Source organism: Streptomyces sp. NPDC019937 (assembly GCF_040631655.1).
Taxonomy (GTDB): domain Bacteria; phylum Actinomycetota; class Actinomycetes; order Streptomycetales; family Streptomycetaceae; genus Streptomyces.
The window spans coordinates 120,038-208,510 of sequence record NZ_JBEYAL010000015.1 but is presented as its reverse complement, the minus strand read 5'-3'; the positions used below and the strand labels follow the sequence as shown (position 1 = coordinate 208,510).

Annotated in this window: 74 protein-coding genes and 14 pseudogenes (1 of these 88 running past the window's edge); 43 read left to right on the top strand and 45 right to left on the bottom strand. The window is 69.7% G+C overall.

What is annotated here, in order from left to right; genetic code table 11:
• The 8 genes and pseudogenes from ABZ562_RS17745 to ABZ562_RS17710 all read right to left on the bottom strand — a co-directional run.
• The coding region (locus tag ABZ562_RS17745; RefSeq protein WP_361479840.1) for a beta-ketoacyl synthase N-terminal-like domain-containing protein at positions 1 to 4,110 on the bottom strand (4,110 nt) is incomplete at its 3' end.
• A 425-nt stretch (positions 4,111 to 4,535) separates the two neighbouring features.
• Positions 4,536 to 7,262 (bottom strand): LuxR C-terminal-related transcriptional regulator, encoded by a 2,727-nt coding sequence (locus tag ABZ562_RS17740; protein WP_361479838.1) that lies wholly within the window; start codon positions 7,260 to 7,262, stop codon positions 4,536 to 4,538.
• An 80-nt stretch (positions 7,263 to 7,342) separates the two neighbouring features.
• Positions 7,343 to 8,017 (bottom strand): LuxR C-terminal-related transcriptional regulator, encoded by a 675-nt coding sequence (locus tag ABZ562_RS17735; protein WP_361479835.1) that lies wholly within the window; start codon positions 8,015 to 8,017, stop codon positions 7,343 to 7,345.
• 551 nt (positions 8,018 to 8,568) lie between these two features.
• Entirely contained in the window at positions 8,569 to 11,370 is a 2,802-nt protein-coding gene (locus ABZ562_RS17730; protein ID WP_361479832.1) for a LuxR family transcriptional regulator, read from the bottom strand.
• A 4-nt stretch (positions 11,371 to 11,374) separates the two neighbouring features.
• Positions 11,375 to 13,957 carry an AAA family ATPase gene (locus tag ABZ562_RS17725; protein WP_361479829.1) on the bottom strand — a complete coding sequence of 861 codons (2,583 nt, stop codon included), beginning with the start codon at positions 13,955 to 13,957 and terminating at the stop codon, positions 11,375 to 11,377.
• Positions 13,958 to 14,253: 296 nt separating this feature from the next.
• The gene (locus tag ABZ562_RS17720; protein ID WP_361479826.1) at positions 14,254 to 17,088 is read right to left on the bottom strand and encodes an AAA family ATPase; all 2,835 of its coding nucleotides are present in this window, start codon (positions 17,086 to 17,088) and stop codon (positions 14,254 to 14,256) included.
• Positions 17,089 to 17,202: 114 nt separating this feature from the next.
• Positions 17,203 to 17,475 (bottom strand): hypothetical protein, encoded by a 273-nt coding sequence (locus ABZ562_RS17715; protein ID WP_361479875.1) that lies wholly within the window; start codon positions 17,473 to 17,475, stop codon positions 17,203 to 17,205.
• 46 nt (positions 17,476 to 17,521) lie between these two features.
• Positions 17,522 to 17,863 (bottom strand): annotated as a pseudogene (locus ABZ562_RS17710) (hypothetical protein); the annotation flags it as partial.
• A 137-nt stretch (positions 17,864 to 18,000) separates the two neighbouring features.
• Between ABZ562_RS17710 and ABZ562_RS17705 the strand changes: the two are divergent.
• Positions 18,001 to 18,336: pseudogene (locus tag ABZ562_RS17705) on the top strand (integrase); the annotation flags it as partial.
• Between the two features lie 143 nt (positions 18,337 to 18,479).
• Here the strand turns inward: ABZ562_RS17705 and ABZ562_RS17700 are convergent.
• From ABZ562_RS17700 to ABZ562_RS17685, 4 genes and pseudogenes are all read right to left on the bottom strand, one after another.
• Positions 18,480 to 19,238 (bottom strand): annotated as a pseudogene (locus ABZ562_RS17700) (integrase); the annotation flags it as partial.
• An 84-nt stretch (positions 19,239 to 19,322) separates the two neighbouring features.
• Complete coding sequence (locus tag ABZ562_RS17695; RefSeq protein WP_361479823.1) at positions 19,323 to 20,321, bottom strand: amidohydrolase family protein; 999 nt, start codon at positions 20,319 to 20,321, stop codon at positions 19,323 to 19,325.
• Positions 20,318 to 21,070: an SDR family oxidoreductase gene (locus ABZ562_RS17690; RefSeq protein WP_361479820.1), complete on the bottom strand. Its 753-nt coding sequence runs from the start codon at positions 21,068 to 21,070 to the stop codon at positions 20,318 to 20,320. Before ABZ562_RS17690 ends, ABZ562_RS17695 begins: the two co-directional genes overlap by 4 nt.
• 57 nt (positions 21,071 to 21,127) lie before the next feature.
• Complete coding sequence (locus ABZ562_RS17685) at positions 21,128 to 21,739, bottom strand: NAD(P)H-binding protein (protein ID WP_361479817.1); 612 nt, start codon at positions 21,737 to 21,739, stop codon at positions 21,128 to 21,130.
• Between the two features lie 135 nt (positions 21,740 to 21,874).
• Between ABZ562_RS17685 and ABZ562_RS17680 the strand changes: the two genes are divergently transcribed.
• Entirely contained in the window at positions 21,875 to 22,573 is a 699-nt protein-coding gene (locus tag ABZ562_RS17680; protein WP_361479814.1) for a TetR/AcrR family transcriptional regulator, read from the top strand.
• Between the two features lie 18 nt (positions 22,574 to 22,591).
• Here ABZ562_RS17680 and ABZ562_RS17675 read toward each other — a convergent pair whose 3' ends face one another.
• From ABZ562_RS17675 to ABZ562_RS17650, 6 genes are read right to left on the bottom strand one after another with little or no spacing between them, the layout of a single operon-like run.
• Positions 22,592 to 24,580, bottom strand: coding sequence for an acetoacetate--CoA ligase (locus ABZ562_RS17675; protein ID WP_361479812.1), 1,989 nt, complete (start codon positions 24,578 to 24,580; stop codon positions 22,592 to 22,594).
• Positions 24,577 to 25,419, bottom strand: a complete 843-nt coding sequence (locus ABZ562_RS17670; protein WP_361479809.1) for an SMP-30/gluconolactonase/LRE family protein — start codon at positions 25,417 to 25,419, stop codon at positions 24,577 to 24,579. The genes ABZ562_RS17675 and ABZ562_RS17670 overlap by 4 nt, the downstream gene beginning before the upstream one ends.
• Positions 25,416 to 26,933, bottom strand: a complete 1,518-nt coding sequence (locus ABZ562_RS17665; protein WP_361479806.1) for a bifunctional 3-(3-hydroxy-phenyl)propionate/3-hydroxycinnamic acid hydroxylase — start codon at positions 26,931 to 26,933, stop codon at positions 25,416 to 25,418. Before ABZ562_RS17665 ends, ABZ562_RS17670 begins: the two co-directional genes overlap by 4 nt.
• Before the next feature lie 11 nt (positions 26,934 to 26,944).
• Positions 26,945 to 28,243, bottom strand: a complete 1,299-nt coding sequence (locus tag ABZ562_RS17660) for an MFS transporter (protein ID WP_361479803.1) — start codon at positions 28,241 to 28,243, stop codon at positions 26,945 to 26,947.
• Positions 28,244 to 28,267: 24 nt separating this feature from the next.
• Positions 28,268 to 29,194, bottom strand: coding sequence for a VOC family protein (locus ABZ562_RS17655; RefSeq protein WP_361479800.1), 927 nt, complete (start codon positions 29,192 to 29,194; stop codon positions 28,268 to 28,270).
• Positions 29,195 to 29,223: 29 nt separating this feature from the next.
• Positions 29,224 to 30,069 carry a fumarylacetoacetate hydrolase family protein gene (locus ABZ562_RS17650; RefSeq protein ID WP_361479797.1) on the bottom strand — a complete coding sequence of 282 codons (846 nt, stop codon included), beginning with the start codon at positions 30,067 to 30,069 and terminating at the stop codon, positions 29,224 to 29,226.
• A gap of 128 nt (positions 30,070 to 30,197) precedes the next feature.
• Between ABZ562_RS17650 and ABZ562_RS17645 the strand changes: the two genes are divergently transcribed.
• Both ABZ562_RS17645 and ABZ562_RS17640 read left to right on the top strand, forming a co-directional pair.
• Positions 30,198 to 30,917 carry a GntR family transcriptional regulator gene (locus ABZ562_RS17645; RefSeq protein ID WP_361479794.1) on the top strand — a complete coding sequence of 240 codons (720 nt, stop codon included), beginning with the start codon at positions 30,198 to 30,200 and terminating at the stop codon, positions 30,915 to 30,917.
• Positions 30,918 to 31,146: 229 nt separating this feature from the next.
• Positions 31,147 to 31,377 carry a hypothetical protein gene (locus tag ABZ562_RS17640; protein WP_361479791.1) on the top strand — a complete coding sequence of 77 codons (231 nt, stop codon included), beginning with the start codon at positions 31,147 to 31,149 and terminating at the stop codon, positions 31,375 to 31,377.
• Between the two features lie 511 nt (positions 31,378 to 31,888).
• Here the strand turns inward: ABZ562_RS17640 and ABZ562_RS17635 are convergent.
• Together ABZ562_RS17635 and ABZ562_RS17630 are read right to left on the bottom strand one after the other, a co-directional pair.
• The gene (locus ABZ562_RS17635) at positions 31,889 to 32,503 is read right to left on the bottom strand and encodes a TetR/AcrR family transcriptional regulator (protein ID WP_361479788.1); all 615 of its coding nucleotides are present in this window, start codon (positions 32,501 to 32,503) and stop codon (positions 31,889 to 31,891) included.
• Entirely contained in the window at positions 32,503 to 33,351 is an 849-nt protein-coding gene (locus ABZ562_RS17630; RefSeq protein ID WP_361479785.1) for an oxidoreductase, read from the bottom strand. The genes ABZ562_RS17635 and ABZ562_RS17630 overlap by 1 nt, the downstream gene beginning before the upstream one ends.
• Before the next feature lie 175 nt (positions 33,352 to 33,526).
• Here ABZ562_RS17630 and ABZ562_RS17625 point away from each other — a divergent pair.
• Positions 33,527 to 34,271 (top strand): annotated as a pseudogene (locus tag ABZ562_RS17625) (transposase).
• A 145-nt stretch (positions 34,272 to 34,416) separates the two neighbouring features.
• Entirely contained in the window at positions 34,417 to 35,469 is a 1,053-nt protein-coding gene (locus ABZ562_RS17620; protein ID WP_361479782.1) for an integrase core domain-containing protein, read from the top strand.
• Between the two features lie 412 nt (positions 35,470 to 35,881).
• Here the strand turns inward: ABZ562_RS17620 and ABZ562_RS17615 are convergent, their stop codons facing one another.
• Complete coding sequence (locus ABZ562_RS17615) at positions 35,882 to 37,102, bottom strand: GTP-binding protein (protein WP_361479779.1); 1,221 nt, start codon at positions 37,100 to 37,102, stop codon at positions 35,882 to 35,884.
• Positions 37,103 to 37,109: 7 nt separating this feature from the next.
• A complete protein-coding gene (gene rpmF / locus ABZ562_RS17610) occupies positions 37,110 to 37,280 on the bottom strand; it encodes a 50S ribosomal protein L32 (protein ID WP_361479776.1) in 171 nt (56 codons plus the stop codon).
• Positions 37,281 to 37,463: 183 nt separating this feature from the next.
• On the opposite strand from rpmF, the gene ABZ562_RS17605 reads away from it, so the two are divergent.
• Positions 37,464 to 38,393 (top strand): hypothetical protein, encoded by a 930-nt coding sequence (locus tag ABZ562_RS17605; RefSeq protein ID WP_361479773.1) that lies wholly within the window; start codon positions 37,464 to 37,466, stop codon positions 38,391 to 38,393.
• Positions 38,394 to 38,400: 7 nt separating this feature from the next.
• Here ABZ562_RS17605 and rpsN read toward each other — a convergent pair whose 3' ends face one another.
• Both rpsN and rpmB read right to left on the bottom strand, forming a co-directional pair.
• On the bottom strand, positions 38,401 to 38,706 hold the full coding sequence (rpsN, locus tag ABZ562_RS17600) for a 30S ribosomal protein S14 (RefSeq protein WP_361479770.1): 306 nt from the start codon (positions 38,704 to 38,706) through the stop codon (positions 38,401 to 38,403).
• The gene (gene rpmB / locus ABZ562_RS17595; protein ID WP_361479768.1) at positions 38,706 to 38,942 is read right to left on the bottom strand and encodes a 50S ribosomal protein L28; all 237 of its coding nucleotides are present in this window, start codon (positions 38,940 to 38,942) and stop codon (positions 38,706 to 38,708) included. Before rpmB ends, rpsN begins: the two co-directional genes overlap by 1 nt.
• Before the next feature lie 88 nt (positions 38,943 to 39,030).
• Here rpmB and rpmG point away from each other — a divergent pair, with 88 nt between their 5' ends.
• Genes rpmG through ABZ562_RS17570 form a run of 5 tightly spaced genes read left to right on the top strand, consistent with a single transcriptional unit; the run spans position 39,031 to position 41,309 of the window.
• A complete protein-coding gene (rpmG, locus tag ABZ562_RS17590; protein WP_055555174.1) occupies positions 39,031 to 39,195 on the top strand; it encodes a 50S ribosomal protein L33 in 165 nt (54 codons plus the stop codon).
• Positions 39,196 to 39,200: 5 nt separating this feature from the next.
• Complete coding sequence (locus tag ABZ562_RS17585; protein WP_361479764.1) at positions 39,201 to 39,458, top strand: type B 50S ribosomal protein L31; 258 nt, start codon at positions 39,201 to 39,203, stop codon at positions 39,456 to 39,458.
• Complete coding sequence (locus ABZ562_RS17580) at positions 39,455 to 40,621, top strand: GTP-binding protein (protein WP_361479761.1); 1,167 nt, start codon at positions 39,455 to 39,457, stop codon at positions 40,619 to 40,621. The genes ABZ562_RS17585 and ABZ562_RS17580 overlap by 4 nt, the downstream gene beginning before the upstream one ends.
• Before the next feature lie 37 nt (positions 40,622 to 40,658).
• Complete coding sequence (gene rpsR, locus ABZ562_RS17575) at positions 40,659 to 40,901, top strand: 30S ribosomal protein S18 (protein ID WP_361479758.1); 243 nt, start codon at positions 40,659 to 40,661, stop codon at positions 40,899 to 40,901.
• 21 nt (positions 40,902 to 40,922) lie between these two features.
• Positions 40,923 to 41,309, top strand: a complete 387-nt coding sequence (locus ABZ562_RS17570) for a hypothetical protein (RefSeq protein ID WP_361479756.1) — start codon at positions 40,923 to 40,925, stop codon at positions 41,307 to 41,309.
• Positions 41,310 to 41,430: 121 nt separating this feature from the next.
• Here the strand turns inward: ABZ562_RS17570 and ABZ562_RS17565 are convergent.
• The 5 genes and pseudogenes from ABZ562_RS17565 to ABZ562_RS17545 form a co-directional block, all read right to left on the bottom strand.
• A pseudogene (locus ABZ562_RS17565) lies at positions 41,431 to 41,643 on the bottom strand (ArsR family transcriptional regulator); the annotation flags it as partial.
• Entirely contained in the window at positions 41,640 to 42,071 is a 432-nt protein-coding gene (locus ABZ562_RS17560; RefSeq protein ID WP_361479753.1) for a (2Fe-2S) ferredoxin domain-containing protein, read from the bottom strand. The gene ABZ562_RS17560 and the pseudogene ABZ562_RS17565, both read right to left, overlap by 4 nt.
• The gene (locus ABZ562_RS17555; protein WP_361479750.1) at positions 42,068 to 42,238 is read right to left on the bottom strand and encodes a hypothetical protein; all 171 of its coding nucleotides are present in this window, start codon (positions 42,236 to 42,238) and stop codon (positions 42,068 to 42,070) included. Before ABZ562_RS17555 ends, ABZ562_RS17560 begins: the two co-directional genes overlap by 4 nt.
• Before the next feature lie 603 nt (positions 42,239 to 42,841).
• Positions 42,842 to 43,607 (bottom strand): annotated as a pseudogene (locus ABZ562_RS17550) (transposase family protein).
• 127 nt (positions 43,608 to 43,734) lie between these two features.
• The gene (locus tag ABZ562_RS17545; protein WP_361479747.1) at positions 43,735 to 44,616 is read right to left on the bottom strand and encodes a LysR family transcriptional regulator; all 882 of its coding nucleotides are present in this window, start codon (positions 44,614 to 44,616) and stop codon (positions 43,735 to 43,737) included.
• Positions 44,617 to 45,162: 546 nt separating this feature from the next.
• On the opposite strand from ABZ562_RS17545, the gene ABZ562_RS17540 reads away from it, so the two are divergent.
• The 10 genes from ABZ562_RS17540 (at position 45,163) to ssuE (ending at position 54,792) form a co-directional block, all read left to right on the top strand.
• Positions 45,163 to 45,798, top strand: a complete 636-nt coding sequence (locus tag ABZ562_RS17540; protein WP_361479744.1) for a lysophospholipase — start codon at positions 45,163 to 45,165, stop codon at positions 45,796 to 45,798.
• Entirely contained in the window at positions 45,795 to 46,646 is an 852-nt protein-coding gene (locus ABZ562_RS17535) for a sulfurtransferase (protein ID WP_361479741.1), read from the top strand. The genes ABZ562_RS17540 and ABZ562_RS17535 overlap by 4 nt, the downstream gene beginning before the upstream one ends.
• A 50-nt stretch (positions 46,647 to 46,696) precedes the next feature.
• Positions 46,697 to 47,602 (top strand): ABC transporter permease, encoded by a 906-nt coding sequence (locus ABZ562_RS17530; protein ID WP_361479738.1) that lies wholly within the window; start codon positions 46,697 to 46,699, stop codon positions 47,600 to 47,602.
• Positions 47,599 to 48,345 (top strand): ABC transporter ATP-binding protein, encoded by a 747-nt coding sequence (locus ABZ562_RS17525; protein ID WP_361479735.1) that lies wholly within the window; start codon positions 47,599 to 47,601, stop codon positions 48,343 to 48,345. The genes ABZ562_RS17530 and ABZ562_RS17525 overlap by 4 nt, the downstream gene beginning before the upstream one ends.
• On the top strand, positions 48,342 to 49,334 hold the full coding sequence (locus tag ABZ562_RS17520) for an ABC transporter substrate-binding protein (protein ID WP_361479732.1): 993 nt from the start codon (positions 48,342 to 48,344) through the stop codon (positions 49,332 to 49,334). Before ABZ562_RS17525 ends, ABZ562_RS17520 begins: the two co-directional genes overlap by 4 nt.
• Before the next feature lie 8 nt (positions 49,335 to 49,342).
• Positions 49,343 to 50,443 carry an LLM class flavin-dependent oxidoreductase gene (locus ABZ562_RS17515; RefSeq protein WP_361479729.1) on the top strand — a complete coding sequence of 367 codons (1,101 nt, stop codon included), beginning with the start codon at positions 49,343 to 49,345 and terminating at the stop codon, positions 50,441 to 50,443.
• Between the two features lie 25 nt (positions 50,444 to 50,468).
• Positions 50,469 to 51,527: an ABC transporter substrate-binding protein gene (locus ABZ562_RS17510; RefSeq protein WP_361479726.1), complete on the top strand. Its 1,059-nt coding sequence runs from the start codon at positions 50,469 to 50,471 to the stop codon at positions 51,525 to 51,527.
• The gene (locus ABZ562_RS17505; protein ID WP_361479723.1) at positions 51,524 to 52,699 is read left to right on the top strand and encodes an acyl-CoA dehydrogenase family protein; all 1,176 of its coding nucleotides are present in this window, start codon (positions 51,524 to 51,526) and stop codon (positions 52,697 to 52,699) included. The genes ABZ562_RS17510 and ABZ562_RS17505 overlap by 4 nt, the downstream gene beginning before the upstream one ends.
• On the top strand, positions 52,696 to 54,135 hold the full coding sequence (locus tag ABZ562_RS17500; protein WP_361479720.1) for an FAD-linked oxidase C-terminal domain-containing protein: 1,440 nt from the start codon (positions 52,696 to 52,698) through the stop codon (positions 54,133 to 54,135). Before ABZ562_RS17505 ends, ABZ562_RS17500 begins: the two co-directional genes overlap by 4 nt.
• A 99-nt stretch (positions 54,136 to 54,234) precedes the next feature.
• Positions 54,235 to 54,792: an NADPH-dependent FMN reductase gene (gene ssuE, locus ABZ562_RS17495; RefSeq protein WP_361479717.1), complete on the top strand. Its 558-nt coding sequence runs from the start codon at positions 54,235 to 54,237 to the stop codon at positions 54,790 to 54,792.
• A 167-nt stretch (positions 54,793 to 54,959) separates the two neighbouring features.
• Here the strand turns inward: ssuE and ABZ562_RS17490 are convergent, their stop codons facing one another.
• Genes ABZ562_RS17490 through ABZ562_RS17475 form a run of 4 tightly spaced genes read right to left on the bottom strand, consistent with a single transcriptional unit; the run spans position 54,960 to position 57,463 of the window.
• The gene (locus ABZ562_RS17490; protein WP_361479714.1) at positions 54,960 to 55,520 is read right to left on the bottom strand and encodes a hypothetical protein; all 561 of its coding nucleotides are present in this window, start codon (positions 55,518 to 55,520) and stop codon (positions 54,960 to 54,962) included.
• The gene (locus tag ABZ562_RS17485; RefSeq protein ID WP_361479711.1) at positions 55,474 to 56,205 is read right to left on the bottom strand and encodes a phosphatase PAP2 family protein; all 732 of its coding nucleotides are present in this window, start codon (positions 56,203 to 56,205) and stop codon (positions 55,474 to 55,476) included. Before ABZ562_RS17485 ends, ABZ562_RS17490 begins: the two co-directional genes overlap by 47 nt.
• Positions 56,202 to 56,801 carry a phosphatase PAP2 family protein gene (locus ABZ562_RS17480; RefSeq protein ID WP_361479708.1) on the bottom strand — a complete coding sequence of 200 codons (600 nt, stop codon included), beginning with the start codon at positions 56,799 to 56,801 and terminating at the stop codon, positions 56,202 to 56,204. The genes ABZ562_RS17485 and ABZ562_RS17480 overlap by 4 nt, the downstream gene beginning before the upstream one ends.
• Positions 56,798 to 57,463 (bottom strand): DedA family protein, encoded by a 666-nt coding sequence (locus ABZ562_RS17475; RefSeq protein WP_361479705.1) that lies wholly within the window; start codon positions 57,461 to 57,463, stop codon positions 56,798 to 56,800. Before ABZ562_RS17475 ends, ABZ562_RS17480 begins: the two co-directional genes overlap by 4 nt.
• Positions 57,464 to 57,573: 110 nt before the next feature.
• Here ABZ562_RS17475 and ABZ562_RS17470 point away from each other — a divergent pair.
• Together ABZ562_RS17470 and ABZ562_RS17465 are read left to right on the top strand one after the other, a co-directional pair.
• Positions 57,574 to 57,943 (top strand): annotated as a pseudogene (locus tag ABZ562_RS17470) (BlaI/MecI/CopY family transcriptional regulator).
• Positions 57,940 to 58,871: pseudogene (locus ABZ562_RS17465) on the top strand (M48 family metalloprotease). The pseudogenes ABZ562_RS17470 and ABZ562_RS17465 overlap by 4 nt, the downstream one beginning before the upstream one ends.
• 140 nt (positions 58,872 to 59,011) lie before the next feature.
• Here ABZ562_RS17465 and ABZ562_RS17460 read toward each other — a convergent pair.
• Positions 59,012 to 60,235 (bottom strand): glycosyltransferase family 39 protein, encoded by a 1,224-nt coding sequence (locus tag ABZ562_RS17460; protein ID WP_361479703.1) that lies wholly within the window; start codon positions 60,233 to 60,235, stop codon positions 59,012 to 59,014.
• A 223-nt stretch (positions 60,236 to 60,458) separates the two neighbouring features.
• Between ABZ562_RS17460 and ABZ562_RS17455 the strand changes: the two are divergent.
• Positions 60,459 to 61,444, top strand: a pseudogene (locus ABZ562_RS17455) (integrase core domain-containing protein).
• Positions 61,445 to 61,642: 198 nt separating this feature from the next.
• Here ABZ562_RS17455 and ABZ562_RS17450 read toward each other — a convergent pair.
• The gene (locus ABZ562_RS17450) at positions 61,643 to 61,975 is read right to left on the bottom strand and encodes a transposase (RefSeq protein WP_361479872.1); all 333 of its coding nucleotides are present in this window, start codon (positions 61,973 to 61,975) and stop codon (positions 61,643 to 61,645) included.
• A 37-nt stretch (positions 61,976 to 62,012) separates the two neighbouring features.
• Complete coding sequence (locus ABZ562_RS17445; protein ID WP_361479700.1) at positions 62,013 to 62,741, bottom strand: TetR/AcrR family transcriptional regulator C-terminal domain-containing protein; 729 nt, start codon at positions 62,739 to 62,741, stop codon at positions 62,013 to 62,015.
• A gap of 96 nt (positions 62,742 to 62,837) precedes the next feature.
• Between ABZ562_RS17445 and ABZ562_RS17440 the strand changes: the two genes are divergently transcribed.
• Positions 62,838 to 64,361: an MFS transporter gene (locus tag ABZ562_RS17440; protein ID WP_361479697.1), complete on the top strand. Its 1,524-nt coding sequence runs from the start codon at positions 62,838 to 62,840 to the stop codon at positions 64,359 to 64,361.
• Positions 64,362 to 64,520: 159 nt separating this feature from the next.
• On the opposite strand, the pseudogene ABZ562_RS17435 reads toward ABZ562_RS17440, so the two are convergent.
• The 3 genes and pseudogenes from ABZ562_RS17435 to ABZ562_RS17425 form a co-directional block, all read right to left on the bottom strand.
• Positions 64,521 to 65,418 (bottom strand): annotated as a pseudogene (locus ABZ562_RS17435) (integrase core domain-containing protein).
• Positions 65,419 to 65,686: 268 nt separating this feature from the next.
• Entirely contained in the window at positions 65,687 to 66,589 is a 903-nt protein-coding gene (locus tag ABZ562_RS17430; RefSeq protein WP_361479694.1) for an MBL fold metallo-hydrolase, read from the bottom strand.
• Positions 66,590 to 66,613: 24 nt separating this feature from the next.
• The gene (locus ABZ562_RS17425) at positions 66,614 to 67,888 is read right to left on the bottom strand and encodes an MFS transporter (protein ID WP_361479691.1); all 1,275 of its coding nucleotides are present in this window, start codon (positions 67,886 to 67,888) and stop codon (positions 66,614 to 66,616) included.
• Positions 67,889 to 68,008: 120 nt separating this feature from the next.
• On the opposite strand from ABZ562_RS17425, the gene ABZ562_RS17420 reads away from it, so the two are divergent.
• The 3 genes from ABZ562_RS17420 (at position 68,009) to ABZ562_RS17410 (ending at position 70,326) form a co-directional block, all read left to right on the top strand.
• Positions 68,009 to 68,218, top strand: a complete 210-nt coding sequence (locus ABZ562_RS17420; protein ID WP_361479688.1) for a hypothetical protein — start codon at positions 68,009 to 68,011, stop codon at positions 68,216 to 68,218.
• Positions 68,205 to 69,599, top strand: coding sequence for an amidase (locus tag ABZ562_RS17415; protein WP_361479685.1), 1,395 nt, complete (start codon positions 68,205 to 68,207; stop codon positions 69,597 to 69,599). Before ABZ562_RS17420 ends, ABZ562_RS17415 begins: the two co-directional genes overlap by 14 nt.
• Before the next feature lie 163 nt (positions 69,600 to 69,762).
• Positions 69,763 to 70,326, top strand: coding sequence for a TetR/AcrR family transcriptional regulator (locus ABZ562_RS17410; protein WP_361479682.1), 564 nt, complete (start codon positions 69,763 to 69,765; stop codon positions 70,324 to 70,326).
• Positions 70,327 to 70,440: 114 nt separating this feature from the next.
• Here the strand turns inward: ABZ562_RS17410 and ABZ562_RS17405 are convergent, their stop codons facing one another.
• Positions 70,441 to 71,529: an integrase core domain-containing protein gene (locus ABZ562_RS17405; protein WP_361479679.1), complete on the bottom strand. Its 1,089-nt coding sequence runs from the start codon at positions 71,527 to 71,529 to the stop codon at positions 70,441 to 70,443.
• 312 nt (positions 71,530 to 71,841) lie between these two features.
• Positions 71,842 to 72,216: a cupin domain-containing protein gene (locus ABZ562_RS17400; protein WP_361479676.1), complete on the bottom strand. Its 375-nt coding sequence runs from the start codon at positions 72,214 to 72,216 to the stop codon at positions 71,842 to 71,844.
• A gap of 72 nt (positions 72,217 to 72,288) precedes the next feature.
• On the opposite strand from ABZ562_RS17400, the gene ABZ562_RS17395 reads away from it, so the two are divergent.
• Together ABZ562_RS17395 and ABZ562_RS17390 are read left to right on the top strand one after the other, a co-directional pair.
• A complete protein-coding gene (locus ABZ562_RS17395; protein WP_361479673.1) occupies positions 72,289 to 72,762 on the top strand; it encodes a MarR family transcriptional regulator in 474 nt (157 codons plus the stop codon).
• Between the two features lie 177 nt (positions 72,763 to 72,939).
• A complete protein-coding gene (locus ABZ562_RS17390; RefSeq protein WP_361479670.1) occupies positions 72,940 to 74,190 on the top strand; it encodes a tyrosine-type recombinase/integrase in 1,251 nt (416 codons plus the stop codon).
• 199 nt (positions 74,191 to 74,389) lie between these two features.
• On the opposite strand, the gene ABZ562_RS17385 is transcribed toward ABZ562_RS17390, so the two are convergent.
• Positions 74,390 to 74,785 carry a hypothetical protein gene (locus ABZ562_RS17385; RefSeq protein WP_361479667.1) on the bottom strand — a complete coding sequence of 132 codons (396 nt, stop codon included), beginning with the start codon at positions 74,783 to 74,785 and terminating at the stop codon, positions 74,390 to 74,392.
• Positions 74,786 to 74,942: 157 nt separating this feature from the next.
• Here ABZ562_RS17385 and ABZ562_RS17380 point away from each other — a divergent pair, with 157 nt between their 5' ends.
• Positions 74,943 to 77,756, top strand: a complete 2,814-nt coding sequence (locus tag ABZ562_RS17380; RefSeq protein WP_361479664.1) for a hypothetical protein — start codon at positions 74,943 to 74,945, stop codon at positions 77,754 to 77,756.
• A 411-nt stretch (positions 77,757 to 78,167) separates the two neighbouring features.
• On the opposite strand, the gene ABZ562_RS17375 is transcribed toward ABZ562_RS17380, so the two are convergent.
• Positions 78,168 to 78,740: an integrase core domain-containing protein gene (locus tag ABZ562_RS17375; protein WP_361479869.1), complete on the bottom strand. Its 573-nt coding sequence runs from the start codon at positions 78,738 to 78,740 to the stop codon at positions 78,168 to 78,170.
• A 235-nt stretch (positions 78,741 to 78,975) separates the two neighbouring features.
• Complete coding sequence (locus tag ABZ562_RS17370) at positions 78,976 to 79,278, bottom strand: integrase (protein ID WP_361479661.1); 303 nt, start codon at positions 79,276 to 79,278, stop codon at positions 78,976 to 78,978.
• Positions 79,279 to 79,362: 84 nt separating this feature from the next.
• Here ABZ562_RS17370 and ABZ562_RS17365 point away from each other — a divergent pair.
• From ABZ562_RS17365 to ABZ562_RS17315, 11 genes and pseudogenes are all read left to right on the top strand, one after another.
• Positions 79,363 to 79,665 (top strand): annotated as a pseudogene (locus ABZ562_RS17365) (transposase); the annotation flags it as partial.
• Positions 79,556 to 80,089, top strand: a complete 534-nt coding sequence (locus ABZ562_RS17360; protein WP_361479866.1) for a DUF6193 family natural product biosynthesis protein — start codon at positions 79,556 to 79,558, stop codon at positions 80,087 to 80,089. The pseudogene ABZ562_RS17365 and the gene ABZ562_RS17360, both read left to right, overlap by 110 nt.
• Before the next feature lie 145 nt (positions 80,090 to 80,234).
• Positions 80,235 to 80,944: pseudogene (locus ABZ562_RS17355) on the top strand (transposase); the annotation flags it as partial.
• A gap of 105 nt (positions 80,945 to 81,049) precedes the next feature.
• Positions 81,050 to 82,120, top strand: coding sequence for an integrase core domain-containing protein (locus tag ABZ562_RS17350; RefSeq protein WP_361479658.1), 1,071 nt, complete (start codon positions 81,050 to 81,052; stop codon positions 82,118 to 82,120).
• Positions 82,121 to 82,148: 28 nt separating this feature from the next.
• Positions 82,149 to 83,000 carry an integrase core domain-containing protein gene (locus ABZ562_RS17345; RefSeq protein WP_361479655.1) on the top strand — a complete coding sequence of 284 codons (852 nt, stop codon included), beginning with the start codon at positions 82,149 to 82,151 and terminating at the stop codon, positions 82,998 to 83,000.
• Between the two features lie 870 nt (positions 83,001 to 83,870).
• A complete protein-coding gene (locus ABZ562_RS17340) occupies positions 83,871 to 84,140 on the top strand; it encodes a hypothetical protein (RefSeq protein WP_361479652.1) in 270 nt (89 codons plus the stop codon).
• Positions 84,137 to 84,490, top strand: coding sequence for a hypothetical protein (locus tag ABZ562_RS17335; protein WP_361479649.1), 354 nt, complete (start codon positions 84,137 to 84,139; stop codon positions 84,488 to 84,490). The genes ABZ562_RS17340 and ABZ562_RS17335 overlap by 4 nt, the downstream gene beginning before the upstream one ends.
• 321 nt (positions 84,491 to 84,811) lie before the next feature.
• Positions 84,812 to 85,291, top strand: a pseudogene (locus ABZ562_RS17330) (integrase); the annotation flags it as partial.
• Between the two features lie 187 nt (positions 85,292 to 85,478).
• Positions 85,479 to 86,159: pseudogene (locus ABZ562_RS17325) on the top strand (transposase); the annotation flags it as partial.
• Positions 86,160 to 86,235: 76 nt separating this feature from the next.
• Positions 86,236 to 86,886 (top strand): hypothetical protein, encoded by a 651-nt coding sequence (locus tag ABZ562_RS17320; RefSeq protein ID WP_361479878.1) that lies wholly within the window; start codon positions 86,236 to 86,238, stop codon positions 86,884 to 86,886.
• A gap of 498 nt (positions 86,887 to 87,384) precedes the next feature.
• On the top strand, positions 87,385 to 88,029 hold the full coding sequence (locus ABZ562_RS17315) for a LysE family translocator (protein ID WP_361479646.1): 645 nt from the start codon (positions 87,385 to 87,387) through the stop codon (positions 88,027 to 88,029).
• Between the two features lie 58 nt (positions 88,030 to 88,087).
• Here ABZ562_RS17315 and ABZ562_RS17310 read toward each other — a convergent pair whose 3' ends face one another.
• Positions 88,088 to 88,473 carry the 3' end of an integrase core domain-containing protein gene (locus ABZ562_RS17310; RefSeq protein ID WP_361479643.1) on the bottom strand. 697 nt of this gene lie beyond the right edge of the window, so 386 of the gene's 1,083 nt are visible here — the last part of the coding sequence; its start codon lies beyond the right edge, outside the window — the gene reads right to left on this strand; the stop codon is at positions 88,088 to 88,090.

Below are 88,473 nucleotides of genomic sequence, written 5' to 3'. Positions count from 1 at the left end.
CGCCAACGCACGCGACAACACCGCCCCCGACACAGCACCGTCACCAAGATCCAGCAACGTGATCCGATCCGGATGCTCCGACTGCGCCGACCGCACCAAACCCCACACCGACGCCACCGCCAGGTCACCGACAGCACCACGTGCCACCACGACCAGACGAGACCCCGCGAACCGCTCTTCCTCCAGCCACCCCTGAATGAATCCCAGGGCCTGCACCGCGGAAGCGTGGACGGAATCCACCACGCCCTCACCACGGTCCTCCGCCCCCACGACAGCCAACACCACATCCGGCACCGGGGCCTCAACCACAGCCAACGCGGCCAGATCCGCGCACCCCACCACCGAGATCCCCGCATCCCGCAGCCCGCCGCTCAGACCGCCGTCCGGGCCGACCACCGCAACCACCGACGGCCCGGCGTCCGTCCCCTCAGCCACCGGAGCCCACTCCACCCGGAACAACGAATCCCGGCCAACCGTCCGGCCATCACCGTCCGCCAGCTCATCAGCAGCAAGAGGACGCGTGACCAACGACGCGACGGACGCCACAGGACGACCCACCACATCCGCGACCGCGATGGAAACCGCCCCTCGCTCGCCGTACGACAGCCGCGCCCGCACCGTCGTCGCCCCGGAGGCGAACAACGACACACCCTCCCAAGCGAACGGCACGCCACCATCCGCTTCTCCATCGGTCAACACCGCGGCGTGCAGCACTGCGTCCAGCAGCGCGGGATGCACCCCGAACCCACTGACATCGGCGCCCTCGTCCAAAGCCACCTCGACGAAGAGCTCCGCGCCCAGCCGCCACACCGCCCGCAACCCCTGGAACACCGGGCCGTACTCGAACCCGGACTCGGCCCGGTTCTCATAAAAACCGTCCAGCTCGACCGGCTCGGCGCCCACCGGCGGCCACACCGCGGCATCGAACCCAACGCCGGGCAGCTCCTCCGCCGCAGCAAGGACTCCCGTGGCGTGCTGGACCCACGGCAGCTCGTCGGAGCCATCCGGCCGGGAAAAGACCTTCACCGAACGGCGACCGGAGTCGTCGGGGGCACCGACGAACACCTGGATCTGCACCGCGCCCCGCTCCGGCAACACCAGAGGCGCGGCAAGCGTCAGCTCCTCGACACGGTCACGCCCGACCTCATCGCCGGCCCGGATCGCCAGCTCCACGAACGCCGTTCCCGGCACCAGAACCCGGCCCATCACCACGTGATCGGCCAGCCACGGATGCGAATCCGCCGACAGGCGACCGGCGAACACCACACCGTCCGAGTCGGCCAACGACACCGCCGCACCCAGCAGCGGATGCTCAGCCGAGGCCAGGCCGGCAGCCCGTACGTCCCCCATCCCGGCCGGAGCGGTGGGCCAGAACCGCTGCCGCTGAAACGCGTACGTAGGCAACGCGACTCGCTGGGCTCCCGTGCCCGCGAAGAACGCCCGCCAGTCCACGGCCACACCGGTCACGTGGAGCCGCACCAGCGCCGCGACGGCAGCCGCCTCCTCCGGGCGGTCCTTACGCAGCACCGGCACCACCACGGCCTCGTCGGGCGCCGATTCCCGGGTCAGCGCCGACAGCACGCCGTCCGGGCCCAGCTCCACGAAGGTCCGTACGCCCTCGGCGCACAGCGCCTGGACGCCATCGGCGAACCGTACGGTCTCCCGCACATGCCGCACCCAGTACTCCGGCGAACACAGTTCGCCGACCGCGGCCACCGCACCCGTGAGATTCGATACCACGGGAACAGCCGGGTCGTGGAACTCCAGACCGGCCACCACAGCGCGGAAGTCCTCGACCATCGGCTCCATCAGCGCCGAATGGAACGCGTGCGAGACCCGCAGCCGGCTCGACTTCCGCCCCTGCTCCGCCAGCCGTGCGACCGTCTCGGCGACGGCGTCCTCGGCCCCGGCGAGCACGACCGACGACGGCCCGTTCACCGCCGCGATCGACACCCGGTCGGCCAACAGTGGCACGACCTCGTCCTCGGTGGCCCGCACCGCCACCATCGCCCCGCCGGAGGGCAGCTCCTGCATCAGTCGAGCCCGCGCCGCCACCAATCGGCACGCGTCCTCGAGCGACAGCACGCCCGCGACGTGGGCGGCGGTTACCTCGCCGATCGAGTGCCCGCCCACGAAGTCCGGTGTCACGCCCCACGACTCGACGAGCCGGAACAGCGCCACCTCGACCGCGAACAGCGCGGGCTGCGCAACACCGGTCCGATGGAGCGCCTCGGCGTCGTCGCCCCACATCGCCTCTCGTACGGGGCGATCGAGGTGGGTGTCCAGTTCCGCGAGTGCCGTGTCCAGAGCCTCGGCGAAGACCGGGAAGCGGGCGTACAGCTCCCGTCCCATGCCGATACGCTGCGCGCCCTGGCCACTGAACAGGAACGCCGACTTGCCGGCGCCCCGCTCCGCTCCCCACTCGGCGCCGTGGACGAGCCCGGGCGCCGACTGGTCCGTGGCCAGAGCGGTCAGCCCGGCGATGATCTCGTCGCGGTCGGATGCGACGAATGCCGCTCGGTGCGCGAACGCCGACCGGGAGGTGGCCAGGGAGAAGGCGGTGTCGAGGACGCCGTGTCCGGCGTCGGCCTCGTTCGCGACATCGACATCCGTGGCGGCGTCGGCGCCCAAGGAGGACAGCAGCCGTGCGGCCTGTGCCCGCAGGGCGTCGCGCGTACGTCCGGACAGCACCACCGGCACCGCGTTCGGAAGGACGGTCGGCGCCACCGCCCGTGCCGCCTCCGTTTCCGTCTGCGAGTCCGGTGCCTGTTCGATGATCACGTGCGCGTTGGTGCCGCTGATGCCGAATGACGAGACGGCCGCCCGACGCGGTTCTCCCGTCCCCGGCCATGCGACGTTCTCGGTGGCCAGGCGCACCGCGCCCTGGGTCCAGTCCACGTGGGAGGACGGAGTGTCCACGTGCAGGGTGCGCGGTACGGTGCCGTGCCGCATCGCCATGACCATCTTGATCACACCGGCGACACCTGCGGCCGCCTGGGTGTGGCTGAGGTTCGACTTGATGGAGCCCAGCAGCAGCGGACGGTTCTCGTCGCGGTTCCGGCCGTACGTCGCCAGCAGTGCCTGCGCCTCGACCGGATCGCCCAGGGTCGTGGCCGTACCGTGTGCTTCGACGGCGTCGATCTGGTCGGCCGACAAGCGGGCGTTGATCAGTGCCTGCTGGATCACCCGCTGCTGGGACGGGCCGTTGGGTGCGGTCAGGCCGTTGGAAGCGCCATCCTGGTTGACCGCGCTGCCGCGAACCACCGCCAGGACGGGGTGCCCGTTGCGCTCGGCGTCGGACAGTCGTTCCAGCACCAGTACGCCGACGCCCTCGGCCCAACCGGTGCCGTCGGCGGATTCGGCGAACGACCGGCACAGCCCGTCGGGGGACAGTCCACCCTGGCGGCTGAACTCGACGAAGGTCGACGGGCTGGACATGACGGTCACACCACCGGCCAGGGCCAGCGAGCACTCCCCCGCCCGCAGTGCCTGGTCGGCCAGGTGCAAGGCGACGAGGGATGACGAACAGGCCGTGTCCACGGTCAGCGCCGGGCCGGTCAGGCCGAAGGTGTAGGCGATCCGGCCGGACAGCACGCTGCCCGTGTTTCCGGTGAGCTGGAAGCCGTGTGCGCCTTCGGCCGCGCCGACCTGGTAGTCCTGGGCCATGGCTCCCATGAACACACCGGTCTCGCTGCCCCGGAGGGCTGTCGGCTCCACGCCGGCCTGCTCGATGGCCTCCCAGGCCGACTCCAGCAGCACGCGCTGCTGCGGGTCCATGGCGACCGCCTCGCGGGGCGAGATGCCGAAGAAGTCCGCGTCGAAATCGGTCGCATCGTAGAGGAAGCCGCCGGATGTGGTGGACGAGGAGGCGAGCGCTTCGGTGTCCCAGCCACGGTCGGTGGGAAAGGCCCCGATGCCGTGTTTGCCGTCGGCGACCAAGCGCCACAGGTCCTCCGGATTCGACACCCCGCCCGGGTAACGGCAGGACATGCCGATGATCGCGATCGGCTCCTGGGCCGACGCCTCCAACTCGTGCACCCGCTGCCGGGTCTGCCGCAGGTCGGCGGTAGCCCGCTTCAGGTAGTCCCTGAGCCTCTGTTCGTTGTCCATCTCAACTCATCTCGACAGCGGCTGACCGCAGCCCGAAACAGCGATGGCAGCGGACAAGAGGTGGTCGGTGTGCGGGTCCTACCGCTCGGTGGAGCCTCAGGGCTTCCGCACGGCGGCAGGTCGGGCGGTAGGACGACCGGGGCGCGGTCGTCCGTACGGGGGCTCCCGAAGGTTCACCGGCGGGCCCGGTCCCGGCTGGGCCGAGTCGCGGTACCCGGCCGCCTCGCTGCGGGCGGCTTGTCCAACCCTCTTGCTCCAGCTGACATGCGAGGAGTCTCGTGCGGGGGTGACGGGAAAAACCTTAGTAACTGCCGGGACCAGCACCGGCGTCGTGTCCGGGGAGGGGATGGGAACGGTCGGCGGCCGTGCCCGCCGCGGAGTCCGGTGCCGGCCCGGCTATGCGGTTGCGGGCCGGCAGCGCTGCCTCAGACGGCCATGCCGTTCTCGTTCTCCCGGCCGATGGGAGGAACTATCTCCATGAGCTGAGTGCGGCCCGCGACACCGAGCTTGCGGTACACCTTCGTCAGGTGTTTCTCCACCGCGCGCAGGCTGATCCGGAGCTCGGTGGCGATGTTCTGGTTGCTCTTCCCGGCCGCCACCAGCAAGGCGATCCGGCGCTCGCTCGGAGTGAGCGCCACGTCGACCGCAGCCGTCCGCCGGCTGTCCGGCCGATCGCCCGCGCGGTCGGTCTCGGGGGACTGCGGCATCTGCTCGTTCCGGGCGAGGTGCTCGGCGGTGGTGGCATGGCTGGGGGCGAACAACTGGACTCCGAGCAGCAGCTGTGCCTTGACCATCGCCATCCGGTCGGGGGAGGCATTGAGGCCGTCCACCGCGCGCAGCGCCAGCTCGATGCCCTTCTCGCCTTTGGTGACGTCGGCCCAGACGCGCAACGTACGGCCGACCACGCTGGGGGCGCCCCACACCACCGCCTGTTCGTACTCGCGGGCGATGAGGTCGTGCGCGAGGTCCTGGCGGCCGAGCCGGTATTGCAGCTGCGCGGCCCACGAGCGCCAGGGCAACACGGCGGGATTCGTCCAGCCCATGAGTTCGTGTTCGCGCCCGGCTTCAAGTATGTGGTCCAGCGCGACGGCGGTGTCACCGGCAAGCAACGCGAGCATCCCGTCGACCACGTGGCCGAGCCAGCGGGCGAGCAGTGCGTTGTCCTGTGCGCGATACCGGGCGAGTGCGTCGCCCGCCGCAGCGGGCGGGTCTCCGCCCGCGATGACCAGCGCCAGTGCCTCGCAGCAGCGTCCCGTCACCGGGGTGAATTCGGCGTCGGCGCGTTCCAGCGTACGTGCGGCCATGAGTGCCGCGTCCGTGTGCCGGCCACGTCGCGCCAAAGCGAATGCCCGTTCCGCGTCGGCGATCAGAGTGTCCGGCTTCCCCCCGCCATTGGCCTTGAGGGTCGCCATGGCCATCGAGGCGAGCCAGATGTCGACTTGGTCGAACAGGTCGGCTGCGAGCATGGCCCGTACCGCCAACGGCACAGCCGTGCGCAGATCCTCCGCGGTCGGCGGCTCGGCGAGCACCACGTGGCGGGCCAGCGCGGCCACCGCGCCGGAGTCCTTTCCGGCGAGCATACCGGCGTAGGAGAGCACGGCGGCCCGGTCCCGGGCGGGGGCGCTGCGTACGTCCCGGGGGGTACCTTCGAGCCGGAAGGCGCGGACCGTCTCCGTGAACCACCGGACGTGTCCGAGGTGCGTGACGCGCAGGCGCGCGTCGAGTGCGAGCGCGGTCTCGCGAGCCGAGCCCTCCAGCAGCGCGGGGTCACCCAGCCCGGCGGCCGCATCGGCTAGTTGGGTGGTGAGTCCGGAGGGCGGCAGCTCGCAGGCCAGTACGGGGATCCTGACGAGCTCGCGGGCCCGGCGTGCCGGTGTCGCCAGCCCCGGCAGCGCCTGCACCAGGCGACGCAACGAACTGACGGGGTCAGAGGCCAGCTCTGCTCCGGCCAGGTCCACGAGCAGTTCGGCGCGGCCGCCGCTGTGATGGGGGGAGCCGAGCAGCGCCCGCAGCAGGTACTTCCGTGCGAGATCGGGGTTTTTGTTCGCCAATGCCGTGCGCGCGGCCTCCCGCAGCACCTCGATCTGCCAGCCGCCGGGCGGGTCACCCGCGGCCAGCACATGCCCGGCCACCTCTTCGGGGGGCCTGCCCGCCGCGTGCAGGACCTGCGCGGCCCTGGCGTGCCAGGGCATGGCGGCCGTGTCGAGGGAGTGCGCGACGGCCTCGCCGATGGCGTCGTGAGCAAAGCGGGGTACGGGGCCGGAGTCGAGCAGTCCCACCGATTTCAGCGCGCCGAGGGCGGCCGTGCCGTCCTCGGCGGTGAGTTCCGCCATGGTGAACAGCAGCCCGCTGTCGGTCCGCGGACCGACGACCGCGAGCGCTGTGGCGATCTCGCGTTCTGCCTGGGGCAGTTCGGCCAGGGCGCGCACGGCCTGTGTGCCGATCGCGGCGGGGCGCAGCGCCCGTACATCGTCCGGCCGGGGAGGCCACCGGGTTCGGCGGAGCTCCTGCAGCAGGGCGGTGAGGAACAGCGGCCTGCCGCCGGAAACCTCGGCGCAGGCCCGAATGAGCGCGCTCTCCGGCTCACCGAGGAATTCTCCGGCCATGGCGGATATTCCGTCCGGTGACAGTGACCGGAGGGCCACGCGTTCCGTGGCGGCGGCGAGGAATTCCTTCAGTGGCGGCGAATGCGCCGCCGAATCGGCCGAATGCGGCGCCACGGCCACGATCACGACCGGCGCGCCGGCGAGTTTCTCACCGATCAGCGCCAGCCAGCGCAGGGAGTTGGCGTCGACCCAGCGCAGGTCGTCGATGAGTAACAGCACCGGCACGGCGTCAGCCAGGCCGAGCAGTACGTCGCGCAGGCGGAGCGCCTCGCTCTCCTCGGTGGCGCCGTCCGGCGGGGAGGCGCCCGGACGCAAGCCGTGGAGCACACGCCGGGCGACTCCGAACGGCACGTCACTTTCGGAGCGGGCACCCTCGGCCCGCAGGACGAGCGCCTCGGACGGTGACGTCCGCCTGGCGAGTTCGCCCAGCAGCGCCGAGCGTCCGGACCCGAACGGGCCCGATACGGTCACGAGCGCACCCCGCCCGTCCCGGGCGCCATCGAGGAACCGCTGGATGACGGCGAGTTCCCGCGTACGTTCAAGCAACACAGTCCCGTCCTGTTCGGTCAGCACAGTCCGTCCTGTTGGTTCTCTGGTGTACCGGTCCGGCACCGCGGGCGGAAGAATCAGGAGGAGACGTATTCCGGGCGCACGCGCGGCGGCCACTGCCCCACGGCGAAGACGCCCATGGAGTAGCCCTTCGAGATCAGCGCGGGCCGGTTGGTGACCTTGAGCTTCCGCAACAGGGAGGCGACGTGGTATTCGACACCGCCACGGCTGAGGAACAGCTTCGCCGCCAGTTGCACCGTCGACTCGCCCGCGGCCACGCCCTCGAGGATGCGGGCGTGCACCGGGCTGAACAGCTTCCGGCGGCCGGTGACCATCTGCGGGCCGGTCTCGGATTCCTGCGGTTGCACCAACACCATGATCGTGCCGACCCTGCCCGCACTCCCGCGCACCGCGATACCGGTCATCTCGCCCAGGAAGACCGACTCCTCGGCACCCATCGCGACGATCTGATCGGCGAAGCGCGGATTCTGACCATCGGCCAGGCGAATAAATTCGTTCTTCATTTTGCCCTGCACACTGGGGTGCAGAAAATCGCAAATATTACGCCCACGCACATGCCCAGAACCGCACCCGAACTGTTGGGCGAACAAGCGATTTGCCTCTAGGACGCGAAATTCTAGGTCGAGATTCGCTATACACATCCCAGACTGCTCGAACAGGGACAAGTAAATTTCGCGATACTGCTCCGAGCACCGATCCTGTGTTTCAGCGGAGATAATCTCTTTGGACACGAGGCCAGAGTTACTCACAAGATTTCGGCCATTTCTCTCAGGTCGCATGGGTCGATTATCCGGAAGCGACTTAATCCCCGTGTTCGACCCCCGTCGAGCGCTTCCCGGATAAGTCATCGTCCATACGCAAAAGAAAAAAGTCAAGCGTTTTGAGTTGACTGGAAGTTAATTCGCTTAAGACTGCGGCCCCCGCACCACACGGTTCGGTACGGCACGGTTCGGTATGACGACACCATCCCTGACCTGCAAAGATGTGACCTGCGTCACTCAGAGTGGGCGAAGTTTCACACTTCAACAACGAGGCGAACCCAACGCGACCGCCCACCTGACCAGGCGCGTTCCAACATGCGATCGGGGATCCACGGGGTCATCGCGTCACCAGCATCCGTTATTCACCTACACGCAACACCCAGAAACAACCGGAGGATTACACGAGAAGCCACCTCGCACCGAAAATAACACCTGTAAACGGACAAAACGAGGGCTACCCTCAAGCGAGCAGGTCCGGATTCAAAGCCACGTGCCGGAGCAATTCTTCCGCCACACAGCACTCATTCGCCATGGCCATGAACTCCGAGTGCCTCGACGAGCGCGGAGCGTCCCGCGATACCCAGCTTGCGGTAGGAGTTGGTGAGATGCTTCTCCACCGCGCGTCTGCTGATCTCCAGTTCGGCAGCGATCTCCTGGTTGCTGCGACCACGCGCGGCGAATTCGGCCACCGTGGCCTCACCACGGGTCAGTACGGACCTGACGACCGGAGCCGAGGTGGACGTGACGCCTCTGACCAACCCGCCGCCATGCTCCCCCACGCTGAATGTCTGCGACTGCTCGACCAGCCGGCGACCCCGGACGAGCAACTGATCGCCCTCCGCCGGCGCGGCACTCTGCAAGCGCTTCCCGAGGGTGACCAGGGTCCGAGAGAGTTCGAGCGGGCTCTCCGCGTCGTGCAGCACGTCCACCGCCTGCCGCAGCAGCTCGATCCCCTTCGGGCCATCGGTCACGGCACCCCATGTGTGCAGCGCGCGGCCGAGCGCGGTCGGCGCGCCCCACGCCAGCGCGCGCCGGTGGTTCTCCTCGGCCAGCTCGATCGCCTCTTCGGGCCGCCCCAGCCGGTGGTGCAGCAGCGCGGCCGAGACCTGCCACATCGACACCGCCGACCCGACCCATCCGGCCCGGTCGAGCACGCGGCCGCAGTCGAGGAACTGCGCCAGCGCCGCGGGCAGGTCCTCACGGGCCGCCGCCAGCCTGCCCCTCAGACACCGCCGCATCATGAACATCCGCAGGTCCGTGTCCGATCCGGCGATCTCCAGTACCCGTTCGGCCAGCGTGTCGTCTTGCAGCTCAAGCGCGAGCGTGCCGACCGCGATGGCCGGCACCAGCATCGTTTCCGGCTTGTCCCGGTCCGCCAGCTCCAGCCCGCGCAGCGCACATTCCCGAGCCACGACGATGTCCCCGCGGCCGAGCAGGACGAGGCCGCGCTGCGCCTCGATCAGGGCGGCGAGCGCCGGCTTGGTCTGCCGCTGGGCGTGGGCCAGCGCGGCATCGAGCCAGGACGAGGCGATATCCCCGGCATCGGCGACGAGCAGCATCCACGGCAGGATCTGAAGGGCCGCGCTCATCGGCGCGGAGTGAGTCGGTTCGTGGTCGAGGACCTGCTGGGCCATTCGCACGATGTTCCGGGTGCCGACCTGCCCGTTCAGCGTCGCGGCCCGCATCAGTACCACGCACAGTTCACGTTCCGCGCCACTGCCCAGTGCGGCGTCACCACGGAGTTCCGCCAGCCGGTCGCCGGCCGACGCCAGCGCTTCGGGATCCTGGATCGCCGCATAGCGCGAGCGCGCCTCCAGTCGAAGGGCGACCTCCCTGTCGTAACCGCGCAGCGTGCCGGGATCATCGAACCGGGCAGAGACCTCACGGACGAGGTCGGCGAGCCGCCGGTCGCAGCCCGCCATGTGCAGCGGGGTCCGGGACACCACCTCGGCGCGCCTGCGGTGATCCGGCATCAGGCGCGCGGCCTGTTCGATGTGGCGGACCGCCGAGGCCGGATCGGTGTCCCATTCGACGGCGGCCAGCTCGACCAGCAGATCGGCCCGCTCGCGGCCGGCCATGGGCAGATCCAGCAGCGCCCGGCGCAGGTAGCGGGCGGCCGCGTCCGGGGCGCCCCGCCTGCGTGCGGCCACCGCCGCGGCTCTGAGCTGGTCGACCTCCCAAGCGTCGCGCACCGTGTCAACGTGCAGCAGCTGCACGGCGATCTCCTCCGGCCCGGCTCCGTACTCGTCCAGCAAAGCCGCCGCGGCCTGGTGCAGGCGCGAGCTCTCCTCCGCTCCCAGCGATTCCGTGATAACGCGGGTCAGCACGGGGTCGTGCACCGCGAGCCGGCCGGATCCGCTGAGCAGCCGGGCCTTCCACAGCACCGACCGTGCGGCGGCACACTCGTCCCGGCTCAGCCCGCTCAGCCGTACGACCAGGTCTTCGGTGGCCTGGTCCGCCAGCACCACCAGCGCCTTCGCGAAGGCGTGGACGACACGGTCGCGCCGCAGCAGGCGCAGCAGCCTCTCCCGCCGGAACGACTCACCGAGTTCGCGTACGCGTTCCACTTCCACCGCGCTGCCGCGCAGCCGCTGCGCCTGAGCGCGGTCGAGCAGCACACGGAGCTCCTTCGGGCTGCCGCTGGTGAGGTCGTGGCAAGCGGCGGCGAACTCGCTGTCGGATCCAGCGCCGAACCGGTCCACCATCAGCCGAGCCGTCGCCTGCTCGGAAAGCGCTTCCGCGCGCAGTCGGTAGGTCGCCGCGTCCGCGATCTCCCGGACGAGCGGGTCACGCGAGCTCCCGCCGTCCTGCAGCACCACGCCGATGAGCACCCGCATGCCGCCCAGTCGCGCGGCCAGGAAGGCCAGCGCGCGCAGCGATGCCTCGTCCACCCAGTGCAGGTCGTCGACCGCGACAACCACCGTGCGGGCGGCGCTGAGACCGGTGAGTGCCGTGTGCAGGCCGTGCAGCACGGAGGCGAGCGTATCGATGCCGAGCTCGTCGCCCGGGCTCCTGCCGACCGCACCGGACAGCACGCCGAGCATCGCCCGGGACGCCTCGGGGACCAGGTGATCCCGCGCTGCGAGCAGGGGCAACACCAGTTCGCGTACGACTCCGAGCGGGAACTGACGCTCGCTCTGCGCACCGCCGGAGCGCAGCACGTGCGCGCCGGCGTCCTCGCCGAGCCGCACCAGCTCGCGCAGTAGCGCCGTCGTGCCGGCTCCGGCCTCACCGTCGATCAGCAACAGTGCGCCCTCACCGGACTCCACCTCGAATACGGCCTTGCGCAGGACCGTCAGTTCGGGTTCGCGCTCCAGCAGCATGAACTCAGCCGTTCCGGCCCGTGGGGGTCAGGTGGGCCACCAGTTCGGCTCTGCCCTTGGCCCCGAGCTTGCGATAGATCTTGGTCAGCCGCAGCTCCACGGTCCGCGTGGCGACCTGGAGTTCGTCGGCGATCTCGCGGTTGGCAAGGCCCCCGACGACGAGCCGCGCGACATCACGCTCGGGCTGGGACAGCCCGGCGAGTGAGGATGCCGGTACGTTCACCTGTTCCCGGACCGGGGGGCGTGGGAGTTCGACGCCGAGCTCGGCCAGCATCTCCACCGTCTGGCCGCACATCCGGCCGACGGCGTCGCCGGTGCCCCAGCGGTCCAGTACGGCATGCTCCTCCGCGCGCAGCCGGGCCGCGGTCTGCGGAGCGTCGAGCATCTGGTGGGCCACCGCGGCTGTGCAGCGCCAGGGCAGAACCATGGGATTCTTCCAACGCCGCGCGCTCAACAGCCGGCCGCACTCTTCCAAGAGCACCAGAGCGTCTTCGGGTTCGCCGGTGACCAGGCCGAGCTCCGCCTTGGCGTAGAGCAGGAAAGCCCAGCCGATGCCCTGGTCGGCGGTGTGAGCGAGCGGGCGGGTCGCCAGTCGCCGCGCCCGGTCCAGCCTCCCGCAGCGGATCTGGGCCATGATCTCGCTCGCCACATGCCTCGCTGCCAGCGCCGGATGCCAGGATTCCAGCGGTAGTTCCCGCGTCGCGGTGGCCAGGTCTCGAAGTCCCTCGTCGGGGTGGTGGAGGCGCAGCGCGGCGCCCGCCCGGTAGAGCAGCGCCCGCGCCGCGGTCGCCCGGGCGCCCCGTCTGCGTGCGTCGGCCACCACGGCGTCCAGACCCTCCATGCCCATGGCGACGTCGTCGGCGCACAGCAGCGCGCAGGAGGCCGCGATCCGGCACATCGAGGGCACGTCGCTCGACGCGTCGAGCGCGGCCTGACCCAGCTTCCGTGCCCGGTCGCGTTCCTGTGCCAGCCTGGCCAGCTGCCAGGCGCGCGCCCCGGCCTGAGCCGGGTCGGCCGGGCGACGGGCCGGGGCGGGCAGCGGGGCGACCGGGGTCTCGGGGTCCGTGCCCGCCTCCTCCCCCGCGAGCCAGCCCAGCGCGCTCAGCGGGGACAGTTCGTCCTGGGACATCGAACCAGCCGACGTTTGGTGCAGTTCGGAGATCACCCGCCGTGCCGTCTCGACGTCACCACGGCTGAGCAGCAAGTCGGCTGCCCGGACCACGGAGGGCCACGCGTCGCTGTTCGCGTAGCGTACGAGAACGTGCCGGAGCCTTCCGTCACTGGCCTGGGGCGAGTGCACGACCTCGATCGAGGCGAGCCGCGTGAGCAGGTGCGCCCGGTCGGCGTCGTTCATCGGCTCCCGCAGTGCGCGGCGCAGCGCCGCGGCCGCAGCGTCCGTTCTGCCCCGCCGCATGCGGTACACGGACGCTTCGGCCAGGGTCTTCCCGGCCCAGGGCAGGCCGGAAGCCGGCGCGTTGCCCAGGAGATCGGCGACCGTGTCGACCCCGGCCCCGATTTTCCGGGCCAATTCCGCCGCTTGCAGGTAGAGGTTTTCGCGCTCGGAGGCGGTCATTGCCGCAAGTATCTCGGCGGCGAGGCGAGGACAGGGCACCCGCGGTGCGTCGGGGTCGACCACCAGCCCCGCGCCGAGGAGGGTGTCGAGCGCGCCGTCCAGTCTGGCAGCACGCAGTCCGGCCAGGGAACCGGCGATCTCGAATTCGAAGTTGCTGCCGACGGCGGCCAGTACGCGCAGCAGGGCGAGCGCGTCGGCGGGCATGCTCACCATGGCGCGGTTGGCCCGTACGGACCACGCGGTCCAGGATGCCTCGATCAGCTGCGGAATCCGCTCGGCGTCCAGCGGCAGGTTCCGGGCGGTGAAGTAGTCTGCGACGCCGCGCAGCATGGCCGGGCGGCCACACGTCATATCGGCCGCGACGGCGGCCACTCTCGCGCCGACCTCACGACCCGTCAGTGTTTCCAGCAGCTGCCGGGAGTTGGCCGCGGACAAGGAGGCCAGCGGGATCTCCCGCATCGCGGCGAGACCCGCGTCGTCCAGGCGGTAGTCCTCGCCGAGAAGACGGGAGAGCGGACCGTAGGAGGAGCCGATCAGCAGGACCGGGGCGTGGTGCGCGCGGCGGGCCATCGCCGCGAACCAGCGCAGCGACCATATGTCGGCCCATTGCAAGTCGTCCACGGCGAGCAGCAGCGGACGGTCAGCGGCGAGCGCCAGGAACTCGTCGCACAGCAGCGGCACCGAGGCGGCGAAGTGGCCGTTACGCATACAGACGGTGGCCAGTTCGACCATCCGTGACGGCGGGTGGAGCCCGGCGAACAGCTGGGTCAGCGCGGCGTAGGGGACCCGCGACTCGACCGGCGAGCAGCGCGCGAAGCCGACGGCGGACCCGAGTGCGCGTGCCCGGTCCACCGCCCGGTGCAGCACCGCGCTGCGTCCCACCCCGAGCGGGCCGGTCACGCACGCCATGCCCGACCCGCCGGCCTCGAGCGTCGCGATCAGCTCCTCCAGCACGGTCAGGGCACTCCGGCGGCCTACGAATTCGTCCGCGGCGAGAGAAGGTGCGGGACTCATCGTGACACGTGCCCGGGATGTGTCACCGCGGCATGGACAGGCGCAGGGAGTGCTGCGACGTTGAACCGCGCGTGATAATTCCGCATGTACGCCTCTCGCATCACTCGCACCAGCGATCCTTGATGAAGTCAATACACCGGAGATTACAACCGTGCTGGTGACCGTACAGCATCGCTCGAGTAACGCCGAGCTTTCCTTGAGGTTATGACAATTTCTACGCGCATGGATGGGACTCATTCCGCACAAGGACCCCGAAATGATGGCCCTTTCCTCTCAAACCATTACCAGAATGGCCCTTATGTCTTCCGCAAGGCGCGGGCGAGCTCCCGCCTGCCCCGGATGCCGAGCTTGCGGTACACGCTCGTGAGGTGGAACTCAACGGTCCGTTGAGTGAGGAACAGCGACTCGGCGATCTCCCGGTTGGTCGCCCCCGCGATGGCCTGCTCGGCGACTCGGCGCTCGCTGCCGCTCAGTGTGTCGGCGGGCGAGGCGGTGCTGCGGCGCAACCTGCCGCCCGCCTCGCTCAGCGCGGACAGCGACTGGTTGAGCTGTAGCTGGTCCCCGCACAGCACGGCCAGGTCGATCGACCGGCGCAGCCGCTCGCGCGCGCCCTCGCCGTCACCCCTGCGGTACAGCCTGCGGCCCAGCAGATACTCGGCCCTGGCCTGCTCCCACCTGCCGGGCGAGTCCGCGAGCGTGTGCACCGCGTCGGTCAGCAGGTCGATGCCGGCGTCGCCCGCGGTCAGCACCCCACGGGCCATCCTCAACATGCCCAGGGCCCGCCTGGTGCCCCAGTGGTGCACCGATTCCTCCACTCCTTCGATGAGGTCCAGTCCTTCGTGGGGGCGGCCGAGTTCGGCGAGCACGTCCGCCGCGTCGAACCACCAGGGCGCCAGCACGGGGTTGCGGATGTCCCCTTCGGCCAGGCTGTCTGCGCACCGGTAGAAGTGGGTGAGGGCGCCTTCCAGGTCACCCAGTGCCGCCCGGCCCCGCGCCCGCGCCATCACGTACCAGTGGTATTCCAGAGTGAATCGGTCCAGCCGCGGCCGAGTGATGAGGTCGAGCACCTCCTGCGCCCGCGCGGGCTCCCCCCGGCGGATCAGCGCCGAGGCGAGCGCGGTCTGTGGCATCACCACGTTCGGAGCCCAGGACTCCTGGAGCACGACGTCGAAAGACAGTTGCGCGTCGGAAAGCGCCTCACTCACGTTGCCCGCCCACTGGTAGACCTCGGCACGGGTACTCCTGCCGAGAGTGTGCGTCCACGCCTCACCGGTGCGCTGCGCGTGCTCGATCAGGGCGGTGAGCGCGTCCAGCGCGGGATCGATCTCGTCGGCGAGGTAGAGCGAGAGGCTGGCGCCCAGCACCGCCCATCCGCCCGGTGCGACATCGCCGATGCGCAGGACTTTCTCCGCTTGGGCCGCGACCTCGGTGGCGGGCCTGCCCTGGAAGGTGCCGAGCGAGGACAGCATGGCCAGCAGCTGTCGCTCCTCCGCGGTGTCCCCCTGCGGTGGTACGTAGTCGCGGAATCGCCGCCCCACTCTGTGCACGGTGGATTTCTCGTCGAGGCCGGAAATCAGATACGCGAACTCGACGAGCGTGCGCAGCGCGCGGTCCGCCGGGGTGGCTTCCGCACCGTCCTCGGCGCCGATCGCGTCGATCAGCTCGTCCACCAACTCGAAGGCCCGCAGGGAGTTCTGCACTTCCAACGAGGTCAGGGCGTACTGCACCACGAGCGGGGCTCGGGTGCGCGGATCATGTACCAGGCCCAGCGCGTGCTCCAGATGCTCCAGCGCCTTTGCGGGCTCGCTCTGCCCGAGCACCCTGGCCAACGCGGCCAGCAAGGTCACGTCGTCCGGGTCGTGCTTCAGCGCCTGCGACAGGTAACGCGCGGCCGCGGCGGGCGCTCCCCGGTGCTCCGCGCTCTCCGCGGCCGTCAGCAGCACTCCGACCATCCAGGGCGCCGGGTCGCCAGGCAGCAGCATCAGCTGGACCGCGACCTCCTCGGCCGGGCGGCCGGAGTCGTTGAGCAGCCTGGCGGCCCGCTCGCGCAGTGCCACCCGCTCGTCCGCCGACGTGGTGTCGAGCACCACGCTCCGGATCAAATCGTGCGCGTAGTCGAGGCCGTCGCCGAGCAGCAGATCGTTGGCGCGCAGGACCTCCACCGCCGCTGCCGCCGGGCCCGGCTGTGTCCCGGCCAATGCCGCGATCGTCTCGATGGTCTCACCGCCCAGCACCGCGATGGCCGTGGCGACCGCGTACGCGTCCCTGGGGAGCCGGTCCAGCAGCGAGCGCGCGACGACATCCCATCCGAGCTCGTCGAGCAGAGCCGTCTGCTCGGCACCGGGCGAGATCTCGTCACCGCGCAGGCGGCTGACCACCCGCTGTACCAGGAACGGATTACCGCCGGTGATCTCAGCGCATTTGGCGGAGAACGCCGAGCCGAGTTCACGGTCGAAGGCCCGGTGCAGCATTTCGCCGACGGCCTCGGTGGTCAGCGGCGGCAGATCGACGATCAGACAGCTGAGGGTGTCGCTGATCTCATCGAGCACCTCGGGCCGGGACCGCTCGTGGCCGGTGCGCTGGGTCATCAGCACCATGAGCGGCAGGTCCTCCGCGCGGCGCAGCAGGAATCCCAGCCAGCGCAGGGACGCCTCGTCGCACCACTGGACGTCGTCGATCGCCAGCACCACCAAGCCGTCGGCGCTGAGCCCGGCGGTGAGCCAGTGCAGGCCGTGCATGACCGAGTACGTGTCGGTGGGACCGGTCTCGTCCGTGCGGTCGGGAAGCAGGGCGGGCAGAGCGAGCCGGGCGCTCCCGCTGAGCAGTGGCGAGCTTTCGGCTCCGTCCTCGGTGAGGAGCAACGGCTCGAACAGGCCACGAACCGTCTCGTAGGCGGCCGAACCGCTCTCCGGGCATTTGACGGTCAACACTGTCCGGGCGATGGGAGTGAGCTCGTCGAGCGCGACGGAGAGGAGCTTGGTCTTGCCGATGCCCGCCGGGCCGCGCAACAGGACTGCCTGGCCCGCGCCGGACGACGCACCGCGTGCACGCTCGACCAGGAGAGACCGTTCCCAGTCGCGGCCGGCCAGTTCCGTGGCCGGTTCGGACTGCGGACCACTGCGCGCGACCACCGTGACTCCTCTTGCTCCGGCGACGGCGGTTGGGCGTCCTCAAGCGGCCGAAAACACTGGGCCGCCGCTTGGATGATCAGTACGCCGCGATCGTACCGCTTCGCAGGGCGCGATTCACACGGTCAGCACGCGCGGACCCGCCCGCTCGATATCCCTCGTCACATGGAAGTTGGCCCGGTCGCCGGTGATCAGCACGTCGATGTCGGCAAGGTTGCCGAATTGGGCGAAATGAGTATGGCCGATCTGGGTGTGGTCGGCCGGCACGACGGTGTGCCGGGTCGCCGAGATCGCCGCGCGCTTGACCATCGCCTCGGAGGGGTCGGTGGTGTTCAGGCCGCGTACGAGCGAAATCCCGCCGGGGCGGAGCCAGGAAGGCGACGTGGATATAGATCTCGCTCGGCAGGCGCAAGGCCCAACTGTCGACCGCGGCGAGCGGACGGGACTTGATCCGGCCGCCGACCGGCATCACGGTGATATCGCCCTTGCCGGTGAGAGTCAGGGCGACGTCGATCGCGTTGGTGACCACAGTGAGCTGCCGGTCGACCGGTATGAGGTCCGCGAGTTCGCCCATCGTTCTGCCCGCGTCGAGCAAAATGGCGCCCGTCTCGGGAACGTATTCCATCGCGGCCTTGGCGATACGCCGCCGCTCGGTGAGCGTCACCGGGTGGCAGGCGGGGAGATCCGTCTCGGCCGACCCCGCCGTCACCGGGATCGCTGCACCGTGCACCCGGCGCAGCAGACCCCGCCGTTCGAGCAGCGTCAGATCCCGGCGCAACGTCTCCGTGGTGATGTCGAACCGCGACTACGGGTGCCGGTACATCATCCACGCAGGTCGGAAGCCTGATCACGGATCTTCGGCTCTCCTTGTCATTCGCCCCACGTACTTCACCCGCACAGGGCCCCGGCGGCATCATGATCTGTCGTGCTGCCGCGCCTGGCCTCGCCGGCCTGCTCCACCACCTCCCCGAAGACAGACCGCGGCACCTTCTGCCGCTGGTCCGCCCCGAGACGGTGTCGCACTGACATCGCGAGCTCCTCAGGCGGCGCCATGCCGCGGCCTGCGTACCCAGGCGACATGGACGCTCACCCACCATCCGGTCGATCCGCACCCTGGGCCCCCGCCTGGCCAGGGAGAATGCCACGTGGGGATATCGCCGGATCCACGACGAACTCGCAGCCCTGGGGATCAAAGTCGCCGCCCCCACCGTCCGGGAAATCCTCCGCGATCACGGCATCCCACCCGCCCCGAACGCCCGTCCCTGGCCGGGCGTTCGGCCCCGACACAGCTCACCATCAAGGTGGGCAGGACACAAACAGTCGCCGGGACCGAACAACTCGGCCCCGACATCAGCGTCCAGTACTTGTAGCGCCGGAACCACTACTCCAGTCCGCATGTGGTCCAGGACCTCCCGGCGGAGAGTGCCGATCACTCGTTCGCGCGAAGGCGTCGGTGTACGTGCTGTCGCGGTCCCGGATGAGGAAGCGCAGCAAGTCCATACGTATGCCCAGGTCGGTGGCGAGGTTGCGGGCCTGCTGGGTGGTCCAGGCCGCGGTCGGGTGTGCGGTGACGCCGGCGATGTGCGGGCGCCGGGTGCGGTGCTCGAGGAAGATCAGGGCGTACAGGCGGTGCGGGCTGATGGTGTCGATGTGGAGGAAGTCGCAGGCGATCAGACCGGTCGCCTGCGTAGAGAGGAACTCGCGCCAGGTCGGGCCAGTGTGGCGGGGTGCGGGGTCGATTCCTGCGGTGTGGAGGATCTGTCAGACGGTTGAGGCGGCGATCGGGTGTCCGAGCCGGGCCAGCTCATCCTGGATCCGGCGATGGCCCCATCGGCTGTTCTCGCGAGCGAGGCGCAGCACGAGCTTCTTGATGGCAGCCCTGCCTGGGCGGCCGCCCGGGACCGCGACGGCGTCGGGAGTAGTCCCATCGGCGGGCGACGAGCCTGCGGTGCCAGGCCAGCAGCGTGCTCGGTGTGACCGGGAAGACCTTGGCCCAGCGGCGGCGGGGAATCAGCGAGGACAGGGAGGCGAACCAGAGACGCTCCGCAGTCTCGTACCGTACCCGCCCCCGCAGCTGGCCGTCGCACCACAGCGTTTTCGTGCCGCAGGACGAGAAGCTCAGCCTCCTTCGAGGTGTCCCGCCGTAGGAGCACTGCTGGGACAGAGAGAAGACATCAAGTCATCCGATAGAGATATCCGAGCCCCACACGGCGCCAAGGGCACGGGGCAGGCCCGGCTCACCCGGTCAGAGTGAACACTCGCTCCGCCGTCCGGTGGGCGATCGCCGTGCGCTGGTCGTCGGTCAGCGGGGTGGTCCGCAGGAAGTCCACGGCCGCCTTCGGGTCCTCGTACGGGTAGTCGACCGCGAACATCACGCGGTCCTCGCCCACCGCGCGCAGGGCCAGGCCCAGGACGTCCGGGTCGTCGATGCCGCTCGTGGTGAGCACGAAGTTGCGGCGGAAGTACTCGCTCGGTGTCAGTGACAGCCGTGGCATCGGCGTCGCCGCGCCGGCCGTCGCGGCGGCGAACGCGTGCCGATTGTCGATGCGCCGCAGCCAGTACGGAATGCCCTCGCCGAGGTGGCCGAGTACGACGGTCAGCCCTGGGTGACGGTCCAGCGTGCCGCTGAGGATGAGCCGCATGGCGTGCAGGCCGGCCTCGGCCTGGTAGCCCCAGATCGCCCCGAGCAGCCCATGAGGCCGGTAGGCGTCGAGCATGCTCGGCACCCGGGGGTGCAGATAGACCGGGGCCCCGCTCGCCTCGGCCGCCGCCAGCAGCGGGGCGAATCGCGGCTCGTCCAGGTAGTGCCCGCCGGTGTGGGAGTTGATCATGATGCCGTTGAGGCCGAGCGTGCCCATGGCCCGTTCGATCTCGGTGGCCGCTGCCTCCGGGGCCTGCGGAGTCACCGTGGCCAGTCCGCCGAACCGGCCCGGGTGCCGCCGTACGATCGCGGCCAGCGCGTCGTTGAACTCCCGGGCCAGCGGCACCGCGTCGGCCGCCGGGTACGCCTGCACCCCGGGCGGGTTCAGGCTCAGCACCGCCATGTCCTGGCCGAGCGCGTCCATCTCCCGCAGCCGGGACGCGAGATCGGTGAGCCGGGCGCGGAACGCCGGGTCGCTCTCCATGGTGCGCATGCCGTTCATCTCGGCCTGGTCACTCGGCGCGACGTCCAGCCCGTGCGCGACACGCAGGAACGCCTCGGTGGCCATGTGCTCCTCGACCGCTACGACCCTCATGCCCGCCGCCCACCGTCGACCGACAGCGCGATGCCGGTGATGTAGGACGCGGCATCCGAGCAGAGCCAGACCGCCGCGGCCGCCGCCTCTTCCGAGGTGGCCATCCGGCCGAGCGGGGTCATCGCCGACTGCATCGCGATCATGTCGGTGCCCTCCGCCACCCGCTCGAAGCCGGGGGTGCGGGTCGGGCCGGGGCAGACGGCGTTAACGCGGATGCCCTGCGGCGCGTAGTCCACGGCGGCCACCTTGCTGAGGCCGACAACGCCGTGCTTGGCTGCCACGTAGGCGGGGGCGGTCGGGATCGCGTACAGACCGCCGTTGGAGGCGACGTTGACGATCGCGCCACCGCCTCGGCTGTGCAGCTCGGGCAGTTCGTACTTCATGCAGAGGAAGGTCCCGGTCAGGTTGATGCGGACCACGTGCTCGAACTCGTCCGCGGTCATCTGGTCGAGCCTGCGGTGGTGCGAGTCCAGGCCGGCGTTGTTCACGGCGAAGTCGAGGCCGCCGTACGTCTCGACCGTGCGCTCGACGGCCGTGCGTACCGCGTCCTCGTCGGCGATGTCGACGGGGAGGGCCTGGGCCTGTCCGCCGTCCTTCCTGATCAATTCGGTGGTCTCGGCGGCGGCGGCCTCGTCGATGTCCGTGACCGTGACGGCGGCGCCCTGCCGGGCCAGTTCGATCACCGTCGCCCGGCCGATGCCGCTTCCGGCGCCCGTGACGAGTCCTGCTTTTCCTGCGAACGCGCTCATGATGACCTTTCGATGCGGTTACTGCGGTTACTGCGGTTACTGCGATTGCCGCGGTGGCTAGCTCAGGGGCACAACGATCTCGGTGCCGTACGTGCCCGCCTCCGCCTCGTCCAGCAGCAGGGCCGCCAGCGTGACGCGGGAGATGCGGGGCGGCAGCAGGGGGCGCCGCAGCTCCGCCAGGGGGATGGTGCGGCGGGTGGGGCTGAGGGGGCCGTCGGTGACGTCCGGGGCGTGGAACACCGTGGCGCCGGCGGCCAGGGCGACCTCGTCGGCCTCGACCTTCTCGGCCAGTTCCGAGCCGACGAACATCCGCATCACCCCGGCGTAGATCAATCCGCCCGACCGGCTGGACACTCCCGAGCCCAGTGCGCCGAGCCACACCGTGCGCACGTCCGCCGCCGCGAGCGCCCTGGCCCCGGCGACCAGCGCGCCCGGCCCGTCGCCCTTGCCGATGCCGATGGCCGAGACGACCACGTCGACGTCGCTCAGGTCGGGAAAGCCCCGCGGGACGGTGACGTCCGCCGTCCGGACCTCCACCTGCCGCGGCGCGGGCACGGTGACCTTGGCCGGTGTGCGGACCAGGGCCACGACTTCGTGCCCCCGCTCCAGCGCCTGGTCGAGGAGTGTGCCGCCGGTCCGTCCCGACGCACCGAGTATGGCGATACGCATGATCAAACATCCTTTTACTGAACAACCGTTGGTGACTTAACTAAACAACCGTTGGTTAGGGATGTCAAGGCGCGGGGTGCCTGTACGGTGAACATCTGTTGCTCAGCCGTTCACACTGGTCAGAAGGGGACGAAGATGGCGCCTCAGGAGCGGTCCGCTCCCCGTCGCCGCAATCCGCGCGGACAGGGGCAGTTGCTCAAGGCCCAGCTCGTGGACGCCGCGGCGAAGCTGCTGGCCACCCTCGACCAGCCGGAGACGCTGACCCTGCGGCAGGTCGCGCGGGAGGTCGGCGTGGCACCGGCCAGCATCTACAGCCACTTCCCCGACCTGAGCGCGCTGATCCAGCACGTACTGCGGCTGCGCTACGAGGAGCTGGCCCGGCTGATGGACGAGGCCGCGCGCTCCGCCCCGGACCCGTTGGCCGACCTCGTCGCCCGGTGCGCGGCCTATGTGCGCTGGGGAGTCGGCCAGCCCGGCCACTACCGCACCCTCTTCGGCGGACGGATGCCGGACGACCTCGTCCCCGGCTCGGCACACGGCGCCGGGGCCGAACCGCTGGAGGCCGTGGTGGTCTCCCTGGCGGCCGTCACCGACGACCAGGCCACGGCGGAGCGGCAGTGGCAGGCCGGGCTCCTGCTCTGGACCGGGCTGCACGGCCTGGTCAGCCTCTACAACGACCACGGGAACATGCCCTGGCCGCCCCTGGACGACTTGATCACCGACCTGATCAGCCTGCACACCGCCCGACCGGCGGCCGAGATCGCGCTTCTTTTGCCGCCGTGCGGGGACGATCCGGGTTCCGCCGGCACTTCGTCTCCTTCGTCCGGCCTCTGACGCGGTCCCGCGCCGCGGTCACCCGGGGGTGCCCGGAGCCGTGCCGCGTCGCGCGCGGTGTGCGGTGCCGATCCTCACGTACCAGTCGAGGAGGTCGGGCCGGTCGACGCTGCCGGGGTCGCCCACAGTGTCCTGGGCGTCTCCGCGCAGCAGACGTTTCACGGGGACCTCGAGTTTCTTGCCAGTGCGGGTGTGCGGGATGCCGGGGGCCTGGATGATCTCGTCGGGGACGTGGCGGGGGGAGGCTCCGCGGCGGATGGCGGCGTGGATCTTCTCGCGCAGCGTGTCGTCGAGGCCGATGCCGTCGGTGGTGGTGACGAACAGCGGCATCCAGTAGTCGCCGCCGTCCTGCTCGACCCCGACGACGAGAGCCTCCGCGATCTCCGCCAGTTCCTCCACCGGGCCGTATATGTCGCTGCTGCCCATGCGTACGCCGTGGCGGTTCAGGGTCGCGTCGGACCGGCCGTGCAGGAGCACCGAGCCGTGGCCGGTGAGGGTGATCCAGTCACCGTGCCGCCACACTCCCGGGTAGGTGTCGAAGTAGGCGGCGCGGTAGCGCGAACCGTCCGGGTCGTCCCAGAAGAACAACGGCATCGACGGCATCGGCCGCAGGACCACCAGTTCTCCCACCTCGCCGCGCACCGATGTCCCGTCGGGGCCGTAGGCGTCCACGGACACCCCGAGGCAGGGGGCGGACAGTTCGCCGGCCCGGACCGGTGTGGTGGGGGCGGCGCCCAGGAACGCGGTGACCACGTCGGTGCCGCCGCTGCTGCACACCACCTGGGTCCCGGGCCCGAGTTCACCGGCGACCCAGTGCTGGAGGTCGGCGGGGAACGCCGAGCCGGTGACCCCCAGCCGCTCCGGCGCGGCCGGACCGTGGCCGGTGAGCCGCACGCCGGCCTTGCGGCAGGCCGCGAGGTAACCGGGGCTGGTGCCCAGGACGCTCACCTCCAGGCCGGCCGCGAGCCGCCAGAGCGCGTCGGTGCCGGGATGGGCCGGGCTGCCCTCGTAACACACGGCGGTGGCACCCAGCAGCAGGCCGGACACCAGGACGTTCCACATCATCCAGCTCGGTGTGGTGTGCCACAACAGGCGGTCCCCGGCGCGCAGGCCGAGCTGGAGGCCCAGGTTCTTGAGCTGCTCGAGCACCACCCCGCCGTGCCCGTGCACCATGCCCTTCGGCCGCCCGGTCGTGCCCGAGGAGAACACGACCCACAGCGGATGGTCGAACGGGACCGGGAGCGGCGCGAGTTCGGCGTCCTCGTGCGCGGTGAGCGCGGACCACGCGAGGGCACCGGGCACCTGCGCCGCGTCCCCTACTGCGACGGTCGCCGCCAGGGCCGGCAGGGCGGCGCGCAGAGCCTGCACATCGGCGCGGCGGTCGACACGCTTGCCGGCGTGTACGCAGCCGGTCGCGGCGATCAGTACGGCCGGCAGGAGTTGCGCGAACCGTGCCGCGGCCGCCGCCCCGGTGTAGTCCTGCCCGCACACCGCCCAGGTCGCGCCCAGGGCGGCGGTGGCGAGGAAGGCCACGACGGCCTCCAGACCGTTGGGGAGGTACCCCACGATCCGGTCCCCCGGGCGCACGCCCAGTGCGGTGAGCTCCCGCGCGAGCGAGGCGACCTGGCGGCGCAGGCCGTCCCAGGTCACGGCGGTCGGGCCGGTGTCCTCGGTCACCGTGATGACGGCGGTGCCGGTGCCGGGCCGGCCTCGGAACACCTCGGCCGTGTAGTTCAGGGTGCTGCCGGGAAACCAGACGCTGCCCGGCATGGTCTCGGTCGCCAGCGCGGGGCCCGCCGGGCGCTCGGGCAGACCGAAGTAATCCCACACCGCGGCCCAGAAGCCGTTCACGTCGTTGACCGACCACTCCCACAGCCGGTGGTAGTCGCCGCTCAGGTCGCGTCCGTCACGTCCGGCGTGCTGTTCCGCGAACCGCGCGAAGTCGGTGATCCGGGCGCCCTCGACGGCCCGCGCCGTCGGGATCCAATCCGGTGGCTCCGTACTCACAAGGCGTCCCCCGCCTTCGTCACGTCGAGCAGCGCGACCGTCGTACGCACCGCCTTGTGGGCCATGGCCTCGCCCAGCGGGCGGCCTCCGGTGTCGGCGAGGGTGACGAACAGCCGGTCCCCGCCGTCGCCGCAGCACGCGATCGGCAGTAACGTCCCGGTGCCCACCGACGTCACCAGTTCGTTCTCCCGCACCAGGGCGACGGCGTGGCCGGTCGTGGTGGCCACCCACACGCCGTCAGGTGCCGCCCAGAGGCCGTCCGGCCGAGCATCCTCGCCGACCAGCCGGGCGAGGTCGGCGTAGGTGCGCCGACCGGTGAGGGCACCGTCGGCGGCGACGGTGAAGGCGGTCAGCCGTTGCCGGGTGGTCTCGGCGACGACCAGGGTGCGGCCGTCGTCGACGAAGGCCAGGCCGTTGGGGAACTCGATGTCCTCGGCGGCCACCCCTACCGTTCCGTCGGCGGCGACGCGCAGCACCCGGCCCGGCCGCACGGGCTCACCTGCGTGCGCGGCGAAGCCGACGTCGTCCACGTAGAGGTTGCCGTACGGGTCGCCGGCCATGTCGCCGAGCGGACCGGTAGCCACCGCGCTCAGGTCGGCGTAGGTGCCGAACCGCTCACCGGTCCACACCCCGATGCGCCGTTCATACATCATGGCGCCGGCCAGCCGCCCGTCCGGCAGGAACCACAGGCCGTTGGGGACGGCGTCCAGCGGGATGCCGCGCCAGGGACCGTCGTGGTCGGTCCACAGCTTTCCGCCCTGGGTGTCGGACAGCCACAGCGCGCCGTGCTGCCAGCGGGGGCCCTCACCCCACGTCATTCCGGTCGCGTACTCCTTCACGCGCCCACCTCCTGTGTCGATACGGTCCGTGCCAGGTCACGGGTGGCTCGCTCCAGTTCCGCCGGGTCGGCGGCGAGCGCGAAGGCATAGCGGTCCGGGCGGACGATCGCCGCGGCTGCCGCGTGCCCGGCCAGCCAGCTGTCGACGGCCGGCCCCGTCTCCGGCACGGTCACCACGCCGAGGCGGCGCCACAGTTGCCGCACGTCGGCGGAGACCGCGGAGGTGACCTCCGGCTTGCCGACGACGGTGTAGCCGTAGCCGCTCACGTCGTCCAGTTTCTCCCCGTTCGCGCCGCGGGGCTGTGGGCTCAAGCGCCCGACGGCGCCGCCCGGCCGGGGGACCACGCCCGGTCCCAGCGGCGGCCGGAACCTCTCGATCGTCCGCGTTCCGTTCAGCTCCGGGAACGCGCCCGTGCCGAGCGCTTCGATCAGGTTGGACTGCCGGGCGGATTCCTCGATGTAGGGGCGTACGTGCGCGGCACGCTCGCTCTCGTAGGTGTCGAGCAGGGCCTCGGGGCTGTCGCCCTTCACCACCGCGGCGAGCTTCCACGCCAGGTTGGCAGCGTCGCGCAGCCCGGAGCACATGCCCTGGCCGAGCATGGGGGGCATCTCGTGCGCGGCGTCACCGGCGAGCAGCAGCCGGCCGGAGCGCCAGCCGTGCGTGAGCCGGGCGTGCCATTCGTAGGTGTCGGTGCGCATGATGCGGTAACTGCCCGGTTCCAGCCAGCGGCTCAGCAGGTCGTACACCGACTGCGGTCGTTCGAGCCGCGCCGCGTCGTCCCCGCCGAGCAGCATGAACTCGAAGCGGAGCATGGGCGGGAAGATCGGCAGGTAGGTCACGGGCCGCTTCCCCTCGCACCAGATGAAACCGCTGTCCGCCGGGAGCTGGGCCGGGTGGTCGAAGGGGTGGACGTCGATGATGAGGGAGCGCTGGGTGCCGTGGAGGTCCTCGGTCCCGGCGTTCATCACGCGCCGGACGAAGGAGTGGGCGCCGTCCGAGCCGACGGCCCAGCCGGCCGTGAGGGAGGTCTCGGTTCCGGATGCCCGGTCCAGCAGCGTGAGGCGCACTCCCTGGTCGTCCTGCTCGATCGCGGTGGCCGTCCAGCCGAACCAGAGGTCCACGTTGGCGTCGGCGGCGAGCAGACCCCGCAGCCGTGACTCGAAGTCGGGCTGGTGGAACTGGTAGTCGGTGCGCCAGCCCTGGTCGGACTCCTCCTCCGGCAGCGTCTGCCGGAGGAAGGGCTGCCCGTCCGGGCGGTGCAGGGTCCAGGCGGCCTGGCGCAGGAACCGGTGTTCCATGTCCTGTGCGCCGAGGGTCTGGAGCAGGCGCATGGTCTCGTCATCGAGGTGGGTGGCGCGCGGGTGCGGGCAGACCAGCCGGTTGGGGTCGATGGCGGCGACCCGCAGCCCCTTCATGGCCAGCAGCCGCGCGAGGGACAGTCCCACGGGGCCGCAGCCGACGACGGCGATGTCGTAGGCGCCGGCGTCGGTGTCGGTGTCGGTGTCGGTGTCCATAGTGTGCTCTTTCATCGAGTGGGTCCGGCCGTCGTCGGCTCCTTGGCGCCGGGCCCGGCGGCGCAACGGCCCTGAAGTCGGGAGGCCCGTCCGCCGACAGCCAGGGCAAGCACCGCGCCGAGCACGGCGGGGACGGCGAAGAGGACGAAGTTCCAGCGGGGCTGGAGGCCGGCCGCCAGGATCCAGCCGCCGAGGGTGGGACCGGCGATGGCGCCGATGCGGCCCACTCCCAGGGCGACGCCCACCGCGCTGGCCCGGGCGGTCACCGGGTAGGAACGCGCGATGTAGACGTTGATCAGTCCCTGCACCCCGATCGCGCCGCAGCCGCCGACGACCACGATGGCGTAGAGCACCGGCAGCGGCAGCTGGGCGCTCATGGCGACCAGGGCGGCGGCTCCGAGGGCGAAGCAGGCCGTGATCGGTCCCCGCGATCCGGCCCGGTCGGCCAGCAGCGCCATGCCGAGTCCCCCGACGGTGGCGCCGAGGTTCAGCAGGACGAGGAAGGTCCGCGCGTCGCGCAGCGGGTAATCCGCGGCCTGCATCAGCTGCGGCAGCCAGGTGTTCATGCCGAAGATGAGCAGGAACGACAGGGCCGCGATGGCGCAGAACATCAGGGTGGTGCCGAGGTAGGGCGCTCGGAGCACCGCCCGTACACCGCCGCCGTCGGGGGCGGGCGTACTGACGGCCCGGCGGTACTCCTCGGACTCGGGCAGCCAGAAGAAGGTCATCGGCAGCAGGAGCAGACCGGCGACGCCGCCGACGACGTACTCCAGGTGGAAACTGTGGCCGCTCAGCAGGGCGTTGGCGACGAGGGCGGCGAACGCGCCGCCGATGGCGGTCCCGCACTGCACGATGCCCGAGTGGAGGTTCTTCCGTCCGGCCGGGGCGAGTTCGAAGATCAGCGGTCCCATCGCCGGATAGATCGCGCCGACGCCGAGCCCGACGACGAACCGGCCCACGCCGAACAGCGCGGGCAGCGGCGCGGCGGCGCAGGCGAACATGCCGGCGCTGACGATCGCGATGCTGGTCAGGGTCGTACGGCGCCTGCCGAACCGGTCGGTGAACTGGCCGACCAGCAGGGAGCCCAGGAGCATGCCGATGGGGGTGAGGCTGCCGAGGACGCCGACGAAGGCGACGGAGAGGTGCCAGGGGCGGTAGTCGAGCAGCAGGGAGGTGGTCGCGCCGAAGGCGACCAGGTCGTAGCCCTCCAGGGTCATCACGGCCAGGCCCACGGCGAGTGCGGTGCCCGGCGGCGAAGGAAGGCCCGGGGACGGCCAGGCGGCCCGGCGGACGGGCGCGGGTGTGCTCACTGTTCCGGCTCCGATCGTCGGCGGTCAGTCGCCGGCCGTGTGGGCGCCGGTCATCAGCGCGGCCAGGTCCTCGGGGGCGAGGAACGACGGCGGCGGTGGAGGCCCCCAGGTGTAGAGCGACTCCATGCCCTCGAAGGAGCGTGGCGTCCACAGCTGGTCGTCGATGATGCAGTCCATGTCGGCGTAGTACTCGCTGAAGTTGCCGGCCGGGTCCTTGAGGTACCAGAAGAAGTTCGACCCGATGTGATGGCGGCCCAGTCCCCACACATGACGCTCCGGGTGCTCGGTGAGCATGCGCGTGGCGCCCCGGCCGACCTCGTCGACGTCCGTCACCTGCCAGGAGGTGTGGTGCAGAAAGTTGAGCGGCGCCTGCTGCACCAGGACGTTGTGGTGGTCGGTGGAGCAGCGCAGGAACGCGGCCTGGCCGGGCACGATGTCGCTGACCTTGAAACCGAGCCCGTCGGTGAAGAACCGCTGGGTCGACTCCCGCTCCACAGAACCGATGACGACATGGCCCAGGGCCAGGGGCCGGACCGGGCCGGTACGGGCGAGCACGGGTGCCCGGGTGTCGGCGCGGTCCGGGCGGCCGGGGCCGTTGTACGGGGTGGCCGGGACCGTGCCCCGGGACAGCCGGGGAGCGACACGGACCTGGACCGCGATACCGGCGATGGGCTCCCTGGTGCGCAGAGTGCCGGCGTCGTGTTCGCTGGGCAGCCCGAGCCGGTCCAGGTGCGCGGCGATCCGGTCCAGGTCGTCACCGTCGTCGGCGGCGACCGTCATCCCCAGCAGGCGCCGGACGGGGGAGTGTTCGAGGATGAACTGCTCACCGCCCTCGACGGTGGCGAACCGTCCGGGCGCGGTCTGCTCGAGTCCGAAGTCGGCGTAGTAGCCGGCCGCCTCGGCCACGTTCGGCACGCCGACGGTGAGTGACTGAAGCCTGTGCAAGGCCATGGTGGTGCCTTTCTCTCAGGTCTCTCGGATCAGGCGGCGACGCAGGTCTGCCGCAGCTGGCCGATGCCCTCGACGCGGGTGACGACCTCGTCGCCCGGCCGCAGGTAGCGCTGGGGGGTGCGGGCGTGTCCGACTCCGGCCGGGGTGCCGGTGAAGATCAGGTCGCCCGGCAGCAGCGGGCAGACCGCGGACAGCCGCGCGATCAGTTCCGGGACCGGGAAGATCATCGACGAGGTGCGGGACTTCTGGACGCTCTCCCCGTTGACGAGGCATTCGATCGCCAGATCGTCCGGATCGGTGAACTCGTCTGCCGTGACCAGTACGGGGCCGGTCGGCGCGAACCCCGGGAAGGACTTGCCGAGGGAGAACTGCGGCACGGGGCCAACGGACTGCACCGCGCGCTCGGAGTAGTCCTGCCCCACGGTCAGCCCGGCCACATGGGACCAGGCGTCCTCGGCTGCCACGTGCTCCGCCCGGCGGGCGATCACCACCACCAGCTCGGCCTCCCAGTCGACGTGACCGCCGGGCAGCCGCAGCCGCGTGTCCGGACCCGTGAGGGCCGTGGCGAACTTGGTGAACACCGACGGGGACGGAGGCACGGCCAGACGGGCCTCGTCGGCGTGGTCGCGGTAGTTCAGGCCGATCGCGAACACCTGCCGCGGGGCCGGCGAGACAGGACCGTTCGGCCCCGCCGGTCCCGCGGCACCCGCGGCACCCGCGGGCTCCAACTCCGCCGCCCAGGACCGGAACGCGTCCCACTCCTCGAACACCGCGAGCGGATCGGCCGGGAACCGGCCGGCGCTGGCCTGCTCGACATCGATCACCGCCTCTCCGCTCACCAGGCACATCCGTCCTGCTCGGGTCGTCGTCCTCATGGCGCGCTGCCTCCGAAGCTCGTGTCGCTGCCGACTGCTGAATGATCCGAGTCAACGCCTGCATCGTCGACACGTCAATGAAATCTCGAGATTTCTTTTAAATCTCGCCAAGCGTTAGACTCTGCGGCATGACCACGACCCACCGCTCCAAGACGCGCGCCGAGGAGATCTACTGGCGGCTGCGCGCGGACATCCTCAACGGACGGCATGAGCCCGGTTCACGGCTGCGCGTGGAAGCACTGAAGGAAAGCTACGACGCCAGCAGCGGCGTACTGCGGGAGGCGTTGCCCCGGCTGGTCGGCCAGGGGCTGGCAACCTTCGCGCCGCAGCAGGGGTTCCGGGTCGTCACCGTCTCCCCCGAGCGGTTGCGGGAGCTGACCGACGCCCGGGTGTTCGTCGAAACCCACGTGGCCCGGCAGTCCGTCACCGCCGGCAGTATCGAGTGGGAGTCCGATCTGCTCGCGGCCCACCACCATCTCGCCCGCACGCCCTACTTCGACGACGCCGGAGCCCTCAACGAAGGCTGGCTGCACGCCCACGCCCGTTTCCACCGCGTCCTGCTGGAGGGGTGCTCCAACCGGCCGCTGCGGGACATCGCCACGCAACTGCGCGATGCTGCGGAGGTCTACCGCTGCTGGGCCCGCACCCCGGCCGAGTCCAGTCACCGTGACGTCGCCGCGGAGCACCGGGCGATCTGCGACCGCGCCATCGCCCGGGACGCGTCCGGCGTCGTCGAGGCACTCACCCGGCACATCGACCTCACCACACAACTGCTGCTCGACGCGTACGGGCGCCGCGAGGAGCAAGGAGAGCAGGGGAAGCGGGAAGAGAAGCAGAAGGGAGCGTGAGCCACGGGTTGCCCGCGAACGCCCCCGGCTGTGTCCGCGATCCGTGACGGGCGCACCCGGGAGCCGCGCCCGCCCGCCCTCCCAGGTAGTCACAGGGCGGCCGGGAAACGACGGTGAACTGCGGGAGAGCGGGGCGGACACGGCACGGCACGACGGCGGGCGGGGCGGGTATGCCCTGTTTGGCGACAAGAAGGCGACGATCAACCCCGGCGGTGACCTCCATGCCCGCATGACTGCGGAGGAGCGCATCGCGTCCGCGAAGAAGGCCGGCGTGCCGCGCCTCGACCCCAAGGAGGCCGCGGACCGGCTGCCGTCGCCCGCCGCCACGGTGTCGGTCGCCGCCGCCCGCAGGAGCGCCACGACGCCGTTCCTCCCATACGCCGCGCCGGCGCTGACCGAGGAGCCGTACAACTGGTCCACAGACCACATCAGCAAGCTGGGCGACGCCACCCCGAAGTAACGACGCGATGTGAAGAACGCGGCGTCCATGCGCCACGGCCACTGACCCGCCGCCCCGGCCCCGAAGCACTACCGGGGCCACCTTTTCAGTCGCCGGCGACCGGGGCCTGAAGATCGGGTGCCGGTGAAACCGACTACCGGCGCGCCGGGTTTCGGCAGATCAGGACCACTTACCGGTACTCACTGCAGGGCGTCCGAGGGTTGGCGGGCACTGCCGGCTCACTGCCACCAGCGACCGCAGAGTCGTCGTCGATCACCGGGACCCCGCCATCCCGCAAGGCATGGGCCGAGCGTCAGTCACCCGTCGTCTGAGGGCTGTCCCGTAGGTGACCTTCCAGGTCTCGCAACCTGACCCGGAAGGCCCCCACACGGGAGTTGTGGACACCAGCTCCCGTTGACCGGGCTGGGAGAGGGCGCTGTGCTCCGCGGGATTCCCGCTGGCGGAGTGCCTGGACGGTGGGTCTCTACGTCACGGGGCCCGGTTGCGCGCCTCATCGTCCACACCAGATGCATCAGGTGGTCAGGCCGGCGCTGATCAGCCAGATGTGTTCGCAGGTCGACGATGCCTTTTGCAACTCCTCGCGGGATTCCTGCGAGGCGTGGTAAAAGGTCCGCTCGATCATCCAGCACAGGGCGCGCGCCATCGCCGACGCTTGCTCTGGTTCGGTGCCGGCCTCAACGCCGGCTCGTTCCAGGACGGCGGTGATGGCCGTGATGAACAAGTCAGCCGTGTGACTCCACAGCTCGCCGATCTCCGGCACGGTCAACGACAGGTCGATCGCGGTGCGCATGACCAGACCGTGCTCGTTCCACAGCTCAACCGTGCGCTGCAGGGCTGCTGCGATGGCCTGGCGCGGCTCGTCGGTCTGCGCGGTGGTCCGAGACCGCTCCCACAGGTGCTCAACGGTCCGGGCCACGAGTGCCGTGACCGCTTCTTGTTTGGAGCCGAAGTAGAAGTACAGGGCGCCGCGTGTGATGCCGGCGCCCTGGGCGATGTCGCCGACGGTCATGGCGTCGTAGCCCTTTTGCGCGAGCAGAGCTTCGCAGGTGTCCAGAATGGCCCGCTCCCGGACATCGCCCTTGCGCTCGGTGGCGCGCCGGCTCCGCGCGGGGTGGTGGCTGGGCATCAGAGCTGAGCTCCCTCGGCGAAGTCGGTGGTACGAGAGAGGGGCTCCCATGCGCGGATGTCCTCGTCCACGGCCGTGCGCGCGGCGGTGACCAGTCGCAGCGCGTCCGAGCCCAGGACGAGGTGGGCCGGCGGCTGGTCGACTGATGCGATGTGGACTACGGCATCCCCGGCCTTGGCCGGATTGCCCAACTGGTTCCCGCTGGCCTTCTGCCGCGCTTCCCGGATGGGGGTGAACAGCTCGTCGTAGTCGTCGATGGACTGCGCGGCGCGTGTCATGGACCGCCCGGCCCAGTCGGTGCGGAAGGAGCCGGGCTCGATCGCCGTCACGTGGATCCCGAACTGTGCGACCTCCTTGCCCAGTGCTTCCAGGATGCCTTCCAGGGCGAACTTGCTACCGCAGTAGGCGGACATACCGGGCACGGCCATGAGCCCGCCCATGGAGGTGACGGCCATCAGGTGTCCGCGACGCCGCCGGCGCATGTGCGGCAGGGCTGCCTGCAGCGTGGCCACGGCCCCGAATACGTTGACCTCGAACTGCCGCCGCACCTCGGCCAGCGGGGTTTCCTCGAAAGTGCCCTCCAGGCCGTAGCCGGCGTTGGCGACGACGACATCCAGAGGACCGACGCTCTGCTCCACCTCCGCTACCGCACTCGAGACGGCGTCGCCGTCGGTCACATCCAGGATGCGGCCGTGGGCGTACCCGGGCTTCAGCCCTTCGAAGGCCCGCAGGTCCTCCTCGGAGCGGACCGTGCCGACAACGGCGTGCCCGGCGGCCAGGGCGGCCTGGGCGAAGGCACGACCGAGGCCCGTGCTGACGCCGGTGATGAGCCACTTCTGCTGCTGCACTGTTCCTCCAGAAAGGTCTCGCGAGGAGCTGGACTGCCCCCTCACCCAGAAAGTCTACACGACGTCGAGTTTTATCAACATGGTGTTGATTCTGTCGCCCCCAACGGCACCATGCTCGGTCGAGGTCGATCCGGCCCCTCACCGACCCGCTCGCCCCGACTGAAACGATCACGGTGTGGCTGGAGTGATCACGGCATCGGTGCCGTCCTGGATAGGGCCTTTTACGGGGCTGAGCCCGCGCCGCTTCGGCAAGTTGGCAGCCGCAGTACGACGCGAGCAAGCCGCAGATCGACCGCGCGGCCGACCCTGGAGCCTGTCGCTGGAGGATCGCGTCCTGCTGACTTGACGATGCGCCGGCTGGCTCCGCTGTTCGGGATCTCCAAGTCGGCCGCAGACCGCGTCATCGACCACCTCGGTCCGCTGCCGGCACTCCGGCAGCAGAGCCGGTTCCGCAGGGACACCGTCCTCATCGTCGACGGCACCCTGGCGCCCACCCGCGACCACTCGGTGGCCGAGCAGTCGAAGAACTATCGATACGCCACGGCCCATCAAGCTGTGATCGATGCCGATACCCGACGGGTCGTAGTCGTCGGCCGGCCCGTGCCGGGTAACCGGCATGACTCCCGAGGCTGGAAGGAGTCCGTCGCCAAAGCCGCCGTCGGGAACACGATGACGATTGCCGACGGCGGCTACCAGGGCACCGGCTGGTCATCCCGCACCGCCGCCGCACGGGCGAAGAACTACCCTCCTGGAAGGAGCAGCACAATCGAGCACACAAGCAGATCAGGGCTCGCGTTGAGCACGTCTTCGCACGCATGAAGAGCTGGAAGATCCTTCGCGACTGCCGCCTCAAAGGCGACGGCGTCCATCACGCCATGCCCGGCATCACCCGCCTCCACCACCTCACCCTCACCGGATAGAGGGCCCCCAGAGTCGGTGAGCCGTGCCCGAACGCGTTAGAAGATCACTAACGGGACAAGGCTTGGCTGCCGCTGTGAAGTTCGCCCTGCCGCTCGTTGCACGGACCGCGCAGGAGCCCCAGCCCGCCCAGCTGTTCCACCCACTATGCGCAACGAGAGGCCTGAGGCACGGCGAGGCATACGCTCTGCTTCCCCAGACCTGGCCGTCGCCTCGATCCGCCACCCGCTTACGCGTCGTCCCCTTCGCCCTGCGCCGGGGCGCCGGTGCCGCTCTCCCTATCGCCTGTGGTTCGCCTCCCTGTCCTCGCTGATCCCCCGCCGCCGCTGGGCCAAGGTCTTCCCCATCACTCCCAGCACGCTACTGGCCTGGCATCGCAAGCTCGTCGCCCGCCGATGGGACTACTCCCGACGCCGCGGTCCCGGACGGCCGCCCACGCAGGCTGCCATCAAGAAGCTCGTGCTGCGCCTTGCCCACGAGAACAGCCGATGGGGCCATCGCCGGATTCAAGGTGAACTGGCCCGGCTCGGACACCCGATCGCCGCCTCAACCGTCTGGCAGATCCTCCACACCGCAGGAATCGACCCCGCACCCCGCCACACTGGCCCAACCTGGCGCGAGTTCCTCACTGCGCAGGCCACCGGCCTGATCGCCTGCGACTTCCTCCACATCGACACCGTCAGCCCGCAACGTCTCTACGCCTTGGTCTTCCTCGAGCACCGCGCCCGGCGCCCGCACATCGCGGGAGTGACCGCCCATCCCACCGGCCCCTGGACGGTGCAGCAGGCGAGAAACCTCGCCGTCGAGTTGGGTGTTCGGGTGGACCCGCTACGTTTCCTGCTCCGCGACCGGGACACGAAGTACACCGAGCCCTTCGACGCGGTCTTCGCAGCCGACGACATCCAGGTCGTGAGGACCGCGCCGCGGGCCCCACGGATGAACGCGCACTGCGAACGTGTCATCGGCACCCTGCGCCGCGAGGCCCTGGACCACCTCCTGATCTGGAACGAGACGCACGCTCGGCAGGTCCTCGATACCTACGCCCAGCATGACAACGGTCATCGCCCCCACCAAGCTCGCGGGCAGCTCCCTCCCCTCCTCCAGGAGCACCAGACGTCCATGGTCGCCCCGTCCACTCACCGGGTACTACGCACCCGAATACTCAGCGGCGTGATCAACGAGTACAGATACGCCGCCTGACCAGGAACGAAGAGTTTCGGACGGCACAACCATCCGACGAGTACCCGTATGCCGCCTGAAGTGCAGCGATGAGTATGCGAGCCACACACCCTTCGCCCCCGACCCCCGCGCGGCCCCGGCCCCCTTCGCCGAGGCAGCCGGTACTCGAAGGGAGCTGCGCACCTGGCCCGACGGCGAGCACGCGCTCTACAACCACGCCGCCGAGCGCGACGCGCTGGTCGCCGACTGGTCCGTCGACCGCCTCACACTGGTCGCCAGATCCTGACGCCAGTCACACCGCGCCAGCAGGTCAATGTCGGCGGCGAGTGTCAGCACGCCCCCGACAGCGCACGAAACCGAGGGAGTTCTGAGCCGGTGCCGCGCCACCAACTGCTTCGGCCCTCTGGTGGGAGCGGCGGGCGCCGCGCTGACTTCAGCGCTGGGATACGGGTTCGGCTTCGTTAGGACCGTGTTCGTGGTCGCAGGTCTCGTCGAGACCGTAGGTCTCCCAGGTGGGGAAGGGGTCGTCCCAGGCCGACCAGCCCTGGGGGCCCAGCGCGTGCTCGTCGTCGGTGAGCAGGCATGCGCAGAGCGCGTGGTGCAGGGTGGTGGGATGCAGTCCGGTGCCGATGAAGACGAGTTCCTGACCGTGACCGGTGGTGTCCCCGGCTTCGCTTCGGCTGTCGTGTGCTCCGGACGGCTCGAACCGGGCAACGGCACCTGCCTGGGACCACAGCCCGGTCACACCAGGACGTGTGGCCAGGCGGAAGAAGCCCTTGGAACGCAGAACACTGCCGTAGGTGCCGCTGTCCAGGTCCGTGGTGATGAAGTCCCACAGCCGGGCCGGGTGGAAAGGCCGGGTAGCGCGGAAGACGGTGCTGGAGATGCCGTACTCCTCGGTCTCCGGCACATGGTCGCCGTTGAGCTCCATGACCCAGCCGGGGGCCTGCTGGGCGCGTTCGAGGTCGAAGCGGCCGGTCCCGAGCACCTCCACCGGTTCCACCCGGCCGTGTGTGGCGGGCACGAGATGGGCGGCCGGGTTGAGCCGGGACAGCGTCGCGGCCAGGCGTTCCGCGGACTCGGCGGTCACCAGGTCGAGCTTGTTGAGGACGATGACGTCGGCGAACTCGATCTGGTCCATGAGGAGATCGCTGACGGTGCGCTCGTCGTCCTCGTACTGGTCGAGTCCCCGTTCCATCAGCTCGTCGCCCCCGGTCAGCTCCGGCAGAAAGTTCGCGGCGTCGACGACGGTGACCATGGTGTCGAGCCGCGCGACCTCGCCCAACGTGGCGCCGTCCTCGCGCGGGAAGGCGAAGGTGGCTGCGACAGGCAGGGGCTCGGAGATGCCGCTGGACTCGATGAGGAGATAGTCGAACCGCCCCTCTCCGGCGAGCCGGCCCACCTCCTCCAGCAGGTCGTCGCGCAGGGTGCAGCAGATGCAGCCGTTCGTCATCTCGACGAGCCGCTCTTCGGCCCGGGAGAGGGCGGCGTCACCGTCGCGGACGAGCGCGGCGTCGATGTTCACCTCGCTCATGTCGTTGACGATGACCGCGACCCGCAGCCCATCGCGGTTGTTGAGGAGATGGTTGAGGAGCGTGGTCTTGCCGGATCCCAGAAAACCCGACAGGACCGTCACAGGAAGCTGGGCAGACATGGCGGGGTCAGCCCTCGGGGCGCAGCAGTCCGCGCTGGTAGGCGGGGACGAGTCGTCGCGGCACCCGGTGTTCGCGGCCGTCGATGGTAATCGTCACCAACTCCGGCGCGCTCGCCTTCCACTGCGCGCGGCGGTGACGGGTGTTGCTTCGGGACATTTTCCGCTTGGGCACGGCCATGATGCACGGGTCCTTTCTGGTCGGTGGTGTCCCACTCACCGTATATGAAAATGGGTACCGTTTCCATGTAGCGTAGTGGTGGCCGCTGAGAGGTCGTCAGTCAGGAGGAGAAGTGCCGTTGGTGATGTTGCGGGCGCGCAGGACCGCTTATGCGCTCATCACCGCCGTCGGAGGGATGGCGGAGTGAGAGCCGGGAGAGAGGGCCGGGGGTTGCTGGGGCTGGTGTCCGGCAACACCCCCGAAGCCCGGGGCCGGGTGCTGGACCTGCTACTGCGCGCCTCGCCGGACGCACTGGTGCTCTCGGTCTCGATTCACGGCGACGAGGCCGGGCGGTATCCCTTCGTACAGCGCTTCGCCGCGAGCGGTGACGAACGGCAGCGAGCCTCGCTATCGCAAGCGGCGACTGGCGACCCGGCGGTGATTTTGCGTCAGGATCTGCGCGCCATCGCACGGACCGACACAGGAGCGCACGTCGTGCTCGCGCTCCCCGGCAACGTTGACGCCGCGGCGTTCCTGGCCGAGCTGTGGCGGACCCCACTGGGCAGGTCTCCGCTGTCGGACCACTACGACCTGGCACCGATCGCGGTCGGCCTCGATCCCGGCCGGCTGCTGGGCGATCTGGCGTGTGTACACCGTGCCGTCCACGTCTTCGGCGACCGTCCGCATACCGTACCCCTCACGGTCGCCGAGGCTGCCGCCCAGCATGTGAAGGCCGCCCAGGTGGTGGCCCTGACGGAGGGGCGACGGCAGGACGACGGCCGCGGGGAAGGCTCCCGCGCCCTGCTCGCCCATCTCAACCCGTCCGCGACGGTCCTCCGCGACCAAGGGGAGGACGGCGGCACCGCCTCACTGATGAATCTGACACGTCCCGATTCCGGGTGGGCCGCGGCCGACCCGGAGGCCCGGCTCGATGTCGTCGCACGCTGGACGCCGCCGTACTGGACGACCGTGAACTGGCTCTCGGAGCCGAACGCTGGGCCCGCCTGCCCGATCCGCTGCTCGGCACGGCGGCACAGGGCCCGGAGGGCTGAGCCGCCGGTGGGGCCCGGCTCACGGCCGGGCCCCACCGGCGGTGTGTGGATCAGCGACGAGGCCCGGATTCAGGGGACCTGACGAGAACTCACCAGCTGCTCTTGGTCACACCGGGGAGTTCACCCGCGTGGGCCATTTCGCGCAGCCGGATGCGCGAGAGACCGAAGGCGCGCAGATGGCCACGGGGGCGGCCGTCAATGGAGTCGCGGTTGCGCACCCGGGTGGCGCTGGCGTCGCGGGGCTGACGACGCAGTTCCCGCTGGGCATCGAGGCGTTCCCCATCCGAGGTCCCAGGGTCGGCGATGACCGCCTTGAGCTCGGCGCGACGCTCGGCGTAGCGGGCCACGATCACCTGGCGCTGTTCGTTCTTGACGATCTTGCTCTTCTTGGCCATCAGACCTTCCCTCCCCGAGCGCGGATGCGAGTCACGGCGGCCTCAATGCCGATGGCGTCCACGGTCTTGATCGCCCTGGCGCTGAGCGTGAGCCGGATGTGGCGCCCCTCGCTCGGCAGCCAGTAGCGCTTGCGCTGGATATTGGGGTCGAACCGGCGCTTGGTACGCCGGTGGGAGTGGGAGACGTGGTTGCCGAAGCCGGGTTGCCGGCCGGTGAGCTGACAGTGAGCGGACACGGTTCCTCCTGGTTCTCGTTGCCTCTGAGGTCGCAGCACCGTAACACCTAGATGAAAATGAAAACCAACTCCATGTATGCTGGTGTGCATGGCCCGGAACGAACTACGCCCGATCATCAAGCTGCGGTCCACCGCCGGCACCGGCTACACGTACGTGACTCGCAAGAGCCGACGGAACGACCCCGACCGCATGACCCTCCGCAAGTACGACCCGGTTGTCGGCCGCCATGTCGACTTCCGCGAGGAGCGCTGACCGCCATGAAGACCGGCATTCACCCCGCCTACAGGCCCGTCGTCTTCCGTGACCGGTCCGCCGACTTCGCCTTCCTCAGCCGCTCCACCGCCACCAGCGACAAGACCGTCGAGTGGGAGGACGGCAACACCTACCCGGTCATCGACGTCGAGATCTCCTCGGCGAGCCACCCCTTCTACACCGGCACCCAGCGGGTCCTGGATACCGCGGGCCGCGTCGAGCGGTTCGAGCGTCGCTACGGAGGCGGACGGAGGGGCCGGTGAACGCGGACGAGTCCCGGCTGGCCGTCGCGGTTGTCGGCGGATTGCACGCCGATGCCCGCCGCGCCGCCGTCGAGGAGATCCTGCGTACCGTCTCCGGCGCCGTCGCCCTGCACCACGACCTGTCGGCCGCCACCGACAGCGCCGTGCACCGCACCGTGCGGGATGCCACGGGGCTGCTCGACAGCGGCGAGGCGCCATTGGTGAACGACTGCGCGTGCTGTGCGCTGCGTGAGGACTTGGTCCCCGAGCTGTTGCGCCTGGCCGCGGGCCGCGCCCACGGGCTGGCCGTCGTGGAGTTGTGGGACTCGGTCGAGCCGCAGGCCATGGCCGCGGTCATCGCCGCCGAGGGCGCACCCTTGGAGCTGACCGGGGTGGCCACCGTCATCGACCCGGCGCTGATGGTGCCGTACCTGTCCAATGGCGATGACCTGGCCGACGTCGGCCTCGCCGCGGCCCCGACCGATCAGCGCACCGTCGCCGACACCTTCGCCCGGCAAATGGAATACCCCACGCTGATCGCCATCGCCGAGGACACCACCTGTGAGGAGCCCGCAGACGACGCCGACCACGCGCTACTCACCCAACTCACACCCGCCGCACAGCAAGTGCGGCTCGATCAAGGTGCCCTGGGACCGGCCCTGCTCCAGGGCTTCGACGTCGAGGCGGCGGCCACCCGTCAGCACCCGGCGTGCGCGCTGCTGCCCCAGGACAGTGACGAGCACGGCGTGAGCACCCTCGTCTGGCGCCGCGAACGCCCCTTCCATCCGGGCCGTCTCCACGCCGCCCTGGAGGACCTGAGCTGCGCCGCCGCCCGCAGCCGCGGCCGCTTCTGGCTGGCCGACCGGCCCGACACCCTGCTCTCGTGGGACGCGGCCGGCGGCGCGCTGTGCGTGGAGTCCACCGGCCCCTGGCTGGCCGCCCTCCCGGACGCCGCCTGGGACATGGTCCCCGCCGAACGCCGCGTCGCCGCCTCCCTCGAATGGCACCCCGACCACGGCGACCGCCACCAGCACCTCACCTTCACCTCACCCGGCCTCGACCGCGACAACCTGCTCGCGCTGCTCGACTCGTGCCTGCTCAGCGACGACGAGTACGCGGCGGGCCCGGACGGCTGGAAGCACCTCTCCCACGCCTTCGACGAACTGCTCGACCCCGCGGCGTGAAGCGCGCGGTCGAGCACCGTACAGAAAAGGACACATCATGTCTCGCCGTATCGGCGCCAAGCGCCAGGACACCAAGCGCCGCCGCGTCAATCCACTCGACGCCGCGGGCATCACCTACGTCGACTACAAGGACACCGACCTGCTGCGGAAGTTCATCTCCGACCGCGGCAAGATCCGCAGCCGCCGGGTGACCCATGTGACGCGACAGCAACAGCGCCAGATCGCCCGCGCCATCAAGAACGCCCGCGAAATGGCACTGATCCCCTACAGCTCCCGATAGCCCCATGAAGGAGCCCACACAATGCCGCATGGAGCATTCGGCCGTCCGAACCGCCCCTTCACGCTCGCCGTCTGCGTGAGCTGCCACGAGGGGTCCGGCGGTGGTGAGGTGATGGAGAGCCTGCGGAAGGCTGTCCAAAGCTCTTCACACGGAGTGCTGGTTTCCACCGGGTGCCTCGGCAAGCTCTTGGACTGCCGTCGCCGTCATCATGGGCTCTACGCCGCCGTGCAGCCGTGTGGGGTGGACCGCAAGCCCAGCGGGCCCGTGGTGCGGCTCGGTCCGATCGTCACCATCGCCGACACCGAGGCGCTGGGAACGTGGCTACGGCGAGGGATGCCGGACGGCGGCACGCTGCCGGACCGGCTGCGTGCGGACCCTGCTCCATCACACGTCGCCCACCTCAACTGACTGCCTCATATACCCGGCAGGGGCGCCTCTCCCCCACCGAGGGCGGGGCCCGACGGTCGTGCCGTCGGGCCCCGCCCTCGCGGCATTGGTGACCTTTCGGCGACCGCATGCGGCGGCGGGTGATCAGGCCGAGGGACCGCAGAAGCCGGAGATGATGGGAGGCGGCGGACTGCGCCATGCCGACTTCGGTGACGGAGCGCGGCGCGTGCCGCAGCGTTGTGAGGATCAACAGCCGGGGCGGAGTGGCCAGGGCCTGGAGGGTGGTGGCGACGGGGGCCACCATGACGTTGTCCAGGCGGGCGGCCGCGAGGGCATCGGGACTGCCCCGCCTCATCGGGGTGCACGGCCGCGCCCGCGGGCCCGTGTCCGGGCTTCTCCCGGTGGCCGGATGAACTGCAGCTCGAGCGTCGCCGGTGGTTCCGCCACGCCAGGGCCGCCCGCGGCGACCCAGCCGAGGATGTCGTCGGTGCAGTCGTCGCCATTGGCCCAGCCGATCCAGGTCGCACGGCCGCCTCCCCGGCGTCCGGCGGTGGAAGGCCGCACCACGATGATGTTGGCCTGGTCGCACGGGCCGAGGCAGTCCGTCACGCGGACGGCGAGCCGACGGCCGGAGTCGGCGGCCGTGGCAACCAGCCGGTCGAGTTGCCCATGATGGTCGGTGCCGGGGTGCTTGCGCGGGTTGCCACAGCAGCAGCCCCTGCAGACGACGAGTGTGCACGGCCGGTCGCGGGCAGCCCCCACTGTGGCCACGCGCGGGCTCACAGTACGGCCCGGTAGGGCAGCGGGTGGGCTCGTATCCGGCCATCCCGGTACGCGGAGATCAACAGTGCGGGCCCGCCCCGGGTGAGCGCGCCCACGGCCGCGCCGCCGTCCAGCGTACGGGCGGGGCAGAGCCGGGATTCGGGCTGCCCCGCGGTGGCATGCCGCAAGGCGACTGTGCCGTCGCGGCCGCCGCCGGCGAGATGGCCGCTCCCGCCGGGCCGCCAGGCCAGGGCGGTGACGCCCTTGTGGCAACGCAGAGTGCGGGGCGCGGTGCCGGCCGGTCCCTTGCCGGAGCCGAGGAAGCCGGTCGGTACGGTGACGGGGACGCGCTGATCGGCGGGCTCGCCGGAGCGCGGACTCGGCTGAGGCCGCCCTGGAAACCACGCCGTGTGCCAAGCACCCAGGCCAGGTGACGACCTCGCACCACCTCCAGGACGCCTTCGGGAACCGGAAGCTCCCCTCATGAGCAGTCTTGGCCGGCCGCGGGCGTGCCTCAGCGCCCTTCGGACCGGCAGAGAGTGCAGGGCGGCAGTCAGCCGGGCCCACACGGCCCGATAGCCGCACTCCTCGAATCACCGGATGCGGTAAACGTCGGCCTGGCCTTGAGGCCGGTCACGACCTGGACGTGACCACGGCGTGCGCAGAGCTCTGCGGCCGTAGTGACGCATATGACGATCGAGGTGTCGACGACACGTAAGCCACATCGCCGCCCAGGTAGGGACATCACCCAGCAGCACACGGAGTCGTCACAGGATGAGCCTGTCCAACCTTCAGCCTGACGTCGCCAGATGAAGCGTGAGGACGGCCTTGACCAGGTCGGTGATGCGGGTTGTACTGCAGCGGAGCTTGCGCAGCAGCCGCCAGGTCTTGAGGGTGGCCATCGCTTGCTCGCCCAAGGGCGCGGATCTTGGCATGGGAAACGTTGACCGCCTGCCGGCCCTCGGAGAGCTTGTCCCAGCGGCCCCGGCAGGGGACGTGAACCGTGCCGCCGGCCCCCTGGTACCCCTTGTCGGCCCAGCAGCGCACCTCGGCGTCCGCCAAGGCGCCGATGATGCCGTGGGCGCGGGCCGCCTTGATGTCGTGGACTGCGCCGGGCAGGGCGGGCGAGGCCCACAGCAACCAGCCGAAAGGATCGACGATGACCTGCACGTTCATCCCGTGTTTCTTGTGTTTTCCCGAGTAGAAGGGGCGATCGGCGGCGGTCCCGTCGATCGGGAGCAGTGTTCCGTCCAAGATCACGAACGCCTTGCGGGCGGCAGTCCGGATCGCTGTGGTAAGGCCGGGGGCGAGGGCCGCCAGGACCTCGACTGCCTCGCCGACGTACCGGTAGACGGTGGCAATCCCGACGCCGAACCCGGCAGCGAGTTGGGTGCAGGTGTGACCGCGCCGCAAATGGGCCAGGACCAGCAGCGCCTGCCGGTCCGTACCGAGCCGGCGCCACCGTGTCCCGCGCTCCCAGCGCCGGGCGGCCAACAGACCGGACAGGTACCGCAGAGTTGCACTGGACAGATCGATCCCCGATGGGTAGACAAGCACACGAAGCTCCGGGCGGGCAGGTCGATCTTGGTCAACAACCCGTCTACCAGGAGCTTCGCCACTTCCTCAACGCCACCCCTACGCCAACTGACCTGCTGCTCCACCAAGTTGGAAACGGCTCATTGGCTCACACCGCGGTGTCCAGCTCGCGGGAGGTGAGCAGGGCATGTACCGCCTCGATGGTGGCTCGGACCAGGGAGGGGTCGCAGCCGCTGCGAGCCCGGGCGCTGAGGCGGATCGGGGGGACGGCGGGGAGGTCGTGGCGTGGTGTGAGGCCGTCGGGGTACGGGCTGCCGGGGATGGCGAGCAGGGCGGCGCCGAGTCCGGCGCGGGCCGCGTCCAGGACTCCGGCGAGGTATCCGGCCTCGGCGACCACGGTGGCGGGTGTGTTCTGGGCGGCGAGCGCGGTCAGGGCGCGGCTGCGGATCACGCACGGGTCGCTGATGGCGACCAGGGGCAAGGGGGCGGGTGCGGCGGGTGGTTTCCAGCCGGGGGCGGCGTACCAGCGCAGGGGGAGTTCGCCCACAGGGGTGCCCGGGGCGTGTGCCGCCTCGGTGACGTAGACGGCGAGGTCGAGTTCGCCGCGTGCGACGGCGTCCGTCAGCCGTGCCGAGCGGTCTATGCGCACGCGGACCTCGGCGCCGGGCCGGGTGCCGCGTACGGCCGCGGTGAGTACGGGGAGGATCTGGTCGGCGCCGTGCTCGGTGGCGCCGATGACGACGGGTGCCGCGTCGAGGTGGTCCTCCCCCATGAGCCGACGGAGGGCGGCGTCGTGTGCGCCGACGATCTGCTGGGCTTCTTCCAGCAGTCGGGCGCCGTGGGCGGTGAAGCGGGTCTTCCTGCCGTCGCGTTCGACGATGGGGCGTCCGAGGGCCTTCTCCAGCCGTCGAATGTGCTGGCTGACGGTGGATTGGCTGAGGGCGAGTGCGCCGGCGGCGCGGTGGAAGCCTTCGTAGTCGGCGACGGCGATGAGGCTGCGCAACGCCACGATGTCCAGTACCGGCAGCATGTGCGCAGGCTAGCACTGATCGATCGGAAATCACGATCGATTTTGATGGCAAATCATCGTTGGACGGCCGACTCCGGGCTCGTGCATCCTGAGGTCATGCCACGTACAGCGCTCGTGGCGGCCCGTCGGCCGCACACGCACCGCACCGGATCCGGGGCCTCGGCCGCCGGACCGGCAGTGCGCCGCGCCAGGTGCGCCTGGCTGACACGGCGACGCGTGGTCGACTTCGGCCGCACCGGCGCCATGCGCTGTCGCTGACCGACGGCTTTCCCGGGCGCTCGCCGCCGGGTCTTCGCCCGTTCGCCGTCGCCTGCTCGTCTCCTCGCTTCCGCGTCGGCAAGGGCTTCCAGCCTTCGCCTCACCCTTTCCCGTCCGCGCCTCCGCACCCGCACGGCCGCTCCGCCTCGCTCGTGCGGGCGGGCGTCGCTGTCGATGAATCGAGTTCTCATGTCCTCTGCTCAGCCTGTCCACTTCTGGGACGAACCAGCGGGAATCTCCCCGCGTGGCACGCTCGTGCTCCTCCCCGGGCGGGGTGAACACGGAGGTGTGTACGAGCGGTTCGGCCGCCGGATTTCCGCCGACGGCTTTCGCGTCCGTGCCCTGGGGGATGCCTCGTCCGACCCGGAGGCCATCACAGAGGCGGCCACCAAGCTGTTGCTCGATGAGACGGTCCCGGGCCCCCGCGTACTGGTCGGCTCCGACACCGGGGCGTCCCACGCGGTGCGGCTCGCCGCCCTCGACACTCCCGGGCTGGACGCACTGATTCTCGCCGGACTGCCGACCGGGCCGCACCCCGCCGAAACGGCCGCTTCGGGCTGGGAGGACGAGCTGGAGCGACGCACCGCCTGCCCCACGCACCGGGGCAGGCTGACCGCCGACGCGGCGTTCCGGCGCGGCGCCCTGGCGGGTCCGTCGGCGCTGGAGTCGCCGGCGCTGGACGGGATCTCCGTTCCGGTGCTCGGGCTGCACGGGGCCGAGGACACCGTCAGCCCGCTCGGTGAGGTCCGCCGCGTGTTCCGCGGCCTGCCCGGCGCGGAGCTGGTGAGCCTGGTCGGCACGCGGCACGACGTCCTCAACGACGTGACCCACCGCACCGCCGCCGCCACGGTGGTCCTCTTCCTGGAGCGGCTGCGGCTGGATTCCGGTCTCGCACCCATCGCCGTCACGGAGGACCTCGTATGACCGCCCCCGTCCTCACCACTCCGGCCGAGCTGTACTCCCGGCTGTCCCACGGTGATCCGGCGCCCGTCGTCCTGGACGTACGGTGGCGGCTCGGCGATCCGCACGGCCGTGACCACTACCGCGCCGGACACATCCCCGGTGCGGTCTACGTCGACCTGGACACCGAACTCGCCGCTCCTCCCGCCCCGGAGAGCGGCCGCCATCCGCTGCCGGACCTTGCCGTGCTGCAGCGGGCCGCGCGCCGCTGGGGACTTGCCACCGGCCGGCCGGTAGTGGTGTACGACGACAATGGCAACACCGCAGCCGCCCGCGCCTGGTGGCTGCTGCGCTGGGCCGGGGTCGAGCGGGTCTCACTGCTGGACGGGGCGCTGGCCGCATGGCGCGCGGCCGGACTGCCGGTCGAAACGGGCGAGCCCACCCCGCCGGCCGGGGGAGATGTCGTGCTCGCCGCAGGGCGACTGCCGGTGCTGGACGCCGACGCGGCGGCCGAGGTGGCCCGTACCGGCGTCCTGCTGGACGCGCGGGCGGCCGAGCGGTACCGGGGCGAGACCGAACCGGTCGATCCGCGCGCCGGGCACATACCCGGCGCCCGGTCCGCCCCGACGGGCGACAACCTGACGCCGGATGGCACGTTCCACAGCGTGGAGGAGCTCACGCGGCGCTTCGCCGCGCTGGGCGTCGACGGCACGACCAGGGTCGGTGTCTACTGCGGCTCCGGCGTCACGGCGGCTCACACGGCCGTGGCCCTGGCCCGCGTCGGCGTCACGGCCGCGCTCTACCCCGGCTCCTGGTCCGCCTGGTCCGCCGACACCGCGCGCCCCGCGGCTGTGGGTTCGGCGCCGGGCTGATCCGCCGCCCGAACACCTCCCTGAACGCTTCCCGACCGAGAGGCCGCATCATGCCCTCCGCGCACTCCTCCGTGTCCGGGGCCTCACCGCCACCGGGCACCTCCGCACCACCACCCCCCGGTGCGGCGAAGGACTCGACGCCGCCCGCCAAGCCCACCGCCGCGCGCACCCGGCCTCTGCCTCGCCTCCGGGTCCCGCGCGGGGTCCGGCGAGCCTCCGGGCCCGTCGGGCTGCTGCTGATCTGGTACCTGGCCGCCGCTACGGGCCTGCTCCCGGAGACCGTGCTGGCCTCCCCCGTCGACGTCGTACAGCGTGGGGCGGACCTCATCGGCACGGGTGAACTGACGCAGGCCATCGCCGCCTCCGGCCGCCGCGCCGCCCTCGGCTTCCTCATCGGCGCGGCCGTCGCGCTCACCCTGTCGCTCACGGCCGGGCTGTTCCGGCTGGGCGAGGACGTGATCGACGCGTCGATGGGCATGTTCCGGGCCATTCCCTGGGTGGGTCTGATCCCGCTGTTCATCGTGTGGTTCGGCATCGACGAGACCCCGAAGATCGCGCTGGTGGCGCTCGGCGTCACCTACCCGCTGTACTTCAACATCTACGGTGGCATCCGCTCCGCCGATGCCCAGCTGATCGAGGCCGGGCGGATGGTGGGCCTCGGCCGCATCGGACTGATCCGGTACGTGATCCTGCCGTCCGCGCTGCCCGGCGCGCTGGTGGGACTCCGGTACGCGCTGTCCACCGCCTGGCTGGCGCTGGTCTTCGCCGAGCAGGTCAACGCCGACGCCGGCATCGGCTATCTCATGAGCAATGCCCAGCAGTACTTCCAGACCGACGTCATCGTCCTGTGCCTCGTCGTGTATGCGGTGCTGGGGCTGCTGTGCGACTTCGCCGTGCGGCTGCTGTCCCGGCGGCTCCTGGACTGGCGGGCCTCGTTCCAAGGAGAGGGAGCATGACCGCGGTGAACGGCACGAACAGCGTGGAGGTCCGCGGGCTGACTCGCGCCTTCGGCGACAAGACGGTGCTCGACCGGCTCGATCTCACCATCCGCGGGGGTGAGTTCGTGGCCCTGCTCGGACAGAGCGGCTGCGGAAAGTCGACGCTGCTGAGGATCCTTGCCGGGCTGGACAGCGAGACCGGGGGCGAGGTGTACGTACCGGAGCGCCGGTCGGTGGCCTTCCAGTCGCCACGGCTGATGCCATGGCTGCGGGTGTGGCACAACGTCGTGCTCGGTCTGACGGGCGGGGACCGCGCGCTCGCCGAGCGCTATCTGGCCGAGGTCGGCATCGAGGAGTACGCGGGCACCTGGCCGAGGACCCTCTCCGGCGGTCAGGCCCAGCGCGTCTCCCTGGCCCGTGCGCTGGTGCACGAACCCGAACTTCTGCTCCTGGACGAGCCGTTCGGCGCGCTCGACGCGCTCACCCGCGGCAAGGCGCAGCGGCTGGTGGCCGATCTTTGGCAGCGGCACGGCTGCTCGATCCTGCTGGTCACACACGACGTTGAGGAGGCGCTGCTGCTGGCCGACCGGGTGCTGGTGATGGACGACGGGCGAATCGCCTACGAGGCGGAGGTGGGCCTCGACCGTCCGCGCGAGCTCGGCTCCCCCGACTTCGTGGCGTTGCGCGGCGAACTCCTGCGACGGCTGGGGGTCGACGACGCCTCGGCACTTTCGCACCACCGAGAAGAGGTAACCGCATGAACCGCAGGACCACGGTCGCGGCGCGCGCGATCGGCGCCGCGCTGTCACTCACCGCCCTCCTCACCACCAGCGGGTGCGGGGGCGACAGCCAGGCGGCGTCCGAGACCGACCCGTCGAAAGTGACACTGACCCTCGGCGACCAGGCCAAGAACCTGAAGACGCTGTTCGACGCCTCCGGCGCCCTCAAGGGAACGCCGTACAAGGTGAAGTGGGCCGAGTTCGAGGGTGCCGCGCCGCTGTTCCAGGCCGTGCAGGCCGGGGCCGCCGACACTTCGTACGCCGCCGATCTGCCCACGCTCCAGGCGCTCGCCGGCGGGGTACGCGTCAAGGCCGTGGGAGCGCTGCACAACGACGGCACCCACACCGGGATCGTCGTCCGTAAGAACTCGCCGGTGAAGAGCGTCAAGGACCTCAAGGGGAAGAAGGTCGTCGTCTCCTCGGCCAAGGGGTCCATCGCCGAATATCTTTTGGCGCACGCGCTACAGCAGGCGGGGTTGAGCTACTCGGACGTCCATGTGCAGTATCTGCTGCCCACCGACGCCCAGGCCGCCTTCACCTCCGGCAAGATCGAGGCCTGGGCCACGTTCGGCGTGTACAAGACGGTCGCCGAGCAGCACGGGGGCCGTCTCCTGGTCAACGGCGCGAACGGGCGGGTGAGCGGCTACGGCTTCATCGGGGCCTCCGAGAAGGCCCTTGACGTCCCGGCGAAGAAGAAGGCCATCACCGACTATCTGCACCGCCTCGACAAGGCGCTGGCCTGGTCCCGCCGGCACCCCGCCGAGTATGCCAAGGCCATCCAGCACAACAACGGAGCCTCGGCCACGGTTGCCAAGGACTTGGTCGACCAGGCCAACAGCGAACTGCTGCCGGTGGGCAAGCCGGTGATCCGGTCCGTACAGAAGGTCGGCGACACCATGCACGACATCGGTGTCCTCACCCCCAGCCCGACCCTCGCCGACCACGTCGACACCAGCCTCTTCAAGGAGTGACCACCGCCATGCCCGTCGAGTTCATCAGCGCCGTGCACCCCAACCCCGCCACCGAGGGCGACCCCACCGCGGGTTCCGGAATCGATGTGGACTACGCCCGCCGCTACGCCCGCGCCCTGGACGACTCGGGCTTCGACTACACCCTGGTCACCTACCACTCGGCCGCGCCGGACGCGCTGCAGCTGGCCCAGTTCGTCGCCCATCACACCGAGCGCATCAAACCGGTCCTCGCCCACCGCCCCGGGGTGGTGTTCCCCACCCACGCGGCCCGCGCACTGGCCACGCTGGACCAGATCAGCGCCGGGCGGCTGGTGGTGCACATCATCTCCGGCGGCAACGACGAGGAGCAGCACCGCGAGGGCGACTATCTGGGCAAGAGCGAGCGGTACGCCCGCTCGGACGAGTACATCCGGATCCTGCGCAGGGTATGGGAGGCCGACGGGCCGATCTCCCATGAGGGCCCGTACTACCGCTTCGAGGGTTTCCGCTCCGATGTCGCCCCGTACCACGGCACCATCCCCATCTCGGTGGGCGGTTCGTCGAGCGACGCGTACCGGGTGGGCGGGCAGCTGGGCGACATCTTCGGGCTGTGGGGCGAGCCGCTGAAGGAGACCGCCGAGCAGATCGCCTCGGTGAACGCGTACGCGGACGCCGCGGGCCGGCCCCGGCCGCGCATCTGGGTGTCCTTCCGGCCGATCATCGCCCCCACCGACGAGCTGGCCTGGGAGAAGGCCCACCGCACCCTGGGCTCGGTCAAGGCCAACCACGCCGAGCGGGCCAAGCGCCGGCACTACCCGGCGGTCGGCCAGGGCGCCCCGTCCAACGTCGGATCGCAGCGGCTCCTGGCCGTCGCCGAGCGCGGCGAGGTGCACGACCGCTGCCTGTGGACCGCGCCCGCCGCGGCCACCAACGCCGCCGGTGCCTCCACGGCACTGGTCGGCTCCCCGGAGACGGTCGCCAAGGCGCTGCTCGACTACGTCGACATCGGCTGCGAGCTGCTGTCCATCCGCGGCTACGACCCGCTCAACGACGCCATCGACTACGGGCGTCACGTCCTGCCGCTGGTCCGTCAGGAGCTGGCGCACCGCGCCGCCACCTCGGCCGCCTGACATCCCCGCCCCCTCCGTTCCCCTCATGAAAGGCATCACCCGCATGCCCAGGCCACCGGCCCGCTCCCGTTCCCGGCGTGCCCGCGCCCGTACCGCTCTCGCCGCCGTCGTGGCGCTGACCGCCGGTGCGCTGAGCGCCTGTGGCGGCTCCGCGGGAGCGGACGGGGGCGGGAAGGGGCACTCCGTCACCCTCCGGGTCGGTGCGACCGGCTGGAAGGAGGAGGAGGCGCTGCTGAAGTTCGCGCATCTGGACGACACTCCGTACGAGGTGAAGTGGAGCCTGTTCCAGGGCGGCGACCGGCAACTGGAGGCGGTGCGCGCCGGTGCGCTGGACGTGGCGAGTTCCAGCGAGATCCCGCCGGTCTTCGCGGCGGCCGACGGAAAGCCGAACTTCAAGGTCGTCGCGGTGCGGCGGGGCAACACCCTCAACCAGGAGGTCGTGGCCCCCAAGGGGTCCACGATCACCTCGATGTCGCAGCTGCGGGGCAAGAAGGTCGGCTACGTGAAGAACACCACCGCCCACTACTTCCTCTACGAACTGCTGAAGCGGGCCGGGCTCGGCTGGGACGACATCGAGGCCGCTCCGCTGGATCCCGACAAGGGGATCGCCGCGCTCAACGGCGGTTCCATCGACGCGTTCGCCGGATACGGCAACGCGGTCATCACCGCCCATCAGCGGGGCGCGCGCACCATCGGTTCCGGCAAGGACATCCTCTCCGGCAACTTCCTGTGGACGGCCTCGGACGACACCCTCGGCGGCGCGGCCGAGCGCAAGGCGCTGGCGGATCTGCTGGCCCGTATCGACAAGGCGTTCGCCTATGTGCGCGCCGGGCGCCAGAAGGAGTACGCGAAGCTCATGGCCGCCGCCACCCACCAGCCAGTGGATCAGGCGCTGGAGGAGTTCACGGAGGGAGAGGCCCAGCGCAGGACCGGGATCCGGCCGGTGAGCGCCGGGGCCACCGCCTCCGAACAGAAGGTCGCCGACGCCTTCGGTGACCTCGGGGCGGTGAAGCGCAAGCTGACGGTGAGCGGATTCTGGAGCGACCGTCTCACTCCGCAACTGCGCCGGGAACTCGCCTCATGACCACCGACTTTGCGTTTCCCGTTCCGGATCTGACCTCGCTGCCCTCCGTGACGCGACGGCTCGCCACCACCGCGGCGGCGTACGACCGCGACGGCACGTTTCCGGCCGACGGGATCCGCGCCGCGCACGAGGCCGGACTGCTCACCGCCACCGTCGCCGAGCGGTACGGGGGTCCCGCCCTCGGGGTGGCGGACACCGCGCGCATCCTGCACGCGCTCGGCGAAGGCGATCCGTCGGTGGCGCTGATCGCCGCCATGAACCTCTCCGTCCACCGCCGCCAGGCCGTGCGGCCGCACTGGCCGGAAGTGCTCTACGGGCAGGTGCTGGCCGAGGCCGCTTCGCGGCCGGTGCTGCTCAACCACATCCGTGTCGAGCCCGAACTCGGCTCGCCCGCGCGGGGAGGGCTGCCCTCGACGGTGGCCCGGCGCACCTCGGACGGCTGGTCGCTCAGCGGCCACAAGCGCTTCGCGACCGGTGTGGAAGGGCTGGACTGGCTGCTGGTGTGGGCCACCACCGACGAGCCCGCGCCACGGGTTGGCACCTTCGTGGTGCCCGGCACCGCCCCCGGAATCGAGATCACCCACCGCTGGAACCATCTGGGGCTGCGCGCCAGCGGAAGCCATGACATCGCGCTGCACGACGTCGAGATCCCCGAGGGCAATGTCATCGACCTGACCGGGCACGGCGCCGCAGCGGAACAGGACAACCGCGCGGGCGCGGCCCTCCACCTGCCGCTCGCTGCCCTCTACCTGGGCGTGGCGCGCGCCGCCCAGGGTTACGTCCACCGCTTCGCCCACGAACGGACCCCCGCCAACCTCGGCCATCCGGTGGCCCGTACCGAGCGCTTCCGGCGCGTAGGCGGTGAGATCGCGCTGCGGCTGGACTCGGCCGAACATCTGGTGTTCACGGGTGCGGAGCGGGTCGACGGCGCCGACGGCTCGTACACCCCCGAACACGCGCTGGGCGCCCGTGTCCTGGCGGGCCGGCACGCCACCGAGGCGGTCGCCCTGGGGCTGCGGCTGCTGGGGAATCCGGGGCTGTCCCGCGACAACCCCCTGGAGCGCCACTTCCGGGACGTCCAGTGCGCCCCGGTGCACGCCCCGCAGGAAGACACGGCGTTGCTCGCCATCGGCGCGGCCGCGCTCGGCACACGAAGTGAGAGGCCGACATGACCGTCCCGCTGTCCGCTCCGGATACGGCCGACGGCGCGCGCTCCGCACCCGCGCACGCCACCGGTACGGATACCGCCGCCGCGCTGCTGGCGGCCCTGCGCCGCGACCTGCCCGACGGGACGCTCGGCACCGGCCCCGAAGCCACCGGCCCGTACGCCATCGACCGCTCCGGCAGCACGCCGGACGGCGTCCCGCTCGCAGTCGTCCACGCCACGCACACCGAACACGTCCAGACGGCACTGCGGCACGCCCACGACCTGCGGATACCGGTCGTGCCACGCGGGGCGGGAACCGGGCTGTCCGGAGGGGCGAGCGCGGGCGCGGGCAGTGTCGTCCTCGACCTGTCCCGCATGAACCGCGTCCTGGAGCTGACCCCCGAGGAACAGATCGCCGTCGTCGAGCCGGGTGTCATCACCGCCGAACTGGACCGCGCGGCGGGCGAGTTCGGGCTGCGCTACGCACCCGACCCGGCGAGCGCGGCGATCTCGACCATCGGCGGGAACATCGCGACCAACGCGGGCGGGCTCCGCTGCGCCAAGTACGGAGTCACCAGGGACGCGCTCCTGGGCCTGGACGCGGTGCTCGCGGACGGGACGCTCGTACGGACCGGGCGGCGCACGGTCAAGGGCGTCACCGGCTACGACCTGACCGGCCTGCTCACCGGCTCCGAAGGCACCCTCGGGGTGATCACCTCGGCCACCCTGCGGCTGCGCCCGGTACCGGAGGAGACCGTCACGGTCGCCGCGTACTTCGCCACGTTCGCGGAAGGAGCCGAGGCCGTCTCCGCGCTCACCGCCGCCCGGGTCGAACCCGCCATGGCCGAGCTGCTCGACGGCCCGGTCCTGGGCGCGGTGGACGACGCCCAGGGCACGGACCTGCGGTCGCGCGGGGGCGCCCTGCTGCTCCTGCAGTGCGATGGGCGGGGCGCGGCCGCCGAAGCCGACGCGGCCGTACGGTGCTTGCGCGGACACGCGACGTCGGTCGAGGTCACCGGGGACCCCGCCGAGGCGGATCGGCTACTCGCCGCGCGGCGGCTCGCGCTGCCCTCGCTGGAGCGGCTGGGCCGGGTCCTGATCGAGGACATCGCCGTACCCCGGAGCCGACTGGCCGCCGCCGTACGCGAGATCGACGCCGCGGCCGACCGCCACGGGGTGCGGATCTTCACCTTCGCCCATGCCGCCGACGGCAACCTCCACCCCATTCTCGTCCTCGACCCGGCCCTCCCCGGCATCCCGGACGCCGCCTGGCAGGCCGCGGGCGACATCTTCAGCGCCGCCCTCCGCCTCGGCGGCACGCTCACCGGCGAACACGGCGTGGGCACTCTCAAACAACGATGGCTCGCCGACGAACTCGGACCGGACCTGCACCGACTCCAGCGCCGCATCAAGGCGGCCTTCGATCCGCACGGCATCCTCAACCCGGGCAAGGCGCTCTGACGTTCCCGGGGCCCGGCCCACCGGCGTGACCGCATGCGCCCTGCGGCCACGGCTTCCCGCACCCCGTACCCCGTACCCACGATTCCGAGGTGACCCTCCATGTCCACCGTCCTGTCCATTTCCGGAAGCCCCTCCGCCGCCTCCCGCACCGCCCGTCTCCTGCGCGGGCTGGACTCCCGGCTCGCCGTACAGGGGCACCAGGTGATCCCCCTGGACGCCCGCACGCTTCCCGCCGAGGCCCTGCTGCACGCGGACTTCAAACATCCGGAAATCATCCGCGTCACACAGCTCGTCGCACGGGCCGACGCCCTCGTCATCGGCACCCCGGTCTACAAGGCCGCGTACTCGGGGCTGCTGAAGGCGCTGCTCGATCTGCTGCCGCAGTACGCGCTGGAGGGCAAGACCGTGCTGCCACTGGCAACCGGCGGCAGCACCGCTCATGTGCTGGCCATCGACTACGGGCTGCGTCCGGTACTCGCCTCCATGGGGGCCGCACACATCACGCCGGGCTGGTTCGTGCTGGACAAACACATCGAAGCGCGGGAAGACGGGAGTGTCGTCGTGGACCCTGCCGCCCGGGAAGCGCTCGAACGGGTCGCCGACCAGTTCTCGGCGGCGCTGAGCGGCCCGGGCTCCGCCGACGCCTTCGCCGCGTGACCCCGGAACCGGCGCGGTGTACGCGCCGATCCCGAGCGGGCCGCCCATCACGACCGCTCCAGCCTCTCTCTCCACAGGCGCTGGCGACGCCCTTGTCGTTCCACCTCCTACCCCTCTTTTCCTGTGCGGGAGCGGTTCGTCCGGCGCCGCGACAGACCTCCTCGATGTCATGTTGGTGCTGCACTTGCCGGAGGACGGTGTCGCCGATGCGGTGGCCGTCGCGCAGGCGGAGGACCCTGGCGCGTTTGGTGACGAGGACGGTCAGGCGCCGGCGGCCAGATCAGGGAGTCCTTGAGGGCCTCCTCGGTGGCGGTGGTCTCGGCCAGGAAGCATTCCTCCGCCACCGAGGTGCCGCAGAGCAAGCGGGCCCGGCGCACCACCGACGGCAGCAGCAAACCCTGCACCACCAGCGTGGTGACGATGGTGTCGCGGTCGGGGAACGGCGCGCCCGAGTCGAGCACGGTGGGCCACGCGAGCGCCGGCGCCAGTGACACCCCGCCCCGGAAGCCCGGGGCGTTCAGGCAGGCCACCCCGCTGGATGACGCTGCGACCAGGATGCCGACGGCCCCGGGCTGGACATGGTGAACCTCCCAGCGGGCGCCCCATAGGTGGCCATGGCCTTTCGTCCTCCCCGGCGTCCGCATTCCGAAGTCCTCGTCGTACAGACCGCGGCGCAAGACGTCACGCAGGGCTTGATCGTCCTCGACGACCAGGATGCTGGGGCGCATGGTCCTCATCCGGCCGTGCGGCCGGGTGGGGCGTGTCGCCGAGGAAGGATGCGGGCAGCCAGTGGGCCGCGGCGCACAGGCACACTCCGAGCCAGCCGCCGACGAACAGCCAGCCGCCGACGACATCGGTGAACCAGTGCACCCCGAGGTAGACGCGGGTGAGTCCGACCAGCAGGCCCCAGCAGCCGACGGCGACGCCAAGCGCCGTCCCGCCGCGCGGGCCGCGCAGGCTCAGCGCCACGATCAGCAGCCCGGCGGTCAGTGCGGCCGTGGTGGTGTGCCCCGACGGGTAGGCCCAGCCGCTCGCGTGCGTGGCCCAGTCATCCCGCGGCGGGCGGGCCCGGTGGATGAGCTCCATCACGCCGTACCGAAGCGCCTGTCCTGCACCGAGGCAGGCCGTGCAGAGTGCGGCGGTGAGCAGCCTGCGCCGCGCCGTCCGCACCATCACGACCCCCGCCAGCACGGCGAGGACGTACGGGATGACGCCGGTTCCGGTGGCCGTCAGCCCGCGTGCCAGGGCCAGCGCCGCATCGGGGCGGTGGCCGATGGACCACGAGACAAAGCCGTCGTCCAGCCACAGCGGAGCACCGCCGTAGCCCACGACCACCATGGTCAGCACTCCCAGCGCCGTCCAGGCGCCGAGGCCCGCGCTGCACCACAGCCCTGCGGAGTCCCTGCGGTTCACAGGGCAGCCAGGAGCGGACGCAGCACAGTGGCGCTCAAGTGACGGGCAAGCGTCTGCGCCCACCGCCGCGAAAGGATCATCGCAGCGAATGCCACGAGCCCGCCCACGAGCACGCCGACCGCGACATCGTGCGGGTAGTGCACGCCGACCCAGACCCGGGAGGCCGCCATGGCGAGCGCGGCCACGGCCGCTCCCAGGCGACGTGAGACGAACACCAGCGCCACGGCGGTCGCCGCCGCGATCGCCGCATGATTGCCGGGAAAGGACCAGTCGCCCGGTGCCGGGCACGCCTCCAGCGTCCTCATGTGCAAGCTCCGGCACGGCCTGTCCTCACGCACCACCAGTTTCAGGACGGCATCCACGCCGTACGCCAGGACCACGACCACCGGCGCGGCCAACGCCGTCACCGCCATCACTGCCCCTGCCCGCCGGGCCTGCCACCAGCCCAGGACCATCAGCAGGGCGAATATCGCCAGCCCGTACGCCGGCCACGCCGCCACCGCGGTGTCCAGCCAGCCGGGCGAGCGCCCCGCCAGGTCCACCACATCCGTGTACGCGGAGCCGTCGATCGACGCTCCGCCGAACTCGGAGATCATCCGCGCGCCTCTTTCGCCCTGGCCTGCCTGCGGCTGCGGTGCAGCTCGGCGGCGAGCGGAATCAGCGAAACCACCACGATCAGCGCCACCAGCGGCAGCAGATAGCGGTCCACGCCGGGGATCGAGGAGCCCAGCGCGTATCCCGCCAGGGACAGGCCGACGCTCCACACCAGGCCGCCGACCACTTGCCAGACGGTGAACACCCGGACGGGCACGTCCAGCGCCCCTGCCAGCGGATTGAGGACGGTCCGCACCACTGGCACGAATCGCGCCAGGACGATGGCCTTCGCATGCCCGTACCGCGCCAGCAGCACCTCGGCCCGCTTCGCACCCTCGCGCAGCCGGGTGGACCGGCTGCGCGCGAGCAGGGTGCCGCCCGCCCGGCGCCCTATGAGATAACCGCACTGCGCACCCGCCAGCGCGCCGAACGCCGCAGCGGCCAGCAGAGGGCCCAGGGACAGCCGTACGCCGTGCTGCCCCGTGCCCGTGCACAGCAGCCCCGCCGTGAACAACAGGGAGTCGCCCGGCAGGAAGAAGCCGATCAGCAGTCCCGTCTCGGCGAACATCACCGCGCCGACACCCAGCACTCCGAAGGCGGCCAGCAGCGAGTGCGCGTCGAGCGCGTTCACAGCGAGCGACGATAGGACCACGGGTGTGGTCATCGACATGAGTCCTTTCCCTGCGCACGACCGGATGTACGGCACCCCGACCGACTACAACTCCGTAGACGGTCTACGTGACTGTAGACGATAGTGGGGTGAGAACCGTTCCCATGACCGACGCGAAGGACGAGCGCCGACCCGCGGGTGGGCTGGAGGCGGCCGTCAATGGCCGCCCTGTGGGCTTCGGACACACCGCTCACCCCTGCCCAGGTCCAGGCCGAACTCGCCTCCGGCCTGGCGCGCACGACCGTGACGACGATCCTTTCCCGCTTGCATGAGAAGGGGACCCTGGAGCGGGAGCGGCAGGGCCGCGGCTACGCCTACCGCCCCATACAGGACCCGCACGGCCTGACCGCTCTGCGCATGCACGGCGAACTCGCCCGCGACAGCGACCGGGAGAGCGCTCTGGCCCGCTTCGTCGCCCAGCTCAGCCCGGACGACGAGCAGGTCCTGCGGCGACTGCTGGAAGAGGGCCTATGACGACCACGCTCCTGCTGATCCCACTCCTCCTGCCCTGTGCGTCGCCTCCCCTGGCCCGCCGGATCCTCGACCACTGCTCGCCGTGGCCGCCCTGTGGCCCCTCACCGTCTCCGCGCTCCTCCTCGCAGCCGGTACCGTCGCGGCGCTCGGCACCTTCGCGGTGACCGGCCTGCTCAAAATCCCGGCCTTTGCCGCGCTGGGCGAGCTGGTCCATCCTCTGCGAACGCCCTCCGAACGGCTGGTCCTGCCCGTGGCCGCCCTGGCCGCCGGTCTGCTCACGCTCGGCACCTTTTCGCTCGGGCGCTCGGCCGTGCGCCAGGCCGCGGGTTTGCGCACCGCCCGCTCCCAGGCCGAACGCCGGCCCCCCGCGGGCGACCTGTGCGTCATCGACTCCCCGCACCCGGACGCCTACGCCCTGCCCGGCCGCCCGCACCGCATCGTCGTCACCACCGGCATGCTGCGTGCCCTGCGGCCGGACGAGCGGGAGGCCCTCTTCGCACACGAGCGCGCCCACAACACCGGCGGCCACCGCTACTTCCTGGCCGCGGCGGAACTCGCCGCCCACTGCCACCCCGCCTTGCGGCCGGTCCGTGAAGCGGTCCGGCTGGTCGCGGAACGCGCGGCCGACGAGGCGGCCGCCACTGCTGTCGGCGACCGGCGCCTGACCGCCCGCGCCATCGCCCGAGCCGCCCTGGCCGTGCACGCGGCGGACCCGGATCGCCCGGCGTTCACACCGGCGGCGACAACCGGCCCTGTGCCGCGGCGTGTGGCCGCCCTCCTGTCCCCAGCCGGACGGACACCGCGCATCGTGCCGTGGATCGCCGTTCTCCTGGCCGCCTGCGCGGTGATCTCCTGCGCCACTGCGGCGACCGGCGCACTCAGCGTCCACCAGGACATCGAAGTCGCCCAGGGCGAGGCAAGCCGCTGAAACGGAGAGTGCCCAACCGGTATCCCCGGACAACCCACCACAGCTTCCGTCGAGCCGGAGGCCGCGGCGGGCGTCAAAAGATCGTCCGGCGCACGGGCAGCGCGATGTCCCGCACAGAATCAGGCGACAGTGAGCGGTTGCTACGGTGCGTGACCGACGGCGAAGACCAGGTAAGCGCCGTACAACGCGGACAACGCGGTCGTAGAGCCCAGCAGGAGGACGCGCACACTGCCCGAGCGGACTCGGGCCAGCCCGATCGCCAACGGCAGCAATAAGGGAAAGGCGGGCAGGAGGAACCGGGCCCGGGCGCCGAAGAACGCCGAGTCCCCGACAGCGATCACCAACAGCCCCACGCTGTACGCCACGAGCGGCAGCGGCTGGCCGTGCGCCACTGTCACGGCTCCGAGGGCTATGGCGGCGCACAGCACGAGCGCCACGACTACCCAGGCGAACGGCACAGACGTGGCATGAAGGAAGACCCGGACCAGCTGGCGGACTGTGGTGACCCCCCAGTCGAATCGGGAACGCCACAGTTTCTGGACGGCGAAGTAACCGTCCCAGTGGCCGAGCCGGGTGCCCACCCATGTGACAAACCCCAGCCAGCCCAGCGGGGCGATCACCGCACCCAGACAAAGCTGCCACCGTGCCTTCGCCGGCTGCCGTGCCGGACGCCTGCGGATTCGCACCAAGGCGACGGCAGCCGCCCCGTCGATCGCGACCACCAGAGCCATCCCGCTGGGCCGGGTCAGCCCCGCCAACGCGCACAGGACGCCGGCCCATATCCAGCGCTGGGTCAACGCCGCATACAGTGACCAGGCGGCCAAGGCCGTGAACAGCGCCTCCGTATAGGCCATGCTCTCCACCACGGCGTGCGGCAGCGCACCCCAGAGCACCGCGGCCAGCACTCCGGTGTGCCTGCCGTAGCGCCAGGCGGCGACGGCGAAGATCCCCCAGGCCGCGGTCAGGGACGCGAGCCAGGAGACCAGAAGAGCGGCATGCGGGACGGGCAGCGACGTCAGGGCGTGCACGAGCCGGATCAGTGCCGGATATAGCGGGAAGAACGCCAGGTTGGAGTAAGCGTTCCATGCCTGCGGACTGGTCGCGAGTACGGGCAGGCCGCGGTCGTATCCGTGCATCGCGATATTCCCGTACCGCTCGGCGTCCCATATCGTCGCCAGTCTTCCCAGCGCTGGATCTCCACGCCGGTGGCCCCAGTACAGGAGCACCGCCACCCCGACGGCCCGCACCATGGCGAAGCCCAGCACAGCGGGCGCCGCGTCACGGGCTGCCGCGCGCAACCGGTGGCATCGAAGGGCACGGCTGTCCCCTGCTTCGACGGTGATGGCCGACGGCCGGGATTCCACGAGGCGATCCCCTACCCGAGAAACAGCTTCGATTCATGCGACATCGCCACGTCCTGCCTGGTCATATCGCCACCATGGCATCTCGTGGCCACCCGCACGCGCCGGAGTCGTCCACACGGATTACTCAGTGCCGACCGAGCGCGGGCCTCGAGCGCGAGACCCTGTGCCGTTCAGGAATGCGTCGCTGCAGGTCGTAGGCGGTCTGGCGGGGTTTGCGGGCGCGCTGGGACCATGTCCAGGTGATCGTCTCACTGGTGTACCGCCGGTGCGGTACCGGTGGGCGGACCGGTTGTGGTTCGCGGCATTGTCCTCGCTGATACCCCAGCGTCGCTGGGCGCAGGTGTTACCTGCCACGCCAGGGACGTTGCTCCGCTGGCATCGGCGTCTCGTTACACGCAGGTGGGACTACAGCGAGTGCCGGACCAGGCCGGGCGGCCGGCGACAGCGGAAGCTGTGAAGGAGTTGGTGGTGCGGCTGGCGCGGGAGAACCCGCGCTGGGGCTGCCGCAGGATCCAGGGGGAACTCGCCCGGCTGGGCCACAGGATCGGCGCCTCCACCGTCTGGAAGATCTTGACGGCAGCTGGTGTCGACCCGGCTCCCCGCCGCGCCGGGCCGACATGGCGCGAGTTCCCGACATCCCAAGCCGAGGCCATCATCGCCTGCGACTTCCTGCACATCGACCTGGCAAGCCTTCGGCGGGTCTACGCGCTGGTCTTCCTCGAGCATGGCACGCGCCGCCTCCACATCGCCGACGTCACCGCTCATCCGACTGCGCAGTGGACGGCCCAGCAGGCCCGCAACCTTGCTCTTGAGGTGGACGTGCGCCTCGAGTCGTTGCGCTTCTTGATCCGCGACCGGGACAGCAAGTACACAGAATCCTTCGGCGCGGTCTTCGAAGCTGAGGGCATCGAGACCGTCAGGACCGCCCCTCGGGCCCCGCGGATGAACGCGCACTGCGAGAGAGTCATCGGGACACTGCGGCGTGAACTCCTCGATCACGTGCTGATCTGGAACGAGACCCATGCTCGCCACGTCCTCGATGTCTACGCCCGGCACTACAACGGCCATCGCCCCCATCAGGCTCGAGGGCAACGTCCGCCCCTTACCGACAGCCGGACCGCACCTTTGACCGACTCGAGTACTCCGCGGCGACTGCTCCAGACTCGCGTTCTCGGCGGCCTGATCAACGAGTACAGACATGCGGCCTGACCTGCCGCGACAGATTTCTGAACGGCACAGGGTCGCGAGGGCAGGGAGGCGAACCAGAGACGATCCGCAGGCTCGTACCGTACCCGCCCTGCATCTGGCGTCGTAGCACAGCGTTTTCGTGCCGAAGGACGAGAAGCTGAGCCTCCTTCGAGGTGTCCCGCTGTAGGAGCACTCCTGGGACAGAGAGAAGACGTCGAGTCATCCGGTAGAGAAGCGACACGACCATCCAACCAGGATCGCAGTACTACGCGGAGGCCCGTGGCCTTTTGACCAGCAGCGATGAATATCCGAGCCCCACACGGTGAACACCCGCTCCCAGGTGCCATCGACGGCCCACATCCGCAGCCGGTTGTAGACGCCCCGCCAGTTGCCGTACTTCTCGGGCAGGTGGACACACTGCGTTCCGGTCTGGAACTTGAAGGCGATCGTGTCGATCACCTCTCGGTGATCCCGCCACCGGCCGCCCCGCTTCGGCGTCCGGTCCGGGAGTAACGGCTCGATCCGCGCCCACTGCGCGTCAGTCAGCGGCACACCCGGACCAACGACTGACAGATCCAAACGAAACTGCCTAGCCGCGGGCCTCGGGTGAGGTGAGGCCGGTCAGCAGGAGGCGCATGCCGCGGTGGAAGTGGGCGTCCCAGTCGTCCTCATCGAGCAGCGGGAAGTGGCCCGCGAGGGTGGGGTATTCGTCGATGTGGGCGCGGAGGTGGGCGTCCACGGCCGAGCGGGTGGCCGCCTCGTCGGAGCGCTTGCGCCACACCGCTTCGGAGGAGGCGGAGCCGATCACATAGTGGGTGATGGTGGCCGCGGCGGACGACAGGTGCACCCCGTCGAAGCCGCCGGTGGTGAGCGCGGTGTAGGCGAACTCCGAGGACCGCAGGGCGTGCGGGCCCATGAGGGGACGGGAGTTGGCCAGGGCCGCGGCCCAGGGGTGGCGCAGCAGGACGGACCGCAGCCCTGTCATGAACGCCTTGATGTCGTCCTGCCAGGAGGCGCTGTGCTCGTCGGGCAGGTCCAGTTCGGCGAACACCGCGTCGAGGGCCAGATCGAGGACGTCGTCCTTGGTGGCCACATGCCAGTAGAGGCTGGTCGCATGAGCACCGAGCCGCTCCGCGAGGCGGCGCATGCTCAGTTTCTGCACGCCGTCGCGGTCCAGCAGCTCAACAGCGGTGGCGATGATCCGGTCGTGTGACAGATGAGGCCGTGGGCGGGAGGTCTTCTCCGCGCGGAACCATACCGCTCCCGGTGCGTTCTCCAGCGTCTTCTTTCCCTTGTTCCCGTTCGGCTTCGCGCTCACGAGGCCGCAGCCTACCTCGTTGCTGTTCCCCGTCCGCGACTCCTACAGTGGTGGATGTATTCCAACACTGTTTGAGAATAGCAACGAGGGAGGACCATGAGCGACGAAGAAGGTCATCCGCGACGGTGGGCGATCCTGGTGGCGCTGTGTGCCGCACTCCTCGTGATCGTCATCGACAACACGGTGCTGCATGTCGCGGTGCCCGCCATCGGCGACGCTTTCGAGGCGTCGACGGGCCAGCTCCAGGCAGTGATTGACGCCTATGTCGTGGTCTTCGCCGGGCTTCTCATCACGGCGGGGGTGGTCTCCGACCGGTACGGCAGGCGGCGCACCGTGGTGGCGGGGCTGCTGGTGTTCGGCGTGGCGTCGGCGCTGGCCGCGGCGGCCCTCTCGGTGGAGTGGCTGATCGCGATGCGGGCCCTGATGGGCGTGGGCGCGGCACTGGTGATGCCCGCGACGCTCGCGGTGCTGGTCGCGGTGTTCCCCGAGAAGGAGCGCCCGCGGGCCTTCGCAGTGTGGAGCGCGGTCGCGTCGGTGGGCATGGCCGCCGGACCCCTGCTCGGGGGTGCGCTGGTCGACGTGTGGAGCTGGGCCGGGGTCTTCCTGATCAACGTCCCCGTGGTGACGGTGGCCCTGGTGGGCATCGTCCGGCTGGTGCCCGAGGCGCGGGCCGGGGACGGCCGGGGGCTGGATCTGCTCGGCACCGTCCTGGTCACCGCGGGGATGACCGGCCTGGTGTGGGCGCTGATCGAGGCCCCGGCGTACGGGTACACCTCCCCCGCGGTGCTGGGCGGTGCGCTGGTGGCGGTGGTGGCGCTCGTCGCCTTCGGCGTACGGCAGACCCGCTCCCCGGTGCCGATGGTCGATCTGCGGCTGTACCGGGACCGGAGGTTCTCCGGGGCGAGCTTCGCGGTGGCGGTGATGACGGTCGCGACGGGCAGCACCCTCTTCATCCTGAGCCAATATCTGCAACTCGTGCTGGGCTACAGCGCGTTCGAGACCGGGCTGGCGGCCATCCCGCTGGCGGCGGGAGTCGTCGCGGGCTCCACGGTGGGCGGCCGGGCACCGGCCAGGTTCGGGCCGCGGGCCTGCATCGTGGCGGGCTTCGCCGTCACCGCGGCCGGTTTCGCGGTGCTGGCATCGCTGTCCGAGGGCAGCGGCTATGGGGCGGTGTCCGCCGGTCTCGCGCTGGCCGGTCTGGGATCCGGCGTCGCGGGCCCCTCGGCCACCAGCACCGTGCTCGGCGCGGTGCCGCCGGAGCGGGCCGGTATGGGCTCCGCGCTCAACGACACCCATCAGCAGCTCGGCATCGCGCTGGGGGTGGCCGGTCTGGGCAGTCTGCTCGCCACCGCCTACCGGGGTGACCTGCCGGACGGGCTGCCCGATCACGCGGTGTCCTCGCTGGGGGCGACGCTGTCGTACGCGAAGGAACACACGGGCGGAAGTGCCCTGGCCGAGACGGCCCGTTCGGCCTTCACCGACGCCCAGTCCCTCACCATGGCCATCGGCGTGGCGGCCGCCCTGGCCGGTGCGGCCGTGGCGTTCTTCGCCCTGCCGGGCCGCGCCGCCCGGCCCGCGACCCCCGAGCCGGAGGCGGAGGAGGCGGGACAGCCGGGCTGAGCGGGGGTACGGCGTCCGGGCGCGCGGCACCCGGACGCCACCTCGTGGGCGCCCACCGCTCAGGTGTGCTCCGGCAACGGCGGGTGCAGCAGCAGGACCGAGGGCACCTGATCGGGGTGGGCGAACCGCAGCAGCTGGTGTCCCACGCCCTGAAGGGTGTCAATATTCCGATCCGGCTGCTGAGCTGGTCCTTTCCTGTGAATGGTGAGGCGGTCGGGATGGCGTGGTGTGGTACTCGTTGAGCAGTCCGCCAAGTACCTGTCGGCGCCTGACCGTGGCAGCGGGCAGGGGGTGACGTTCGGGTCGTCGTCGGGTGCTCGGAGGCCGAGGCTGCGGTGGGCTCGTCCGGCGTTGTAGTGCTCGGCGTACTGGTTGAGGACTGTGCGTAGGTGTCGTTCGCCGGTGATGCGGAGTCGGTCGGTGCATTCGGCGCCGGCTGTCCGTATCCATCGTTCGCCGAACGCGTTGGACCGTGGGCTTTGCGGCGGTGTCGGGATGACGGCTGTGCCGTTGCCGGCGAAGACGGCGTCGAATGCGGCGGTGAACTTGCTGTCCCGGTCCCGGATGAGGAACCGGAAGCACCCAGCCCTTTCCTCGAGGTCCATGAGCAGGTTGCGGGCGAGTTGGGTGGCCCATGCGCCGGTGGGGTGGGCGGTGACGCCCAGGACGTGAACGCGCCGGGTGGCGATATCCATGACGAAGAAGACATAGAGACGTCGGAGGAAGACAGTCTCTACGTGCATGAAGTCGCAGGCGAGCAGCGGGTGGGCCTGGGCTTGGAGGAAGGTGCGCCAGGTCTGCCGGGAGGCGCGCCGCGGTGCGGGCGGCAGGCCGGAGCGGCGCAGAACGCGCCGGATGGCGGCGGCGACCCGATGGCCCAGCCGTCGAAGTTCACCCTGGATCCTGACGTATCCCCAGGTCGGGTTCTCTCTCGCCAGGCGCTGGATGAGCGCGACTGTCTCTTCCGGCAACGGCGGCCGGGCCTGGCTGGTGCCTGGCGCCATTTCCAGCGCACCAGACGGCGATGCCAGGTCAGCAGGGTGCCCGGAGTGACCAGCCGATGGCGACGTCAGGCAGGCGGCAGGTGCCGGACGAGAGCGAAGAGCACGGCACGGTCAGCCCATGAAAGCCGCGGCCGCTCGACCTGCCGACGCAGTACAGCGACCTCATGCCGAAGGGCAAGGATCTCGGCGTTCTTCGCAGCGGCCGACCGGCCCAACAAGAGGAGGCAGCCCTTGGTCTCGACCGGGAGGCCGACCCGGTGGCGCTGCTAGCTGCGCATGACAGGATTCTATCGTCCATCGGCTCTTCTGCCATCGGCCGGTTCAGTGCGAGTCGGCGGGGGCGGGCGAGAGCCGGTAGGTGCCCTGATGGGTGATGACATGGCCGGCTGTGGGCGGTGCGAAGTGGGTGCCCAGGACGAGAGTGTCCGTGTCGGCGAGTGAGCCGAGCAGGGTGCGGCGCGAGGTCTCGGACTGCTGCGGATCGATGTCGACGCAGGCTCCGATGGTGGGATGGACGAGCTGCACGGGGTGGTGGATGCAGTCGCCGGTGATCAGAGCCCTCCGGCCGCCGCTGGTCAGCTCGACGGCGACGTGGCCCGGAGTGTGGCCGGGGGTGGGGAGCAGGCGCAGGCCGGGAAGGACATCGGTGCCCTCGGCGGGGACGTCGAGGAGATCGAGCAGTCCCACCTCCTCGACCGGGATCACGGAGTCCCGGAACATCTGCTTGCGCGCCTCCTCCATGTCGTACCCGGCCCAGAACTCCCTCTCGGTGCGGGAGGTCAGGTAGCGGGCCCGGGGGAAGGTGGGCACCCACTCCCCGTTCACCTGCTGTGTGTTCCAGCCGACGTGGTCGGCGTGCAGGTGGGTGAGGATGACCAGGTCCACCTGGTCCGGGGAGAATCCGGCGGTGGTCAGGCGCCGGAGGTAGTCGGTGTCCAGGTCGTGCCAGGCCGGGTTGGCGCGCTGCTTGCCGTTGCCGATGCCGGTGTCCACCAAAACGCGCAGCCCGCCGAGGGTGAAGGCGAAGCTGTGGCTGTCGATGCGGAGGGTGCCCTCGTCGTCGGCGAAGTGAGGGCGCAGCCAGTCCTGCCGGGCGACGAGGTCCGGGGTGGCGTCGGGCAGCAGCCAGGATCCGGTGGCGGGCGGGAGGAGGACCTCGTCGATGCGGTGAACGGTGATGTCACCCACGGCCCAGGAGGGGATGGCGGTCGGGTCGGTGCTCATGATCAGTCGTTCCCTTTGGTCTCGTTACGGATGGTCGTTGTGTGCGTTGTGGGCTGCCCGGTGCCGCGACGCGGCCAGTGCCGACAGGGCCGCGACGGCGAGCAGGGCGGTGGCGACGGCGTAGGCGTGGGTGGCGGTGCGCAGCCCGTAGTGCTGGGTGGCGGCGCCCGCGGCGATGGCGGGCAGGCTCATGGAGAGGTAGCTGAGGACGTAGTAGGCGGCCAGGGTCGCGGCACGGTCCTGCGCGTCGAGTGAGGCGAGTGTCATGCGCAGCGCCCCTTGGGAGACGGCGCCGAAGGCGATTCCGGCCAGGGCGGCACCGCCGTAGACGGCGGGCAGGCCGGCTCCGTGCAGACCGCTCAGTGTCAGGGCCGTGGCGGGGACGACGGCCAGGCTTCCGCCGCCGGCGGCGGCGTGCGGCGCAGTGTGCCGCAGTGTCCACACGGTGAGCGCGGCCGCGGCGGTGAGCGTGAAGAAGACCATGCCGCCGGCCGCCTGCGGGGCGCCGGGGGCCACGAGGCGCACGAGCGCCGGCCCGAGGGAGGAGTAGAAGCCGCCCAGGGCCCAGATGGCGACGACACCGGTGCCGGCCGTCAGCAGGGCGCGGCGTGCCGACGGTGGCACGGCGAGCTCAGGGCGCAGCGCTCGCAGGGCGCCGGGGTGCGGGCGGGCCGTCTCCGTGGTGAACGTGACCGCGGCTGCCTGGGCCGCGAAGAGAACCGCGAGCACGACGTAGACGGTGATTGTGGGGGCGCGTGCGAAGCGGACGAGGAGGGTGGTGGTCAGGACGCCCGCGGCCATGCCCGCCACCGGAGCGATGGTGTTCGTCAGTGCGGCTCGGCCTGGTCGCCGGGGGTCCTCCAGGTCGAGGAGGGCCGCGCCGGCGGCGCTGGTGGCCGCGCCGGTGGCCGCCCCCTGCAGGACGCGGGCGGCGATCAGCGCCCCAGCGCCGTTCGCGAAGGCCAGCAGCACCATGGAGGCGGCCTCCACCAGCAGGGCGCCCACCAGGACGGGGCGTCGTCCCAGGTGGTCGGAGAACGCTCCGGTGGTGAGCAGGGCCAGCAGCAGAGTCAGCGAGTAGGCGCTGAAGACCACGGTGATGGTGAGCGCGGACAGGTCCCAGACGTCCTGGTAGCGGGGGTAGAGCGGGGTGGGTGCACTGGATGCCGCGAGGAGGGCGGCCAGGATCGAGGCGTACAGGACGAAGGGCGCCGCGCGGTCGGTCGCGCAGGTGCGGACGACTTGGTAGGGGCATTGCGCGGGTGCTCGTGGCGTGACGGTGAGCATGGGGCTCCTCATGCGCTAAACGCTATGGAATTGCTTTAAGCCACCGTAGACCTTACAGTCGACTAACGCAAACCTTTAGCTTTTGAAGCTGAGGGTGCGCTTCACGGCTTCCGTTCGAGGAGAGAGAAGTCCATGTCCACCGCAGAGCTCACCCCGCCGGAGGCGGCCCGCTGGGCCGCCCGCGCCGGGCTCCGACTGCCTGCCGACCGCCACGCCGCGGTCGCGGCCACCGCCAACCACATCCACTCCGTCGTCGCGGTCCTGCGGGAGCTGGACTTCGGAGACACCCCGCCCGCCCCCGCCTACCGCGCAGGAGAGGAGCAGCACGATGCAGCCGTATGAACTGTCCCTGGCCGCGGCCGCCGACGCGATCCGGGAACGGCAGCTGTCCCCCGTCGAGCTGGCGGACTCCGTCCTGCAGCGCATCGCCCACGTGGAGCCGCACCTTCAGGCCTACGTCACCGTCACCGCCGAGCGCACCCGCCGGGCCGCGCGTGAAGCCGAACACGACATCGCGAACGGCCGCTACCTTGGTCCGCTGCACGGCATCCCCATGGGCGTCAAAGACCTGATCGACGTCGCCGGCGCGGCGACAACGGCCAGCTCCCGGGTCCGCGCCGACCACCACGCGCAGACCGACAGCACCGTCGCCGCACGCCTGGCAGAGGCCGGTGCGGTCCTCATGGGCAAGACGCACACGCACGAGTTCGCCTACGGACTGACCACCCCGCAGACCCACAACGCCTGGGACCGGAGCAGGGTCGCCGGCGGCTCCAGCGGCGGATCAGCCGTCGCCGTGGCCTCGGGCATGGCCACCTTCGCTCTGGGCACCGACACCGGCGGATCCATCAGGGTGCCCGCCGCGCTCAACGGAGTGGTCGGCCTCAAGCCGACCTACGGCCTCCTCCCCCGCCACGGCGTCACATCCCTGTCCTGGTCGCTGGACCACGTCGGCCCGATCACCCGCACCGTCGAGGACGCGGCCACGGTCCTGACCGCCCTGGCCGGACACGACCACCGCGACCCCGCCTCCCTGACCACACCACCCGCCACGGACTACCGGCCGGATGCGGGCACGGACCTGAGTGGGCTGCGGGTCGGTGTTCCGCGCACCTACTACTTCGACCACATCGAACCGGAGGTCGAAGCCGCCGTCCGGCGTGCCATCGACCAGCTCCAGGCCCTCGGCGCACACCTCGTCGAGGTCGAGATCCCCATGACCCGCTACATCCAGGCCACCCAATGGGGCCTGATGGTGGCCGAGGCCACCGCCTACCATGAGGGCACCCTGCGCACGGTCCCCGAGCTCTACCAAGACGACGTCCGCATCCTCCTCGAGGCCGGCGAACTGATGCCCGCCGGTGACTACCTGCGCGCCCAGCGCTCCCGCACCCTCATGCGGCAGGAATGGACCCGCACGCTGCAGGAGGTCGACGTGATCGCCGCCCCCACCGTCCCCGCGACCGCCGTCAAGGCCGACCAGGACACGATCACCTGGGCCGACGGCACGGTCGAGGGCGTCTCCGACGCCTACGTACGCCTGTCGTCCCCCGCCAACATCACCGGAATACCATCCCTGTCCGTACCGGTCGGCCACGACACCGCGGGGCTGCCGATCGGCATGCAACTCCTCGGACGGCCCCTCGGCGAGAGCGTGCTCCTCAGGGTCGGCCACGCCTACGAGCAGACCCAGCCCGCCCGCGACCTCGCGCACGCGGCGTGAACGCATGACGGGACCCGGCCGCATCACTCCGGCAGGGTCGATGCCCGACGGCTCTGAGGCAGCCGTCGGGCACCGGCTCGCTCTCGCCGTCGAATGGTCGCCATTGGTCGCACAATGGCGTACGGATCGCTAGACGCAATGATTTCGCTTTAAGATGGGTATCATGAGCAGGCAGATGGTGCGCCCCGGTGGGCGCAGCGCCCGGGTCCAGGCATCGGTGCATGCCGCCGCACGCGAACTCGCCTCGGAGGTGGGCCGGGACGCCCTGACCGTACCGATGATCGCCCTACGTGCGGGCGTGACACCGTCGACGATCTACCGCCGCTGGGGGGACCTGCAGGAGCTGTTGTCGGACGTGGCGGTCGAGCGTCTGCGGCCCGACACCGCGCCCCGGGACCACGGTGCCCTGCCGTCCGACCTGACGGCCTGGGCCGAGCAGTTCCTCGACGAGATGTCCTCCCCCGTCGGCCGCACCTACATACGCGACGCCCTGCTCGGCGACCCGGACGGCAGCAACGCCGGTCAGTGCTCCGCCTACGCCGCCGAACAGATCGACGTCATCCTCTCCCACGCGACCGAGCGCGGGGAGGAGACGCCCGACGTCGAGACGGTCATGGACCGCGTCGTCGCTCCCCTGATGTACCGCATCCTCTTCCGCCCGGACGGACTCGACGCCGCGTACGCCCGCCGGCTCGTGACCGAAGTCCTCGGCCCGACCGGCCGGTGACTGGGACCGCACACTCTTCTGGCACTGGGTAACCGCACGCGCGGCCGCCCTCTCCTGGACAGCGCCCGGCCTGGCTCCCGGACCCTGTGCCGTTCAGAAACCCGTCGCGCCTTGTCAGGCCGCGTATCTGTACTCGTTGATCAGGCCGCCAAGGACACGCGTACGGAGTAGCCTTCGCTTGCTGTCCAGGTCAGTCAACGGCGTGGTCTGGTCGTCGGCGAGGGGAGGCAGTTGCCCTCGGGCCTGGTGTGGGCGATGCCCGTTGTAGTGCTGGGCGTAGGTTTCGACAACGTGTCGAGCCTGGGCCTCGTTCCAGATCAGCACGTGATCGAGGAGTTCACGCCGTAGCGTCCCGATGACTCTCTCGCAGTGCGCGTTCATCCGCGGGGACTGCGGGGCGGTCTTCACGGTTTCGATGTCCTCGGCCGCGAAGACCGCGTCGAAGGGCTCGGCGTATTTGCCGTCCCGGTCACGGATCACAAAGCGCAGCGCCTCGAAACGCTCGCCCATTTCGAGGACGAGGTTGCGGGCCTGCTGGCGCGTCCACTGCGCGGTCGGATGCGCGGTCACTCCAGCGATGTGGAGGCGGCGCGTGCCGTACTCAAGGAAGATCAGCGCGTAGACGCGGCGAAGATCCACCAGGTCGATGTGCAGGAAGTCGCAAGCGATGATGGCCTCGGCCTGGGATGTGAGGAACTCGCGCCATGTCGGCCCGGCGCGACGGGGAGCCGGGTCGACACCGGCTGCCGCCAAGATCTTCCATACCGTGGACGCGCCGATCCTGTGGCCCAGCCGGTCGAGCTCTCCCTGGATCCTGCGGCAGCACCAGCGCGGATTCTCCCGTGCCAGCCGCAGCACCAACTCCTTCACGGCTTTCGCTGTCGCCGGCCGGCCCGGCTTGATCCGGCACTCACTGTAGTCCCACCTGCGTGCAACGAGACGCCGATGCCAGCCGACCAACGTCCCTGGTGTCACAGGGAACACCTGCGCCCAGCGACGCCGCGGTATCAGCGAGGACAATGCCGCGAACCACAACCGGTCCACCCACTGATACCGCACCGGACTCGCAAGTTGCCTGCGCAGCACCGCGTTCTGGTGCCGGAGCACGAGCAACTCAGCGTCTCTGGATGTCTGCCGACGCAGCAGCACCGCTGGGACCGACAGAAGCTTCCGCGTGACCCGATAAACCAGTGAAACGATCACCTGGACAGGATCCCAACACGCCCGCTGATTCCGCCATACCGCCTACGACCTGCAGCGACGCATTTCTGAACGGCACAGGGTCACGAACGTCGGCCCTGGGCTGCAAACTGCGCCATTTGACGGCCTACACAGCCTCTACTGTGAACCGGCAACCGCCGGCCCCCCTTGATGCCCAACGGCATCGGAGCACTTGGACGTAGGCAGCCCCGGTCCACATGCCAGCCGGGCGCGTGCACCGCCAGACAGGAGTCGAAAACAGCCCGGCCAGACCATCGAGGTGGCCTGGCCGGGGCTGCTTCCCGCGAAGCGGAATCACTCCGCCCACGGAAGAGGAATCTTGTTCTCACTGCCCGGCATCATGACCTTGCCTCCCACGGTCATGGCGACGAAGGCTTCCGCCGCACTGCCGACAGCCTTCAGCTGCCGCACCACCCCCGCAGGCAGAACGACCGCTTGCCCCGCCTTGACCCGCTCCGTCACGCCATCCACCACGACCTCGAACTCGCCCGACACCGGCATCCATACCTGCTCGCGGTCGATGATGTGCACTGGCGTGGACATCTCGGCACCGATCTCCACCCGCCAGGCACTGACTTCCGCACTGCCCTGACTCGGACCAGCTAACCCGAACATCGCTCCTGCGGGAGTCCTGGTCGTCCGCTGTTCGCTCTCGCTGATCACATACACGACGCCTCCTATATAAAGTAGCTTTACTCGCAGTGAGTAAAGCTACTTTACACAGATGTGTCAAGATGAACCATGGAGATCGACGACCCACTCGAAGGCACCGAGTTGACCTTCCTGCTTGGCATGGCATTCCAACTGGTCCTGTCCGAGTTCGTGAACCGGCTTGATGCCGTCGGCTACGCCGAACTACGCCCTATGCACGGCTTGGTGTTCCAAGCGCTGCGTGGCTCTGGCGCGACAACCAGCGAGCTGGCCGAACAGCTCGGCGTCACCAAGCAGGCCGCTGGTCAGATCGTCGACGACCTGGAGAAGCGCGGCTATGTCGAGCGCAGGCCGCACCCTGCTGGCGGCCGACGAAGGCTCGTCGTGCTGACCGGCAAGGCCCTGGAACATCTCTCCGTCGCCGGACGGATCCTGCACGAACTCGAGGCGCAGTTGACCAGGCGGCTTCATGAAGTCGGTCTTCGGGTGCCGCGAGCCGAGATCGCTGCTGTCATTCGCGCTTTGGCGGGCGACTCGATCCCGCCACTTCGACCCATCTGGTGAGCCGACTCAGCTTGGCAGGTGCCGTTTACGGCCTCGGTCAATCCATCGTCCTAGCCCCCTGCGCAGGTGCGCGGGTGGATCCACCAGGCCCTAAGGTTAGCTAACCTTGGCACACTTTTTCACATCTCGAGGGTGTATCAATTCCACGCACTTGACGCCCGGTCCGCCCTACGGCGCATGCTCGAAGGCGAAGCCGGCGGGTTCACCGCCGACCCCAACCAGACCGTCACCGACTATCTGACCACCTGGCTCGAGGCGAAGGCGTACGTACTGAAGCCGACGACCGTGGCCCGATACCGCGACTACGTCACCCACGACCTGATCCCCGCGCTCGGTGCACTCAAGCTGGACGAGCTCGGTCACCGTCACATCGCCGCATACGCCCACACCCAACTGGAGTCCGGCCGCGGCCCGGTCGCAGTCCACCGCTGTCTGGCGACCCTGTCCAGCGCCCTGGGCGACGCCGTCCGGCAACACCGCCTCGCCCACAACCCCGCACGGCCCGCTGTCATCTCCCGCCCCGCCGCACCCGAACGACGCGTCTGGACACCCCAGGAAGCGGTCCGCTTCCTGGACTACTGCCATGACGCCGACCCGCTCATCGCCGACCTGTGCGAACTCCTCATCGGCACCGGCATGCGAAAAGGCGAAGCACTCGGACTGCACTGGGCCGACGTCCACCTTCCAGAGCAGGTGCTCTACGTCCGCTACGCCCTCTCCGCCGTCAACAACACCCGCCTGGTCATCACCACGCCCAAAACCCGCGCCAGCAAAAACTGGGTCGCCCTCTCACCCCGCGTCATCAAAGCCCTCGAACACCATGCGGCAACTACTCTCATCCATACCGGCGACCCGTCAGACCTGTTCACCGGTCTGGTCTTCTGCCGACCCGACGGACAACCGCTCCGGCCCCAGACCGTCCTGGACCGATTCCGCAAACGCGCCAAAGAAGCTGGAGTCCCACGCATCACCCTGCACGATCTGCGTCACCTCGCCGCCACCCTCACCCTCACCGCGGGCATCCCCCTCACCATCGTCTCCAAGACCCTGCGCCACTCCACCCTCTCCACCACCGCCAACATCTACAGCCACCTCACCCACCAAGCCGCACACGACGCCGTCAACGCCATCGACACCACCCTCACCCAAGCCGACGCCCACAGCAGCCGCCATCCACACTGGCCCGCCTGGCTGCGACCACACCGCGACCACACCAACCAGCACCACAGCCCGCTCAAAGCGCTCCACTCCCCCGCCCTGGCACCCACTTCACCCTCCGCGTCCCAGCGCCAGGGAACGCATGCGACCACCATGCGACCACCACGCCGGAAAACGCGGAAAAGGCCGCCCCCGCATCTCTGCGGAAACGGCCTCCGACCTGCGAAAACGCTGGTCGGGACGACAGGATTTGAACCTGCGACCCCTTGACCCCCAGCGCGCCGTCAAGGTCTGTACGACGCCGCACGCGGAAGCGGTCAAGTGGCACATGGAGCAACTTCGACGCGGCGCATCGCACCCCACCGAACAACGCAACTACCCAGCTTTCGAACCTATGAGACCGCTACCAGCACCCGACACCTGCCCAGGGCGGACGTAATATTCGGCACCCACAGGTTCCGATGCGGGTTCAGCCGGTGCGGCCGTACTGGGAACGCAGCCGGCTGACGAGACCACTTATCTCAGTAGGGGAAAACACTGTGACGTCCTCGGCCGTGGCGTTTCGGACAGCGACCTGCCACCGGCCTCGCTCGTCCCGGGCAACCTGGATGGGTGGTTGCGCCAGCCACGTTGAGTCGATGCCGCGCCGTACGACCACGCCTATGAGTGCCGGATGCGTCGGCCCAAGGCCGAGCGGGGAACCGGGGGTCATCACGAGATTGGCTAGCGCCTCGATCGCGTCGTCGCCCCGCACGCCTTCTGTGATGGAACCGGAGTGCCCGCCACCCTGATCTATCAAGGTCACAGCCAAGTACGTGCAGTCCTCGTGGCGCTTCCACGGGGGAATCTTCCAGGAGAAGGTCATGGGCGCATCCTCCCCTGCACGCACGGTCTTGAAGTGGTCTTGGACGACCTCTGACGGCGCGGCGATGTGTTTCAGCCACGGCCCGATGGACGCCTGCTGTCCGGACCCGCGTGGCGTTAGCATCTGCGGACTGAAAACTCGGGGGAGGCCAGGACAGATGCCGTGGTCAGTACTGAACAAGCCTTGGCTGCGTTCGGTGGTGCAGCGCGTTCGGCTCTTCGTGGCACCGAATCGAGACGATGTCTATGAGCAGTGCGTTTGGGCCGCGCTGGATGAGCCTCCACGGGCACGCAAGCTGGGAAAGAGGCCGGGAACTTCGCGACGCGACGTCTTTGACGAGATGCACCGCTCCATGTACAGAAATGCGGCCTACACCCAGGCTGATGGCCCGGAACGGGCCTCCTACGACAAAGCCGTCGTCGACCTGGAGCGGGCACGGGCCAAACAGCAGGCGGCCGCAGACGAGTCTGAGTGGAACTGGAAAGTCGTCTGCGTGCTCCTGTCCGCAGCTGGCCTGACCGTGCTCATCACCGGCGGCCTCATGGCCCTGCTGGTAGCCCTCTTCAGCACCGCGCTGCTGATCTTCATCCTGTTCTGGCGTGGCACCGCTGTCTGGTTCAACCTCCGGTACTGTCTGCTCGCCGCCGTCCTGAGCATCTCGTGCGCTGCTGCACGCGCCGAGCTCAGCTATCGCGCCGTGGTGTGGGGCGTGGTCCTTTTCGACAAGGGCATCGTCCCCGTAATGGACGGCATGATCCGTCACCTCATGGGCGAAGACCCCGACTCCCTCTTCGTCCCGCAGGGGACGTCGAAGGGCCTGCGCGCACCACGCGCACCGGGCTTTGTCATCCAGACCGAAGCCATGGAGCAGTTGCACCGCAAGCTCAACCACTTGGACGAGGGCACCATCGCGGTCTGTGGCCCTCGTGGAGTAGGAAAGTCCACTCTGCTGGAAAACGCCACAGAGCAAGCAGCCTTCGGCGTCTTGATCCAGGCGCCGGCCACCTACGCCCCCCACGACTTCCTGATGTCGCTCTCGGTGCGCCTGTGCCAGGACTACATGCAGCATGAGGGCTACCCCGCACCAGAATTCGCGCGCCTTTCTCCCTTCCACCGGATGCTGAGAAGTACGCGCCGCCGAATCAGGGCGCTGGGCCGCTGGTCGTCGTTCGCGCTGCCAGCAGCCGCCCTGCTCGTCCTGGGAGTCTCCTCGGCCGCCCGCTCTCTGTACGCCCGGTACGAAGCCTCCGCATCCGACTACGCCCACGCCTGTGCGGCCGCCGTCCAAAACTGGATCCACGAGGTGTGGAGCGGGCACGCCGTCGTCACCAGCGTCACGATCAGCATCCTCGGTATCGCCTGGTGGCGCTCCCGCCACGATCCCTGGCTCCCCCAAGCACTTGGGCGGCTATGGACCAGGATCGGAGCCAACGTGGGCATCCTCATCGCTATCGGCAGCCTGGCCAGCGCCTTCTTCGACCCCCAGCTACGCCAGCTCGCACACGACGTGCACTTCGACACCGTCTTCGCGGCCGCGTTGCTGGCCGCCGGATGGTTCTACGTCTTCACGGCAAGCCTCTCGGAGCGAGTACAGAAGGCGCATCTGGATCTCGGGAGATGGACGTGGTACGCCAGCGACGTCTGCAAGCTTCTCGCCACCTTCCTGGGCGCCTACCTCCTCTACTTCCTCATCCGCACTCCCTCGACCTACGCGCTCCTCGCGGATGAGCAAAACCCTCTGCGGCTCGCTGGCCTCGTGACAGGCACCTTGCTCGCCCGCGCTGCCGGATGGCGGCCCACCCCCGCAGAGCCCCATCTCGTCACCCGCTGCCGTAACCACCTCTACCGGCTGCAGACCATCCAGACGACGACCAACACGCTCTCCAACAGCAGCGCCCAGGTCATGACGCTGGGCGGCTCTCACGCCACATCCATCTCGACCATGCCGCCGAACTTCCCAGCGCTGGTCGAAGAATTCCGCGGCCTCCTGACCAGCATCGCCGACACGCTGGCCGCCAGAAGGCATCGCGTCCTCATCGCCATCGACGAAGTCGACCGCCTCGGCTCCGACGCACAGGCACTGGCCTTCCTCGCCGAGATCAAAGCCATCCTTGGCGTCCGCCACGTCTACTACCTGATCTCCGTGGCCGAAGACGTCGGCGCTGCGTTCGTTCGCCGCGGCCTGCCCCACCGGGACGTCACCGACAGCTCACTCGACGACATCATCCACGTCGAGGCATGCTCCCTCAAAGAAGCCAATGCCATCCTAGAAAAAAGGTCAGAGCACCACACACCCCACACCGCGCTCCTGACCCACAGCCTCTCCGGTGGCCTCCTGCGCGACATGTTGCGCTACGGCCTGCAGATCGAAGAGATACAAGCCAAAACCGAGACCCACGAACTCGCCCACCTCGCCCGCCAACTCATCCTCGAAGAACTCTCCGAAACACTGGCAGGATTCCGCACCCTGCTGAGCAAGCAGCAATGGACACAAGACTCCAGCGGAATCTTGAGCGACTTCCGCACGCTCTGCGGACACCTCAAGTCCTCACAATGCGCCTGCTCCGATGGGACGCTGATCCACGCCCTGGAACACTTCGCCCACCACCCCGTCGGCAGCCAGCCGACTCACGGAGACATCACCGACGCCGCCCGCCAGCTCATTGACGAAGCCGCAGCCTACAGCTTCTTCTCCCTCACCCTGCTGGAAATATTCACCGCCCCAGGACTCGACCGACGCAGCGAACACGCCCGCGCGCAAAGTGCCTACGGTGCTCACGAACGACTAGCAGAAGCCCGCCTCGAACTGGTCATCTCCCCGTACAGCGCACGCACCCTCATTACCCACATACGCAAGGCATGGGCGCTCAACGACAGCCCTAGCATCGACGTCCTCAGCCCCATCCTGCGCAGGATGTCCTGCCCCCTGCATAGGTCACGACCTGACCCATTCGGCCTGCGGAACAGCTAATAGGACTCCGTTAGGTCTCTCTTGATCTTGGTGTTGTGTGTGTCCTGCTGGGCAGGGGTTGGTGGCAGGTGGTGCAGATGCCGGTCCAGCACCTCAAAATGTCTTGGAGGGCGTCGAGGGTCTGGTAGAGAGTGAGCCCGGCCCGAGCTCGTTGCGCCAGCGGACCTTGGCCAGGCGGACCAGGTCGGTGATCGGGGTGTCGGCCGGCAGGCTGGACAGCCAGTATTCGGTGGGAGCCTCGGCCTCTTCTGGCCATCCTCCAGCAGCCAGCAGTCGGGCAGGACCCCGTCCCACCAGCCCTGTTCGGACGAAGCAGCGGCCTTGATCGGACGCTCGACGGCTTTGCCGGCGGGGCGGACGCGCATGGCGGCGAAGCGGGACCGAAACGCCTGAAGGGTGTCAATATTCCGATCAGGCTGCTGAGCTGGGCGTTCTCTGTCGATGGTGAGGCAGTCGGAGTGGCGTGGTGTGGTACTCGTTGAGCAGTCCACCGAGTACCTGGCGGCGCCTGATGGTGCCTGCAGGTAGGGGGATGATGTTCGGGTCGTCGTCAGGGGCTCGTAGGTCCAGGCTGCGGTGGGGCCATCCCGCGTTGTCGTGCTCGGCATACAAGGTGAGGACGGTGCGCAGATGTCGTTCGCCGGTGATCAGGAGGCGGTCGGTGCACTCGGTGCGGGCTGTGCGTATCCATCGTTCGGCGAACGCGTTTGACCGGGGGCTCTGCGGCGGGGTTGGGATGACGGCTGTGCCGTTGCCGGCGAAGACGGCGTCGAAGGCGGCGGTGAACTTCCTGTCCCGGTCACGGATGAGGAACCGGAAACGCCCGGCCCTGTCGCCGAGGCCCATGAGCAGATTGCGGGCGAGTTGGGTGACCCATGCGCCGGTAGAGCGTGCGCTGACGCCCAGGACATGGACACGCCGGGTGGTGATCTCCATGACGAAGAAGACGTAGAGTCGTTTGAGGAAGACGGTATCCACGTGCATGAAATCGCAGGCGAGCAGCGTGTGGGCCTGGAGCGCAGGAACGACCGCCAATCTACTGGGAGGCACGCTGCGGTGCGGGCGGTAGGCCGGAGTGGCGCAGGACGCGCCGGATCGTGGCGGCGGCGACCCGATGCCCGAGCCGTCGGAGCACGCCTTGGATTCTGACGTGCCCCCAGGACGGGTTCTCTCGCGCCAAGCGCTGGATGAGCGCAACTGTCTCTTCCGGCAACGGTGGCTAACCAGGGCCGACCGCCGTCTGGCGCCACTTCCAGCGCACCAGACACCGGTGCCAGGTCAGCAGCGTGCCCGGGGTGACCAGCCGATAGCGGCGCAAGACGGATGGCAGGTGCCGCACGAGAGCGGAGAGCGCGGCGCGATCAGCCCACGAAAACCGCGGCCGCGCGACCTGCCGGCGAAGCACAGCGGCCTCATGACGAAGCACGAGGATCTCAGCATTGTTCGCGGCGGTCGAACGGCCCAGCAAGAGCAAGCAGCCCAGCAGTCGACAGAAGATCAGGTAGAGCAGTCGCAGACCCACAATCACTAATCATGCCCACACGCAGACGACCGCAAGGCCCCAGGTCAACCACCGTACGGCAATAAAGACACCCTTCAGGACTGCTGGACCTGGCTGATCATCGCCGCCCACACCCAACTCCACCTCGCCCGGCCGCTGGCTGCGGACCTCCGCCGCCCTTGGGAGAAGCCGGCCGAGCCCGGTCGGCTCACCCCCGCCCGGGTCCGCCGGGCGTTTAGGAACCTCCGTGCGAACTTGCCCTGTCCGGCCCGTGCGCCGAAACCCAACCGACCCGGCCCTGGCAGACCCCTCGGCTCGAAGAATCGGCACCCCGCCACCCGCTACGACGTCGGAAAGACAAGCAAACGCCCCGAGAGCATCACCGAACGCGAACGACTCAGAAGCTGATGGACAAGCTCAGGCACGATGGGGGCGTGAACAAGGATGCAGCGGTCGAAGCGTCGTTGAAGCAGGCTGGCAGGCAGTGTGCGACGACGGACGTGTACGAGCCGAACTGTTGGAAGCGGCTTACCGGGAACCCTGCCTGCGGCAACTGTTCCCTTGGACTGGAATGGCAGAACTCCACTTCAGCCGCTGTACCGAACCCCGGTGGACCTGGGACATCCCTTACATCCAGCCCGCCGTCGGGGGCACCTACTGGGTCTCCGGCCCTCTCCGAAGCCAGACGGTGGGACCAGCGACCACAGCAGAAGAGGCCATCGCCATGGTGGTCCAGCGCCTCCCAGCAGGCTGCGGTCCTGCCTTCCGGGGCACCCCCGAAGAACTCGCAGCTCACGAAGCCTGCTGGGAGCAGCAGACTGGCGAAGGTTAAAAGACAAGCTAAGCTTGTCGTTTAACGACCGGGGTCGAACATTGCTCGAACTTGGTCGGCTTTTTCGCAGTTCAGCGGACACGTAGGCGGCCTTCGTCTGATCCTGTGCTCCGTCACAGAGTGGATCAGCGCGAAGGCCGTGGTCGTGAGTTTGGTGCATCAGGGCATCCTGCGGGATGCGTTCGCGGAAGTGTCACACTTCCGGTCGGAGCTGTACGCGTGTCTGACCGCGCGGGGCGACGCGTTGTTCGAGTTATGCGACGCGCTGCTGTGCACGGACGGGCCGGTGCGGACACTGGTCGATCTCGCGCTCGCGCCCGAACACCGCCGTGGCCACGGGGCTCTGTACGGCGGACTCAACCAGGGCCGGATCGACGTCGCCCGGCTGCGCCGGGCCCTGGCCGGGGTGTCGTTGCCGAGGGCGGCGGACGGTCGGCTCGTGCTGGCGGTGGATGTCTCGCCGTGGCTGAGGCCGGACGCCAACACGTTTGCTGACCGGGCCTTTTGCCACACGTTGGCCGGGGCGAGGGCAAGCATCAGATGGTGCCTGGCTGGCCGTACACGGTGGTGGCCGCGTTGGAGACCGGCCGCACGTCCTGGACGGCGGTGCTGGACGCGGTCCGCCCGGAGCCCGGCGCCGACGTCGCCGCGGTGACCACCGTGCAGATCCGCGAGGTTGTCGAGCGGCTGGTGGCCGCCGGTCAGTGGCGCCCGGGTGACCCGGCGGTCCTGGTCGTGCTGGACGCCGGATACGATGCTCCGCGCATCGCCCACTTGCTGGTCGGGTTGCCCGTCGAGATCCTTGGCCGGCTCCGTTCAGACCGGGTGATGCGAAGGTCGGCACCCTCTCGCGAAGAGTTCCTCCTGGCTAACCCCAAGGGTGTGGGGTTCCATAACTCGGCCAGGGCCATGACCAGCAGGGATCGATGACGCGCCGATGGTCAGACAGAATCGTGGACTGTGTCGTCACGTCTGCTTTATCTGATCGCGACTCGACTCTTCGGCTGGCTCGTGCTGCTCGCCCGTTCCTCGGCGTCGAAAGACGTCGAGCTGCTGGTTCTGCGCCACGAGGTCGCCGTACTCCGCCGCGCCATCCCGAAGCCGCGGCTCGACTGGGCCGACCGCTCGATCCTCGCCGCACTGACCCGGCTCCTGCCAAGGAGCCTGCGCGCACACCGGCTGGTCACCCCCGGAACGCTCTTGCGCTGGCACCGCCGCCTCGTGGCACGGAAATGGACCTACCCACACCGGGCCGGTCGGCCTCCGATTGACGAGACCGTCGCAGCTCTCGTCGAACGGCTCGCAAGGGAGAACCCTTCATGGGGCTACAAACGGCTCCAAGGTGAGCTGATGCGAGTGGGACATCGGATCGGCGCGTCCACGATCCGCAGAGTCCTCAAGCGCCTGAACCTGCCCCCGGCGCCGAGACGACAGTCTGCCTCCACGTGGCGGCAGTTCTTGCGTGCGCAGGCATCCACCATGCTCGCCGTCGACTTCTTCCACATCGACTGTGCCGTCACCCTGCGACGCCTGTATGTGTTCTTCGCGATCGAGGTCGGCACCAGATACGTGCACATCCTGGGCATAACTCCACACCCCGACGGCCGTTGGACTACACAGCAAGCCCGCAACCTCCTGATGGAGCTCGGCGACCGCGCGTCTGAGTTCAGGTTCCTGGTACGGGACCGTGCAGGCCAGTTCACCGCCTCCTTCGACGCCATTCTGTCCAGCTCTGACATCGATGTGGTGAAGATCCCTCCGCGCAGTCCACGCGCGAATGCTTACGCCGAGAGGTTCGTGCGCACCGTCCGCTCCGAGGTCACCGACCGCGTGCTCATCCTCGGCCAGCGCCATCTGCACTCAGTGCTGGACCAATACGTCCAGCACTACAACGGGCGAAGACCGCACCGCGGACTCCACTTGCAACCGCCCCGGCCAGACCACCCCGCCGCCGACCTCTCCCACGAACACATCAAGCGCCGGCCCATCCTCGGAGGACTCATCAACGAGTACGAAAGAGCAGCAGCGTAAACCAGCAGGTCAGAGAAGCGGCCCTGTTTTGGAACCCCACAGGCATCGCGACCTGCTCAGGCGACGCCATGCCTCAACCTGCGTACCCCGGCGGCGCGGACGCCCACGCACCATCCGCTCGATCCGCGCCCTGGTCCTGCGCCTGGCCAGAGAGAACACCTCATGGGGCTATCGACGGATCCACGGCGAACTCGCAGCGCTGGGGATCAAGGTCGCCGCATCTACCGTCTGGGAGATACTCCGCGAGCACGGCATCCCACCCGCACCCGAACGGCAGAACACCACCTGGGCCAACTTCCTGCGCAGCCAGGCCAAGGCCCTTCTCGCTTGCGATCTCTTCGAAGTCCGCACTCTGACCGGGGCGCGCCTGTACGTCTTCGCTGTCATTGAGCACACCACCCGTCGCATCCGAATCCTCGGCGCCACCGCACACCCCACCGCGGACTGGATCGTCCAGCTCGGACGCAACCTCCTCATGGACCTCGAGGACGCGGGCACCAGGGCGAAGTTCCTGATCCGTGACCGCGATGCGAAGTTCACAGGCACCTTCGATGCCCTGATGTCCGATGCCGGCATGAAGGTCGTCACCACCGGTATTCGGATACCACGGATGAACTCCCTCATGGAGCGCTGGATACAGACCTGCCGCACCGAACTCCTGGACCGGACCCTGATCTGGAACCAGAGCCACCTCCTCCACGCACTGTGCGAGTACGAATCCTCCTACAACGAACACCGCCCGCACAGAGCCCTGGAACAAGCCGCTCCATGCCGCCCACTACCCGCCCCCATCACGCAACAAGCCCAGCTCACTCACCTGGAAGTCCACAGACGAGACCGGCTCGGCGGAACCTTCCACGAATACCGACGAGCGGCCTGAGCTGTGCGGATGATTTATCGGCCCCCGCAGAGTAGTGCTCGTCGACCACCATGCCAAGCACACACAGCGGGGACATTATTTCTTACTCGCTTGGCACACTTTTTCTTCCGGCCAGGCCTCCGCAAACAGTCTCCCTACGGCGCTCCAGAACCGGATACAGCGCTCACGCCCTGGGAGTGCCCTATCTGCCGGCAGACGCCAAGGGGCTTTGCCGTGCCTTGACGCAGGCTGTCCATGGCGACCAGGACACCCGCGCGCGAGCTGCCTGCGGGAACTGGCCCGGAGAGATCACCGGTGGTCCACCCCACCCCTGTCGCATGGGGAGCCCGATGCCGCGCTCCCACCCCGAAAGGGGGCTGGGAGCCGACAAGGGGTTCTTATGCCTCTCGATGCAGAGAGCATCCGGATCGATGGGGCGACCTCAGGTGCCTACGGTTGACGACGGCACACAGGGGCTCGGTACGGCGCAGCAGATCTACCGGATCGGGTGACGGACGAATCGGACACCGTTGACACGTCCGCGAGTTGGGAGCACGAGGGCTCCCAGAGGGCTCCCCATCGCTCCCTGCCCAGACACGACAAAGGCCGTCTCCGCCACCCGCGGAAACGGCCTCCGACCTGCGAAAACGCTGGTCGGGACGACAGGATTTGAACCTGCGACCCCTTGACCCCCAGCCGGGCGACAACTCTCCGTGACGATTCGTGTCGCGCAGTAGCAGACCGTCAGGGCTCGGCAAGCCGCCGTACGAAGCAGAAGCAGGAGAACGACGTCATCAGTCGCCGCCCCGGAAGGCGTCCATGCCGCCACCACACTCCTATATCCTGACCTCTATCGCCCCTGGTGCCCGAGATCGCGAAGGAGGATGAGCCATGAGACCGGCCACCGCCACGAAGCTCCGCGCCAATGCCGCGACCATCCACCAGCTCGGGCTTCGGCACGGCTTGCACGCCTTCGCGCTCAGCTCCGAACCCGGGGAACTCGTAGCGACCCTGGACGCAGACCGCTCCTACTTCGACATCACAAGCTTCGAAGCAGACCTGTCCAGCATCCTCGGCGCCGTCGTGGAAGTCGTCCCCCGAGGCCCCGGTGTGGACGTCAACGAAACCGAACCTCTGAACGACTTGCGCGGGGCAGCGTGACCGCACCCACCGACCGGGAGCACCAGGAACTGCTACGCCTGACCGACGCAACGGCAGCACTCGATCAGGCCCGCTCAATCGTCGGCGATGGAACCCCGAAATCAGGCGACCAGCGCCTCCTCGCCCTGGCCTATTGCATGCTCACCTTCGGCGAAATGCTCAAACAGGCATCTCACGGCACCGTGACACAGGCATACAGCGGACCCATCGCACTACGGGACAAACTCGCTCACGTGCCGCACCGTAAGCTCAACGCCGAAGTACTCGCCGCCTCCGTCGAACAAGCCACCACCGAGATCCTCCCCCTGATACAAGCCCGCGTCCAGGATCTCAGCCACACCGGCGCCTGATCGGACCGCGAGCCCACGGTTGAGGATTCAGCCGCCGATCTCCCATGAGGCGGCGTAACTCCGCGCTTGCCATTGCCGCATCTTGTGCCGCTCGAAAAGTCGTCGCCGTAGGCGGACGAGGTGTGGCCACGCCACTTGGGACCATTGCGGGTGCCGAAATCATCCACGCAGGTCGGGAGCCTGATCACGGATCTTCGGCTCTGCGCGTGCCGATAAATCATCCACGCTGGTCGGTGAGCTGATCACGGATCTTCGGTTCTCCTCGACGTTCGCCCCAGGTACCTTCACCCGCTCAGGACCCTGGCGGCATCATGCTCTGTTGTGCTGCTGCGCCTGACCTATCTCGCCGCGACCAACACTCTGGCGTTCCTACGCCTCCTGCCGATGAGCGACGAAGACAAGGACGTCGAGGTCCTGGTGCTCCGGCACCAACTGCTCGTCCTGCGACGTCAGGTCGGCAAGCCGACCTTCACCGACAGCGACCGCGCCATCCCCGCCGGCCTGCTCCACCACCTCCCCAAAGACAGACTGCGGCACCTTCTGCTGCTGGTCCGCCCCGACACAGTGTTGCGCTGGCATCGCAACCTGCTCAGGCGACGCCATGCCACGACCTGCGTACCCAAGCGACGCGGACGCCCACGCACCATCCGATCGATCCGCGCCCTGACCCTGCGCCTGGCCAGGGAAAATGCCTCGTGGGGATATCGCCGGATCCACGGCGAACTCGCCGCACTGGGGATCAGGGTCGCCGCCTCCACTGTCTGGGAGATCCTCCGCGAGCATGGCGTCCCGCCCGCACCCATCACCCAACAAGCCCAACTCGCCCACCTGAAAATCGACCGACGAGACCGCCTCGGCGGAACCCTCCACGAGTACGGACGTGCCGCATGACCAGGCCGGATGTTTTATCGGCACCCGCAGGGTTGACGGCCGGTCGGGTTGGTCGTAGGCCGGTGGTAAGAGTCAACTGCTGTACTGGGGGCTGAAGATGACCGCCCGCCGTCCGTGTCCGCCTGCGCCGGGGCCGTTGGAGGACTCTGCGGCCCGGTTCGACGACGTCTTCTTCAGCCTGGCCCAGCGGCGAGGGTTTCGCGAGTACCTGACCGGGCTGCTGGCGCCGCGGGAGCGGAACAAGACGATCACCTGCCTGGCAGGGGCAGAGCCGGTAGCGGGTGCGGGGATACCGGGGGTGCAGCGACTGCAGTTCTTCCTGTCCGAGTCCCCCTGGGAGGCCGCGCAGATCAACGACCGGCGGCTTGAACTGCTACGCGAGGAGCCGGCGACGGCTCCGCACGATGACGGGGTCATCGTGATCGACGACTCCGGAGACCGCAAGGACGGCACCGCCACCGCGCATGTCGGCCGGCAGTGGCTGGGCCGGTTGGGAAAGACCGACAACGGCATCGTCACGGTGACCACGGTGTGGACCGACGGCCGCGTGTACTACCCGCTGCACACGACTCCCTACACCCCCGCCCACCACTTCACCCACGGCCGCTCCGACCCGGCCTTCCGCACGAAACCGCAGCTGGCCGCCGCCCTCGCGGCCCGGGGGAAGGCTGCGGGCTTCGGCTGCCGGGCGGTGGTCGCCGACTGCGCCTACTCCGTCAGCGACGACTGGTACCTCGCACTGCGCGAGGCCGGCCTGGCCTACGTGGTCGCCCTCAAGCCACACCGCGGCACCTGGGCTCCGGCCGACCAGCCGCACACCCCCATCGAAGCCGCTCACAGCCTGGCCTGGCGGGATGCCGAGAGTGCCGGCGAGTGGACACCTGTGGAGTCACTTCCGCGACGGGCACACCGAGACCTGGTGGGCCGCCGATGCCCGCCTGGGCGGCTACGGCCCCGACTCACCCTGCCGGCTGGTCGTGGCCACCACCGACCCAGCCGACCTGCCGGAGAAGGCCACCTGGTACCTGGCCACCGACCTGCCCCACCCCGACGCACCACATGCCGTCACCGGCCCGCACCCGCCGGCCGACCTCGCCGAGATCGTCCGCCTCTACGGACTGCGGCCGTGGATCGAGCAGAGCTACAAGCAGATCAAGGACGAACTCGGCTGGGCCGATTTCCAAGTCCGCTCCGACCGCGCCATCCGCCGCCACCAGACCCTGGTCAACTGCGCCTTCTCCTTCTGCTGGGACCAGTGGTTCGCCCCACCCGGACCCCTGGATGCCACCGCGCCGGACCCGTGCCCCGACGAGGGTCCAGAGAGGGGGCCCAACCGAACCCCACCAGCCCCAACCACCCTGCTGGCCCAGGGCCTTACGGGCCATCCGTTCCTGGCTCACTCCCGCCGTCACCCTCAACCGATGGTGGCGAGCCTGGACGGACACGGACCCACCCTCCGAGCTCCAGGCCCTGATCGACGCGGTCACCACCGGACACGGCATTGACCTCTACCTCCGGATTTAACGAACTACCGGTAGACATGTTGTGGAATCTGTTTGTGGCTGACCATTGACCGCCTGACATGGAGCTGCCGCTGCTCCCTGCTGCGGAGTCAGCTTGGGGCAGCGGCAGTGGCTGATCGTTGCTCAGTCCCGCTCAGCGCGTCTGAGCCTTGTCAATCAGGGTCTGAGCGATCAGTCGTATCGGTTCCCACGACTCGTCGAGCGGATCGCCGGCCTCGGCCGCAGTCAGGAGAGCATCAATCCTGGCTTGGACGTATTGCTTGTTAGCCTCGCGCTTTCACGAGGTGACCTGTCCGAGGCTTGTTCGGATGAGTGAGGTGTGCCGCCGCCGATCTAGGACGATGGGACTTGTCTAGGGTCCTGTTCGTCGTCGGGAAGGCTGCACTCCTCAGGTGTCTCGGCAGGTGGATGAGCCTGGAGTGGACGGTCCGCCATCTGTTTGTATGACCTCTGGACGGCAATCCAGGAGGTGGCGGACTTATGGTGTCCACGGAGAGTATTCTCGCGTTCGCGGCGATGTCGCTGCTGGTGATCGTGATTCCGGGGCCGAGCGTGCTGTTTGTGATCGGCAGAGCCCTCGCGCACGGCCGCCGCACGGCGCTCGCGACGGTCCTGGGCAACCTGGTCGGTTCGTACCTCCTGGTGATCGCTGTGGCGTGGGGCCTCGGCGCGCTGGTGGAGAGTTCGGCGACGGTGTTCATGGGTGTGAAGCTGGCCGGAGCGGCGTATCTCGTCTACCTCGGCGTGCAGGCGTTCCGGCACCGCAAGGAGATGCGCGCGGCGGACATGGAGGCCCCGGCGGGTGAGCGGCGCGGTGATCTGCGCACGATCCTGGACGGTATTTTGGTGGGCGTCACCAACCCGAAGGGCGTCGTCTTCTTCGCGGCGGTGCTGCCGCAGTTCGTGGATCACTCGGGGGGCCAAGTCCCCCTCCAGATGATGGTGTTGGGGCTGGTCCCGGTCGCCATCGGCATGATTACGGACACCCTGTGGGGCCTGGGCGCCTCGGCGGCCCGTTCCTGGTTCGCCCGCTCGGATCGCCGCCTTTCGATGGTCGGCGGGGCGGGCGGCTTCGCAATGATCGGCCTGGGCGTGACCGTGGCAGCGACAGGCCGCGCCGACTAGCCTCGGGCCCTCGCAGGGGCGGGCTGTCCTGTGCCGCTCGAAAAGTCATCGCGGCTAATCACGCGGCATAACGGTACTCGTTGATGAGACCGCCGAGGATCCGAGTACGCAGGACTTTGTGAGTATTGAGGTCATGCGCCACGGCAGGTTGTTCAGGGACGTCGGGTGGTAACTGATTGCGCGCTTGGTGGGGCCGGTGCTCGTTGTAGTGCCGCTCGTAGGCCGCGAGGACGTGGCGGGCATGGGCCTCGTTCATGATGAGGACGTGGTCGAGGGCTTCGCGTCGGATGCTGCCGATGATGCGTTCGCAGTGCGCGTTCATACGGGGAGCCTGTGGCGCACTCTTGAGGATCTTCATCTCCTCGGCCCGAAAGACGGCGTCGAAAGCCTCGCCGTACTTGCCATCGCGGTCGCGCAGCAGGAAGCGCAGAGTCTGGATGCGTA

Bases quoted from the DNA above. Each gene is read 5' to 3' on its own strand.
- ABZ562_RS17515 (WP_361479729.1), top strand. From the start codon at position 49,343: ATGCCCGTCGAGTTCATCAGCGCCGTGCACCCCAACCCCGCCACCGAG.
- ABZ562_RS17390 (WP_361479670.1), top strand. From the start codon at position 72,940: ATGCTCGAAGGCGAAGCCGGCGGGTTCACCGCCGACCCCAACCAGACC.
- ABZ562_RS17380 (WP_361479664.1), top strand. From the start codon at position 74,943: ATGCCGTGGTCAGTACTGAACAAGCCTTGGCTGCGTTCGGTGGTGCAG.
- ABZ562_RS17525 (WP_361479735.1), top strand. From the start codon at position 47,599: ATGACCGCGGTGAACGGCACGAACAGCGTGGAGGTCCGCGGGCTGACT.
- ABZ562_RS17480 (WP_361479708.1), bottom strand. From the start codon at position 56,801: ATGATCTCCGAGTTCGGCGGAGCGTCGATCGACGGCTCCGCGTACACG.
- ABZ562_RS17510 (WP_361479726.1), top strand. From the start codon at position 50,469: ATGAAAGGCATCACCCGCATGCCCAGGCCACCGGCCCGCTCCCGTTCC.
- ABZ562_RS17420 (WP_361479688.1), top strand. From the start codon at position 68,009: ATGTCCACCGCAGAGCTCACCCCGCCGGAGGCGGCCCGCTGGGCCGCC.
- ABZ562_RS17725 (WP_361479829.1), bottom strand. From the start codon at position 13,957: ATGAGTCCCGCACCTTCTCTCGCCGCGGACGAATTCGTAGGCCGCCGG.
- ABZ562_RS17665 (WP_361479806.1), bottom strand. From the start codon at position 26,933: ATGGACACCGACACCGACACCGACACCGACGCCGGCGCCTACGACATC.
- ABZ562_RS17395 (WP_361479673.1), top strand. From the start codon at position 72,289: ATGGAGATCGACGACCCACTCGAAGGCACCGAGTTGACCTTCCTGCTT.
- ABZ562_RS17375 (WP_361479869.1), bottom strand. From the start codon at position 78,740: ATGCACGTGGATACCGTCTTCCTCAAACGACTCTACGTCTTCTTCGTC.
- ABZ562_RS17530 (WP_361479738.1), top strand. From the start codon at position 46,697: ATGCCCTCCGCGCACTCCTCCGTGTCCGGGGCCTCACCGCCACCGGGC.
- ABZ562_RS17425 (WP_361479691.1), bottom strand. From the start codon at position 67,888: ATGAGGAGCCCCATGCTCACCGTCACGCCACGAGCACCCGCGCAATGC.
- rpmF (WP_361479776.1), bottom strand. From the start codon at position 37,280: ATGGCCGTGCCCAAGCGGAAAATGTCCCGAAGCAACACCCGTCACCGC.
- ABZ562_RS17635 (WP_361479788.1), bottom strand. From the start codon at position 32,503: ATGCCCAGCCACCACCCCGCGCGGAGCCGGCGCGCCACCGAGCGCAAG.
- ABZ562_RS17650 (WP_361479797.1), bottom strand. From the start codon at position 30,069: ATGAGGACGACGACCCGAGCAGGACGGATGTGCCTGGTGAGCGGAGAG.
- ABZ562_RS17415 (WP_361479685.1), top strand. From the start codon at position 68,205: ATGCAGCCGTATGAACTGTCCCTGGCCGCGGCCGCCGACGCGATCCGG.
- ABZ562_RS17430 (WP_361479694.1), bottom strand. From the start codon at position 66,589: ATGAGCACCGACCCGACCGCCATCCCCTCCTGGGCCGTGGGTGACATC.
- ABZ562_RS17680 (WP_361479814.1), top strand. From the start codon at position 21,875: ATGGCGCCTCAGGAGCGGTCCGCTCCCCGTCGCCGCAATCCGCGCGGA.
- rpsN (WP_361479770.1), bottom strand. From the start codon at position 38,706: ATGGCCAAGAAGAGCAAGATCGTCAAGAACGAACAGCGCCAGGTGATC.
- ABZ562_RS17475 (WP_361479705.1), bottom strand. From the start codon at position 57,463: ATGACCACACCCGTGGTCCTATCGTCGCTCGCTGTGAACGCGCTCGAC.
- ABZ562_RS17585 (WP_361479764.1), top strand. From the start codon at position 39,201: ATGAAGACCGGCATTCACCCCGCCTACAGGCCCGTCGTCTTCCGTGAC.
- ABZ562_RS17570 (WP_361479756.1), top strand. From the start codon at position 40,923: ATGCCGCATGGAGCATTCGGCCGTCCGAACCGCCCCTTCACGCTCGCC.
- ABZ562_RS17730 (WP_361479832.1), bottom strand. From the start codon at position 11,370: ATGCTGCTGGAGCGCGAACCCGAACTGACGGTCCTGCGCAAGGCCGTA.
- ABZ562_RS17520 (WP_361479732.1), top strand. From the start codon at position 48,342: ATGAACCGCAGGACCACGGTCGCGGCGCGCGCGATCGGCGCCGCGCTG.
- ABZ562_RS17410 (WP_361479682.1), top strand. From the start codon at position 69,763: ATGAGCAGGCAGATGGTGCGCCCCGGTGGGCGCAGCGCCCGGGTCCAG.
- rpsR (WP_361479758.1), top strand. From the start codon at position 40,659: ATGTCTCGCCGTATCGGCGCCAAGCGCCAGGACACCAAGCGCCGCCGC.
- ABZ562_RS17655 (WP_361479800.1), bottom strand. From the start codon at position 29,194: ATGGCCTTGCACAGGCTTCAGTCACTCACCGTCGGCGTGCCGAACGTG.
- ABZ562_RS17690 (WP_361479820.1), bottom strand. From the start codon at position 21,070: ATGAGCGCGTTCGCAGGAAAAGCAGGACTCGTCACGGGCGCCGGAAGC.
- ABZ562_RS17640 (WP_361479791.1), top strand. From the start codon at position 31,147: ATGACTGCGGAGGAGCGCATCGCGTCCGCGAAGAAGGCCGGCGTGCCG.
- ABZ562_RS17620 (WP_361479782.1), top strand. From the start codon at position 34,417: ATGCGCAACGAGAGGCCTGAGGCACGGCGAGGCATACGCTCTGCTTCC.
- ABZ562_RS17645 (WP_361479794.1), top strand. From the start codon at position 30,198: ATGACCACGACCCACCGCTCCAAGACGCGCGCCGAGGAGATCTACTGG.
- ssuE (WP_361479717.1), top strand. From the start codon at position 54,235: ATGTCCACCGTCCTGTCCATTTCCGGAAGCCCCTCCGCCGCCTCCCGC.
- ABZ562_RS17385 (WP_361479667.1), bottom strand. From the start codon at position 74,785: ATGACCTTCTCCTGGAAGATTCCCCCGTGGAAGCGCCACGAGGACTGC.
- ABZ562_RS17315 (WP_361479646.1), top strand. From the start codon at position 87,385: ATGGTGTCCACGGAGAGTATTCTCGCGTTCGCGGCGATGTCGCTGCTG.
- ABZ562_RS17505 (WP_361479723.1), top strand. From the start codon at position 51,524: ATGACCACCGACTTTGCGTTTCCCGTTCCGGATCTGACCTCGCTGCCC.
- ABZ562_RS17615 (WP_361479779.1), bottom strand. From the start codon at position 37,102: ATGTCTGCCCAGCTTCCTGTGACGGTCCTGTCGGGTTTTCTGGGATCC.
- rpmG (WP_055555174.1), top strand. From the start codon at position 39,031: ATGGCCCGGAACGAACTACGCCCGATCATCAAGCTGCGGTCCACCGCC.
- ABZ562_RS17440 (WP_361479697.1), top strand. From the start codon at position 62,838: ATGAGCGACGAAGAAGGTCATCCGCGACGGTGGGCGATCCTGGTGGCG.
- ABZ562_RS17500 (WP_361479720.1), top strand. From the start codon at position 52,696: ATGACCGTCCCGCTGTCCGCTCCGGATACGGCCGACGGCGCGCGCTCC.
- ABZ562_RS17685 (WP_361479817.1), bottom strand. From the start codon at position 21,739: ATGCGTATCGCCATACTCGGTGCGTCGGGACGGACCGGCGGCACACTC.
- ABZ562_RS17535 (WP_361479741.1), top strand. From the start codon at position 45,795: ATGACCGCCCCCGTCCTCACCACTCCGGCCGAGCTGTACTCCCGGCTG.
- ABZ562_RS17695 (WP_361479823.1), bottom strand. From the start codon at position 20,321: ATGAGGGTCGTAGCGGTCGAGGAGCACATGGCCACCGAGGCGTTCCTG.
- ABZ562_RS17490 (WP_361479714.1), bottom strand. From the start codon at position 55,520: ATGCGCCCCAGCATCCTGGTCGTCGAGGACGATCAAGCCCTGCGTGAC.
- ABZ562_RS17340 (WP_361479652.1), top strand. From the start codon at position 83,871: ATGAGACCGGCCACCGCCACGAAGCTCCGCGCCAATGCCGCGACCATC.
- ABZ562_RS17545 (WP_361479747.1), bottom strand. From the start codon at position 44,616: ATGCTGCCGGTACTGGACATCGTGGCGTTGCGCAGCCTCATCGCCGTC.
- ABZ562_RS17320 (WP_361479878.1), top strand. From the start codon at position 86,236: ATGCCGAGAGTGCCGGCGAGTGGACACCTGTGGAGTCACTTCCGCGAC.